Origin of the sequence: Streptomyces sp. NPDC101166 (genome assembly GCF_044768125.1) — a bacterium.
In the GTDB taxonomy this organism is placed as follows: Bacteria; Actinomycetota; Actinomycetes; order Streptomycetales; family Streptomycetaceae; genus Streptomyces.
The window spans coordinates 163372-278714 of sequence record NZ_JBIWPF010000007.1 but is presented as its reverse complement, the minus strand read 5'-3'; the positions used below and the strand labels follow the sequence as shown (position 1 = coordinate 278714).

Genomic DNA, 115343 nt, shown 5'->3' with positions numbered 1-115343 from the left:
GCCGCCACCCGAGCGGCCGCGCCCCGCTCGCGCCCGCCGCGCCCGCGCCCTTGCCTGGAGACACACCGGTACGCCGGCCCTCCGGACCAGGGGGTGCAACCGTGGCCACGACCGTCACCCGCACGGCGACGCGCGATGTCACCGCCACCGCGTCCCGACGTCTGCGGACCGCCGTCTCGGCCGCCCTGATCGCCGTGTCCTGCCTTCTGCTGCCCTGCGGCGCGCTGGCCGCCTGGGCCGCGTACGGCCTCACCGACACCGGCCGCTACGTCTCCGCCATGGCCCCGCTCGCCTCCGATCCGGCCGTCCGGGAGGCGGTCGCCGAGACGGTCGGCGACGGCATCCTGCGCGAGGCCGCCCTCGGCCGCCACCCCCTGCACCCCGAGGTGAAGCCCTTCGTCCACGACGCGGTGCTCTCCTTCACCCACACCCGTGCCTTCCACACCGCGTGGGACGCGGGCAACGAGGCCGCGCACCGGGCCGTCATGACGGCGCTGCACGACGACCGCGCCGACGACGTCAGCGTCGACCTGGCCCCCGTGGTCGACGGCATCAAACGCCAACTGGCCGCCGAACACGCCCCGTTCGCCGACCGCATCCCCGTCACGCACACCCGGGTCGCACTGCTCCCGGCCCATGACCTGGTCACGCTCCGGAAGGGCTACCACGTGCTCGACGTCGCCGCGTTCTGGCTGCCGCTGACGGCGGTCCTCCTCGCCGCCGCCGGCATCGCCCTGGCCGCCTGCCGCCGCCGCGCGCTCACGGCGACCGCCCTGGGCACGGCCCTCGGCGGCGCGCTGCTCGGCCTCGCGGTGTCCCTCGGCCGGCGCCTCACCCTCGCCGACCTCCCCGACCAGAGCCACCGCACCGCGGCCGCCGCCGTCTACGACGCCCTCACCACCACCCTGCGCACCGCGTCCTGGCTGCTCGTGGCCCTGGGCCTGACCACCGCGGCGGCCACCTGGCTGATCCACCGAGCCCGCATCGCCCGCCGGCGTCCCGCCGGGACCCCGGCGCACTCGGCGCGCTCCCGGGCACGGACCACAGGACTCTGAGACAGTCGGGACGCCGCAGAGTCCTGGAACCGTGCCCGTCCAGGTGGTCACACGCCGACGTCCTCCCCGTCGCCCCGCCAGACGGCCACCACCGCCGGCCGCACGATCTTCCCCGCCCCGTCGGGCCAGACGCTCTTCGGGTTCTCCACGGACGCCCCGTCCAGCTCACCCGGGTGCTGGACGGCCACGACGACCCGCCGCTCCTGGATGATCGGCCCGCACGTCTCCGCCCCGTTCGGCACCGTGAGGAACTGCTTCAGCTCACCCCGCCGCGACCCCCGGGTGGCCACTCCGAACAGCCCGTCGTGCGACCCGAGCTGCGAGCCGTCCGTGGAGATCCACAGGTTGCCGTACGGATCGAAGGCCACGTTGTCCGGGCAGGAGATCGGGCTGACGGCGTCCTTCGGGAACCCGGCGAAGTAGGTGGCCGGATCGTTCGGATCACCGGCGACGAGGAACAGCGACCAGGCGAACCGGGTGGAATCCGCCCGGTTCCGGCGCTCGGTCAGCTCCAGCACGTGCCCGTGCTTGTTGGCGTTGCGCGGATTGGCCTCGTCCGCCTTGGCGTTGGCGCCGACGCCTCGGTTGCTGTTGTTCGTCAGCGCGACGTACACCTTCCCCGTCACCGGGTTCGGCTCGATGTCCTCGGGCCGGTCCATCTTCGTCGCGCCGGCCTTGTCCCCGGCGAGCCGCGTGAAGACGAAGACCTCCTCCGCCGTCATCCCGTCCACGTGCGAGACGGCGCCCCGCGCGGTCGCGGTGGCCAACGGGATCCACTCCCCGCTGCCGTCGAACTCCCCGTCGCCCGGCAGCTTCCCGGTGCCGTCGATCTCGATCGAGGGCGAGTCCCCGGTGAGCTTGGCGACGTACAGCGTCCCCTCGTCGAGCAGCGACAGGTTGTGCTCGCGCGCGGCACGCGAGCCGCCCTTGCGCATCCGCTTGCTGCTGACGAACTTGTAGAAGTAGTCGAACCGTTCGTCGTCCCCCGAGTACACGACGGGCCGTCCGTCGTCGGTGAGCCGGACCGTCGCGGCCTCGTGCTTGAAGCGGCCGAGCGCGGTGTGCTTGCGGGGCGTGGAGGCCGGGTCGTACGGGTCGAACTCGACGACGTAGCCGAACCGGTGCACCTCGTTCGGCTCCTGGGCGACGTCGAACCGCTTGTCGAACCGTTCCCACTTGCGCTCGCTGGCCCCGGTGCCGATGCCGTACCGCTTGTCGGTGGGGCGGCCGCTGTTGGCGAAGTACTGGTTGAAGTTCTCCTCGCCGTGGAGCGTGGTGCCCCAGGGCGTGGTGCCGCCGGAGCAGTTGTTGAGCGTGCCGAGGACCTTGCGGCCCGTCGGGTCGGCGGAGGTCCGCAGCAGCGGGGAACCTGCGGCGGGGCCGGTGATCCGGAACTCGGTGGTGGCGGTGACGCGCCGGTTGAGCGGATGCCGCGGCACCGCGGTCAGCCGCCCGGTGCGCCGGTCCTCCTCCACGACGACGGCGGAGAGCCCGTGCGCGGCCCAGGCGATCTCGGCCTGCTCCCGGGTGGGGTTCGCGGCGTCGTAGCCGCGGAACATCAGGATCTCGTCGGTGTACTCGTGGTTGGCGACGAGCAGTTGCCGTCCGCGCTCACCGGGCAGCGGCAGCAGGGCGAGGAAGTCGCAGTTGTACCCGAACTGCCCGGCCTGGGCCTTCGCCGTCTGCTTCTCCGGATCGAAGGCGGGAGCGCCGCGAAGAATGGGCTCGCCCCAGCGGATGACGACGTTCTGCCGGTACCCGTCGGGGACGACGACGGCGTCGACGGTGTTGGGCGCGACGGCGGGGTAGCGCAGCCCCCGGGCGGCCTTCCCGGCCGAGCCCCCCTTCCCGTACGTCCCCCGGTCCGCGGCCTCCCGCGTCGCGGCGGCGGCCGGCCGGGCCCCCGTGACGCCGGCCGCACCGGCTGCGCCCGCGACGGTGACGACGGCGGCGGCACGCATCATCGAGCGGCGGCTCAGGGCCCCCGCGATGACGTCGCCGACGTAGTCGTTGGCGCTGGTGTTGGGCACCTCCTGGAAGCAGGCGTCGCCACACCGGAACCGGCAGGTCATGGCGGAACGTCCGCCGGGATGCGAATGGGACGGCGTTCCGATCAGCGGCAGCGGTTTGCGCACTTTACTCTCCCCTTGCGTGCCCGTGGTGTGAGCGTGACGCTAGGGGCGTCTTTGTGCGGGGGCGCTGACGCTGGGTGAACGACGGGTGAATCCCCGGCATCCGCACGGGTGTTGAGCCGGAGCGAAGACGGTATTGACACGCCCGCTCCCCGCCCGCTCACCCCTACCCAAGATCACCACCGGGGGCCGCTAACCTTACGTGTCCGTCCTGGCCAGGGATTGACGGGCTTCAACTCAGCGAAGGGTTGCGCACATGGGCATTCTCTCTCTCCTGCGGAACGCGTTCGGCCGGTCACGCAAGGAGCGCACCGCCGAGGCAGAGACTGCGGAACGGATTCCCTCCCAGGAAACCCCGTCAGCCCCCACACCTGCCGCCGCCCCCGAGCAGCCCCCGGCGCAGATCCCCGAACCCCGCCCGGAGTCCACGGACGAACACGACCTGGTCACGGCAGCCTTCGACAACGTAGCGGTCCCGAAGCAGCCCACACCCCCGACGTCGCCGAACACCCCGGAGCCCGAACAGGCTGTCACCGACTCCGAGCCGACGACGCCCGAGCCCGAGCCGACCACGGCGAAGCCCGAGCCGGCGGTGGACGCACCCGAGCAGACTGTCGCCGACCCTGAGCCGGCAGTGGACGCACCCGAGCAGACTGTCGCCGCCCCGGAGTCGGATGCGTCCGAGCCCGAGCCGGCTGTCGCCTCCCCAGAGCCGGCAGTGCACGAGCCCAAGGCGATCACGGCCGAACCCGAGTCGGCTGCGTCCCAGCCCGAGCAGGCTGTCACCGACCCTGAGCCGGCGGCGGACGGGTCCGAGCCGACCACGGCCGAGCCTGAGCCGGCAGTGGACGAGCCCAAGGCGACCGCGGACGAACTCGAGCCGACGGCGGCCGAGGCGACGACCTCGGAAGCCGAGCCCGAGAAGGCACCGGCCGCTGAGGTCCCGGCCATCGAGGCCGATCCCGAGCCCGAGCTGTCGGCCGACGCCGCAGCCGTCGAGCCCGAGCCCGAGCCCGAGCGCGAACTGTCGGTCGAGGCCCCGGCGGCGGAGCCCGCCCCCGAAGAGCCCACGCCGGCAGCCGAAGCCGAGGCGACGGCAACCCGCGAGGCCGAAGAGATCACGGAAGAGGCCGAGACCACCACCGAGGCCCAGCCCGAGCCGGTCGCGGAGGCAGCCCCGGAGGCGAAGCCGACCGAGCCCGCAGCTGAGCAGGCGGAGCCGGTGGCCGAGGCCGTGCCGGCGGAGCCCGCCGCGCAGGGCGGACCCGCGGACGCCGACGGCGCGGACGCCCCACAGGGGCCACCCGCAGCCGACAACGAGACCCGCACGGGCGGTGCGGGTGGGAACGACCAGCCCGAAGGCGAAGCCAAGGCCGAACCCGAACCGGCGGAACCCCCCGCGACCGAACCGGCGGAGCCCCCCGTCGGGGACAGCCCCGCAACCCCGCCCCACCTCACCACCGCCCACACCGCAGCCGCCTCCACCCTCGAGAAACTCAACCTCTCCGAGGCCCGAGCGGACGTGTACCTCGTCCTCGACCGCTCCGCGTCCATGCGCCCGTACTACAAGGACGGCTCTGTACAGGCCCTGGCCGACCAGACCCTCGCCCTCGCCGCCCACCTCGCCGAGGACAAGAACGTCCACGTCGTCTTCTTCTCCACCGAGCTCGACGGCACAGCCGACCTCACCCTCACCGACCCCGAGAACAAGGTCGACGACCTGCACGCAGGGCTGGGCCGCATGGGCCGTACCAGCTACCACGCCGCCGTCGAAGCCGTCGTGGAGCATCACGCGGCACGGCACAAGAAGGCCCCGAAGACCCCCGCCCTGGTGGTCTTCCAGACCGACGGCGCCCCCGACGCGAAGACCCCCGCCACCCAGTCCCTCACGGACGCCGCGAAGAAGCACCCCACCCTCTTCTTCTCGTTCGTCGCCTTCGGCGAGCACGACAACAAGGCCTTCGACTACCTCCGCAAGCTGAAGACCGGCAACACCTCGTTCTTCCACGCCGGCCCGACCCCCCTGGAGCTCACGGACGCCGAGCTCTACGAAGGCGTACTGGCCACCTGGCGCCCGTAGCCCCGACGGCGCCCACCCGGCCACCCGTGCCGCCCTCTTCTCACCCCGTAAAACGAGAAGCGGGCGGCACACCCATGTCGGCTACGATTTCAAGGTTCCGTACATAGCAACCTGGGAGCAGCCCGAGATGGCTCGACACCTCATCACCAGCGCCCTTCCGTACATCAACGGGATCAAGCACCTGGGCAACATGGTGGGGTCCATGCTCCCGGCGGACGTGTACTCCCGGTACCTCCGCCAGCGCGGCCACGACGTCCTCTACATTTGCGCGACCGACGAGCACGGCACCCCCGCCGAGCTCGCCGCCAATGAGCAGGGCCTGCCGGTCGAGGAGTTCTGCGCCCAGGCGCACGACGCCCAGAAGGCCGTCTACGACGGTTTCGCACTCGCGTTCGACTACTTCGGCCGGAGTTCCTCCCCGCAGAACGTCGAGATCACCCAGCACTTCGCCCGCCGCCTCCAGGAGAACGGTTTCATCGAGGAGCGGGCGATCCGCCAGGTGTACAGCCCGGCCGACGGCCGTTTCCTCCCGGACCGCTACGTCGAGGGCACCTGCCCCCACTGCGGCTACGACAAGGCCCGCGGCGACCAGTGCGAGAACTGCACCCGGGTGCTCGACCCGACCGACCTGGTCGACCCGCGCTCGGCGATCAGCGGCTCCACGGACCTGGAGGTCCGCGAGACCAAGCACCTGTTCCTGCTGCAGTCCAAGCTCCAGCACGAGGTCGAGGAGTGGGTCGCCCGCCACGAGGACGACTGGCCGCAGCTGGCCTCCTCCATCGCCCGCAAGTGGCTGAACGAGGGCCTGCACGACCGCGCGATCACCCGTGACCTGGACTGGGGCGTCCCGGTCCCGGCCGACACCTGGCCGGAGCTCGCGGCCGAGGGCAAGGTCTTCTACGTCTGGTTCGACGCCCCGATCGAGTACATCGGCGCGACGAAGGAGTGGGCGGACCGGGCCGCCGACGGGGAGATCCGCGACTGGAAGTCCTGGTGGTACGAGGCGGACACCGGCGAGAACCCCGTCCGCTACACCGAGTTCATGGCGAAGGACAACGTCCCGTTCCACACGGTGATGTTCCCCGCCACCGAGCTGGGCGTGCGTGAGCCGTGGAAGAAGGTCGACTACGTCAAGGCCTTCAACTGGCTGACGTACTACGGCGGGAAGTTCTCCACCTCCCAGAAGCGCGGCGTCTTCACCGACCAGGCCCTGGAGATCCTCCCCGCCGACTACTGGCGCTACTTCCTGATCGCCAACGCCCCCGAGTCGGACGACTCCTCCTTCACCTGGGAGCACTTCACGGCCACGGTCAACAAGGACCTGGCCGACACCCTCGGCAACTTCGTCAACCGTGTGCTGTCCTTCTCCAGGAAGCGCTTCGGCGACGACGTCCCGGCGGGCAGCGCGCCCGGCGAGGCGGAGACGAGGCTGGGCGGGCAGATCGCCGAACTCCTCGCCGAGTACGAGTCGCAGATGGAGGCACTGCAGTTCCGCAAGGCGGCCGCCGCCCTGCGCGCCCTGTGGTCCGCGGGCAACTCCTACCTGGAGGAGAAGGCCCCCTGGCTGGAGATCAAGACCGACAAGGACGGCGCGGCCCTCACCCTGCGCACGGCGATGAACCTCATCCACCTCTACGCGGTGGTCTCGGAACCCTTCATCCCGTCGACGTCGGCGGCCATGCGCCAGGCCTTCTCCCTTCCGGACGACACGGCGACCTGGGTCACCGCGGACGAGGCCCGCGCTCTCGCCTCCGTCCCCGCCGGCACTCCCTTCACGGTCCCGCCGGTCCTCTTCGCCAAGCTCACGGACGACGACCTGGAGGAGTACAAGGAGCGCTTCGGAGGCCAGGAGGCATGACGGCGTCCGCGTCGTACTACGTCACCACCCCGATCTACTACGTCAACGACGCCCCGCACCTCGGCCACGCCTACACCACCGTCGCCGGTGACGTGCTCGCCCGCTGGCACCGCCAGCGCGGCGAGCGGGTCTGGTTCCTGACCGGCACGGACGAGCACGGCCAGAAGATCCTGCGCACCGCCGAGGCGAACGGCGTCAGCCCGCGGCAGTGGGCGGACCGGCTCGTCGAGGAGTCCTGGCGCCCTCTGTGGGAGCACCTGGAGATCTCCCACGACGATTTCATCCGCACCACGCAGAAGCGGCACACCGACCGCGTCCAGGAGTTCGTGCAGGACCTGTACGACCGGGGCGAGATCTACAAGGGCGGCTACGAGGGGCCGTACTGCGTCGGCTGCGAGGAGTACAAACTCCCCGGTGAACTCCTCGACGGGGAGGGTGAGTTCGCGGGGCAGAAGCTCTGCCCGATCCACCGCAGGCCTGTGGAGATCCTCAGCGAGGAGAACTACTTCTTCAGGCTGAGCGAGTACGGCGAGCGGCTCCTCGCCCACTACGAGGCGAACCCCGGCTTCATCCAGCCCGAGTCCGCGCGCAACGAGGTCGTGAATTTCGTCCGGCGGGGGCTCCAGGACCTCTCGATCTCCCGCTCGACGTTCGACTGGGGCGTCCCAGTGCCCTGGGACCCGCGGCACGTGATCTACGTGTGGGTGGACGCGCTGCTGAACTACGCCACCGCGGCCGGCTACAACGAGAACCGGGAGAAGTTCGAGTCGACCTTCCCGGCCGACGTCCACCTGGTCGGAAAGGACATCCTCCGCTTCCATGCGGTGATCTGGCCGGCGATGTTGATGGCGCAGGGCCTTCCGCTGCCCGGCAGGATCGCGGCGAACGGCTGGCTGATGGTCGGCGGCGAGAAGATGTCGAAGTCCAACCTGACCGGCGTCAAACCGCAGGACCTCACCTCCCACTTCGGCGTGGACGCCTACCGCTGGTACTTCCTGCGGGCGATCGCCTTCGGCCAGGACGGCTCCTTCTCCTGGGAGGACTTCTCCGCCCGCTACACCAGCGAACTGGCCAACGACTACGGCAACCTCGCCTCCCGGGTCGCGGCCATGGTCGGCAAGTACTTCGACGGCGTGCTGCCCGGGGCCACGGCCGACGGCCCGGCCGAGGAGGCTCTGCACTGCGCCCTCGCCCGGACGGTCAGCGAGGCCGACCGCCGCATCGGCGACGAACTCGACTTCCAGGGCGGCATCCTGGCGGTCTTCGACTTCGTCAAGCAGGTCAACGGCTACCTCACGGAGCAGCAGCCGTGGAAGGTCGCGAAGGACGGGACGCCCGCCGGCCGAGCCCGCCTCGCCACCATCCTCTACACGGCCGCCGAGTCCCTGCGCGCGATCGCCGTCCTGCTCCACCCGGTCATGCCGGACACCTCCGGCAAGCTCTGGGACTCCCTGGGCGCCGAGACGCCCCTGGGCCCGCTCACCGAGCAGCGCGTCCAGGAAGCAGGCGCCTGGGGCCGTCTCCCCGCCGGCACGACGATCACCAAGGGCGAGATCCTCTTCCCCCGTCTGAAGTAGAAGTCGCGAACGCCCGGCGCTGCTTCTCGGGTCCGACGCCGTACTGCCTCGCCACCGCCGGACTCTCGGATCCTGCCATGACGCCTCGGCCGGCCGCCACCGCGCCACTTCTCTCACCGAAGCCTGACGGTCCAGGTCACGGTCCGACCTGCGATCCCCCACTGATCACTGGAGACAAAGAACCCTGCCAAGCCCCGCCCCTCCCTCCCGCCGGGCAAACTCACTCCCGCGAGTGAATATGCCCAACTGGACTGGATTCGGCACCGGTTGCTTGCCTTACGCTCAGCGCGACAGAGAGCACCACCCCAGACATGCGACGGCCCCCGCCGGGACTAGCGATCCCTGCGAGGGCCTGACCACCGAGGAAGATAAGAGCTTCCCGATGACTTGCGAAAACCCTAGCGCGCCGGTGCCCGCCAAGTCCCGTATCCCGGGCAAGAACCACCCCCACGTGCGGCCCCACTCCGGCGTGATTCACGAAAACGCCCGCCACACCGAGAACTTCACGGTGATCGGCAACCACCTGGCCCAGCACGAGGAGCTGTCGCTGCTCGCCATCGGGCTCGGCTGCTACATCCAATCCGTCCGCCCGGGCACCGCCGTCGACATCAAGACCCTCGCCGGCCGTTTCCCCGAAGGGCCCACACGTATCGCCTCGGCCTTGCGCGAACTGGAGGCCCACGGCTACCTCCGCCGCACCCGCGAACGCACTGCCACCGGCCGGGTAGTCACCCGTACGGTCTCCTGCAACAAACCCGGACACCGGACCACCTCGGCCGACGCCGCCGCCAGGCCCGTGCGACGCGCGGTGCAGGACAAGCCCCCGCCACGCAAGCAGCTCCCGCCCGTGCCTCAGCCGTCCTGCAAGGCCCCCGGCCTCCTCCGGGCGGCCCTCGACATCGTCGCTGGCCTGCGCGGCCGAGACCCACGCCTGCTCCTCTCCGCCACCGACGCCGAACACCTCGCCCCCGGCGTCGCCGCCTGGCTGGAACGCGACGTCCCGCCCTCCGCGGTGTCCCGTGCCCTGACCGAGAACCTGCCGCTGGTACCCCTGATCCGCCCGGCAGCCTTCCTGGCCCACCGTCTGGCGGAGCAGCTCCCGCCCCTACCCCCGGTCCGGCCGCCGGCCCCGCCGGCCCCGGAGACCAGGCACCCGCTCCAGAACTGCGAGGGCTGCGACCACGCCTTCCGAGCCCCCGCCCCGGGCCGCTGCCGCGACTGCCGATTCGATCCCCGTGAAGCGGCCCTAGCATGAAGGCGACGATCCTTGCCCCTGGGCACAGACGAGGAGCGGGCGCCATGACCATCGCACCGGACGACGCGCAACAGGGGGCCTCTCACCTGTACCGGGCCATGCGCGACTTCGTGGAGTCCACGGACGGCACCCTCCCCGGCAGGTTCGAGATCACCAAGGAAGGGATCGTCCTCGACATGATGGCGCCCGTGCGGCCGCACGAACTCACCGCACTCCGTCTCCGCAAGCGCCTGGAGAGGGTCATGCCCGAGGAGATCGTGGCCCACACGGGCGAGCCCGACGTCGAGGTGGAACCGGAAGGCATCATGCGCCGACCCGACATCATGGTGATCGCCGAGGCGGACATGGAGGGAGAGGGGGCCTTCGACCCTCGTACACTCATCGCCGCCGTCGAGATCGTCTCCCACTCCAATCCGGACAACGACTGGGTCGCGAAGATGCGCGACTATCCCTTGATCGGCATCCCCGTCTACGCGGTCTTCGACCCCCGCACCGGCTCCGGCGCCGTCCTCACGGACATCCACTCCACCCCCGAAGGTCCCCGCTACGCCACCCGCAAGGACTTCGTCTACGGCGAGGACGTCACCATCGGCGAATGGACCGTCTCGACCGAGGGCCTGCCGCTCTACGGCGACAGGACGGGCCTGCAGCGCTGACGCCGGTCGCTCCGGGCAGGCCCGGGGAAGCGGGTGTTCCCTCCGTCACCGCTTCCCCGGGAGTTCGTAAAACCGTCAGGACAGGACGCCCGCGCCCGTCGTGATGGCCAGCTCCGTCGGCAGGTTCGTCGCGGGAGTGAGTCCGGCCGTCAGGGTCGGGGTCCAGTTGACCGTCGTCTTCAGGTCCTTGGAGGACGCGGCGTTGTAGGCGGCGACGAGGTCGGTCGCCGTGCCGTTGACGAGGTTGCCGGAGTCCTTGACCGCGCCGGTGCCGTCGCCGCTGAGCAGCTTGGCGACCTTCACGCTCGAGGGCGCCTTCCAGTAGTTGTTCTCCGAGACGACCTGGGCCTTGGCGCGGGAGTTGATGCTGTACTGCACCGCGTAGCCGTTGAGGGGCGTCACGTCGTACAGGTTGTTGTAGATGTGCACCTGACCGACCCGGGCCAGCGGGGCGCGCTGGACGATGCCCTTCCACACGTTGTGGTGGAGGGAGACGCGCAGCTTGCCGGCGGGCTCGCTGTCGCTGCTGCCGATCAGCATGGTCTTGTCGTGGCTGGTGAACTGGTTGCGCGAGACGGTCACCAGGTCGGAGCTCTTGGTGATGTCGAGGGCCCCGTCGTGGATCTGGTACTCGCGGCCGAAGTACTTCGGGTTCGCGGTGTCGAAGTGCGGGGCGTCGGTGAACGTGTTGTGGTCCGCCCACACATGGGTCGCGCCGCGCAGGGTGACGGCGTCGTAGTTGCTGTTCCAGTTGCCGTCGTCGCCGTCAGTCGGGTCCCACTGCGGGAAGCAGTCCTCGGTCGCGGCGAAGGTGAGGTTGCGGACGATGACGTTGTCCACGCCCTGGATCTGGAGCATGGCCCCGGTGAGACCGGCGGCGCTGCCGGGCACGCCCACGATCGTGGTGTTGGCGGGCACCTTGAGGACGACGTTCTTCGCCTGCTTGTTCTGCGCCGCGACGCGGGCCGTTTCCTGGGCGCCGGAGGGCAGCTTGGAGCGGCCGTAGGTGGCGGGGTCGAAGGCCTTCAGATAGGCGGGGAGCGAGTAGCCGGTGCCGGACGCGTAGTCGGCACAGGTCAGCTTCTTGCCCGAGTCGTCGGTGTTGGCGTCGATCGTGCCCTTGACCTTGATGATCCGGGGCGTGGTGTCGGACGCCGAACCGAGGGCCTTCACGAGCTCGGCGCGGGTGGACACGGTGAAGGTGTGCGCGGCGTCGGCCTTGCTGCCACCGGTCGTCCCCGTCCCCGAGGACGCCCAGCCGTCCTTGGCGGCGAGCGTCTGGTGGTACAGGTCCACGCTCCCGGCATTGGCGTTCGACACGAGCACCCCGGCTCCGGCCGCAGCGGCCACGAAGGCGGCGGACACGGCGAGAACACGACGCTTACGAAGAGACCGTCGGTGGGAGGGAGCTGCCACAGGGAATCCTTACGAGAGAAAGCGATTACGCCCTCTCAGTGGCCGCCACGGTGAAAGAAGTTGCCGATGGGTCAGAAATTCTTCGCCCCCTGCCGCTGACCGCGCCGCGGAAGCCTGTACCGCCACTACGGCGACGGCAAGGGCTCGTTCCTCCCACGGACGCTGATCGCGAAGGGCTGGGGCCGTTACCGCGCCCTGCTGTGACGGCGGGTCTGAGGGCGAGGGACGAAAGAAGGCTGAGCGGAGGGGTCCGGTGGGCCCCTCCGCTCTGTCGTGCGGGTGCTGCGGTCAGCTCGCTGTCGGGGAGGCCGTGGCCGACGCTCCCGGCTGGGTCGCCGTGTCGGTGCCGTCGTGGGTGGCGTCGGGGTCGACGCCCATGGTGATCGAGCCCCGCACCCCCTTGGCTATGCGCTTCCTGTCGTAGGTGAGCTTGAGCAGGCCGCCCGTGACGCCGCTCTGGTCGTAGATGGTGTCCTCGGTGAGCGTGGTCCGCTCGGTGGTGCTGGTCGAGTACGGCGCGACCGCGGCCGAGGCGAGGACGGACTCCTCGTCGAAGAAGAACTGCCCGGTGTGGCAGGCGTGGCCCCCCTCGTATCCGGCGGCGGTCCACTTGCCGTCCACGTGCACCTTGGTGTGGATGTGCACGCAACGGCCCCGGTACCAGCCGGGGAAGATCGTTCTGAAGGTCACCCGCCCCTGCCGGTCGGTCCGCCAGGTACCGCGCAAATACCGCTTGTCGTCGGTCGGCTCCTCGTGCCCGCCGCCCCCGCCTCCGGGACCGCCGGTCGGCGCTCCGCTCGGAGGCGCTCCCGTGGGGGTGCCGGTGGGGGTGCCCGACGGCGGCTCGCCGGTGGGGGCGCCGCCTCCGCCGCCTCCGGTGGACAGGCTCTCGTAGCCCGAGTAGAGGCCCAGCGCGTCGCAGTGCCAGAGGTCCACCGCCGCGTCGGCGACAGGCTTGCAGGTCTCGGCGTCGATGACCGTGAGGTCGAGGGTGAGCGGGATGCCCTCCCTGTCCTCGGTGATGTCCCGGCGGAGCTTGTCAGCGTCGATGTAGTAAGGGCCCTCGGTGGTCTCCGAGGTGAGCTTGTAACAGGCCCTCGCGGTGGCCGAGGCCCTGGGACCGGCCCCGGTCCCCTTCGCCGTGCCGGGCTCACCGGCGAACGCGCCCGCCGCCAGCGCGCCGCCCGCACCGATCGCGACGACCGCCCCGGCACCGGTGACGACGACCTTGCGGCGCGTCAGATCCCTTTTGTGCTTCGGGCCTTGCTTGCCGACAGCGCTGGGCGTGCCTTCCGCGTGTTCCGTGTTTTCCGTCATGAGCGAGGAAGCTAGGGTGCCGACCTGTCAGGAGCGTGGGGATGGGCTGTGCCGTCCCAGGGAGCTGTGCCGTCTCATGGGTTCAGCGGTCCACGGCCGCGGTGGCCGGAGTCAGGCCCAGACCGGTGCGTGCCCGGCGCAGCTCCTCCAGCCCTTCCCTGGCCGTCCGCGTGACCTCCTCGTACTCCGCCGCCGTGCGCGCGGTCGCCAGCCGCGCCCGAGCACGCCGGTGGCATTCCGCCGCGCTGGTCAGCGCCCGCGCCGCCTCCTCGTCCGCGCCCTCCCAGGTCCGCGGATCGAGCGAGGCCATGCCCCCGCCCAGCCGGACGAGCCATAGGTTCGCCTCCGCCTCCGCGTCCAGGCCGGACGGGCGACGGACCCGGCGGCCGCGTCGTCGCACGACGATCCCGGTGACCGCTCCCGCGATCAGCAGCACCGAGATCGTGGTCATGAACCCCATGGCTGTGGCTTCCCTCCCTGCTCCGCCGGCCCGCGCCGGCCTCGCCCTCCATGGAACGGCAGGCCGCTGTGGGCGTCCTCCGTGATTCCTGTGCGCCTCCGGTGAGAGGGAGGCGGCGTTCCGCCCGCCCATGCGAAAGGGACCTGAAACCGATGTCGGTTTCAGGTCCCTTTCCAGGTCAGCGCGCCTGCGAAGGCCGCTCGACCCGGTGCCTTACTTCGGCTGCGGCTTGCGCACGTTCAGGTGCAGCTCACGCAGCCGCGTCTCCTCCAGCTCCGTCGGCGCGCCCATCATCAGGTCCTGGGCGTTGCCGTTGAGCGGGAAGGCGATCGTCTCGCGGATGTTGGGCTCGTCGGCCAGCAGCATCACGATGCGGTCGACGCCGGGGGCGATGCCACCGTGCGGCGGGGCGCCGAAGCGGAGCGCGCGCAGCATGCCGGCGAACTCGCGCTCGACGGTCTCCTCGTCGTAGCCGGCGATGCCGAACGCCTTGAGCATGATGTCCGGCTCGTGGTTCCGGATCGCGCCGGACGACAGCTCGACGCCGTTGCAGACGATGTCGTACTGCCAGGCCAGGACGTCCAGCGGGTCCTGGTTCTCCAGCGCCTCCATACCGCCCTGGGGCATGGAGAACGGGTTGTGCGAGAAGTCGATCCGGCCGGTCTCCTCGTCCTTCTCGAACATCGGGAAGTCGACGATCCAGCAGAAGCGGAAGACGTTGTCCTCGAAGTGGCCGGAGCGCTTCGCGGCCTCGACGCGCACCGCGCCCATGATCTTCGAGACCTCGTCGAACTCGCCCGCGCCGAAGAACACGGCGTGCCCGGCGGCCAGCGACAGGCGCTTGGTCAGCTCGGCGACGTTCTCCTCGGTGAGGAACTTCGCGATCGGGCCGGACAGCGAACCGTCCTCGGCGACCCGCACCCAGGCAAGGCCCTTCGCGCCCTGCGACACGGCGTAGTCGCCGAGCTGGTCGAAGAACTTGCGGGGCTGGTCCTGGACCGCGGGCACGGCCAGCGCGCGCACGTGCTTGCCGGCGAAGGCCTTGAACTCCGAGCCCTCGAAGACGTCGGTGATGTCCACCAGCTCCAGCTGGGCGCGCAGGTCCGGCTTGTCGGAGCCGTACTTCAGCATCGCCTCGCGGAACGGGATCCGCGGGAAGGGGGAGGTGACCTCGCGGCCGTTGCCGAACTCCGTGAACAGCTCGGTCATGAGCTTCTCGATCGGCTGGAAGACATCCTCCTGCTCGACGAAGCTCATCTCGACGTCGAGCTGGTAGAACTCGCCCGGCGAGCGGTCGGCGCGGGCGTCCTCGTCGCGGAAGCAGGGCGCGATCTGGAAGTAGCGGTCGAAGCCGGAGATCATCAGCAGCTGCTTGAACTGCTGCGGGGCCTGCGGAAGGGCGTAGAACCGGCCCGGGTGCAGCCGGGAGGGGACCACGAAGTCACGCGCGCCCTCGGGGGAGGTCGCGGTGAGGATCGGGGTCGCCATCTCGTTGAAGCCGAGAGCCACCATCTTGTGGCGGATGGCGGAGACGACCGCCGTGCGCAGCATGATGTTGCGGTGCATGCGCTCGCGGCGCAGGTCGAGGAAGCGGTACTCCAGGCGCCGCTCCTCGTTGACCCCGTCCTCGGCGTTGATGGTGAAGGGGAGCGGCTGGGCGGCCCCGAGCAGCTCCACTTCGCCGACCTCGACCTCGACCTCACCGGTGGGCAGGTCGGGGTTGACGTTCTCCGCGCCGCGGGAGACGACCTTGCCGTCGACGCGGACGGTCGACTCCTTGGTCAGCCGGTCGAGGGCGTCGTAGGCAGGCGTCCCCGGGCGGGCCACCAGCTGCGTGATGCCGTAGTGATCGCGGAGATCGATGAAGAGGATGCCGCCCAGGTCGCGCCGATTGTGCAGCCAGCCACTCAGCCGGACGTCGGTGCCGACGTCAGAGGCGCGGAGCTCGCCGCAGGTGTGGGACCTGTACCGATGCATCGTCGTTCATCCAGTCTTCGCGGATCGGGGGCTGTGTCGCGATCTGTGCCGCGGTCACGTGTTTCACGTGAAACAACCCCCAGCGTACCGGGCGGCCCACGATCGGCTCCCCTGCATTCCCCAGGGGGTGATCGGTCGGTGAACAGTGGCACGCTTCGATCGCCTGTTCTTAAAGTAGGTCAATGCGCACTGGCGAGCCTCTGCCCGCCGTGGGAGAGGTCCTCGCCTCCCTCGCGACCGGCCTGTGGCACTGGAGCACGGCCACCGGGCTGGTCACGGTCGACGCCGAGGCGGCCAGGCTGCTCGGCCTGCCCGCCGAGGAGGCCGTCCTCACGGAGGCCCAGGCCCGGGCCCGGCTGCACCCCGTCGACTGGAACGAGATCACCGGCGTGGTCCAGCTCGCCGTCGCCGAGGGCACCCTCGCCGAGGTGCGCGTCCGGATCATGGACGATCAGGGACGGGTCGTCCGGGTCGCCCGCAGCCGTTCCAAGCCGTCGTTCGACCCGGAGCTGCAGTCCTACGAACTGATCGGCACCCTCCAGGAGGTCACCGAGCCCCGCCCTGGCACCCCCGCCGGACGCACCGCCGTCACCGGCGACTGGCGGCGCTCCCGGGAGGCGTTCCTGCTGGACGCGGGCCGTGCGCTCGCGGAGGCGCGCTCCACCGAGGAGGTGCTGCGGGTCGCGGCGGCGCTGTCGATGCCGGGCTTCTCACCGGACGGACTGGCCGTCTTCGGCGTCGAGGGCGACCGGCTGACGGTCATCGGGCACCACGGGCAGAAGAAGCGCGAAGAGGACCCTTTCACCCAGATGTCGCTCCAGACCGACTATCCCGCGGCCGAGGTGGTCCGCACCGGCCGGGCCGTGTATCTGTCCTCGCCCGGTCAGTACAAGGAGCGCTATCCGCTGACCTGGCCGCTGGCCTCGCACTTCGGGCGCCAGTCCTGGGCGTTCCTGCCGCTGACGGTGGCCGGCCGCACGATGGGCGCCTGGATGGCGGCGTTCACCTACCCGGTGGCGTTCACTCCGGACGAGCGGTCCGTGCTCACCACCGTGGCCCGGATGCTCGCCCAGGCCCTGACCCGCGCCGGCGCCGCCGAGACCCAGCGCGAACTGACCGACGGCCTGCAGCGCTCCATGCTCCCCACGCTCGGCCCGGAGATCCCGGGCATGACCCTCGCCGCCCGCTACATCCCCACCGGCGGCGGCCTCCAGGTCGGCGGCGACTGGTACGACGTGATCCCGCTGCCGGGAGGCGCCTCCCGCACGCCGTCCGAGGGCGGGCGTTTCGCCCTGGTCATCGGCGACGTGCAGGGTCATGACGTACGCGCCGCCGGCCTGATGGGGCAGCTGCGCATAGCGCTGCGGGCGTATGCCTCCGAGGGCCACCGCCCCGACGCCGTCCTCTCCCGCGCCTCCCGCTTCTTCCACGGTCTCACCCACAGCGACGACGCCGACGCCCAGGCCGATCTGCGTTTCGCGACCTGCCTCTATGTGGAGGTCGACCCGGTGACCGGGATACTGGAGACCGCCAGGGCCGGCCATCTCGATCCGGCGGTCCGGATGACCGACGGCACCGTCCTGGTCCGGCCCACGGCGGGCGGACTCCCGCTGGGCATCGATCCGGACTCCGACTACCCCACCACCCGGCTCGCCCTGGAGCCCGGCGAGGCGCTGATGCTGTGCACCGACGGTCTGCTGGAGACCGGCGGACACGACCTCGACACCGGCTGGGGCCGGGTCCGCAAGACGCTGGAGGCACACGAGGGCGGCCTGGAGGAGCTGGCCGACGCGCTGGTCCAGGCCGTGCACGGCCCCTCGTCGCACCACACCACCGGTCCGCTGGCCGACCGCCGCGAGGACGACATCGCCGTCCTCCTCCTCTCCCGGCACGCCTCACCCGCGCGGCCGTCCGGGCGGCGGACCATGCTGACGGTCGCCCAGGCAGAGCCCGAACGGGTCGCCGAGGCCCGGCAGCAGCTGCGGGAGCTGCTGCACGACTGGCCCAGCGCCGACCAGGTCGACTCGGCGGTCCTGCTGGTCTCCGAAACGCTGACCAACGTGCTCGTGCACACGGACGCCGACGCGCTGCTCGTCGCCGAGGTCACCGGTCCGCCCGGCGGACGCCGTATCCGCATCGAGGTCACCGACACCAGCGACGACCTTCCTCACAAGCGCAGCCCCGGCGAGCTGGCGTCCTCGGGCCGCGGCCTGATCCTCATCGAACTGCTCGCGAACGCGTGGGGGGTGTCACCGCGCGGCCAGGGCAAGAGCATCTGGTTCGAGCTCTACGAGCCCTCGGCGGACGCGGTTCCCGACGCTCCGGGCTCCGGGGGAGCGGTGTAGCGCTCCCGCAGTTCTTGGATCACCCCGAACACGGCGGCCGTCAGCGGCACGGCGAGCAGCATGCCGAGGATCCCGGCGACGGAGGCGCCCGCCGTGATCGTCAGCATCACCACCGCCGGATGCATCTGCACGGTCCGGCTCTGGATCATCGGCTGGAGCACATGCCCCTCCAGCACCTGCACGGCGAGCACCACCCCGAGCGCCCACAGCGCGATGACGAACCCCCGGTCGGCGAGCGCCACCAGCACGGCGACCCCACCGGAGAGGAAGGCGCCCAGGTAGGGGATGTAGGCGCCGACGAAGACCAGCGCGCCCAGCCCCGCGGCGCCGGGCACGCGCAGCACGAGCAGTCCGACGGTGATGCAGACGGCGTCGATGAAGGCGATGAAGGTCGTCCCCCGCATGAACCCCTCGACGGCGCGGAAGGCCCGCCGCGCCATCGCCTCCACGGTGTCCGCGGTCCCGCGCGGGGCGACGGCCCGCAGCCCGTCGACCGCGCGGTCGGAGTCGCGCAGGAAGAAGAAGACGAGCAGGAGCGCAAGCACCGCCATGGCGATGCTCTCGCCCACCACGCTCACCCCGCTGATCACCCCGGAGGCCGCGGTGCCGCCGAACTTGCGCAGCAGCTCACGGGCGTTGGAGGCGACGTCGTCGAGCGAGGTCCCCGCCGCCCCGAAGTGCCGGGTCAGTCCCCGTGCCGCCTCCTTCAGCGAGGCGACGATCTCGTCCCCGCTGTCGATGAGCGCGGCGACAACGATGTAGACGGCCCCGCCGACCACGGCCACCACCGCCACGCACGTCACGGCGGCGGCCACCGACCGGTTCACCCGCCCCTTCACCATCCGCCGGTGGAAGGGCCCGAGCAGCGCGCTCCCCAGCAGCGCGAGCAGCACCGGCACGACGGCGGTGCGCAGCTCCGCGCACAACCGGATCCCGACGTACCCGACGCCCGACACGAGCAGGACGACGGCACACCAGGCAGCGAGACGACGAACGGCTTCGGGCAGCAGACGCACCCCCTCAGGCCACCACAGCCCCCGTCCCCTGTCCCGCCGAGGCACCCCAGCCGGGTGACTCCCCGTCACCGGTCGCAGAATCGATACCTCGTTGCCCTAATGGGTGAACTTCCTTTTGGGCCATGCGGATTGCATATGCGCCTGCCTAGCTTCCGTGGCTGGAGGTGATGCTCGATGTACGAGCACAACGACACGCCGCCGGACGAGCCGACGGCACGGCAGGACGCGATCGACATCAACGACTTCGTGTTCGCGGCCACAGGAGCGCGGGTACGGAGGCTGACCACGCCGGAGGGGAAGCACTGGTTCGTGGCGGCGGACGTCGCCATGGATCTCGGGTACGCAAACACGCGGCAAGCGCTCGACTGGCATGTTGCAGCAACCTGCAAAACCACTCTCGGCGATCTTGCACGAAGCGTCTATGGAGTAGACGGTTCGAGCAAGGTTGCAGGTCACGGTCTCAAGAAGTCGATGAAGATGGTCAACCTGAAGGGTCTCATCGCCCTCGTCAACGGGTGCACCAAACCGGAGTGCGGTCCCTTCAAAGCCTGGGTCTCGGAGGTCGTCGCCACCATCCAGCGCGACGGCTCCTACACCCTGGAACCGGCTGCCGTGCAGCCCTCCGCCGGCGGCACCGCCTACGTCATGCCGGACCAGGTCGCCGACGCCATCGTGCGACTGGAGGAGCGGAACATCCGGGCGGACGAGATGATGCTGGCGTTCCAGGCCCAGCGACAAGGCCTTCTGGAGGAGCGGAACGGCCTCCTGCGCGAGAACAACGGTCTCCGGCAGGAGGGCAACGGTCTCCTCCAGGAGATCAGCCGGAGTCTGCGTGACATCGCCGACGCCCTGAGGAACCCCGCCGACGGTCCCCGGTCGGCGGCGGAGCCGAAGCTGACGGCGCAGGAGCTGCTCGCCGCCTGGAGGGCGAAGAACCTCGTCGTCACCGACGACGTCCACGCCGTGGCCGCCTACCTCGCGCCGGCCCTCGTCCACGGCGAGTCCCGCTACCGGGTGGAGGACATCGTCAACCGGACAGGACTGTCGCAGGACCGTGTTCTCGACTGTCTGCGGATGCTGCTGAAGCGCGGGTGCGTACGGCAGGCCGGGTGCGCCTCGGACGGGGCGCCGGTGTACGTCCTGCCGTAACCGGCCCCCGGGACGGCGAACGGGCCCGAAGTCGCAAGAACACTTTGCGGCTTCGGGCCCGTTTCGTACGGTACCGGTTCCCTCGGGCCTACAGGCCCTTCTCCGTCATTCCGTGCACCGCCGGGACCGTTCCGAGCCGTCCCTTCTGGAAATCCTCGAACGCCTGCTGGAGTTCGTCACGGGTGTTCATGACGAACGGGCCGTAGTGGGCCATCGGCTCGCGGATCGGCCGGCCGCCGAGGAGGACGACCTCCAGGTCCGGCGTGTGGGAGTCCTGCCGTTCGTCCGCGCGGACGGTCAGCGAGGAGCCTGCGCCGAAGACGGCGGTCTGGCCCAGGTGGACCGGCCGGCGCTCCGCGCCCACCGAGCCCTTGCCGGCCAGGACGTACGCGAGGCCGTTGAAGTCCTCCCGCCACGGCAGGGTGACCTCCGCGCCCGGCGCCAGCGTCGCGTGGACCATCGAGATCGGCGTGTGCGTGATCCCGGGGCCCGCGTGGCCGTCCAGCTCACCCGCGATGACCCGCAGGAGCGCGCCGCCGTCGGGCGAGGTGAGCAACTGGACGCTGCCGCCGCGGATGTCCTGGTAGCGCGGCGCCATCATCTTGTCCTTGGCCGGCAGGTTCACCCACAGCTGGAGCCCGTGGAAGAGACCGCCGGACATGACCAGCGACTCCGGCGGCGCCTCGATGTGGAGCAGGCCGGCCCCGGCCGTCATCCACTGGGTGTCGCCGTTGGTGATGGTGCCGCCGCCGCCCTGGCTGTCCTGGTGGTCGAAGACGCCGTCGATGATGTAGGTGACGGTCTCGAAGCCGCGGTGCGGGTGCCAGGGCGTCCCCTTCGGCTCCCCGGGCGCGTAGTCCACCTCGCCCATCTGATCCATCATGATGAACGGGTCGAGGTGGCGGTAGTTGATCCCCGCGAAGGCCCGGCGCACCGGGAAGCCCTCGCCCTCGTACCCGGTGGGCGCGGTGGTGACGGCGAGCACGGGACGGGCGACGGCGTCGGCCGGGGCGGCCACGCGGGGCAGCGTCAACGGGTTCTCGACGGTCACGGCGGGCATGTCGGTACCTCCTTGGGTGACGTGCGGACCACTTTAGTTGAGCGTTGAACTTTCTGCCACCCAGAACGGCGGGAGCCCGGAGGACATTCCCTCCGGGCTCCCACTGTCAGAAGAAGAAGACGACTACCCGTACATCCGGCGCATCGCGAAGTCCACCATCTGCTCGACCGCCTTCGCGTCGAAGACCATCCGGTGCTCGCCCTCCATGTCGAGGACGAAGCCGTAGCCGGTGGGCAGCAGGTCGAGCACCTCGGAGCCGGAGATCACGAAGTACTTGGACTCCTTGCCCGCGTAACGGCGCAGCTCCTTCAGCGTGGTGAACATCGGGATCACCGGCTGCTGGGTGTTGTGCAGGGCGAGGAAACCCGGGTTGTCGCCGCGCGGGCAGTAGACCTTCGAGGTCGCGAAGACCTGCTGGAAGTCCTCGGCGACCATCTGCCCGGTGGTGAAGGCGCGCACCGCGTCCGCGAGCGAGGGCGGGGACGGCTCGGGGTACAGGGGCGGCTGCTGCCCGTAGCCGCCGGCCATGGGCTGCTGCGGCGGGGCGTACTGCTGCTGCGCGCCGCTCCCGTCCATGGGCTGGCCGTATCCATACATGAGCGCAAGCGTACCGAGCGCCGCCGCGGGGCGGGCCGGGACGGCCTCCTGGTCTGACGCGTCACACTTCGCCGACGGGGTTGCGACTTATTACCGACGGGTAGCATCATCGGTAGCTACTTGTTGGTATGTGAACTAGCGCGAGGAACCACAGTGCCTCGCCGATCTCTTCAACGGATCCGGGAGCCGTCGCCATGGGGCACTACAAGTCGAATCTCCGCGACATCGAGTTCAACCTCTTCGAAGTACTCGGACGCGACAAGCTGTACGGCACCGGTCCGTTCGGGGAGATGGACACCGAGACCGCCAAGAGCATCCTGGAGGAGCTGACCCGCCTCTCCGAGAACGAGCTGGCCGAGTCCTTCGTCGACGCCGACCGCAACCCGCCGGTCTTCGACCCGGAGACGAACACCGCGCCCGTCCCGGCGTCCTTCAAGAAGAGCTACAAGGCGTTCATGGACTCGGAGTACTGGCGCCTGGGCCTGCCCGAGGAGATCGGCGGCACCACCTCTCCCCGCTCCCTGATCTGGGCCTACGCGGAGCTGCTGCTCGGCTCGAACCCGGCCGTGTGGATGTACGCCTCCGGCCCGGCGTTCGCCGGCATCCTCTACGACGAGGGCAACGACATACAGAAGAAGATCGCCCAGATCGCGGTGGAGAAGACCTGGGGCTCCACCATGGTCCTCACCGAGCCCGACGCCGGCTCCGACGTCGGCGCCGGCCGCACCAAGGCGGTCCAGCAGGAGGACGGCTCCTGGCACATCGAGGGCGTGAAGCGCTTCATCACCTCCGGTGAGCACGACATGGAGGAGAACATCCTCCACTACGTCCTCGCCCGCCCCGAGGGCCACGGCCCCGGCACCAAGGGCCTGTCCCTCTTCCTCGTGCCGAAGTACCTCTTCGACTTCGAGACCGGCGAGCTGGGCGAGCGCAACGGCGTCTACGCGACGAACGTCGAGCACAAGATGGGCCTGAAGGCCTCCAACACCTGCGAGATGACCTTCGGCGACCGCCACCCCGCCAAGGGCTGGCTGATCGGCGACAAGCACGACGGCATCCGGCAGATGTTCCGCATCATCGAGTTCGCCCGCATGATGGTCGGCACGAAGGCGATCTCCACGCTGTCGACGGGCTACCTGAACGCGCTGGAGTACGCCAAGGAGCGCGTCCAGGGTCCCGACCTCGCGAACTTCATGGACAAGACCGCGCCCAAGGTCACCATCACCCACCACCCCGACGTGCGCCGCTCGCTGATGACGCAGAAGGCGTACGCCGAGGGCATGCGCGCGCTGGTGCTCTACACGGCGTCCATCCAGGACGACATCCAGGTCAAGGAGGCCGCCGGCGAGGACGCCTCCGCGCTGGAGGCGCTGAACGACCTGCTCCTGCCGATCGTCAAGGGCTACGGCTCCGAGAAGGGCTACGAGCAGCTCGCCCAGTCGCTGCAGACCTTCGGTGGCTCCGGCTTCCTGCAGGAGTACCCGATCGAGCAGTACATCCGGGACGCCAAGATCGACACCCTGTACGAGGGCACGACGGCGATCCAGGGCCAGGACTTCTTCTTCCGGAAGATCGTCCGCAACCAGGGCGCGGCGCTGAACTCCCTCGCCGAGGACATCAAGAAGTTCCTGGCGCTCGGCACCGGCGGCGAGGACCTCTCCGCGGCCCGCGAGCACCTGGCGAAGGCGGCCGTCGAGCTGGAGGCCATCGTCGGCCTGATGCTCACCGACCTCGCGGCCACCGAGCAGGACGTCAAGAACATCTACAAGGTGGGCCTCAACACCTCCCGCCTGCTGATGGCCTCCGGCGACGTCGTCGTCGGTTACCTGCTCCTCAAGGGCGCGGCCGTCGCCGCCGAGAAGCTGGAGACGGCCTCCGCCAAGGCTGTGTCTTCCAAGGACGTGGCCTTCTACACCGGCAAGATCGCGGCGGCGAAGTTCTTCGCGGCGAACGTCCTGCCGGGCGTGACCCTCGCCCGCAAGATCGCCGCCGACGTCGAGCTCGACCTGATGGACCTGGACGAGGCGGCGTTCTAGAACCTGCCGGGGCGCGGCGGGCGGGGCTCGCCGCGCCCGGTTCGGCACGCTTGCGCCGACTCGCACACCGTCCTCACGAGGGCCTGCTCCCATCACCGGGAGCGGGCCCTCGTCCGTCGTTAAGGTGAACCCCATGAGCGCACCCTCCCGCTTCGACCGCGGCCACACCGACGACCTGATGTCCTTCCTGACGGCCAGCCCGTCGCCGTACCACGCCGTGGCGAACGCCGCGGAACGGCTGGAGAAGGCCGGTTTCCGACAGGTCGCCGAGACGGACGCCTGGGAGGGGGGCAGCGGCGGCAAGTACGTGCTGCGCGGGGGCGCGATCGTGGCCTGGCACGTCCCCGAGGGCGCCGCACCGCACACCCCGTTCCGGATCGTCGGCGCGCACACCGACTCCCCCAACCTGCGCGTCAAGCCGCTGCCCGACGCCGGTGCGCACGGCTGGCGCCAGGTGGCCGTGGAGATCTACGGCGGGCCGCTGCTCAACTCCTGGCTCGACCGGGACCTCGGCCTGTCCGGCCGGCTGACCCTGCGCGACGGCTCCACCCGACTCGTCGACGTGAGCCGGCCGCTGCTGCGGGTGCCCCAGCTCGCCATCCACCTGGACCGTGCCGTCAACGACGGCCTCAAGCTCGACAAGCAGCGCCACCTCCAGCCCGTCTGGGGCCTCGGCGACGTCCGCGAGGGCGACCTGATCTCCTTCCTGGAGGAGGAGTCGGGGCTGTCCGCGGGCGAGGTCTCCGGCTGGGACCTGATGACCCACTCCGTGGAACCGCCCGCCTACCTCGGCCGCGACGAGGAACTCGTCGCCGGGCCCCGCATGGACAACCTGCTGTCCGTGCACGCCGGCACGGCCGCCCTGGCCGCCGTCGCGACCGGCGGCGCCGACCTGCCGTTCATCCCGGTGCTCGCCGCCTTCGACCACGAGGAGAACGGCTCCCAGTCCGACACCGGCGCGGACGGCCCGCTGCTCGGCGGCGTGCTGGAGCGCTCGGTGTTCGCCCGCGGAGGCTCGTACGAGGACCGGGCGCGCGCCTTCGCCGGCACCGTCTGCCTCTCCTCCGACACCGGGCACGCGGTCCACCCCAACTACGCGGAGCGGCACGACCCCACGCACCACCCGCGCGTGAACGGCGGCCCGATCCTCAAGGTCAACGTCAACAACCGTTACGCTACGGACGGTTCGGGCCGGGCCGTGTTCGCCGCCGCCTGCGAGAAGGCCGGTGTGCCGTTCCAGTCGTTCGTCTCCAACAACTCCATGCCGTGCGGCACCACGATCGGCCCGATCACCGCGGCCCGGCACGGCATCCGCACCGTCGACATCGGCGTGGCCATCCTGTCCATGCACAGCGCACGGGAGTTGAGCGGCGCCGACGACCCGTACCTGCTGGCCAACGCGCTGACGGCGTTCCTGGAGGGCTGATCCCTCCCCTCCGGCCCCGGTGCCAAGGGTGAGCCCCCGCATGCAAGTTGCCTCCCGGGGTATCCGGAGTCAGGGACCGGAACGACCGGTACACCGGACAGGGAGGCGACACTCATGGGCCTCGGCGGGTGCATCATCCTCATCGCCGTGGGAGCCATCCTCACGTTCGCGACCGACTGGGACATGCAAGGGGTCAACCTCGACCTTGTCGGGATCATCTTGATGATCGTCGGCCTGATCGGCGTGACGACCTTCAGCAGCATCGCCCGGCGCCGCCGCGTGATGGTGCCCCCGGCCTCGACCACCGTGGTCGAGACGGACCGGCGCCGGGACGGATACAGCGACGGGTACGGCGTGTGACCACCGCGGGGGACTTCCCCGGCGGGCACACGTCGCCCGGCTCCTCGAACGGACCGATGACGGGCTCCTGAAACGGATCAAGGGCGCCGCCCCGCAGCCGGGTCGGACGCTCGGCCCGTCGGGCTAGTGGCTGCGTCCCCCGGGGGGCGCCGGGGAAGCCGTACCGTCATGAGATTCCTCGTACGCGACCGGATCCTCGGCTTCGGTGACGACTACTGGATCGAGGACGACCGGGGCAACAAGGTCTACCTCGTCGACGGCAAGGCGATCCGGGTTCGGGACACCTTCGAGCTGAAGGACACCCAGGGGCGGGTGCTGATCGACATCCACCAGAAGATGTTCGCGCTGCGCGACACCATGGTGATCGAACGGGACGGCGAACCGCTGGCCACGATCCGCCGCAAACGGCTGTCGCTGCTGCGCAACCACTACCGCGTGTCCCTGGCGGACGGAAGCACCGAACTGGACGTCAGCGGAAAGATCCTCGACCGGGAGTTCGCCGTCGAGTACGACGGGGAGCTCCTCGCGGTCGTCTCCCGGCGTTGGCTGCACGTGCGCGAGACGTACGGCGTGGACGTCGTCCGGGAGGACGCGGATCCGGCGCTGCTGATCGCGGTCGCGGTGTGCGTGATCCACCTGGCGGAGAAGGAGCGGGAGGACTGAGCCACTTCGCCCGCCGGGCGATCCCGGCGGGAGCTGCGACTCGACCGTGCTGTGGCTCAGCGACGCGGGGGCGGCTCCAGGCCGAGCACCCTGTCCTTCAGGGCCGGGAACTGCTCACGCGTCGTCGCGGTCTTCGCCGGGTCGAAGTCGACCGTGAGGACCTCCTCGCCCTGGCCGGCCTCGGCCAGCACCTCGCCCCACGGATCCACCACGATCGAGTGACCCGCCTGCGGAACCTCCGCGTGCGTCCCGGCCGTTCCGCACGCGAGCACGAACGCCTGGTTCTCGACCGCCCGCGCCCGGGCCAGCAGCGTCCAGTGCGACCGGCGGCGCTCCGGCCAGCCCGCCGACACCACGAGGGTCTCGGCGCCCGCGTCGACGAGACCGCGGAAGAGTTCGGGGAAACGGAGGTCGTAGCAGGTGGCGAGGCCGACGGTCGTCTGCGGCAGACGTACCGTCACCAGGTCCCGGCCCGCGCCCATCAGCACCGCCTCGCCCTTGTCGAAGCCGAAGCGGTGGATCTTGCGGTAGGAGGCGGCCAGGTCGCCGGAGGGGGAGAAGACGAGAGTGGTGTTGTAGAGGGCGCCGTCGGCGGCGTCCCGCTCGGGGATCGAGCCCGCGTGCAGCCACACGCCCGCGTCGCTCGCGGCCTTGGCCATCGCCTCGAACGTGGGCCCCTCCAGCGGCTCGGCCTCGGCGGCGAACGCGTCGTAGGCGAACGCGCCGGTCGTCCACAACTCCGGCAGCACCACCAGGTCCGCGCCGGCCTGCTCCCGTACGAGAGCCCCGGCCCGGACCCGCCGGGCTCGCACCGATTCGCCCTCTTCCACGGCGATCTGGATCAGAGAGGCGCGCACACTACCACCGTCCTGGCATTCGAGTCGTCCACACGGGCCTACGATCGTCACACGAAAGCACTGCCGGGGTGACTCCCAGCAGCGTAACTTGGGGGTCTCCCCCGGTTCGAGCCCAGCCGAGGACCGGGGAGCACCCCAGACGACGCCGACAGCAGCCGACCGCCACCTCCCGCTGGCAACGCCGCCACCACCAGCCCGCCCGTGTACCGACCGCCGAGGGGTCCCGTTCCGTGAGTCTGCCTCCCACCCTCCAGCCCTACGCCGACGCCTGGACCCACTCCATCGAAGCGATATCCGAGCTGGTGCAGCCCCTGGCGGAGGCGGACTGGAACCGCCGGACGCCGTGCCCGGGCTGGTCGGTGCGCGACATCGTCTCGCACGTCATCGGCCTGGACTGCGAGATGTACGGCGACCCGCGGCCGATCCACTCCCTGCCCCGCGACCTCTTCCACGTGGCCACCGACCTCCAGCGCTACTTCGAGGTCCAGGTCGACGTCCGCCGGCACCACACCGCGCCGGAGATGACGTCCGAGCTGGAGTACACGATCATCCGCCGCAACCGCCAGCTGCGAAACGAGTCGCGCGCGCCCGGCGCCACCGTGCGCGGCCCCCTCGGCACCGAGCTGACCCTGGAGCGGTCCATGCGCGACCACGCGTTCAACGTGTGGGTGCACGAGCAGGACCTGCGCGCCGCACTCGGCCGTCCCGGCAACCTGGACTCCCCCGGCGCGCACATCGCGCGGGACGTGCTGCTGGGCGAGCTGCCCGCCGTCGTCGCCGACCGGGCCGACGCCCCGCGCAGTTCCGCGGTCGTCTTCGACGTGCACGGTCCGGTGGAGTTCCTGCGCACGATCCGCGTCGACATCCAGGGCCGCGGCACCCTGGAGACGGTCCCCGCGCTCGGACCGGCCGCCGCCTTCTCCCTCGACTGGGAGACCTACGTCCGCCTGGCCTGCGGCCGGGTGACCCCGGAGGCGGTCGCCGACCGGGTGAAGGCGGAGGGCGAACCGGAGCTGACGGAAGCGATCCTGCGGAACTTCGCCGTGACGAAGTAGCACCGCGCCACCGCCCGGAACCGGGCGGGGCCCGACGGGCGCCACGGCACAACGCAACGGGCCCGCCGTGAGGGTTCACGACGGGCCCGCTGCGTGCACAGACGCCGTGGCGTCAGCCGAGGCGCGCGAAACCGTAGTTGAGCAGCTTCGTCGCGTCCTGAGCGCGCACGGTCGCGTTCGTGGAGGCCAGCACCGTGCCCACGACCGTCTTGCCCTTGCGGGTCGCGGCGAAGACGAGGCAGTACTTCGCCTCCGGGCCGGAGCCCGTCTTCACGCCGATGGCGCCGCTGTAGCTGCTCAGCAGCGTGTTGGTGTTGACCCAGGGCGCCATGGTGCGCGTGGAGCCCGTCTTGGTGGTCGTCTTCGCCGTGTACGACTTGGTGCCGACGACCGTGCGGAACGTCGGGCTCTTGAGCGCGTTGCTCGCGAGCTTCGTCAGGTCCTTGGCCGTCGAGTAGTTGGCGCCGTTGCCGATGCCGTCGAACGAGTCGAACTTCGTGTTCGTCATGCCGAGTGCCTTGGCCTGGGCGTTCATCTTGCCGATGAACGACTTCACGCGGGCGGCACGGGTCGTACCGGTGCCGAACTTGTCGGCGAGCGCGTACGCGGCGTCGCAGCCGGACGGCAGCATCAGCCCGTACAGCAGCTGACGGACGGTGACCTTGTCGCCGACGATCAGCCGGGCGGACGAGGCGCCCTTCGACACGATGTAGTCGCTGTAGGCCATCTGGATCGTGACCTTGGCGTCCAGGTTGAGGTTCGACTGCGCGAGCACGACCTTCGCGGTCATGATCTTCGTCGTCGACCCCGTGGACATCCGGGTGTTCATACCCTTGTTGTACAGGTCGGCGCCGTTGGCGTTGTTCATCACGTAGCCGGTCTTGGCGGCGATCGTGGGCGTCGCAACGGCTTGCGCGGGCGCCGCGAAGAGGGCACCGGAGGCGAGCATCGCGCCGGTCGTGACGACGACGGCTGCGGCTCGGCGGGTCCTGATGCCCTGGGTGGCGGTTATCAACTGAAATACCCCGATTACGTCGAATGCCCCTGCGGTGCGGCCGGGTTGAAGGGGAGAAAGAAAAGGGGCCGCATGTGTGTGACACGTAAGTAGCACAGATGGTTGCGCTTTCGCTGCAACCGATTTCCACATCACACCCCCCGGGTCCGCATGATGGACGGCTCGTACCCATGCGTACGCGTTGTATCTATCCTGTCCGCATGCCGTCCGCCCCACCCGCCCCCGTCAGGCGGCCGCCCGCCGCAGAGCGCGTCTACGCCCACGTCAAACAGGGTGTGCTGGACCGCCGCTACGAGGGAGGCACTCTTCTCACCGAGGGAGAACTCGCCGAGGCCGTCGGCGTTTCGCGCACACCTGTGCGGGAGGCGCTGCTGCGGCTGGAGGCGGAGGGTCTGATCAAGCTTTACCCAAAAAAGGGAGCCCTGGTGCTCCCGGTGTCCGCCCAGGAGATCGCGGACGTCGTGGAGACGCGGATGCTGGTCGAGGAGCACGCGGCCCGCAAGGCCGTCCCCGCCCCCGCCGGACTCCTCGCCCGCCTGGAGGAGTTGCTCGAACTGCAGAAGGCGCAGGCCGCCGCCGGTGACCTGGCCGGCGCCGCCGTCACCGACCGCTGCTTCCACGCCGAGATAGTCCGCAGCGGCGGCAACGAGATCCTCTCCCGGCTCTACGACCAACTCCGCGACCGGCAACTGCGGATGGGCGTCGCCGTCCTGCACTCCCACCCCGACCGGATCGCCAAGACCCTCGTCGAACACGAGGAGATCCTGCGGGCGCTGCGCGCCGGGGACGCCGAGGAGGCCGTCCGGATCGTGCACCGGCACGTGGGCTGGTTCTCACACCTGGCCCGTGGGGAACTCCGATGAGGGCGGGGGAGCCCGGGGACCGCGAGCACTCCGGCGGGCCGGGGAAGCCGTGCGGCCGGGGGAGCGACTTCACCCTCCCAGGTGACCCGCCGGGCGGCCGTCGCGCCGTCGCCGTGTGGGGGATCGGCGTCTGCGTCTACTTCGTCGCCGTCATCTTCCGCACGTCCCTGGGGGTCGCGGGCCTGGACGCCGCCGACCGCTTCGACGTGAACGCCTCCGCCCTGTCCACCTTCTCCATCCTCCAGCTGCTGGTGTACGCGGGGATGCAGATACCGGTCGGGCTGCTCGTGGACCGGCTCGGCACCAAGAAGGTGCTCGGCATCGGCGTCGTGCTGTTCACGGCGGGGCAGCTCGGGTTCGCGTTCTCACCGTCGTACGGCATGGCGCTCGCCTCGCGGGCGCTGCTCGGCTGCGGCGACGCGATGACGTTCATCAGCGTGCTGCGGCTCGGCACCCGCTGGTTCCCGGCCCGGCGCGGACCGCTGGTCGCCCAGTTCGCGGGACTGGCGGGCATGGCCGGCAACCTCGTCTCCACGCTGGTGCTCGCCCGGCTGCTGCACGGCGTCGGCTGGACGGCCGCGTTCGCGGGCAGCGCGCTCGCCGGGGTCGTGGTCCTCGTGCTGTTGGTGCTGTTCCTGAAGGACCACCCCGAGGGGTACGAGCCCGAGCCCTTCCCGCACCAGGGGGCCGCGTACGTACGACGGCAGATCGCCGCCTCCTGGCGGGAGCCGGGAACGCGGCTGGGGCTGTGGGTCCACTTCACCACCCAGTTCCCGGCGATGGTGTTCCTGCTGCTGTGGGGGCTGCCGTTCCTGGTCGAGGCACAGGGGCTCAGCCGGGCGGCGGCCGGGGAACTGCTCACCCTCGTCGTGCTGTCCAACATGGCCGTCGGACTCGTCTACGGGCAGGTCGTCGCCCGGCACCACGGGGCCCGGCTGCCGCTGGCGCTCGGCACCGTCGGGACGACCGCCCTGCTGTGGGCCGCGACACTGGCCTGGCCCGGCGCGCACGCCCCGATGTGGCTGCTGGTCGCGCTGTGCGCGGTGCTGGGGGCGTGCGGACCCGCGTCGATGATCGGCTTCGACTTCGCGCGCCCGGCCAACCCGCCCGAGCGGCAGGGCACGGCGTCCGGCATCACCAACATGGGCGGCTTCGTGGCCTCCATGACGACGCTGTTCGCGGTCGGCGTCCTGCTGGACGCGACCGACGACTACACCGTGGCCTTCTCCTCCGTCTTCGTCCTCCAGGCACTGGGCGTCAGCCAGATCCTCCGACTGCGCTCACGCGCGGCCCGCCGGGAACGGGAACGGCTGATCGCGAGCCGGGTGTCCTCGGTGCACGTCCCCGTCTAGCCGGGACGGACCGGCGGCCGCCTGGTGCCGTGACCGACATGTCGGAGACCTGCCCCCTGCCCTGAAAACCCTTTGCCTGTACCGCCCTTGGAAACCTACCGTCGTCGCCATCGACGTGTAGCTCAACAGCAGAGCACCGGGCTTGAGACCCGGAGGGCGCGGGGGCGGCACCCGCCACGTCGGCTTATGAAGGACGACGCTGAGCAGCAGCACTCCGTGGAAGCCAACCCGGGCTACGCGTCCGGCCAACTGGCCAGGGCCCTCAGCACGGCCCGCACCCACCGGGACCCCGACACCCGTCGACGCGCGGAGGAACGGGGCCGCGCCTGGCGGTCCGTCCTGGCCGGCATGGCGAACGGGCTCCTCTCCATCGGTTCGCGCACTCCCGTCGCCGGTCTGCCGGCCTGGGTGACGCCTGAGGTCGTGCGCGGCGGCTTCGCCACGGGCGCCCCGAGTGCCGGCGGACCCCTGCGCGCGGACGAGATCGAGGTCGCGCGCCGGGCCGGCGTTCCGGAGAACCGGCGGGCGCTGTTCACGTATTGGCTGTCCGAGGAAGGGCTCGGGCGGCTCCACGAACTCCTGGAGAGCGGACGCTACGAGGTGACCGTGCCCGAGGAAGCCGCCCTGCTCACCGTGGCCTGGCTGGCCCGGGCCGGGGAGACGGACGCGGCGCTGGACCTCGTCGAGGAGTTGCTCCCGTTCGCCGGCCGGCTGCGGTTCACGCCCGCGCCCTCCACCCGGCCGGCGCCCGACGCCGACGCGGTCCACCGGCTGACCGTCGGCGACGCCGCCGACATGCTGGGGCGGCGGCGGCCCAGCACGGCCGTGGAAACCCAGCGGGAAGCGCTGGCCGTCTGGCATCCCTTCACGGACGAACTGCTGGCGCACTGGCTGGAGACGGCCGAGGACGGAGAGGTCCTGATCCTGGCCCGCACGCCCGACGAGGCGTGGCACGAGCGGGGCGCCGAGCTGCTCCGCCGCTACGCCCGGCTCGCCCGCCTGCACACCTACTGCACCAAGCACCTCGACCCCAAGCAGAACCAGGCGATCCTGCGGGGCGCGCTGGAGGAGGCTGTCGCCGGGCGCACGCTGGACCCGCGTCGGCTCGGGCTGCTGCGGCACGCCGTCACCTCCATGGTGGCGCGGCGCGGGCTGCCCGGCTCCGGGCGGCTGACACGGTTGCGCCGGGAGCAGGCCGCCCAGGCGGCGCTGCCCTCGCACCACGCGCTCGCGCAGCTGGTGCTGAGCCGGCTGTCCGTCCTCCCCCAGGAAACGGGCGTCACCGAGGTCGCGCCGCTCGTCGCCGGAGTGGACGAGCGGGAGGCCCGGGAGACGGGACTGCCGGTGGGCGCGGCGATCCCGCCCGCGCTGCGGCGGCCCGTCGAGGCCGCGCTGAGCGCGCCCGTCGGCACGCTGGTCGAGCGCGGGACGGTGCCGTCGGCGGAGGTGCTGGCCGAGCTGGTCCCCCAGCTCGTCGCCGCCACCACCGCGCAGGCCTACCCGGACGACGCGCTGCGCACCCTGGCCGCCGCGAACTACCGGGCGTTCCGCAACCGCCGTTCACTGCTGCTGCTCCATCTGGAACGGCAGGTGCGCGTGGAGGAGCTGCCCTGGGTGCGGGCCGTAGCCCGGCAGCGGTCCGACGCCGGGGCGGACGAGGTGTCCCGGCTCGCGCTGCGGCGGCTGGGCGAGCTGGCCGTGCAGGCGTTCCCCGGCACGATCCTGCCCAACCCGCTCGTCCGCGAGCTGTCCGAACTCGCGCGCGCGGCGGACCTGGGCGCTCCGCTCGTCCAGGAGCTCGCCGCGGACATCTTCATGGGCACGTTCACCCCGAAGTTCCTCACCTCCGCCCGGATCGCGGCGGATCTGCTCGGCGGCGGCTCCCTCTACGAGCGGTACTACGCCATCGATTACCGGGCCGTCCGCAACCTGGCGATCGCCGAGACGGGTGAGGCACTCATCCGGGAGCTCCGGCCGCGGACCTCGCCGGGATTCGCCCGGCTGTGCGCCACGCGGGCCAAGGTCGACTGGGCCGCCCGGTCGTACGGGTACGGGTCGACCGCGGCGAACGGCAAGGTGATCGAGCAGTCGCAGATCCTCACCACGCACAACCTGGCCACCCTGGTACACCGGGTGGGCATCGCCCCGGCCCCCGGCTGGGAGGACCTCGCACGCCGTTGCTTCGGCACGGTGTGCCGGCTGACCGCACGCCTGTACGGCAACCCGCGGCCGCTCAGCGCGATCAAGGACGTGGCGTACGCCTGGCGGCAGATGGTGTTCTTCCTGTCGCTGTGCTCGGAGGCGGAGCAGACGCGCACTCTGACCTGGCTGTCCAAGGAGGCCGGCCGCCACGCCCGGCACGTGGCGCTCCGTCTGGGCCCGGCGTTGACGGGTCTGCATCAGGTCGCGGCAGGTCGCTCGGCGGAGGACGGCACGGGCCGTCGGCTGCTGGGGTGGACGACGGAGGGGCACTGGCTGCGGGGCCCCGCTGTGGCGCGCTGACCAGGGCAGCTGTCGGGGGCGGCATACCTCCGCTAATGCCGTTCCGCAGCGGAATCGGCGCTCTTCCCTCGCAATCGTGAACCACTCCGGTGCTGCTGGCATATTCGATTTTCGCCGCCCTATGGTCCGCGTCGGAGGTGGTTCACATGATCGAACCCAGCAAGCACCAGCCCGGCCCCCGGGCTCAGCACGACGCGATCGATGTCAGCGACTTCGTCTACGCGGCCACCGGGACCCGGGTCCGCAGGCTGACGATGCCCGACGGAGCGCACTGGTTCCCGGCGGTGGACGTCTGCAAGCGACTGGGGCACACCAACACCCAGAAAGCACTCTCCGACCACGTCCCGGAGGGGCATCGAGAGATTCTCGAGACCCTAACTGGAGGTTACGGTCTCAGCGTTCCCGCAGGTAGAGAGTGGCGTCGAGACCTGAACATGATCTCTCTGCAGGGTCTCGTCCTGCTCGTGAACGCGTGCACCAAGCCCGCCTGCGCCCCTTTCAAGCAGTGGGTCGCCGAGGTGATCGAGAGCGTGCAGAGAGAGGGTTCGTACACGCTGCAGGAGGCCGAAGTGCAGCCCCTCGGCCCGGGTGCGCCGATCGCGTACGCGATGCCCGAGCAGGTCGCGGAGGCCATCGTCCGGCTGGAGGCGCACAACCTCCAGACGGACGAGGACCTCTCAGCGACGCAGCGCGAATCACTCGCGGTGCAGAAGGAGTTGCTCGCCACGCAGCGGGAAACGCTCGGCATGCACCGGGAAACGCTCAACGTCCAGCGGGAGATGCTGGACCTGCAGCGAGCCGTGCTCGTCGCGCAGCAGGCCATCGCACAGGCCATGGACCGCATCGCCAACCGTCTCGACGTGCTGTCCCTGGACCGCCCGGCGCCCATCGCCCGGCTTTCCGCGCACCCGACCACCGAGGCCGTGCTGGCCGACTGGCGGCAGCGGCTGTCCGTGACCTCGGACGTGTGGGCGGTCGCGGTGGTGATCGCGCCGTTCCTGGTGGAACAGGGTGAGCTGCGTCAGCCGCTCGCGTCGATCGCGGCCCGCACCGGACTCCCGGTCCAGCGGGTCAACGAATGCCTGCGTCTGCTGCGCAAGCACGCCTGCATCCAATCCATGGGCTCAAGTGCGGACGGGGAGCCGGTGTACGTGCTCAAGCGTCCCTGAACGGGGCCTCATGAGAAAAGGGGCGGCCGCATTCCGAAGTTGCGGCCGTCCCTTCGTGTCTCAATCTACAGCCCTGAATCCGTCAGGCCCAGGTGATCAGCCTCTTCGGCTGCTCCAGGACGGCCGCCACGTCGGCGAGCACCTTGGAGCCCAGCTCGCCGTCCACCAGACGGTGGTCGAAGCTCAGCGCGAGCGTGGTGACCTGGCGGGGCTTCACCTTGCCCTTGTGCACCCACGGCTGGAGCTTGATCGCGCCGACCGCGAGGATCGCGGACTCGCCGGGGTTGAGGATCGGCGTGCCGGTGTCGACACCGAAGACGCCGACGTTGGTGATGGTCACCGTGCCGCCCTGCATGGCGGCGGGGGACGTCTTGCCCTCCCTCGCCGTCGCGACCAGTTCGCCCAGGGACTCGGCCAGTTGCGGGAGCGTCTTGGCGTGCGCGTCCTTGACGTTGGGGACGATCAGCCCGCGCGGGGTGGCCGCGGCGATGCCCAGGTTGACGTAGTGCTTGACCACGATCTCCTGTGCCGCCTCGTCCCAGGACGCGTTGACCTCCGGGTTGCGCTTGATGGCGACCAGCAGGGCCTTGGCGATCAGCAGGAGCGGATTGACCCGCAGGCCCTGCATGTCCTTGTCCTGCTTGAGCTCCTCGACGAGCTTCATCGTGCGCGTCACGTCGACCGTCACGAACTCCGTGACGTGCGGCGCGGTGAACGCCGAGCCCACCATGGCCTGCGCGGTGGCCTTGCGGACGCCCTTGACCGGGACGCGGGTCTCGCGCGTGGTGTCGTACGACGCCGCCGCCACGGCCTGGGGGGCGGGCGCCACTGCGGTGACCTGCTGGGGGACGGGCACCGGCTGCGGAGGGGCCGCCTGGGCGGGGGCCGCCGCGGCGTGGACGTCCTCGCGGGTGATGATGCCGTCCGGGCCGGACGGGACCACCGTCGTGAGGTCCACTCCGAGGTCCTTGGCCAGCTTGCGCACCGGCGGCTTCGCCAGCGGGCGTTCCTTCACGACCGCCGGCGCGCTGCCGTGACCGTTCAGCTCCGCCTGTACGGCGGCGGCTGCCGGGGACTTGCGCGGGCGGCGCTTGGTGGAGGACGCGGCCACGCCGTATCCGACGAGCACCGGCTGACGGCCGGAGCCGCCCTCCGGCTTCGCCTCGGCGGCCTGCTCCGGGGCCAGAGCCGGAGCCTCGGCCTGCGCGGGGGCCTCGGTCCGGTCCTGGGCCTGTGCGGGCGCGGCGCCGCCGGACACGTCCACCGCGATGATCGACATGCCCACGTCGACCGTGGTGCCCTCGGGGAAGTGCAGCTCGCTGACCACGCCGTCGTAGGGGATGGGCAGTTCGACGGCGGCCTTGGCCGTCTCGACCTCGCACACCACCTGACCGTCCGTCACCGTGTCCCCGGGCTGGACGTACCACTTGAGGATCTCGGCCTCGGTGAGTCCCTCGCCCACGTCGGGCATCTTGAACTCGCGTACGGACGCTTCCGTCATCGTCGTCACGACCCTCTCCTCAGTACGCCAGGGCACGGTCGACGGCGTCGAGCACCCGGTCCAGACCCGGCAGGTACTCCTCCTCCAGGCGCGCCGGCGGGTACGGGGCGTGGTAGCCGCCGACCCGGAGCACCGGGGCCTCCAGGTGGTAGAAGCAGCGTTCGGTGATCCGGGCGGCGATCTCCGCGCCCGAGCCGAAGAACACCGGCGCCTCGTGGACGACGACCAGGCGACGGGTCTTCTCCACGGAAGCCTGGATGGCGTCGAAGTCGAGCGGGGAGACCGAGCGCAGGTCCAGGACCTCCAGGTTCTTGCCCTCCTCGGCGGCCGCGTCGGCGACCTCCTGGCAGAGCTTGACCATCGGCCCGTAGGCGACCAGGGTCAGGTCGGAGCCCTCGCGCACCACGCGCGCCTTGTGCAGCGGGCCGGGGATGGCCTCGGCGTCGACCTCGCCCTTGTCCCAGTAGCGCCGCTTGGGCTCGAAGAAGATCACCGGGTCGTCGCTCTGGATGGCCTGCTGCATCATCCAGTAGGCGTCGCCGGCGTTCGACGGGGAGACGATCTTCAGTCCCGAGACATGCGCGAAGAGCGCCTCGGGGGACTCGGAGTGGTGCTCGACCGCTCCGATGCCGCCGCCGTAGGGGATGCGGACGACGACCGGCATCTTGACCTTGCCCAGGGAGCGGGCGTGCATCTTGGCCAACTGGGTGACGATCTGGTCGTAGGCCGGGAAGACGAAGCCGTCGAACTGGATCTCCACCACCGGGCGGTAGCCGCGCAGGGCCAGGCCGATGGCCGTGCCGACGATGCCGGACTCGGCGAGGGGGGTGTCGATGACGCGGGACTCCCCGAAGTCCTTCTGCAGCCCGTCCGTCACCCGGAAGACGCCGCCGAGCTTGCCGACGTCCTCACCCATGACGAGGACCTTGGGGTCCGCTTCGAGGGCCTTGCGCAGCGACTCGTTGATCGCCTTGGCCAGGGCCATCTTCTCCGCCATGTCAGTTTCCCCCCTCGCCCGCGGCGAAGCCGTTGTCGGACTCAGTCGCGAACGACGCCTGGTAGGCGGCGAACTGGGCCCTCTCCTCGTCGACGAGCGCGTGCCCGTCCGCGTACACGTTCTCGAAGATGGCGAAGTGGTCCGGGTCCGGCATGGCACGGACCGCTTCGCGCACTCGCCTGCCCAACGCCTCGCTCTCGGCCTCGAGTTCCGCGAAGAATCCCTCGTCCGTGTGGTTTGAGGCCTCAAGGTGCCGGCGCAGACGCAGGATCGGGTCCTTCGCCTCCCAGGCGGCCCGCTCGTCGTCGTGGCGGTAGCGGGTGGGGTCGTCGGAGGTGGTGTGGGCGCCCATGCGGTACGTGTACGCCTCGATGAGCGTGGGGCCCTCGCCGCGGCGGGCCCGCTCCAGGGCCCACTCGGTGACCGCGAGGCAGGCCAGGACGTCGTTGCCGTCGACGCGGACGCCCGGGAAGCCGAAGCCCTGGGCGCGCTGGTAGAGCGGGACGCGGGTCTGCTTCTCAGTCGGCTCGGAGATCGCCCACTGGTTGTTCTGGCAGAAGAACACGACGGGGGCGTTGTAGACCGCGGAGAAGGTGAACGATTCGGCGACATCTCCCTGGCTGGAGGCGCCGTCGCCGAAGTAGGCGATGACCGCGCTGTCCGCGCCGTCCTTGGCCACGCCCATCGCGTAGCCCGTCGCGTGCAGCGTCTGGGAGCCGATGACGATCGTGTAGAGGTGGAAGTTGTTGCCGTTGGGGTCCCAGCCGCCGTTGTTCACGCCGCGGAACATGCCGAGCAGGTTGGCCGGGTCGACGCCGCGGCACCAGGCGACGCCGTGCTCGCGGTAGGTCGGGAAGACGTAGTCGTCGTCGCGCAGCGCCCGGCCGGAACCGATCTGGGCGGCCTCCTGGCCGAGCAGCGAGGCCCACAGACCCAGCTCGCCCTGGCGCTGAAGGGAGGTGGCCTCGGCGTCGAAGCGGCGGGTGAGGACCATGTCGCGGTAGAGGCCGCGGAGGCGCTCGGGGGTGATGCCGGCGACGTAGGGGTCGTACTCGGCGTTCTTGACGCGCTTGCCCTCAGGCGTCAGCAACTGCACGAGCTCGGGCTCGGCGCCCCGGTCGGCGGTGGTGCGGGTGGTGCGCTTGGTGCCGGTGGCCTTGGCCGCCGCGGCGCGGGGGGCGCCCGCCGCCTCGGTGCCGGTGGCGCCGGCCTTGCTTCCGGCGCTGCGTCGCGGCTTGCGCGCGGCAGTGCTCTCCACGGTCACGTGTGCTCCTCCGTCGGTCCGGCCCCCGGGGTTGCCGGGTGGCCAGTGCGGCTCACCTGGATTCCGGCACCCGGGCACGGGGTGGGTGCCACTCGGCCGGAACAGGCGTGACAGGTTGCCCCGGCGAGCGCCCTGCAAGCCTCACGTTACCCAGTGCGACACATTTCTGTGAAACCCCACCTGACCTGCGTTTTTGCTTGGATATCCAAGTAAATCGGCAAAGTCGGGAAGGACCCTGGTCACAGCCTCGCAGGAGGCCGGAGCAACGGCACGTTATCCCGCGCACCCAGGTCGCGGGAAGAGTTCGCGTGCGAGTCGCGCCCTGGACGCCACAAGGAGGAATTCAGCTTTTCGGCCGGGCGCGCGCACGGACGCGGCGACGCGCGCGGGCGCATGGGACGGGCACGCGCCCCCCGCGCGCGGGTCGGCGGCCCCTGTCGCCGTCAGGTCGACCGCCGCGGACCGCTCGCGATGCTCGGTGACGCTCTGCGACAAGGCGCAGATCAGAACCCTTCGGGGCCGGAACCGCCACGCGCGCGTGAGGCCCTGACGGTTCAGGGCCCCACGCGCGCGTGAGGGACGAGGAGCGAGGTGGCGAGCCGGGCCCGGTCAGCCACCGGCGCCGAGGGTGGTGCCGCCCTGGACCGCGCCTTCGGTGGCTCCACCGTCCGCACCGCCGCTGGCGTCGCCGGTCCCGCCGTCGGCGGTGCCGGGGTCGGTGGTCGGCGGGTTCGACGGCTCCGGGCTCGCCGGGTCGCTCGTCACCGTCTTCGACGGCTCCGGCGACGGATCACTGGTCTCCGGCTCGGACGGCGTGTACGACGGCTGCTCCGACGGCGTCCAGTAGGAGCCGCCGTTGGAGCCGTTGTCGTTCTCCGTGGGATCGGTCGTCGGCTCTTCGCTCTGGTCCTCGGTCTGCGACGCGCTGGGCGTCGCCTGGGGGGAGGACTGCGAGGCGGACGGCGACTGCGTGGTCTTCTCGCCGCCGCCCTTGTTGCCGGTGCTGTTCAGCGCCAGGGCCACGCCGCCGGCGATCGCGATCACCGCGAGGACGGCGAGGATCCACAGCTTGCCGCGGCCGCTGCCCCGGTTGCCGTGTCCCTCGAAGCCGCCTTCGTCGCCGTTGCCGTACCCCTGGGGCAGGATCGGCTGGGGGATCTGCGAGGTGCTGGGGCCCCCACCGCCGGGCGCCATCACCGTGGTGCTCGCGAAGGCGGCCGCGGCGCCCGCCCCGGCCGCCGCGTCGACCGGGCCGGTGTTCCAGGTGCCGGTGTGGCCGCCCTGGTCGTACAGCATCTGCAGGGCGTACTGGACCGTGCCGCGCATCTCCTCCGCGGTCTGGAAACGGTCGTCGGGCTCCTTGGCGAGGGAGCGCATGACGAGGCCGTCCAGTTCCGGCGGGCACGCGCCGTCCGAGCTCCGCGACGGCGGCACCGGGATGTCCTGCACATGCTGGTAGACCACCGAAAGGGGCGTCTCACCGGTGAACGGCGGGCGCAGCGCGAGCAGTTCGTACAGCAGGCAGCCGGTGGCGTACAGGTCGGAGCGGTGGTCGACGGCCTTGCCGAGAGCCTGCTCCGGGGAGAGGTACTGCGGAGTGCCCATGACCATGCCGGTCTGGGTCATCGTCGTGGACGCGCCGTGCAGGGCGCGGGCGATGCCGAAGTCCATCACCTTCACCGCGCCGTTGTGCGTGATGATGACGTTGGCCGGCTTGATGTCGCGGTGCACGATGCCGTGCTGGTGCGAGTACGCCAGCGCCTCCAGGACGCCGGAGACGATGATCAGGGCCTGCTCGGGGCCCGGCGCCTCGGCGTTGAGCAGCAGGTCGCGGATGGTCCGGCCCTCGACCAGCTCCATCACGATGTACGGCACGCTCTGGCCGCCCACCACATCCTCGCCGGAGTCGTACACGGCGACGATCGCGTGGTGGTTCAATCCGGCCACCGACTGGGCCTCGCGCGTGAAGCGCGCCTTGGACACCGGGTCCTCGGCAAGGTCGGCGCGCAGCAGCTTCACGGCGACGGTGCGCCCGAGGCGCACGTCCTCGGCTGCGAACACCTCCGCCATGCCGCCCCGGCCGAGTCTGCCGGTCAGCCGGTACCGGCCGTCCCCGACAAGTCCGCCGTTGCCCCACAACTCCGGCGCATCTGACATACCGCCGCCAGTCGCCTCGGGGTCGGACGGGCCCTGGGCGCGCTGCTGCTGTGCCATCAGTCCTCGCCGTCGTTTCTGCCCGCGGTGCGCGCGGTGTTGTTACGGTCTCCGTCGGCCACGCTACAGCCTCAGCGCAAGCCGCCGGTCCGGGATGAGCCCCGGCGCCGACCGGAGACGGACCGGTCATCAAACCTGCTTTCCGTACCCACGTGCAAATTGTGTGTACCGGGCGTACGCCCGCTGTAACGCTTGCGCGACGCTTCTTTCGCGTACGGTCACGGAACGGGCACCGAGCTTGACGTGTCAGTGCCCTCGGGCAGACTTGGCCGGGAATAGCACTTTCGATCAACGGTGAGCCACGGCGAGCAGGGCGCCCGGGGGCCTTACGGGGGACGCAGAAGATGAGCCAGGACGGCGCACAGGGCCGGTACGCGGGGCGGGCGCTCGCCGGCGGCCGCTATCAGCTGCGCGACTTGCTCGGCGAGGGCGGTATGGCCTCGGTGCACCTCGCCTACGACTCCGTGCTCGACCGACAGGTCGCGATCAAGACACTCCACACCGAACTCGGTCGCGAACAGGCCTTCCGTGAGCGCTTCCGCCGCGAGGCCCAGGCAGTGGCCAAGCTCACGCACACCAACATCGTCTCCGTGTTCGACACCGGCGAGGACGACCTCGACGGCCTGACCACTCCGTACATCGTCATGGAGTACGTCGAGGGCCGCCCGCTCGGTTCCGTGCTCGACGAGGACGTGCGGCGGCAGGGCGCGATGCCCGCCGACAAGGCGCTGAAGGTCACCGCGGACGTGCTGGCGGCCCTGGAGATCAGTCACGAGATGGGGCTGGTCCACCGCGACATCAAGCCCGGCAACGTGATGATGACCAAGCGCGGCGTCGTCAAGGTGATGGACTTCGGCATCGCGCGCGCCATGCAGTCCGGCGTCACCTCCATGACGCAGACCGGCATGGTCGTCGGCACCCCGCAGTACCTCTCGCCCGAGCAGGCCCTCGGCCGTGGCGTGGACGCCCGCTCCGACCTCTACTCGGTCGGCATCATGCTGTTCCAACTGGTCACCGGGCGGCTTCCGTTCGACGCGGACTCGCCGCTGGCGATCGCCTACGCGCATGTGCAGGAGGAGCCGGTGACCCCCTCCTCCGTCAACCGGGCGCTGCCGCCGGCCGTCGACGCGCTCGTCGCCCGCGCGCTGAAGAAGAACCCCAACGACCGCTTCCCCAGCGCCGTCGCCATGCGCGACGAGTGCCTGCGCGTCGCGGCCTCCTTCCAGGCCGCCCCGCCGAGCATCGTCGCGGGTTCGCCCACGCAGAGCGGCTCGGGCGTCGGCTCGGCGGTGTTCCCGCCGGTCGGCCAGGCCCCGCAGCCGCCTGTGGGCGACGTCCGGACGCCCTACCAGCCCGCCCCGACGCCCAACCCGTACGGCACCCCCTCGACTCCCCCGCCGTCGTACGGCTACCCGCAGCAGGGCGGCTACCAGACGCCCGCCCCGCCCTACGGCGCCCACCAGCAGGCGCCGCACACCCCGCCCGCGTACAACCTCGCCCCGCAGCACCCGACGGCCGCGGGCCAGGGCGGCGGCCGCAAGGGCGGCAAGGGCGTGATCATCGGATCGACGATCGTCGCCCTGGTGGTCGCGGGCTCTCTCATCGGCAGCCTGGCCGCGAACGGCGACGGCGAGAACCGCGCGACCGGCAAAGAAGGCACGGGCGGCTCCAGCGTCTCGACCGCGCCGACGAAGGAGGCCGACCATCGCGGTCCGGACACCTCCAAGACGATCGATCCGTCGGAGTGCTCCGAGCCGGAGGAGGCCTACAACGACCCCGACAAGATCAGGGTGCCGGACTTCCAGTTCAAATACGTGAAGTCGGTCAAGGAGTGCTTCCAGGCCGCCGGCTGGAAGATCAAGATCAAGACCGTCGACGAGAACACCTACGGCGAAGGCGCGGTCATGGACCAGTTCCCCTCCGCGGGGACGGACGTCGACCCGGAGAACATGCCCGAGATCGAGCTGAGCGTGTCCTCGGGGAATCCGCCCTCCTGACGCGTACACCGGGCTATGCACACGACGAGGGCCCGGCGTCGGCGCGCCGGGCCCTGCTGTGTCCTGCTCTGTGTGCTGAGTCCTGCTGTGTCCTGCGGATACGGCCCTACAGGTACGGGCCGCCCGAGCGGCCGCCCGTGCGCGGGTCGTCACCGCCCTCGTTGCCACTCAGGCCCGGCGGCAGCGCGCGGCGCATCTGCTCCAACTGCGCCCGAGCGGCCATCTGCTGGGCGAACAGCGTGGTCTGGATGCCGTGGAAGAGGCCCTCCAGCCAGCCGACCAACTGAGCCTGCGCGATCCGCAGTTCCGCGTCACTCGGGGTGGCGTCCTCGTTGAACGGCAGGGAGAGCCGCTCCAACTCCTCCACCAGCTCCGGCGCCAGGCCGTCCTCCAATTCCTTCACCGAGCTCGCGTGGATCTCCTTCAGCCGGGCGCGGCTGGCCTCGTCCAGAGGCGCCACGCGCACCTCCTCGAGAAGCTGCTTGATCATGCTGCCGATCCGCATGACCTTCGCCGGCTGCTCGACCTGCTCCGTCACCGGGATCTCACGGGGGTCGTCGTCCGCGTCGGCGCCGCCGAGCGCCATCCCGTCCTGACCCACGACCAGGATCCTCTGGGCGTTCTCCGACGACCTATCGTTCCTCGGCATCTCCATGCGGTCCATTCTCTCGCACCGGCACACCTCATCACCGTGGTGCCCCCGGAGACGGCTGATCCACCGTCTCCGTTCCGTCTCCGTTCGGAGCAGTCCACCATGCGGCTTGTGTGTGGATATGTGAGTGTTGTGGCTACTTTTCTGGCGTCCTGAACACCGGGAGGGGGTCACGATCGTGACTCCATGGCGACGGGGGTTGTGCACAGCGGGGGCCGCGTTGCTCGCGGCCGGCGGGTCGCTGTACGGCGGCTGCGCGGCGCACGCGGCGGGGTCCTCGTACGGGAGCGGCTCGTCGTACGTCTCCGTGACGGCGTCCGGCTCGCCGTCGGCGTCCCCCAGCGAGCCCGACCGGGCCGGCAGCCGGGCCGGCGAGGGCCGGGCGCGGCCGGGGCGGAGCCTGGAGGCGGATCCGGGGGACGAGGACGGGTACGCCGACCCGGACGGCGATGAAGCCGACGAGGACCTGGGCGGCGTGGGCGAGGACCCCGACGGCTCGGTTGAGCCGCCCCGAGAGGCGGGGTTCGTGCCCTCGGCCTCGCCGCAGGCCGCCCCCGCCCAGGAGCAGCCCGTCGGACGCATGCTGCGCATCCTGCCGCTCGGCAGCGGACTGCTCCTCATCGGGCTGGGCTGCGGTCTCGCCTTCTTCGGCCTGCGCCTGCGCCGCGGCTGAGACGCGGAGCCGCCCGCCCCCGGCCCCGCGGGGGCTTCTGCCTAGCGGGAGGCGGTGAGCAGCACCTTGCCGATGTGGCCGCTCTCCTCGACGACCCGGTGGGCGGCCGCCGCGTCGCTCATCGGGAGCGCGCGGTCCACCACGGGCCGGACGCCCCCTGCGGCCACCAGCGGCCACACGTGCTCGCGGACGGCCGCGACGATCGCCGTCTTCTCCTCCAGCGGGCGGGCCCGCAGGGAGGTCGCGCTGATCGCGGCGCGCTTGGTGAGCAGCGCGCCGATGTTCAGCTCGCCCTTGGCGCCGCCCTGCATGCCGATGATCGCCAGGCGGCCGTTGACCGCCAGGGCTCGGACGTTGCGCTCCAGGTACTTCGCGCCCATGTTGTCGAGGATGACGTCGGCGCCGGCGCCGCCCGTGGCCTTCTCGATCTCTTCGACGAAGTCCTGCTCGCGATAGTTGATCAGGATGTCCGCGCCCAGCTCGGCGCACCGCTCCAGCTTCTCCGGGGTGCCCGCCGTGACGGCGACCTTCGCTCCGACGGCCTTGGCCAGCTGGACGGCCATGGTTCCGATGCCGCTGGAGCCGCCGTGCACGAGGAACGTCTCGCCCGGGCGCAGATGAGCGATCATGAAGACGTTCGACCAGACGGTGCAGGTCACCTCGGGAAGCGCGGCGGCCGTCCCCAGGTCGACCCCTTCGGGCACGGGCAGCAGCTGCCCGGCCGGGACGGCCACCTTCTCGGCGTAGCCTCCGCCCGCGAGCAGGGCGCACACCTCGTCGCCCACGGCCCAGCCGGTGACGCCGGGGCCCAGCGCGGCCACGCGGCCGGAGCACTCGAGGCCCGGGTAGGGCGACGAGCCGGGCGGCGGGTTGTAGAAGCCCTGCCGCTGCAGGACGTCGGCGCGGTTGACGGCGCTGGCCACCACCTCGACCAACACCTCGCCCTCGCCGGGTACGGGATCGGGGACCTCGTCCCACACCAGCGCCTCGGGACCACCAGGTTCGGGAATCGTGATCGCATACATGAGAGGGACGCTACTCCTCCGCTCCTGGACGGGTTCAGAGGCGAGGTGCCGCCGGCCGCTCCGGCGGCATCCGCACGATGGTGACGAGACGGTCGGTCAGCTCCAGGACGCCCACGGCAGGATCGTCGTAGGCCAGGATCCGATGGCCGCGGACGACGCTCACCACCAGATCGTCCGTCTCCCGAGGACTGCGCCCCGATTCGGCCTTGGTGACCGGGCGCTCCACGATGTCCAGGCCGCTGCCCTGCCGCATCAGATCGTCCATGATCACTCCGGCCGCCGGGCTGAGCACCGACAGCCCCATCAGACGTCCGGCGGCACCGGCGCTGGTGATGACCTCGTCGGCGCCGGACTGCTTCAGCAGCGGGGCGTTCTCCTCCTCGCGCGCCGCGGCCACGATCTTCGCCCGGGGATTGAGCTGGCGGGCGGTCAGCACCACGAGGACCGCCGTGTCGTCCCGTTCGGTGGCGATGATGATCCGCCCCGCCCGCTGCACCTCTGCCTTGCGCAGCACATCGCTGCGGGTCGCGTCGCCGACCACGCCCTCATAGCCCTCGGCCGTGGCCGCCGCGATCACCTTCGCTCCGGGGTCGATCACCACGACCTGCTCCTTCCGCAGCCCCGCCGCGCAGGCGGTCCGGATCGCGGACCGTCCCTTCGTGCCGAAGCCGACGACGACAGTGTGGTCGCGCAAGGGAACCTCCGGAATGCTGGGCAAGAGCCTGTGGGGACGGTGTTGCTGGGTGACGGGCGTGTGCCCACCGGGAACCATGGTGCCCACCGATCGAATCACCGCCACAGGGGGCACGCGTTGCGAGATCACGAACGACAGCCGGCCACGCCGAGCCGGCTCTCCCTCTTCAAGTCGCTGTGGCACCGCCGCTCGCGCCTCGAGGCCCGCGACGACGCGGAGGCGGGCCGCTCCATCACCATGCCGGTGCACAGTGGCCTCCCCCCGCTCCAGCAGGTGCTGCGCCGCCTCGCGCTGGCCCTGCTCGTCCTGTTCGTCACGACATTGATCGTCTACGCCGACCACGACGGCTACAACGACAACTCCGACGGCCAGGTCGACTTCCTCGACGCGGCCTACTACGCCACCGTCACCCTCTCCACCACCGGCTACGGCGACATCACACCCGTCGGCGACGCGGCCCGGCTCATCAACATCCTCGTCATCACCCCCCTGCGCGTGCTGTTCCTGATCATCCTGGTCGGCACCACGCTCGAAGTGCTCACCGAGCGCACCCGGCAGCAGGTCCGCGTCCATCGCTGGCGCACCCGCACCCGCGACCACGTCGTGGTCGTCGGCTACGGCACCAAGGGCCGGCACGCCGTGGAGACGCTCGTCGGACAGGGCATCCCCAAGGAGCGCATCGTCGTGGTGGACGCCCAGCGCAAGGCCGCACACGCCGCGGGCGACGACGGGCTGGTGTCGGTGACCGGGGACGCCACCCGCCAGGAGACCCTTCTCAAGGCCGAAGTCCCCCATGCGGCCCGGGTGATCGTGGCCCCGCAGCGGGACGAGACCGCCGCCCTGGTCACCCTCACCGCCCGGCAGCTGAACCGGCGCGCCACGATCGTCACCGCCGCCCGCGAGGACGAGAACGTGCCGCTGCTCAAGCAGAGCGGCGCGGACGCGGTGGTCACCAGCTCCAGCTCCGCCGGCCGGCTGCTCGGGGTCTCCATGGTCAGCCCCGCCGTGGCCAGGACCCTGGAGGACCTGATGACCCTCGGCAGCGGCCTCGACCTCATCGAACGCCCCATCACCCAGCAGGAGGCGGGGAAGGAACCGCGCGCCTGCAAGAACCTGATCGTGGCCGTCCTGCGCGGCAAGGAGCTCCTCGACTACGCCGACCCGCGGCTCACGGAACTGCGCCACGGGGACCGCGTGATCACGGTCAGCCGGGCAGCGGTCACCGAGCAGACCTGAGGGGCGGCTGAGTGGTGAGAAGGTGCCACGGTTTCACGTGAAACATCTGAAGCACACCGAATGCCCGGTCCCGACGTGTTTCACGTGAAACGACCCTGCGTCAGCTGAAGCAGGATGCGATGCCCGTCGCCCAGGGCAGTTCGAGGAGCTCGACCTCCTGACCGGCTCGCGCGCCGCCCTGCGGTACGACGACGAGAGCGTCGGCCGCCGCGATGCCTCGCAGCATCGCCGGACCGTTGTAGTGCAGCGGCACGGCATGGTCGTCCCGCAGGAACACCGGGACGATCCGGGTGTCGTACGGATGCCCGTGCACCGCTTCCCTCAGCGGCAGGGTGTACGGCTCCGCCGCCGCGCGTCCGGCGAGAACGCGCAGCAGGGGCTCGGCAAGGGTGACAAGGCCGGAGACGGCCGCCAGGGGATTGCCGGGCAGGCCGACCAGGTGCTGGTCGGGCTTGGTGCGGGCCAGCAGCATCGGATGGCCGGGGCGTACCTGGACGCCGTCGACCAGGAGGTCGGCGCCGATGCGGCGCAGGACGGGGTGGACATGGTCGACGGGCCCCGCCGCCGTGCCGCCGGTGGTGACGATCAGGTCGGCCGGGGACGTCGTGAGGGCCTGGTGCAGGGCCTTCTCGTCGTCGCCGATCCTGCGCAGGGCCACGACCTCCGCACCCAGGGCGCGCAGCCACGGCGGGAGCATGGGTCCGAGGGCGTCCCGGATCAGACCGTCGTGCGGGCGGCCCTCGGTGAGCAACTCGTCGCCCAGGACGAGCACCTCGACGCGGGGGCGGGGAACGGCGGCCAGCGTGTCGTAGCCGGCGGCCGCGGCCAGTCCCAGCACGGCCGGGGTCACCACGGCCCCGTCGGGCAGCAGTTGGTCACCGCTGCGGCACTCCTGGCCGCGCGGACGGATGTCCTGGCCGTGCTGGACCTCGCGGGTCGGGTGCAGCCCGCCCTTCTCGTCGGTGCGGCCGTGCTCGCTGCGCAGTATCGCCGTGGCCCCGGCGGGGACCCTGGCCCCGGTGGCGATGCGGACGGCCTCACCGTCGGCGAGGGCCACGGGCTCGGCGTGTCCGGCGAGGACGCCCTCGTCCCGTACGGCCCAGGGGCCCGGTCCGGAGACCGCCCAGCCGTCCATGGCGGAGCTGTCGAAGGAGGGCAGGTCGGTGAGGGCGGTCAGCGGAGCGGCCAGGACGAGGCCGAGAGCGTCGTCGAGGGTGACGGAGACGGGCGTACGGCGGGCGGCGACCGGTCGGGCCGCACGCGCGGCAGTGGCGCGCGCCTCGGCCCAGGGGGTGGCGCGGTGACGGTCCTTCTGAGGTGGTGCGTGGGACGCGTCTCGGGTGCCCTGAGCCTCCCGGGACACGTGGGAACCGTCGGGCTTCCGGGACGACCCTCGGGACGCGCGGGCGTCGCGGCTGTCACCGTGTCCGGTCGTCTCGTTCACGAGGGCGAGCACCTCCTCGACGTAGTCCTCGTCGAGGTCGTCCGTGTCCTGACCGCCCCGGAACCCGCGGGCGGTCATCCGGCGTCCGGGCGGGTGTCGGGCGTGGCGTCGGGAGCGACGTCGGGGCGGCCGCCGGAAGACGGTGCGTCCTCCGAAGGTGCGCCTGTGGACTCGTCGGCCCAGCGCACGGCCAGGTCGGCGGCCTTGCGGGCGGCTTCGGCGACGGCTTGCGGGCCGCCTCCGGCCCGGGCGGCGGCATAGCCGACCAGGAAGGTGGTCAGCGGGGCCGCCGGGCGGGCCACACCGTGGGCGGCGTCCCGGGCGAGGTCGAGCAGGGCGCCGGTGTCGACGTCGAGATCGATGCCCAGCTCGTCCTTGACTGCGGAGATCCATTCATCCAACACGTGGCCATGCTCCCTGATGCGTGCTCTGGCGGTGGCGATGTCGTCCCAGGTGTCGCAGTCGAAGGACGCGACGGGGTCAGGGACGCGGGTGAGGTCGAGCCCGGCGGTCAGCCGGCGCAGGGGGAGGCCGGCGAGGCCGCCGCCCCCGCCGGAGTCCCCGGACGACGGTCCGTCGCCGGCCGTCCCGGTCTGCGCGAGCGCCGTCAGTTCACGCCGCAGGGCGGCCGTGCGGTAGGCGGCGACGAGCGGCTGGTCGCGGCCGTCGGCGTCGGTGAGCATCGCGCCGTCGGCGGCGCTCGCCGTCAGCTCGGCCAGCAGCCGCCGCACGGTGTCCGGCCCGAGGAAGGGCAGGTCGGCGGAGAGGACGACGACGAGGCCGGCGGTGGTGTGGCGCAGCCCGGCGTCGAGCGCGGCGACGGGGCCCGCGCCGGGCGGTTCCTCGCGGGCCCACCGCACGGCGCGGGCGGTCGGCCGGGGATCGGCGACGACGACGGTCGTGCGCGCGCCCGCGCAGGCGACGAGGACCCGGTCGAGCAGCGCACGGCCGCCCACCCGCACACCGGGCTTGTCCGCGCCGCCGAGGCGGCGGGCGCCGCCGCCGGCGAGCACGACGGCGTCATGCACGGGCGGCTCGTTCGAGGTCACCCTCCGAGTATGCGCGGGGACCTCGATCACGGGGAACGCGGGATGTCCCGCCCCCGGTCAGAGCGTGCGCAGCAGCACCGCCGGCTGTTCCACGCAGTCCGCCACGAAGCGCAGGAAGCCGCCGGCCGTGCCCCCGTCGCACACCCGGTGGTCGAAGGTCAGCGACAGCTGCACGACCTGGCGCACCGCGAGCTCGCCCTCGTGCACCCATGGCTTGGGCATGATCCGGCCGACGCCGAGCATGGCCGCCTCGGGATGGTTGATGATCGGGGTGGAACCGTCGACGCCGAACACGCCGTAGTTGTTCAGCGTGAACGTCCCGCCGGTGAGTTCGGCCGGCGTGAGACCCCCGGCGCGGGCCGTCTCGGTCAGGCGCGCGAACTCGGCGGTGAGCCCCTCGGCGTCCCGGGCGTGGGCGTCGCGGACCACGGGGACGACCAGCCCCCGTTCGGTCTGCGCGGCGAACCCGAGGTGGACGTGATCGAACCGGACGATCTCGCGCGCCTCCTGGTCGACCGTGGAGTTCAGCTCCGGGAACCGGGCCAGGGCCGCGGTGCAGATGCGGGCCAGCAGCGCGACAAGGGAGATCTTCGGTCCGCCGGCCTCGTTCATGGCTGTACGGGCCCGCATCAGCTCCGTCGCGTCGGCGTCCACCCAGCAGGTCGCGTCCGGGATCTCCCGCCGGCTGCGGGAGAGCTTGTCGGCGACGGCGCCGCGGATGCCCTTGAGCGGGACGCGGGTACCGCCTCCGGCGGGAGCGGGGGCGGGCGCGGGAGCGGGGGCGGACAGGGAGGCGGAGGCCGGCACGGGCGACGAGGCCACGTGCGGTGTGCCGCGTTCCTGTGCGACCCGCAGCGCGCCCTCCACGTCCGCGCGCAGGATCAGGCCGTTGGGCCCGGAGCCGGTCAGCTTCCGCAAATCCAGACCGTTCTCGCGGGCGAGGCGGCGGACGAGCGGCGAGATGACCGGCACCGGCCCGTCGGTCACCGTGGAGCCGTCCGCGGGACCGGAGGAAGCAGCAGGTCGGGAGGCAGCAGCGGGAAGGGAGGCAGCAGCGGCACGAGGGGCAGCCGAAGGCGTCGGCTGGGCCGGCCGTACCCGGCGCCGACGCGCGGGCGCCTCCGAAGTGCCGTACCCGACCAGCACGTTGCCCGAGCCCTCGGCCTGATCGCCGGACGAGGGCTCGCCGACCGCCACCGTGATCAGCGGTGCGCCCACGGGCAGTTCGGCGCCCTCCTCGCCGAAGCGGGCGGTGACCACACCGCCGTAGGGGCAGGGGACCTCGACCATCGCCTTGGCCGTCTCGACCTCGACGACCGGCTGGTCGACGGCGACGACGTCGCCGACCTGGACCAGCCAGCGCACGATCTCCGCCTCGGTGAGCCCCTCGCCGAGGTCGGGCAGCTTGAACTCCAGCACCTGTGCCATCAGTTCCCCGCCTCCCACTGCAGACGCGCCACCGCGTCCAGGACGCGGTCGACGCCGGGCAGGTGGTGGCGCTCCAGCATCGGCGGCGGGTAGGGGATGTCGAACCCGGCCACACGCAGCACCGGCGCCTCCAGGTGATGGAAGCAGCGCTCGGTGACCCGGGCCGCGATCTCGCCGCCCGGGCCCGCGAAGGAACCCGACTCGTGGACGACGACCGCGCGTCCGGTCCGCCGTACCGAGGCGCAGACCGTCTCGTCGTCGAACGGCACCAGGGAGCGCAGGTCGACGACTTCGAGGTCCCAGCCCTCGGCCTGTGCCGCCTCGGCTGCTTCGAGGCAGACCGGCACCGACGGCCCGTAGGTGATGAGGGTGGCGCTCCGGCCCGCGCGCCGCACGACAGCGCGGCCGATGGGCTCGACGCCGGGCGGGTCCTCCGGGTTCCAGGCGTCCTTGGACCAGTACAGGCGCTTGGGTTCGAGGACGACGACCGGGTCGTCGGAGGCGATCGCTGCGCGCAGCAGGCCGTAGGCGTCGGCGACGGTGGCGGGCGTGACGACATGGAGCCCCGGAGTCGCCATGTAGTACGCCTCGGACGAGTCGCTGTGATGCTCGACGCCGCCGATGCCTCCGCCGTAGGGGACGCGGACGGTGATCGGCAGGGGCATGCTGCCGCGGGTGCGGTTGCGCATCCGGGCCACATGGCTGATGAGCTGCTCGAACGCCGGGTAGGCGAAGGCGTCGAACTGCATCTCCACCACCGGCCTCAGGCCGTACATGGCCATGCCGACGGCGGTGCCAAGGATGCCGGCCTCGGCGAGCGGGGTGTCCGTGCAGCGGTCCTCGCCGAACTCCGCGGCGAGTCCGTCGGTGACCCGGAAGACGCCGCCGAGCGTGCCGACGTCCTCGCCGAGGACGTGCACGGACGGGTCTGCGGCCATCGCGTCGCGCAACGCGCGCGTGAAGGCCTGCGCCATGGTGGCGGGCTTGACGGCGACGGTGGTCATCAGTGCGCCCCTTCCTCTTCCGCTTCCAGCTCGGCCCGCAGCAGGGCACGCTGCTCGCGCAGTTGGGGAGTGGGCTCGGCGTACACGTGGTCGAACAAATCCATGGGTTCCAGCGCCGCGTCCCGGTTCATACGAGCGCGCAGGTCGGCCGCCATGGTCTCGGCGGCGTCCCGCGCGGCATGCCGGGTCTCCTCGTCGAGCAGCCCACGCGCGGTCAGTTCGCGTTCCAGCAGCAGGATCGGGTCGTGGTCGCGCCATGTCTCGACCTCGGCGTCGCCGCGGTAGCGGGTGGCGTCGTCGGCGTTGGTGTGGGCGTCGATGCGGTAGGTCACCGCCTCGACGAGGGTCGGGCCGCCGCCCGCGCGCGCGTTGCGCACGGCCTCGCCGAGCACCTCGTGGACGGCGGCGGCGTCGTTGCCGTCGACCAGCCGGCCCGGCATGCCGTACCCGACGGCCTTGTGGGCCAGGGAGGGGGCGGCGGTCTGCTTGGCGAGCGGCACGGAGATCGCGAAGCCGTTGTTCTGGACGAGGAAGACGACCGGCGCCTGCCAGACGGCGGCGAAGTTCAGCGCCTCGTGGAAGTCGCCCTCGCTGGTGCCGCCGTCGCCGACCATGGCGAGGGCCACCACGTCGTCGCCCTTGAGGCGGGCGGCGTGCGCGAGGCCCACCGCGTGCGGGAGCTGGGTGGCGAGCGGGGTGCACAGCGGCGCCACGCGGTGCTCGTGGGGGTCGTAGCCGGTGTGCCAGTCGCCGCGCAGCAGGGTCAGCGCCTCGACGGGGTCCACACCGCGGGCGACGGCCGCGAGAGTGTCGCGGTAGCTCGGGAAGAGCCAGTCCCGTTCCTCCAGCACGAGCGCCGCGGCGACCTCACAGGCCTCCTGGCCGGTGCTGGAGGGGTAGACGGCGAGGCGGCCCTGCTTGGTGAGGGCGGTGGCCTGCACGTTGTAGCGGCGGCCCCGCACGAGCTGCGCGTAGAGCCGGAGCAGCAGCTCCGGGGCGGTCCGCGCGGCCGCTTCCGTGCCGAGGACGCGGTGGGGCTCGGCGTCCGGCAGCAGCGGCGCGGGATCGGTGCGGGGCTGCCAGGCGGGCGGCGGGGTAGGCCGGTACGCGCCCCGCTGCTCCATGACCGTCATGACGGCACCTCCTGAAAGGAGTGGCTACGGCAGGCGCATCGGCTGTGAGGCGCCTCACCTACCGATTGTTCGGTCGTCGGCACATTTTGGCTACTGGCCCCCTCAGGCTGTGGACAAACGGTTCTCCACAGCCTGCAATGAACGCAGTACGTCCACGGCGAGGAGGCGGGGGGACATGACACCTGAACAAATGGCCGACGGCCAGGAGAGCGCCGTCCCGCCGCGCCCGGAGGACTCCGTCCCGTTGCCGCCACCCCGCCCCCTGGACGCGATCGACCAGGACATCCTGCAGATGCTCCAGGCGGACGGCCGCGCGTCGATACGGTCGGTCGCCGAGCGCGTGCACGTCTCCCGCGCCAACGCCTACGCGCGCATCAACCGGCTCGTCGAGGACGGCGTCATCCGCGGCTTCGGCGCGCGCGTGGACCACGAACGCGCCGGACACGGCACGTCCGCCTACATCACGCTGAAGATCGTCCAGAACTCCTGGCGCACGGTGCGCGAGCAGCTCAGACAGCTGCCCGGCGCCTCCCACATCGCCCTGGTGGGCGGGGACTTCGATGTGCTGCTCCTCGTCCACACACCGGACAACAGGGCGCTGCGCGAAGTGGTGCTCACCCGGCTCCAGGCGATCCCCGAGGTGCTCAGCACGCGCACGCTGCTGGTCTTCGAGGAGGAGGACCTGGAACCGCAGACCCGCCCCGGCCCCGGCGGCCAGGGCACGCCCCGGCACGACGCCTGACACCGGCCCCGCCTCCGCTCCCGGCCGCCGGACACCGCTCCACGTCCGCTCCCGGCGGTCAGACCCCGCTCTGGGCCCGGTCCTGGCGCAGCCCCGAGAACACCAGCCGGGCCACCGCTTCCGCCACCTCGCGTTCGCCCGAGCCGCGTCCGTCCGGGCGGTACCACTCGACGATCGAGTTGATCATTCCGAAGACCAGCCGCGTCGCGAGCCGGACCTCCACATCGCCCCGTACGTCCCCGTCGGCGGCGGCCGCCTTCAGCAGTTCGGCGACCCGGTGGTCGAAGTCCCGCCGCCGCTCCAGCGCCCACCGCTCGGTGTCGGTGTTGCCGCGCACGCGCAGCAGCAGCGTCACATAGGGCAGCTCGGCTATGAGCACCTCGACCATGCGCCGCACCACGTACTCCAGGCGCCCGGCGGACCGCCCCACGCGCGCGTGCTCCTCGTCGAGGATCGAGAACAGGCCGTCCAGCGCCCGGCTCACCGCGCGGCGCAGCAGCTCCTCCTTGCCGGCGACGTGGTGGTAGATCGACGACTTGGAGATGCCGGCCGCCCGGGACAGGTGCTCCATGGAGGTGCCGTCGTAACCGCGCTCGTTGAAGACCTGCACGGCGACCGACAGCAGGGTCTCCGGGGTGTACGTGTCGCGCTTGGCCGTGGTCATGAGCTTCCCCTCCGCGTCTCGGCGGCGTGTCCGTGGCGGTACAGGGCGAGGGACGGCGCGTAGCGGCCGGAGGGCTCGCGCAGGTGCAGCTCCTCCAGCAGGTCGTGCGCCCAGACCCGGCCGAGCCTGCGGCTCCACTCGAAGGGGCCGAGCGGGTAGTTCACGCCGAGGCGCATCGCGGTGTCGATGTCCTCCTCGGTGGCGACGCCCTTGGCGACGGCGTCGTGCGCGAGGTCGACGATCCGCGCGACCGTTCGGGCGACGATCATGCCGGGGACGTCGCCGATGACGCTGACGTCCTTGCCGAGCGCCTGGAACAGGCCGATCGCCTCGGAGAGGGCCTGCGGCGAGGTGTCCTGGGACGCGGACAGGGCGACCCGGGTGGCCTTGCGGTAGTCCAGGGCAAGGTCGAAGTAGACGACGTCGCGGAACTCCACGGACGTCTGCCCGTCGGCGAGCGCCAGCGCGCCGTCGCTGGGCAGGACCAGCCGGGTGCCGTGGTCCTCTTCCTCCTCGCGGACCTGGATGCCCGCCTCACGGATCATCCCGAGCAGCTCCGAGGCGGGCCCCAGATCCCCCTCGGCGACGACATAGGCGGGCGGCCGGTGCTTCTCCGCGGTGTGCGGCTCGGGACGCTCGGCGCCGTCGCGGTGCTCGTACCAGCCCTGGCCGGTCTTGCGGCCGAGGCGGCCGGACTCGACCAGCCGGCGCTGGGCGAGCGAGGGGGTGAACCGCGCGTCCTGGAAGAAGGACTGCCAGACGGAGTGCGTGACGGACTCGTTGACGTCCTGGCCGATCAGGTCGGTCAGCTCGAACGCGCCCATCTTGAACCCGCCGGACTCGCGCAGGACGGCGTCGATGGTGGCCGGGTCGGCGCCCTGCGCCTCGTAGACCGCGAACGCCTCGGCGTAATAGGGCCGCGCGATGCGGTTGACGATGAAGCCGGGGGTGTCGGCGCAGGCGACGGGTGTCTTTCCCCAGGCGCGGGCCGTCTCGTAGGCGCGCGTGGCCGACGTGACGTCGGTGGCGAAGCCGGAGACGACCTCGACCAGCGGCAGCAGCGGCGCGGGGTTGAAGAAGTGCAGACCCACGAGTCGGCCCGGATTGCGCAGGGCGCCGCCGACGGCCGTCACCGACAGGGACGAGGTGTTGGTGGCGAGCAGGCAGTCGTCGCCGACGACGTCCTCCAGCGCGCGGAACAGCTCCTGCTTGACGTCCAGGCGCTCCAGGACGGCCTCGACGACCAGGGCGCAGTCCGCGAGCTCGGCCAGGTCGTCCACGGGCGTGAGGCGGGTGCGGGCGGCGTCCCGGTCGGCGGCGGTGAGCCGGTCCTTCTCGACGAGCCGGTCCAGGCGGGCGCCGATCGCGCCGGCGGCCTCCCGGGCCCGTCCGGGGACGGCGTCGTACAGCCGTACCGGGTGGCCGGCGACCAGCGCGACCTGGGCGATGCCCTGACCCATGGTGCCCGTGCCGACCACGGCCACGGGGCTGCTGAGGTCCAGTGCTGTCATGTGCGCGATCCTCCCGCACGGCGTTGTCCACAGATGCGGCGGACCCCCTTGTCCCGACCGATCGTTCGGTTACTCTAACTCTGACCGTCCGTTCCTGTCCCTGCTTCGCAGGGTTTCCGTCCAGGTCCTGAGCTCGACGAAGAGCTCTCACGACGAGGAGTTGGTCCCCCATGGCCGCCGAACTCACCGCACATGATCTGATCGCCAAGCACCGGCCCACCCTCGACCAGGCCCTGGAAGCGATCCGCACCCGCGCGTACTGGTCGCCGCACCCGGAGCACCCCAAGGCCTACGGGGAGAACGGCAGTCTGGACGCGGAGGCCGGCAAGGCGGCCTTCGACGCCCTCCTGGGCACCCGCCTCGACCTCGGTCAGCCCGGCACGGACGACTGGGTCGGCGGCGAGGTCTCCCCGTACGGCGTGGAACTGGGCGTGACGTACCCGCACGCGGACATCGACGTGTTGCTGCCCGCCATGAAGGCCGGACAGCGCGCCTGGCGGGACGCGGGCGCGGAGATCCGCGCGGCGGTCTGCCTGGAGATCCTCAAGCGGATCAGCGACCGCACCCACGAGTTCGCCCACGCCGTCATGCACACCTCCGGCCAGGCGTTCATGATGGCGTTCCAGGCGGGTGGCCCCCACGCGCAGGACCGCGGCCTGGAAGCCGTGGCGTACGCGTACGTGGAGCAGGTCCGCACACCGGACACCGCGGAATGGACGAAGCCGCAGGGCAAGCGGGACCCGCTCGCCCTCACCAAGCAGTTCACGCCGGTCCCGCGCGGCATCGCGCTGATGATCGGCTGCAACACCTTCCCCACCTGGAACGGCTACCCGGGCCTGTTCGCCTCCCTGGCCACCGGCAACGCTGTCCTGGTCAAGCCCCACCCGCGCGCGGTGCTGCCGCTGGCGCTGACCGTGGCCGTCGCGCGCGAGGTGCTCGCCGAGGCGGGCTTCGCCGCCGACCTGGTCGCGCTCGCCGCCGAGCGGCCCGGCGAGGGCATCGCCAAGACGCTGGCCACGCGGCCCGAGATCAGGATCATCGACTACACCGGGTCGACCTCCTTCGGCGACTGGCTGGAGGCCAACGCCCGCCAGGCGGAGGTCTACACCGAGAAGGCCGGCGTCAACACCGTCCTCGTGGAGTCGACCGGCGACTACAAGGGCATGCTCGCCAACCTGGCCTTCTCGCTGTCCCTGTACAGCGGCCAGATGTGCACCACCCCGCAGAACCTGCTGATCCCGCGGGACGGCATCCACACCGACCAGGGCCCCAAGACCTTCGACGAGGTCGTCGCCGACCTCGCGCGCGCGGTCGACGGCCTCCTGGGCGACGACGCCCGGGCCAACGCCCTGCTGGGCGCCATCGTCAACCCGGACGTCAAGGCCCGCATGGAGGCCGCGGCGAGCCTCGGTGAGGTCGCGCTCGCCTCCCGCGAGGTCGCCAACCCGGAGTTCCCCGCCGCGGTCGTGCGCACCCCCGTGATCGTCAAGCTGGACGGCGCGCGGAAGTTCTGGGAGGGCGCGGACGACGAGCCCGCCTACCTGAGCGAGTGCTTCGGGCCGGTCTCCTTCGCCGTCGCCGTGGACTCCGCCGCTGACGCCCTTGACCTGCTGCGGCGCACGATCCGTGAGAAGGGCGCGATGACGGTCGGCGCGTACACCACCGACGAGGAGGTCGAGCAGGGGATCCAGGACGTCTGTCTGGAGGAGGCCGCCCAGCTGTCCCTGAACCTCACCGGCGGGGTCTACGTCAACCAGACGGCCGCGTTCTCCGACTTCCACGGCTCGGGCGGCAACCCCGCGGCCAACGCCGCACTGTGCGACGGGGCCTTCGTGGCCAACCGGTTCCGGGTCGTCGAGGTGCGCAGGGAGGCCTGAGCACCCCTGAGGGGCCCTTGCCTCAAGCGGCGCCGTGCGGCCCCGCGCTCCAGTGATACAGCGTCATGGCCACACTGGTCGCGAGGTTGTAGCTGGAGACCTGGGGCCGCATGGGCAGCGCGAGGAGATGGTCGGCACGCGCGCGCAGCGCTCCGGACAGCCCGCTGCGCTCCGAGCCGAAGGCGAGCACGGCGTCGTCCGGGAGTTTCACGCCCCGGACGTCCTCGCCCTCCGGGTCCAGCGCGAACACCGGCCCGGGCGGCAACTCCTCGACGCTCAGCCGCTCCACGGCGGTCGCGAAGTGCAGTCCCGCGCCGCCGCGCACGACGGTCGGATGCCAGGGGTCGAGGGTGCCGGTGGTGACCACCCCGGTCGCCCCGAAGCCGGCGGCCAGCCGGATCACCGCTCCCGCGTTGCCCAGATTGCGCGGCTCGTCGAGCACCACGATGGGCGCGGTGCGCGGCTCCCGGGCCAGCGCGCTCAGGTTCGCCTCCCGCGCGGGACGTACGGCCAGCGCGGCCACGGCGGTGGGATGCCGGCGCGGCACCAGAGAGGCGTACGCCGCCTCGGGCACCTCGGTGAGGAGGGCGTCCAGGGTCCCCCGGACGTCGGGGGCGAGTTCGTCGGCCAGGGCGAGCGCCGCCCGACGGTCCACGGCGACCGCAGCCGTGACGTCGGCCCCGAAGCGCACGGCGTGCTTGAGGGCGTGGAAGCCGTCGAGCAGCACACAGGATTCGGCGAGTCGCCGCCACCGGCCGAGCAGGAAGCCGAGAGGGTCGGGGTCGGTCATGCCGTGAAGCCTACGGGGCGTTCTTCGGACTCCTCGGCCGTGTGGGGACGCCGCTGACCGGGCACCGAGGCCCCGCCGCGCGTGGTCGTCGCCTCACGCACGCGTGCCGCCCAGCCGCCGAGACGGCGCAGGAACGGCGTGGACAGGAAGACCGCGTCCGCCGCGATCATCGCGAGGGAGAAGAACGGCAGTCCCAGGACCACGGCGATCACCGCGTGCTCGGTCATCATCACCGCGAGCAGGACGTTCTTCACGCGCCGGTTGAACAGCGTGAACGGGAAGGCGACCTGTACGACGACCGTCCCGTAGGTCACGAGCATCACCATGGTGCCGCTGGCGGACATCAGGTCCGCGAGCGCCGGCCAGGGCGAGAAGTAGTCCAGGTGCAGCGGGTAGTAGACGGCGGTGCCGTCCTGCCAGCGCGAGCCCTGGATCTTGTACCAGCCGGCGGTCGCGTAGATGAGGCAGGCCTCGGCCATGATCACGAACAGGGCGCCGTTGTGCAGGACGTCGGCGACGACGTCCAGCAGGATCCGGGGCTGCGCTGCCTTTCCCAGGCGCCCCACAGCCCACCACAGGCCCTGCGCGATCCACACCGCCCAGAGGATCACCGGCACGGTCGGATCGCCGTCGAGACGGCCCGCCGCGGTCACGGCGACCAGCACGAACCCGAGCACGACCCACAGGGAGGGCCCGATCCGGTCGGTGACCCGCTCCCCACGCGCGCGGGCCGCCTCCGTGCGCCGCGCCCGGCGGGCGTCCAGGGACCACACCTGGGCGCAGCGCGTGAACACGAGGTAGATCGACATCAGGTGCAGGACGTTGTCGCCGCCGTCGCCCATGAAGATGCTGCGGTTCTGCAGCGAGAGCACGCCGACCATGAAGAGCACGGAGGTGGTGCGGGTGCGCCAGCCGAGCAGCAGCAGCACGCTCGCCAGCACCGCCAGCGCGTACACGGTCTCGAACCAGACCCGGCTGTCCGACCACATCAGCGCCGTGAACGCGCCGTTCTCGTCGATCAGCCGCCGGGCCAGCCGCCAGCTCCACGGGCCGTCGGGGCCGTAGAGCTCCCCGCGGTGGGGAAGCTCGCGCAGCAGGAACAGCAGCCAGGTGAGGCTGAAGCCGATCCGGACCACCGCGCTCTGGTAGGGCCCGAGCGCCGCTCCGGTCACGCGCTCGACGGCGGCGGACACCGCCGGGGAAAACCGGTTCACTGCGCGCCTCCCGCGGTGTCGTCGCCCGTCAACGGCCACCAGGGCAGGACGCGGTACGCCGCGCCCGATGACGTCTTCTCGTCACTCCAGCCGGGCGCCGGCACGTCGGTGGTCCTGGAGCGGACCTGGACCCGTTCGACGACGCCGCCCTGCCCGGCCGCGCCGCCGCGGTCAAGGCGCAGGACGACGATGCGGCGCAGGTAGGACTCCGACAGCGCGCTGCGTGTGCTCACCGAACGGTTCTCGGCGTCGTGCGAACCGGTGTAGAAGTCCCAGGCCCGGCGCAGTTCGTTCTGCTGGGTGTGGCTCGGCAGCAGGTTGCCGTCGATGTCGCGGCCGTCCTGGGCGGAGAGGTCGTACCAGCCGGTGGTCCGCGTCTCACCGCTCGCGGTGCGTATGTCGGCGCGGACCTGGACGGCGATGTTCTGCTGGAGCGGGTTAGGCGCGAACAGCTTCCAGTTCTGCTCGAACTCCGGGTAGACCCAGTCGTCGACCGCCTCGCCATGATTCTTGGTGACCGTGTTGGCGGGCGCGACGTGCAGGAACACCATGCCGACGTGGACGCAGACGGCGACCGTCACGACCGCGACCGCCAGGGCGGCGGCTATCCGATAGGGGGTCGACAGAGCCGCGACGCCGGTGCGCGGACCGGCGGCCGCCGGGTCGGGACCGTGCTCGACGGACATGGGGCCGGAGCCTGCGGGGGCGGCGTCGGAGCCGACGGGTGGGACGGGACGGGCGGCGGCGTCCGCGGGGGCGGCGGAGCGGACGGTGCCGGGCGAGTCCGTGCCGGAGTCGCCCGATACGGGCTCGGCGGAGTCGGGCCGGTCCGTGGGCTCGCCGTCCGGGGCTCGGCCGCCGGGGGCCTCGGCGCGCGGGCGGGGTACGGAGCCTGTCGCCCGCGGCCCCTCGCCGGGCGGCGGACCCGTGTCCGGCCCGCGGGACGCCTCTGCCTCCCGCGGGGCGTCGGTGCCTCCGTCGTACGCGTCCATTCCGCCCCGTTCCCCGGATCCGTCCGTCGTCCGGATCCGTCCGTCTTCCGACCGCCCTGCCGAGCCTCGGCCGGCCGCTCGCGCGCCGCCGGGGCGTTTCGCGTCCCGGCCGCGTACATCCGGACGGCCTTCGCACGCCCGTCGCACAGTCGTCGCACGAACGGTACTCAGCCCTTCCGGGGCCGCGCAGCCCTCCCCCTGTCCCGGCCGGCACGGCGGAGAGCGCCGCGGACGCCGCCATCGGCGCCCTCACTGGTTGTCCACAGGCCGGCCGGCGAGTTTTCCACAGCGATTGACACCTTACGACGGCCGTCCCACCATGGAATCGCACGGACCGAACGATCGGTCGGGAGAAGCTCGGGCAGAGCCCAAGGTCGAGGGGGACCGCATGGCGACAGCAGCCGCAGCCGCGCACCAGCCGGCCCGCACACAGCAGGACGCACAGGACGGCGCGGTCGCCGAGGAGGCCTACCAGCGCGTCTTCGACGCCGCCGTGTCCGCGGACGAGCGGATCGAGCCGCGCGACTGGATGCCCGACGCCTATCGCGCCACGCTGGTCCGCCAGATCGCCCAGCACGCCCACTCCGAGATCATCGGCATGCAGCCGGAGGCGAACTGGATCACGCGCGCGCCCTCACTACGCCGCAAGGCCATCCTGATGGCGAAGGTCCAGGACGAGGCGGGGCACGGGCTGTACCTGTACAGCGCGGCCGAGACCTTGGGCGTCGGCCGCGACGAACTGCTCGACAAGCTGCACACCGGCCGCCAGAAGTACTCCTCGATCTTCAACTACCCCACGCTGACCTGGGCCGACGTAGGCGCGATCGGCTGGCTGGTGGACGGCGCCGCGATCACCAACCAGGTGCCCCTGTGCCGCTGCTCCTACGGCCCGTACGCGCGGGCGATGGTCCGCATCTGCAAGGAGGAGTCCTTCCACCAGCGCCAGGGGTACGAGCTGCTGCTCGCCCTCAGCCGCGGCACCCCGGAACAGCACGCGATGGCGCAGGACGCGGTCGACCGCTGGTGGTGGCCCTCGCTGATGATGTTCGGCCCGCCCGACGACGAGTCCGCGCACTCCGCGCAGTCGATGGCCTGGAAGATCAAGCGGCACTCCAACGACGAGCTGCGCCAGCGCTTCGTCGACATCTGCGTCCCGCAGGCGGAGTCCCTGGGTCTCACGCTCCCCGACCCGGACCTGAAGTGGAACGAGGAGCGGGGGCACCACGACTTCGGCCCGATCGACTGGACGGAGTTCAAGGAGGTCCTCAAGGGCAACGGCCCGTGCAACGAACAGCGGATCGTCCAGCGCAGGCGGGCGCACGAAGAGGGCGCCTGGGTACGGGAGGCGGCCGCGGCCCACGCGGCCAGGCACAGCGGCGGGGCCACCGGCCGCGGAGCGGGAGTGGAGCAGGCATGACGAACACCGACTGGCCCCTCTGGGAGGTCTTCGTGCGCTCCCGGCGCGGCCTCTCCCACACCCACGCCGGCAGCCTGCACGCGCCGGACGCGGAGTTCGCCCTGCGCAACGCCCGCGACCTGTACACACGGCGCGGCGAGGGCGTCTCGATCTGGGTGGTGCCGTCCACCGCGATCACCGCCTCCTCGCCGGACGAGAAGGACCCGTTCTTCGAGCCGGCCGCGGACAAGCCGTACCGGCACCCGACGTTCTACGAGATCCCGGAAGGGGTGAAGCACCTGTGACCGCGACCGGGAAGACCCTGGCGCCGGGCTCGGTCACGGCGGCGGCCCTCGCCCTGGGCGACGACGCCCTGGTGCTCTCCCACCGGCTGGGGGAGTGGATGGGCCACGCGCCCGTGCTGGAGGAGGAGGTCGCCCTCGCCAACATCGCGCTGGATCTGCTGGGCCAGGCCCGCGTCCTGCTGTCGATGGCCGGCGGCGAGGACGACCTCGCCTACCTGCGCGAGGAACGTGCCTTCCGCAACCTGCAGTTGGTGGAACAGCCCAACGGTGACTTCGCCCACACCATCGCCCGCCAGCTGTACTTCTCCACCTACCAGCACCTGCTGTACGACCGACTGGCCACCGGAGGCGGCCCGTTCGCCCCCCTCGCCGCGAAGGCCGTCAAGGAGGTCGCCTACCACCGCGACCACGCCGAGCAGTGGACGCTGCGGCTCGGTGACGGCACCGAGCTCAGCCATGAGCGGATGCGGCGGGCCTGCACGGCGCTGTGGCGGTTCACCGGTGAGCTGTTCCAGCCCGTGGAAGGCGTCGACGCCGACCTGACGACCCTGGAAGCGGCCTGGCTGGAATCGGTCGGGGACGTTCTGCGCCGGGCGGGGCTCCCCCTGCCCGAGGGCGCGCGCACCGGGGCGTGGAGCGCCGGCGCGGGCCGCCAGGGTGTGCACACCGAGTCCTTCGGTCGGATGCTCGCCGAGATGCAGCACCTGCACCGCAGCCACCCGGGGGCGTCATGGTGACCCTCACACCGCTGGAAGCGGAACTCCTCGCCGTCGCCGGGTCGGTGCCCGACCCCGAACTGCCCGTCCTCACCCTTCAGGAGCTCGGCGTGGTGCGCGCGGTGCACGTACGCGACGCGGACGCCGTGGAGGTCGAGCTGACCCCGACCTACACCGGCTGCCCGGCCGTGGAGGCGATGTCCGACGACATCGAGCGGGTGCTGCGCGAGCACGGCGTGCGCGAGGTCACCGTGCGCACGGTGCTCACGCCCGCCTGGTCCACGGACGACATCTCCGCCGAAGGCCGCCGCAAACTCAGGGCGTTCGGCATCGCGCCCCCACGCACCCGGACGACGGCGGAGCCGGTCGCCCTGTCCCTCGGCCCGACCCGCACGACCAGCGGGGCGGACCCGGACGACGCCCCGGTGCGCTGCCCGCACTGCGGCAGTGCCGACACCGAACTGCTCAGCCGGTTCTCCTCGACCGCCTGCAAGGCACTGCGCCGTTGCCTCGCCTGCCGTGAACCCTTCGACCACTTCAAGGAGTTGTGATGGCCCGCTTCCACCCGCTCCCCGTGGCCGCGGTGGACCGGCTCACCGACGACTCCGTCGCCCTCACCTTCGCGGTCCCCGCCGCCCTGCGCGCGGAGTACCGGCACACGCCGGGCCAGCACCTCGCCCTGCGGCGACGGGTCGACGGGACCGAGGTCCGGCGGACGTACTCGATCTGCTCCCCCGCGCCCGGCCCCGGCGGCGACGGCCCACGCACCCTGCGGGTGGGAGTGCGGCTGGTCGACGGCGGCGCCTTCTCGACGTACGCGCTCAAGGAGATCGCCGTCGGCGACGAGCTGGAGGTGATGACGCCGGCGGGCCGGTTCACCCTCGACCCCGCGCCCGGTCTGTACGCGGCCGTCGTGGGCGGCAGCGGCATCACCCCGGTGCTGTCGATCGTCTCGACCCTGCTCGCGCGCGAACCCGCCGCCCGGTTCTGTCTGATCCGCAGCGACCGGACGGCCGCCTCGACGATGTTCCTGGACGAGGTCGCCGATCTGAAGGACCGCTACCCGGAGCGGTTGCAGCTGGTCACCGTCCTCTCCCGGGAGGAACAGCAGGCCGGGCTGCCGTCCGGGCGACTGGACCGGGAGCGGCTGGCGGGCCTGCTGCCGTCACTGCTGCCCGTGGCGGACGTGGCCGGATGGTTCCTGTGCGGGCCTTTCGGACTGGTCCAGGGCGCGGAACAGGCGCTGCGGGAGATCGGCGTCCCCCGCTCCCGCATCCACGAGGAGATCTTCCACGTGGACGTCACAGCGGCGGCGCCCGGCGCGACGGCGGGCGCTCCCGCGCACAGCACCGTGACCGCCCGTCTCGACGGCCGCGGCGGCAGCTGGGCCGTGCGGGAAGGGGAGTCGCTGCTGGAGACGGTCCTCCGCAACCGCCCCGACGCCCCCTACGCCTGCAAGGGCGGGGTGTGCGGCACGTGCCGGGCCTTCCTGGTCTCCGGCGAGGTCCGCATGAACCGCAACTTCGCCCTGGAGCCGGAGGAGACGGAGGCGGGTTATGTCCTGGCGTGCCAGTCTCATCCGCTGACCGAGGCGGTGGAGGTCGACTTCGACCGCTGAGCGAGGGTGAACCCGGGCCGACGGCGGGAGGACCGTTCCCTTCTTCTAGAACCTGTTCTATCTTGACGCTCCGTCAGATCAGCTGACCCGTCGGGAGGACAGGCCGTGGACTTCACCTTCACCGAGGAGCAGCAGGCGGCGGCCGAGGCCGCGCGGGGAGTCTTCGCCGACGTCGCCCCCGACGCCGTCCCCAGCCCCGCGCTCACCAGGGGCGGAGCCGTGGCCGACCACTTCGACCGCGCGCTCTGGGAGAAGCTCGCCGGCACGGACCTGCTCGGCCTGCTGCTCGACGAGGAGTACGGCGGGGCCGGCCTGGACGCCATCGCCCTGTGCCTGGTGCTGCGCGAGTCGGCGAAGTCGCTGGCGCGGGTGCCGCTCCTGGAGAGCAGCGCGGCCGCTGCGGCCGTACAGGCCCACGGCACCGCCGAGGCACAGGCTGAGCTGCTCGCCCGGACGGGCCGCGGCGAGGTCGTGCTGACCGTCGCCGCACACGGCCGCACCGGCCACGACGCGGCCGAACTCGCCGTCACCGCACGGCAGGACAGGGACACCTGGGTCCTGGACGGAGTGCAGACGGCGGTGCCATGGGCCTACGACGCCGACTTCGTGCTCGTCCCCGCCCGCACCGGCGACGACCGCAGCGTTCTCGCCCTGGTCCCCCGCGGACACGAGGGCAGCACGCTCGCCGAACAGATCTCCACCACCGGCGAACGACTCGGGGAACTGCGCCTCGACTCCGCCCGGATCCCCGCCCGGCACATCATCACCGCCGACGGCGCCTGGGAGGACCTGCGCGCACTGCTGACCACCGGGACCTGCGCGCTGGCGCTCGGACTGGGCGAACGCGTCCTGGCGATGACGAGCGACTACGCGGCGAAAAGGGAGCAGTTCGGGCATCCGATCGCCACGTTCCAGGCGGTCGCCGTACAGGCGGCCGATCGTTACATCGACCTGCGCGCGATGGAGGTCACCCTGTGGCAGGCCGCCTGGCGGCTCACCTCGGGCGCGTCCGGCGCGCTCCCAGCCTCCGGCGACATCGCTGTGGCCAAGATCTGGGCCTCGGAGGGCGTACGACGCGTCGTGCAGACCGCGCAGCATCTGCACGGCGGCTTCGGCGCGGACGTCGACTACCCGCTGCACCGCTACCACGCCTGGGCCAAGCACCTGGAGCTGTCCCTCGGCCCCGCCGCGGCCCACGAGGAGGCTCTGGGCGACCTGCTGGCCGCCCACCCCCTCGGCTGACCGTCGCCGGGGACGGGTGAAACGGCTCCCGTCAGAGGACGAAGCCCGGCCGGTCCTCGTCGGAGACGACCGGGCGGCCGGCGGCGGCCCAGTGCTGCATGCCGCCGTCGACGTTCACGGCGTCGATGCCCTGCTGCACGAGGTACATGGTGACCTGCGCCGACCGGCCACCGGAGCGGCAGATCACATGAACCCGCCCGTCCTGGGGAGCCGCCTCGGTCAGCTCGCCGTACCGGGCGACGAACTCGCTGATGGGGATGTGCAGCGCCCCCTCGGCGTGGCCCGCCTTCCACTCGTCGTCCTCACGGACGTCCAGCAGGAAGTCGCCGTCCTTGACGTCGCCGACCTCGACCGTGGGCACACCAGCTCCGAAACTCATGGCCCCGACGCTACCGGACGGCGCCACCCGAGCAGCCCGCCGGCGCTACCCGACCAGCCCCGCCAGCTCGGCCTCCCTCTTGGCGACCTCGGCCAGCAGCTGGTCGGCGATCTCGTCGAGCAGGCGGTCGGGGTCCTCCGGAGCCAGCCGCAGCATCGAGCCGATCGCGCCGTCCTCCAGCTCGCGCGCGACCAGCGCCAGCATCTCCTTGCGCTCCGCGAGCCATTCGAGGCGGGCGTACAGCTCTTCGCTCGGGCTCGGACGCCGCTCCGGCGGCACCGGACCGGCCGCCCACTCCGCGGCCAGCTCACGCAGCAGGCCCTCGTCGCCCCGGGCATAGGCGGCGTTCACGCGGGTGATGAACTCCTCGCGCCGCGCCCGCTCCGCGTCCTCCTGCGCCAGGTCGGGGTGCGCCTTGCGGGCCAGCTCCCGGTAGAGCTTGCGGGCCTCGTCGCTGGGGCGCACCCGCTCCGGAGGCCGCACCGACTGGTCCGTGAGCATCGCCGCGGCCTCGTCGAACAGCCCCTGACCGTCCATCCAGCCGTGGAACAGCTCCTCCACTCCGGGCATCGGCAGCACCCGGGCCCGCGCCTCGGCCGCCTTGCGCCGATCCTCGGGATCACCGCTGCGTTCCGCCCTCGCCTCGGCTATCTGCGCCTCCAGCTCGTCGAGCCTGGCGTACATGGGACCGAGTCTTTGGTGGTGGAGCCGCGAGAAGTTCTCGACCTCGACGCGGAAGGTCTCCACCGCGATCTCGAACTCGATCAGCGCCTGCTCAGCGGCCCGCACGGCCTGCTCCAGCCGCTCCTCGGGCCGCGCCTGCTCAGCTTCGGGGGTCGTCACCAGACCAGCGTAGGCCAAGCGGGAAGCCCCCACGGAAGCCCAGCCCCACCCACCCCGGCACCTGCCGGCCACGCCGACGCCTCACGCCGGCGCCCGGCGGGCAACCCGACGTCTCACGCCGGCGAAGGCCCGCTCCCCCCTGCCTCACACCCCCGTCTCCGCCGCGACCCGTCCCTCCCGTACCGCCCGCACCAGGTCCGCGTGATCGGCTTCCGTGCGGTCGGCGTAGGCGACGGCGAACGTCGCGATCGCCTCGTCCAGTTCCTCGTTCTTGCCGCAGTAGCCGGCGATCAGGCGCGGGTCGGCGCTGTGGGAGTGGGCACGGGCCAGGAGCGCGCCCGTCATCCGGCCGTAGTCGTCGACCTGGTCGGCCGCGAGGGCGGCGGGATCGACGCTGCCCTTGCGGTTGCGGAACTGACGCACCTGGAACGGCAGTCCGTCGACCGTCGTCCAGCCCAGCAGAACGTCACTGACGACCTGCATCCGCTTCTGGCCGAGGACCACCCGGCGCCCCTCGTGCTCGACGCCCGGCGCGTCGAAGCCGGCGGTCAGCAGATGCGGGACCAGGGCGGAGGCCCTCGCCTCCTTCACCTGGAGGACCAGCGGCTCGCCGCGATGGTCCAGCAGCAGCACGACGTAGGACCGCGTGCCCACGCTGCCCGTGCCGACGATGCGGAAGGCGACGTCGTGCACCGCGTACCGGGCGAGCAGCGGATGGCGGTCCTCCGGCACCGTGGTCAGATACGCCTCCAGGGAGGCCGCCACCGCGGCCGCCTCGCCGTCCGGGACGCGCCGCAGCACCGGCGGAGCGTCGACGAAGCGGTACCCGCCCTCCGCCGTCGGCTCGGTCGACTTCGCCGCGAACCGCCCGCTGGTGTTGGCCCGCGCCTTCTCGGACACCCGCTCCAGAGTGCCCAGCAGGTCATGGGCGTCGGCGTGGGAGACCAACTCCTCGTCGGCGATGGCGTTCCACGCGTCCAGCACGGGCAGCTTGGCCAACAGGCGCATGGTGCGGCGGTAGGCGCCCGCGGCGTCATGGGCGGCCTTGCGGCAGGTGTCCTCGTCGGCGCCGGCCTCCCGGCCCGCGAGCACCAGGGAGGCCGCGAGCCGCTTGAGGTCCCACTCCCAGGGGCCGTGAACCGTCTCGTCGAAGTCGTTCAGGTCGATGACGAGATCACCGCGCGCGTCGCCGTACAGGCCGAAGTTGGCCGCGTGGGCGTCACCGCAGATCTGGGCGCGGACGCCGGTCATGGGGGTACGGACGAGGTCGTGGGCCATGAGGCCGGCCGAGCCGCGCAGGAACGCGAAAGGCGTCGCCGCCATCCTGCCCACCCTTATCGGCGTCAGCTCGGGCAGACGGCCCCGGTTGGACTCCTCGACCGCCTCCACCGCGCTCGGGCGGGATGCGTCGGCGTCCAGCCCCGCGTGCGCGGACCGCGCCACCCGCTCCCGAAGTGCCTTGCCCTCGGCCTTGGGCGCCCCGGCGGAGGGCCACTGCGCGAACCCGCGCACCCGGGGAAGCCGGCGACGACCGCCGAGGGATTCCGCCGCCCCCGCGACGTCCTCGCCCACAACTCCCGCGCCCGCAGCCTCACCCGCGGCACCGCTGACCCCAGCCTCGGTCATCACGACCGCCTCCCCCGCACCCGCGCCGAACATCAACTCGTGCCGACCGTACAGTCGCTGGCCGAAACCCGTCAGACCCTGTGGACAACTTCGCGACCGCACGGACGACGCTCACCCGTGAGATACCTCACGCGTCCCGACCGATCCCGGGCATGCGAAAGCCCCGCAGGTCCGAGACCTACGGGGCTTTCAGCTGTGCGCGAGGGGGGAGTTGAACCCCCACGCCCTTGCGGGCACTGGAACCTGAATCCAGCGCGTCTGCCTATTCCGCCACCCGCGCATTGGGTGTGTCCTCGGGCTTGTGGGCTTTTCGGCCTGCCGCCTTCCGACATGCAGAACATTAGCACGGAGGGAAGGGTGCGTTCACATCCCTTGTTCCCGGGCAGGGGACACCGCAGGAAAGCGCGCGGCATCCTCCCTACGTATCGGCGACGACCGGTTCACGTATCAACCTCGTACCTATGGCGACCGTCTCCCCGGGAGAAGGCGGAGGTCCACAGTCGGGTGCGGGACACTGGTCCTCAGCCGCCTCTACGATCCTGGGCGGAAGCAGACGCGCAAGCCGCGGCGGGAGCCGAAGCGGAAGCCGAGGCGCCACCGACGCCGAGGCGGCGGCCGAGGCCCCCGTCGACACCTGTCGGCGGGGCCGACAGGGGGAACCAGCCGATTCACCGGCGCGTGGATACGATCAGTAAGCAGTACCAGGTAAGCAGCAGGGCGCAGGACAGCAGTACCAGCGACGGAGGAGGTGCCCCATGGGAGTCCTGAAGAAGTTCGAGCAGCGTCTCGAGGGTCTGGTCAACGGCACCTTCGCCAAGGTGTTCAAGTCCGAGGTCCAGCCCGTGGAGATCGCGGGAGCGCTCCAGCGGGAGTGCGACAACAACGCCACGATCTGGAACCGCGACCGCACCGTCGTACCCAATGACTTCATCGTGGAGCTGAGCACTCCGGACTTCGAGCGGCTCAGCCCCTACTCCGGCCAGCTCGGCGACGAGCTCGCCGGCATGGTGCGCGACTACGCCAAGCAGCAGCGCTACACCTTCATGGGGCCGATCAAGGTCAACCTTGAGAAGGCGGACGACCTCGACACCGGCCTGTACCGGGTGCGCAGCCGTACGCTCGCCTCCTCCAGCAGCCAGCAGGCGCCGGAGAGCGCGCCCTCCGGCGGCCGGCAGCGGCCCGGCGGCTACGGCTACCCGCCCGCCGGCGCGTCCGCCGCTCCCCCCATGCCGTCCTCACCGCCGCCCGGCGGCCGTCCCGGCGGCTACGGCTACCCGCCCGCCGCGGGCGGCCAGCGGTCCGGCGGCGGCCCGGCCGGCGCCCCGGCGCCCGGCTCACGCACCCGCCACTGGATCGAGATCAACGGCACCCGCCACCAGATCTCCGGCTCGACGCTCGTGCTCGGCCGCAGCACCGAGGCCGACGTGCGGATCGACGACCCCGGCGTCTCCCGCCGGCACTGCGAGATCCGGACCGGAACGCCCTCGACGATCCAGGATCTCGGATCCACCAACGGCATCGTGGTGGACGGGCAGCACACCACCCGCGCTACGCTCCGCGACGGCTCGCGGATCGTCGTGGGCAGCACCACCATCATTTACCGGCAAGCCGAAGGGTGAAGCGGGGGCAATGTCAGAGCTGACCCTCACGGTCATGCGGCTGGGTTTCCTGGCCGTACTGTGGCTGTTCGTGATCGTGGCCGTGCAGGTCATCCGCAGCGACCTGTTCGGTACGCGTGTCACCCAGCGCGGCGCGCGCCGGGAGGCCGCACGCCCGCAGCAGCAGGCCGCCCAGCGCCAGGCGCCCCCGCAGCAGCGCCAGCAGCCCGCCTCCGGCGGCCGCCGGGGCCGTAACGCCCCGACGAAGCTCGTCGTGTCGGAGGGCACCCTCACCGGCACGACCGTCGCGCTCCAGGGCCAGACCATCACGCTGGGCCGCGCCCACGACAGCACCATCGTGCTGGACGACGACTACGCCTCCAGCCGCCATGCCAGGATCTACCCGGACCGCGACGGCCAGTGGATCGTCGAGGACCTCGGCTCCACCAACGGCACGTACCTCGACCGGACGCGGCTGACGACTCCCACACCGATCCCGCTGGGCGCGCCGATCCGTATCGGCAAGACCGTCATCGAGCTGCGGAAGTAGTGCTACATCATGAGTGAGCGCGAGCGGAGCGAGCACGCAGCGGCGGCCGGCACCCCGGGCCCCGGCGCGCTCCCGACCGGAGGGTGGGCAGTGTGGCTCGACACGACCGGCTGTACCCGGGGCCGACGGGCGAGGTGGGCATGAGTCTGTCACTGCGCTTCGCCGCCGGATCGCACAAGGGGATGATCCGGGAGGGCAACGAGGACTCCGGTTACGCCGGTCCGCGCCTGCTCGCCATCGCCGACGGCATGGGCGGCGCCGCCGCCGGTGAGGTCGCCTCCTCCGAGGCCATCTCCACCATCGTCGCCCTCGACGACGACGTCCCCGGCTCCGACGTCCTCACCTCGCTCGGTACGGCCGTCCAGCGCGCCAACGACCAGCTGCGCTCCCTGGTCGAGGAGGACCCCCAGCTCGAGGGCATGGGCACGACGCTGACCGCCCTGCTGTGGACCGGTCAGCGGCTCGGCCTGGTCCACGTCGGCGACTCGCGCGCGTACCTGCTGCGCGACGGCCTGCTGACCCAGATCACCCAGGACCACACCTGGGTGCAGCGCCTCGTCGACGAGGGCCGGATCACCGAGGAAGAGGCCACCACCCACCCCCAGCGCTCCCTGCTGATGCGCGCGCTGGGCAGCGGCGAGCATGTCGAGCCCGACCTGTCGATCCGCGAGGTCCGGGCCGGCGACCGCTATCTGATCTGCTCCGACGGCCTGTCCGGCGTCGTCTCCCACCAGACGCTCGAGGACACCCTCGCCAGCTACCAGGGACCGCAGGAGACCGTGCAGGAGCTGATCCAGCTCGCGCTGCGCGGCGGCGGCCCCGACAACATCACCGTCATCGTCGCCGACGTCCTCGACCTGGACACCGGCGACACCCTGGCCGGCCATCTGTCGGACACCCCGGTCGTGGTCGGCGCGGTCGCCGAGAACCAGCACCAGCTGCACGACAACGGCATCATGCAGACCCCGGCCGGCCGCGCCTCCGGCCTCGGCCGCCAGGGCCGCCACAGCCGCGGCCAAGGGCAGGGCGGCGGCGAGTTCGGCCCGCCCGGCTCCGACAACGACATCACCGGCTTCATCCCCACCGACGGCTTCGGCGACTACACCGACGAGGACTTCGCCAAGCCCCGCAAGAGCCGCAGGTGGCTGAAGAGATCCCTGTACGGCGGCCTCGCGCTCGCCGTCATCGGCGGCGGGCTGTACGGCGGCTGGCGCTGGACGCAGACGCAGTACTACGTCGGCGCCAAGGGCGAGCACGTCGCGCTGTACCGGGGCATCAGCCAGGACCTCGCATGGGTCTCGCTCTCGAAGGTCGAGAAGGACCACCCCGAGATCGAACTCAAGTACCTCCCCGAGTACCAGCGCAAACTGGTCGAGGCCACGATCGCCGAGGGCAACCTGCCCGCGGCCAGCAAGAAGATCGACGAACTGGCCGTCCAGGCCGCCGCGTGCAAGAAGCAGGCGGCCTCGCCCGCCGCCCGTAGCAGCGCCAAGACGGGCGAGGCCAAGGGAACCACTCCCTCCTCCCTCACGTCCAAGGCGACACCGAGCCCTTCGGTGTCCGCGTCCCCGTCCACATCCGCGACCGCCACTCCCAGCCCCGGCCCCAGCCTCTCGGAGGAAGAGCAGAAGGTCGTCTCGCTGTGCGGTAAGCAGTAGGCAAGCCGTGAGAGGCCCCGTCACACCATGAGCAGTACACCCAACTCGCCGACGCACCACACGTCCACGATCGGCTCCATCGGCACCCCGAGCCGGCGCAACACCGAGCTCGCGCTGCTGGTGTTCGCCGTCGTCATCCCGGTGTTCGCCTACGCCAACGTGGGCCTCGCGATCAACGAGCAGGTCCCCTCCGGGCTGCTCGCCTACGGCCTGGGCCTCGGCCTGCTGGCCGGGGTCGCCCACCTCGTGGTGCGCAGGTTCGCCCCGTACGCCGACCCGCTGCTGCTGCCCCTGGCGACCCTGCTGAACGGGCTCGGCCTGGTCGCCATCTGGCGGCTGGACCAGTCGAGACTCCTCCAGCAGATCAAGCAGGCCGGTGGCGCCGCACCGCGGCAGCTGATGTACACGGCGCTCGGCATCGCGCTGTTCCTCGTCGTCATCATCTTCCTGAAGGACCACCGGGTCCTCCAGCGCTACACCTACATCTCCATGGTCGGCGCGCTGGTCCTGCTGCTGCTCCCGCTGGTCCCGGGTCTCGGCCTGAACGTCTACGGCGCCAAGATCTGGATCCAGATCGGCAGCTTCACCATCCAGCCCGGTGAGTTCGCGAAGATCGCCCTCGCGGTGTTCTTCGCCGGCTACCTCATGGTCAAACGCGACGCGCTCGCCCTGGCCAGCCGCCGCTTCCTCGGTCTGTACCTGCCGCGCGGCCGTGACCTGGGCCCGATCCTGGTCGTCTGGTTCATCTCGATCCTGATCCTGGTCTTCGAGACCGACCTGGGCACCTCGCTGCTGTTCTTCGGAATGTTCGTCATCATGCTGTACGTCGCCACCGAGCGGACCAGCTGGATCGTCTTCGGTCTGCTGATGTCCTCGGTCGGCGCCGTCGGCGTGGCCAGCTTCGAACCGCACGTCCAGCAGCGCGTCCAGGCCTGGCTCGACCCGATGAAGGAGTACACGCTCTCCCGCCAGGACGTCGCCGGACACTCCGAGCAGGCCATGCAGGCGCTGTGGGCGTTCGGCTCCGGCGGCACCCTCGGCACCGGCTGGGGCCAAGGCCACTCCGAGCTGATCCGCTTCGCCGCCAACTCCGACTTCATCCTCGCCACCTTCGGCGAGGAGCTGGGCCTGGCCGGCATCATGGCGCTGCTGCTGCTGTACGGCCTGATCGTGGAGCGCGGCGTGCGCACCGCCCTCGCCGCCCGCGACCCGTTCGGCAAGCTGCTCGCCATCGGCCTCTCCGGCGCCTTCGCCCTCCAGGTGTTCGTCGTCGCCGGCGGTGTGATGGGCCTCATCCCGCTCACCGGTATGACGATGCCGTTCCTGGCGTACGGCGGTTCCTCCGTCATCGCCAACTGGGCGCTGATCGGCATCCTGATCAGGATCAGCGACACCGCGCGCCGACCGGCCCCGGCTCCCACCTCCAACCCCGACGCCGAGATGACCCAGGTGGTCCGCCCGTCATGAACAAGCCCCTGCGCCGGATCGCGGTTTTCTGCGGACTGCTGGTCCTCACCCTGCTCGTACGCGTCAACTACCTGCAGTACGTCAAGGCCGACTCGCTCGCCGACGACAGCGAGAACCGCCGCGTCAACATCGAGCGCTACGCCACCCCGCGCGGCGACATCATCGTCGACGGCAAGGCCATCACCGGCTCGGTGGAGACCACCAGCGGCGACTACAAGTTCAAGCGCACCTGGTCGAACGGCGCCATGTGGGCCCCGGTGACCGGCTACTCCTCGCAGGCCTTCGGCGCCAACCAGCTGGAGAAGCTCGAGGACGACTTTCTGACCGGCACCGACGACCGGCTCTTCTTCCGCAACACGCTCGACATGCTCACGGGCAAGGAGAAGGCGGGCGGCAGCGTCGTCACCACCCTCAGCGGCGCCGCGCAGAAGGCCGCGTTCGAGGGCCTGGGCAACAAGAAGGGCGCCGTCGCCGCGATCGAGCCGTCCACCGGCAAGATCCTCGCGCTGGTCTCCACGCCGTCGTACGACCCGTCGAAGTTCGCCGGCACGTCCGACGCGGACGCGAAGGCCTGGAACGCGGTCCAGAAGAAGAACAACCCCGACGACCCGACGCTCAACCGGGCGCTGCGCGAGACGTACCCGCCGGGCTCCACCTTCAAGGTGGTCACCGCGGCCGCCGCGCTGGAGAACGGCGTGGTCAAGGGCATCGACGACCCGACCGACGCCCCGGACCCCTACAAGCTCCCGCAGTCGTCCACGCCGCTCACCAACGAGCACGGCGAGTGCAAGAACGCCAACCTGCGCTACGCGCTCATGGTGTCCTGCAACACCGTCTTCGCGAAGATGGCCGACAACGTCGGCAACGAGAAGATGATCGAGCAGGCGACCAAGTTCGGCTACAACAACAAGGAGCTGGACACCCCGGTCCGCGCCGCCCAGAGCGTGTACCCCGAGGACAACCAGCCGCAGAACGCCCTGGACGGCATCGGCCAGGCCTCCAACCGCGCCACCCCGCTGCAGATGGCCATGGTCGCCTCCGCGGTCGCCAACGACGGCAAGCTGATGAAGCCGTACATGGTCGACCAGCTCAAGGCGCCGGACCTGGACACCCTCACCACGACCCAGCCCGAGCAGCTGTCCCAGGCCGTGTCCCCGGAGACCGCGCAGAAGCTCCGCGACATGATGGAGACGGTCGTCAACGACCCGCAGGGCACGGGCGGCAAGGCGAAGATCCCCGGGGTGAAGGTCGGCGGCAAGACCGGCACGGCCCAGCACGGCCTCAACAACAGCGAGAAGCCGTACGCGTGGTTCATCTCCTATGCGAAGCTTCCGGACGGCAGCGCGCCGGTCGCGGTGGCGGTGGTCGTCGAGGACGGTTCGGCCAACCGTGACGACATCAGCGGCGGTGGTCTGGCCGGTCCGATCGCCAGGGACGTGATGAAGGCAGTCATCGACAGCAAGAAGTGACCCCGATCACGTCGCCTACGCATCGGTGCACGTTGCGATACCGGTCCTGTATCGGGTGACGGGCTTGGCCAGGTCACGCACCGCCGTCCGGGTACGGTATGCCCGGACGGCAGCCTTCGACCGCACATGTGTGCCGGTCGGGACCGACGGAGAGGGCTGGTAGGTAGCTATGGAAGAGCCGCGTCGCCTCGGCGGCCGGTACGAGCTGAGCCACGTGCTCGGCCGTGGTGGCATGGCCGAGGTATACCTCGCGCATGACACGCGCCTGGGCCGCACGGTGGCGGTGAAGACGCTGCGCGCCGACCTCGCGCGCGACCCTTCCTTCCAGGCCCGGTTCCGCCGGGAGGCCCAGTCGGCCGCCTCGCTCAACCATCCCGCGATCGTGGCGGTGTACGACACGGGCGAGGACTACATCGACAACGTGTCGATCCCGTACATCGTCATGGAGTACGTCGACGGCTCCACGCTCCGTGAGCTGCTCCACTCCGGCCGCAAGCTGCTGCCGGAGCGCGCCATGGAGATGACCATCGGCATCCTCCAGGGCCTGGAGTACGCCCACCGCAGCGGCATCGTGCACCGTGACATCAAGCCGGCGAACGTCATGCTGACGCGCAACGGCCAGGTCAAGGTCATGGACTTCGGCATCGCCCGCGCCATGGGCGACTCCGGCATGACGATGACGCAGACCGCGGCCGTGATCGGCACCGCCCAGTACCTCTCCCCGGAGCAGGCCAAGGGCGAGCAGGTGGACGCCCGCTCGGACCTGTACTCGACGGGTTGTCTGCTCTACGAGCTGTTGACGGTCCGCCCGCCGTTCGTGGGCGACTCCCCGGTGGCCGTGGCGTACCAGCACGTCCGCGAAGAGCCGCAGGCGCCCAGCGTCTTCGACCCCGAGATCACGGCCGAGATGGACGCCATCGTCCTGAAGGCACTGGTCAAGGACCCGAACTACCGCTACCAGTCCGCGGACGAGATGCGCGCCGACATCGAGGCCTGCCTCGACGGCCAGCCGGTCGCGGCGACGGCGGCGATGGGCTCGGTCGGCTACGGCGGCTACCCGGGCGACCAGGCCACCACGGCCATGCGCTCCGCGGACGCCGGCGCCACCTCGATGCTGCCCCCGATGAACCCGGACGACGGCGGCTTCGGCTACGACGACCGTCCCGCCCGGCGCCGGCAGAAGAAGTCCAACGCCTCGACGATCCTGCTGGTCGTCGCGGCTGCGCTGGTGCTGGTCGGCGCGGTCCTGATCGGCAAGTGGGTGGTCGACGGCGACGGCGCCAAGGACCAGCCGTTCAAGACCCCGAACTTCGTCGGCCAGACCCTGACGCAGTCCCAGACGATGGCGAAGAACGTCGAGCTGAAGCTGACGACCACCGAGAAACCCTGCGAGAACCAGCCCAAGGGCAGCGTCTGCGAGCAGAACCCCGCGGCCGGCGCGAACGTCAACAAGGGCGACACCGTGAACGTCGTGGTCTCCACAGGGGCCCCGAAGGTGGCCGTGCCGAGTGTCCTCGGTAACACCCTGGACGAAGCCAAGCAGACGCTGGAGGACGACAAGTACCAGTTCGTCGTCGAGACCAAGGAAGAGATCTCCACGGAGGAACCCGGAAGGGTCCTCAAGCAGAACCCGGAGCTCGGCACGGAGGTGGAGAAGGGCACCAAGATCACCCTCACCATCGCCAAGGCGGAGGACAAGGCGACGGTGCCCGACGTGCTCGGCGCGTCGTGTGAGGCCGCCAAGGCTCAGATCGCGCAGAACAACCTGGTCGGCAACTGCGTCGACGTCGACACCCAGGACCCGAACCAGGCCGGCAAGGTCATCCAGACCAACCCGCAGGTCAACTCCAAGGTCTCCAAGGGATCCACGGTCCAGATCCAGGTCGGCAAGAGCACCCAGGTCCAGGTGCCCAACCTGCAGAACCAGAAGGTGAAGGACGCCAGGAAGACCCTGGAGGACCTCGGCCTGAGCGTCGGCAACGTCAACGGGGCCAACGACGACAACGCGATCGTCGTCGGCACCGACCCCGGCGCGGGCAGCACCGTCAACAAGGGCACCGCGGTCAACCTGTTCACCATCGGCGGCAACGGCGGCGGTGGGAACGGCGACAACGGCAACGGGGACAACGGCGGGATCAGCTTCTTCGGCGGCAACAACGGCTAGCCGTCCGCCGTCCGGCCGCACCGCCGCGACATGACTCAGGGCCCTGCCGGATCACTTCCGGCAGGGCCCTGAGTCATGTGCCCCCGCGCCGTCCTGCGGGGCCTTCCGGTCAGCGCAGTTCTGCGGGCGGCGTGCGGTCCGCGTTCACCTTCTCGACCCGTTCCAGCTCGCCCCACACCACGTACCGGTAGCGGCTCGTGTAGACCGGCGTGCAGGTCGTCAGGGTGATGTACTTCCCGGCCTTCTTCTTCCCCGACTCCTCGGGGACCGCGCCGAGGACCTCGACGTTGTACTTCGACGTCTCGGGGAGCACGGCGTACACCTTGTAGACGTACCAGTCGTCCCGCGTCTCGAAGACGATCGGGTCGCCCACGTCGAGCTTGTCGATGTTGTGGAACTTGGCGCCGTGGCCGTCGCGGTGGGCGGCCAGGGAGAAGTTGCCGTTCTTGCCGGTCATCGGGAGCGCGGCCTTGACGGGGTCGGTGTAGTAGCCGGCCACTCCGTCGTTGAGGATCTTCGACGTGGTGCCCTTCTCGACCAGCACCTCGCCGCTGTTCATGGCCGGCACGTGCAGGAAGCCGATGCCCTCACCGGTGTCGAGGGCGCCGGGGCCGGTCTCCGGCTGGGCCCAGGTGTCACGGACCTTGTCCCCCTGCCGGTCGGCCTTGCGGTCGGCTAGGACGTTCGTCCACCACAGCGAGTAGACGACGAAAAGGCCGAGCACCAGCCCGGCCGTGATGAGGAGTTCTCCGAAGACGCTGACCGCCAGGGCGATCCGGCCGCGACCACGACGCCGAGGCGCGGGCGGTGACGCGGTCGCGCCGGTGTGCTCTTCGTGCTCGGTGTCGTCGGTGGTCGCTGCCACGTTCATCTGCCCCTACTGGATGAGCGCATCCGGCTTGCCCTTGCTGCGCGGCCGTTCCTCGACCATCTTGCCCCAGACGATCAGCCGGTACTTGCTGGTGAACTCCGGCGTGCACGTCGTCAGGGTGATGTAGCGCCCCGGGCCGGTGAATCCGGAGTCCGGCGGGACGGGTTCGAGGACGCTCACGTTGCTCGGCGGCGTCACCGGCAGCGACGACGTCATCTTGTAGACGTAGTAGTCGTTCTGCGTCTCGACGACGATCGCGTCGCCCGGCTGCAGCCTGTTGATGTAGCGGAAGGGCTCGCCGTGGGTGTTGCGGTGGCCCGCGAGCCCGAAGTTGCCGGTCTTGGCGTCGGGCATGGCCGTCTTCAAGGCGTCCTCGCCGTAGTGGCCGACCATGCCCTTGTCGAGCACCTTCTTGTTGCTGATGCCCTCGGCGATCGGCACGACGACGTCCAGCCTGGGGATGTGCAGGATGGCGAAGCCCTGTCCGGGCGAGAAGGCCCCCGGGTTGCGCTTGCCGTTCGCCCAGTCGTCCTGGAGGCTGCTCGCCGCCCGGTCCGCCTGTGCGTGCGCGCGCACGTTCGTCCACCACAGTTGGTACGTGACGAACAGCAGCATCAGCACACCGCCGGTGATGAACACCTCGCCGATCGCCCGGCTGGCGAGCACGGCGGCGCTGGGCTTGCGTGCCCGTGCCTGGCGGCGGGCCTCCACCCGGGAGAGCGGCCGCTCCGGCCGGGACTCCTGACGGGCGCCGTGCCGGGCCCCGGGCCGCGCCGCTTCCCGGGCCGCGTCGCCCTCGCCGTCCCGCGCCGCCGGTCCGGCCGGTCCCGCAGCGCCGCCGTGGCGGCCGTGGCGGGCCTTGGCGGCCTTCCTGCGGGCCGCGCGGCCACCCGCCGGGGTTCCGGGGGGCGGAGAGGCGATCGGGCCCGCAGACGCGGACGTGGAGTCGCCACCGAACCCGGGCTCGGACGGTCGCGGAATGCGCAGCGCCACCGTCTCGTCGTCCAGGGGAGGCACGTACGGCGATCCGCTCCCGTACAGCTCCTCGCGCTCGGGGCGCAGTGCGGTCACGCCGTGGCCCTGCCCACCACCGGGGCGAGCCCCGCCGACCTCGCCACCGCGCCCTGGTCCCCGCACTCCACCAGCCAGTTGGCCAGCATCCGGTGCCCGTGCTCGGTGAGCACCGACTCGGGGTGGAACTGGACGCCCTCGACGGGCAGTTCACGGTGGCGCAGGCCCATGACGATCCCGTCCCGCGTACGGGCCGTGACCTCCAGCTCCGCCGGCACGGTCGCCGGCTCGGCCGCCAGGGAGTGGTAGCGGGTCGCCGTGAACGGGGTCGGCAGGCCCGCGAAGACGCCCTTGCCACTGTGCTCGACCAGCGAGGTCTTGCCGTGCAGCAGCTCGGGCGCGCGGTCCACCACCCCGCCGTACGCCACCTGCATCGACTGCATGCCCAGGCAGACGCCGAAGACGGGCACGCCGGTCGTCGCGCAGTGGCGCACCATGTCGACGCAGACGCCGGCCTGCTCCGGGGCGCCGGGGCCCGGGGAGAGCAGGACGCCGTCGAAGCCGTCCTGGGCGTGTGCCGTCGACACCTCGTCGTTGCGCAGGACCTCGCACTGCGCACCCAGCTGGTACAGGTACTGGACCAGGTTGAAGACGAAGCTGTCGTAGTTGTCCACGACGAGGATGCGCGCGCTCACTGGTTGTCCACCGTCACATCGTTGAAGGGAAGCAGCGGTTCGGCCCACGGAAAGACGTACTGGAAGAGGACGTAGACCACGGCAAGAATCAGCACGATCGAGATCAGCGCCCTGATCAAGGCGTTTCCCGGCAGATGCCGCCAGATCCAGCCGTACATGCCGTCCCTTCCGTCGCACCACGGCACCAGACTCACGCCGTACCTCACCAGACTAACGGCGCAGAGCCTCGGGTTCGCCTGCCTCCACGGGCTGTGCGGAGGCCAGGTGCGCCCAGACGATCAGCCGGTGACTGTGCCCCCACTCGGGATCGCACGTCGTCAACGTCAGATAGCGCCCGGGGCGCGTATACCCCGACTTACGTGGCACAGGGTCGATCACCTCGACGTCCGTCGGAACGGTTTTGTAGGGCCCCCGGTCGATCCGGTACGTGAACCAGGTCGCGCCGTCGGTCAGGACCACCGCGTCCCCGCGTCTGAGCTCGGGAAAGTCCTTGAAGGGGTCCCCGTAGGTGCGGCGGTGGCCCGCGACGGAGAAGTTTCCCGGCTGCCCGAGCCCCGCGGTGCCCGCGTAGTGGCCCAGCCCCTTTTTGAGGGTGCTCGTGGTGGTGCCCTCGATCACCGGCTTGTTCCACGTGAAACCAAGCCGCGGGATGTACATGATCGCGAAAGCCTTGCCGGCCCGGTACGGAGCCGGCTGCGCGGGGACGACGGGGGCGCCGGGGGCAGTGGTGGCACGGGCGTTCGCAGTGGCACGCGGAGTCACGGTGACTGCCGGGGCGGCGCCGGACGAATCCGGGTCGGCGCCGGACGGATCGGCCGGCTGCTGGTGAGCCCACTGCTCCCGGAGTTCCTCGATCTGGCCGTCCATGACGCGGTCGGCCTTCACTCCCGTCCAGAAGAGCACGTAGACGACGAAGAGGAGGATCACGGCGCCGACGGTGACGCACAGTTCGCTGACGGTCCGGACGATCACGCGCACCGGCGACTCCCGTAGGACGGCTGCTCCGGCCGGCCCAGCCCCTGCGGCGTTCCGGCTACTCCACTGGCTTCGCGTAGTGCAGGTCCACTGTGCCCGAGTAGCCGGGGAGAGTCACCGGTCCGTCCTCGGTGACTTTCCAGCCGAGGCCGTAGACGTTGACGTACACCATGTAGTTCTGGATGGTCGGGGAGTCCGCGAGCGCCTGCTGGAGCTTGTCGGGGTCCCCGACGGCCTGGATCTTGTACGGCGGGGAGTAGACGCGGCCCTGGAGGATCAGGGTGTTGCCCACGCAGCGCACCGCGCTGGTGGAGATCAGCCGCTGGTCCATGACCTTGATGCCCTGGGCGCCGCCCTTCCAGAGGGCGTTGACCACGGCCTGGAGGTCCTGCTGGTGGATGACGAGGTAGTCGGGCTGCGGCTCGGGGTAGCCGGGGAGCTTGGCGGTGGCGTTCGGCGGGGCGTCGTTGAGGGTGACCGTGACCGCCTTGCCCTTGACCTTCTGGGTGCCCGCCTCGTCCTCCAGCCGGGCCAGCTTCTCGTCCTCGGCCGTGGTCCGGCCGTCGTCCGCCTCGGCGAGTGAGTCGACGTCTTCGCGCAAGGTCGCGTTGGACTCGTCCAGCTCGCCGTTCTTGCGGCTGCGTTCCTGGATGAGGTCGGACAGCTTCAGCAGCGAAGTGTCCGTGCGGATGTCGGTGCCCTTGGCGGTGTTGAAGCTCGTGAAGAAGAGGAGCCCGGCGAGGGCGAAGACGCCTGCCGTGAGCACCCGCACCGGCCGGAAGCGGGAGCGACGGGCGGGGGCGGAACCCGTTGGACCCGTCCTGGGGGAGTCGGCAGAATTGCTCAACGTACCCTTATCTCCTTCGGCGCCGTAGAAGCACTACGCTAACGGACGCCCGGGGGAGCGCTCAGAGTCCCCTTGTACGCTGCCCCGAGCCCGACCCAGTACCCTGCGCGGCCACGCAGCGCATCGACAGGAGAGACCCTCGTGCCGAAGTCACGTATCCGCAAGAAGGCCGACTACACGCCGCCGCCCGCCAAGCAGGCGGCCGCGATCAAGCTGAACAGCCGTGCCTGGGTCGCGCCGGTGATGCTGGCGATGTTCCTCATCGGGCTGGCCTGGATCGTCGTGTTCTACGTGACCGACGGATCGCTGCCCATCGACCAGCTGGGCAACTGGAACATCGTGGTCGGCTTCGGCTTCATCGCCGCCGGCTTCGGCGTCTCCACCCAGTGGAAGTAGGCCCGGAAGCGGCCTTCCGGGCACCTCTGCCCACGGCTGTTCGCTGAGTTATCCACAGCTCCGGGAGATTTCCACACCTCTCCTGGGGAAAAGAAAGACGATCTGTGGATAACCCGTCGAGGGTTGACGCCGGTACGACTGACACACCGGTCACGGCAAGACTCTTCGCCCCCTGCCTGACCTGCGCAAATGCCAGGTCGGTGACAGGGGGCACAGTTGCTCCCACACGCTGTGCACAAGATCGGCCACACTGTGGAAACAGCGCGCTCAGGTGAGCTGGCTGGTCCTCACCAGGGTCATTACGATGACGACGGCCAGTACCAGCGCACAGGTGCCGAACTGCACCAGGGCACGGCGCTCACGGGGAGCGTGAACCATGCCGTAGCCGATGACGACACCGGCGACCAGGCCGCCGATGTGGGCCTGCCAGGCGATGTTGAACCCAGGGTTGAAGGTGAAGATCAGGTTGATCACCAACAGGGCGATGATCGGCCGCATGTCGTAGCGCATCCTGCGCATCAGGACGGCGGTGGCGCCGAAGAGGCCGAAGATGGCGCCGGAGGCTCCGAGTGAGCCACTGCTCGGACTGGCCAGCACATAGGTGAGGGCGCTGCCGGCGAGACCCGAGATCAGGTAGAGCGCGAGGTAGCGAACTCTGCCGAGCGCGGCTTCAAGGGGGCCGCCGAGCCACCACAGGCTCATCATGTTGAACGCGATGTGCCAGATCGCTTCGTGCGCGAACATCGAGGTGAACAGCAGATACCACTGCCCCTCGGCAACGCCGTCCACTGGCATGTACGGAGCCGGCGGCCACTGGCCGACCAGGACCAGCTTGTCCAGGAAGGACGGGCGGATCTGGCCGACGAGGAAGACCGCGAGATTGATCCCCACGAGGATCTTGGTCAACAGCCGGGGGTCGGCCACGACCGCGCCGCCGGCCAGAGTGCGGGGCTGGTTCGCCTCCGGTGCGTGCCCCGTGCCCGATCCTCCCCGCACGCACTCCGGGCACTGGAAGCCGACGGAGGCGCTGACCATGCACTCGGGGCAGATGGGACGCTCACAGCGGGTGCAGCGCACGCCGGTCTCACGATCCGCGTGGCGGTAGCAGACGGGCAGCGCGCTGTGGGCGTCGCCGTCCTGCCGGCTGCCCGGCGCCTGATCCATGGGGTCCCCCAACGTCATCGTGTGCGAAACGCGGTGTGCGGAGCGTCGTACGCAGGGCTTTGCCCCGCTCATCCATACGGACGAGCGGGGCAAATGGTTCCCGCACCGGCCTGGCGAGAAGCGCGGCGCGCGTCCTGCCGTCAGCGCTTCTCGATGACGACCGACTCGATGACCACGTCGTTGAGCGGGCGGTCGGTGCGCGGGTTGGTCTGCGCGCCCACGATCGTGTCGACGACCTTCTGGCTCGCCGGGTCGCTGACCTCGCCGAAGATGCTGTGCTTGCGGTTCAGCCAGGCCGTCGGGGAGACGGTGATGAAGAACTGCGAGCCGTTGGTGCCCGGGCCGGCGTTGGCCATGGCCAGCAGGTACGGCTTGTCGAAGCGCAGGTCCGGGTGGAACTCGTCCTCGAACTGGTATCCGGGGCCGCCGGTGCCGTTACCCAGCGGGTCACCGCCCTGGATCATGAACCCGCTGATCACCCGGTGGAAGACCGTGCCGTCGTACAGCTTGGCCGTGGACTTCTCGCCGGTGGCGGGGTGGGTCCACTCGCGGCCGCCGGTGGCGAGGTCGACGAAGTTCTTGACCGTCTTGGGGGCATGGTCCGGGAAGAGCCGGACCACGATGTCACCCTGGTTGGTCTTCAGGGTGGCGTACAGCTGCTCGGCCACGATCTGCCTTCCGTTGCTTCCTGTGATCCCCCCGATCCTCGCATCCTCGCACGGGCCGAGGCCTACGTCGGCCGACGTCTTTCTCGCGTCGGGAAAGGGTCGCTTCCGGTACGGAATTACGCCCGAGTCGCCCGGGACGGGAGCGGGCGACGCCGATCCGTGGCATTGTCGACGACAAGCTCCCGTTGTCCCGTATTCACCCCGTCTTGTGCACCCGTTCTTGTATCCGATCAAGAAAAACTCGGGACGTTCGGCACCCGTCTGCCCGTCCGGGCGTGCCGCGGCGGCTGTCGGCAGGCATGATCCGGAAAAGGGTGGAAAGTCGAAATACCGTACGCCACCGAGGAGGAGGATCCCGTGACCCGCATCGACAGCGTGCGCGCCGCGACCGGCTCGGCGAAGGACAGCGTGCTGCACGCCGCGGAAGTGGTGGCGCCTTACGCCGACACGGCCAAGGAGAGGGCCGCGCTCTATGCGCATGAGGCCCGCGTACGGCTCGCGCCCAAGGTGTCGCAGGCCGCAGAACAGGCCCGCGTTCAGTACGACGCCCGTGTCGCCCCCCGCCTGGACCAGGCGTGGGCGCACGTCCCGCCGAAGGTCGACAAGGCCGCTCATGAAGCGGCACTCCGTACGCGCCTTGCCGCCCGGCAGGCCGCCGACTACTCCCGGCCGAAGATCGAACAGGCGGTAGCCGCGGCCGGGCCCGTGAAGGACGAAGCAGCCTCCCGAAGCGTCGCCGCGCTGGCCGCACTGCGCGGCCAGGTGACGCCGAAGGAGATCGAGAGGTTGACGCGCAAGCACCGGCGCCGCTCCCGGGCGGGCAAGCTGGCCAAGGCCCTGGCCGTGGCCGGCGTCGTGGCCGGAGGCGTCTTCGCCGCCTGGAAGTGGTGGGACAAGCAGGCCAACCCCGACTGGCTGGTCGAGCCTCCCGCCGCCACCGAGGTCCCCGCCGCAGGCGGTCTGTCCTCGATCGACGGCACCGACCCGGCCGCCCTCGACCCCGAGGTCCAGGCCAAGGAAGCCGAGGAGGAGGCTGCGCACCGCGAGGACCGCAGCTGAGCGTTTCACGTGAAACAACCGAAGGAGCCCCTCCGCCGGATCATCGGCGGAGGGGCTCCTTCGGTCACACGGCCTTCGGTCCCACGGCGGGGCCACGTCCCGTTCATCCGATGACGGCTCGTCAACACATCGCGCCCGGAGGGCGATCAGGTCAGCCCGCCCACCGGGAGTCGAGGGCGATGGTCTGCAGACGGTCGAGCGAGAGCGGGGGCTGCGGTCGGGTCACCGGGCCGCCCTCGACGTAGGAGTTGACCTCCTGGACGATGACCCGGCGGCCGTCGGGGTGGAGGGTGTCGACCAGCCACACCACGGCGGAGCCGCCCTTCTCGGATGCCCGCTTGGCCCGCTTCACCTTGGTGCCGTCGGCCAGGGTCAGGGCCTGGCACTCGATGTACTGGCCCTCGCAGCCCATGAGCCCGTCGAGGACGTCGCCCATGTCGGACTGGGAGTTCACCCCGATCATGCTCTTTCCGCGGCCGTCGTCCCAGACCACTGCGGCGTAGCCTTCCTGGCTCTGCTCGTCGGAGATCTTCCCGCCCTTGGGCAGCAGGGACTTCAGCACCCGGAGCATCTGGCGACCGGACAGCGACGCCCCGGAGTCGGAGAGCGGGGCGGAGACGCCGGCCTTGCCGCCTTCGGTCGGCGGTCCGGCGACGGAGGCCTGTGCCGTCGAACCGAGACCGAGGGCCAGGACGAGGCCGGCGGCGACGGCCATGCCGCGGACCGGGCGACGGCTGGCGGAGGTGTTCCTGTTCATGTCGTGGCTTCCTTCTCTGATCCGAACGCGAGTGGTATCTGCGTCGTGGGACGTCGGGTGGCGCAAGGCCCCGAACGCCGTCCGGGCACAGAGGTGTCCCGGTGCACAGGCGCAGGGTGGTCGTCGTCGTACTGCCGGCGAGGCGCTCGTGCCGCCTCGGCCGGTGCGACATCCACAGATTCCAGGACGCCCGGGACCCTCGACAACAGCTGCCGCCCCGTCCGGGACAGTGGAACCGTCCCACCCCTGCCGACCTGCGGAATCAGAAGACCCTGGGATGCCGTCCTGGGATGCGGAGGCGTCGGCGGCCCTCATGGAGCCCCACGCGAAGAGCCCTCCTTCTCTGTGTTTCCACAGGAAGGAGGGCTCTGGAGAAGTGGAGCCTAGGGGAGTCGAACCCCTGACATCTGCCATGCAAAGACAGCGCTCTACCAACTGAGCTAAGGCCCCTGAACAGAAGCGTCCGGCCGGAAGAACCTCTTACCGGTGGGCGCCGCTGACCAGAGTACCGGGTCACCCCCCGTATCCCGCAAAAAGATTGGGGGTCCCCTCGGATGACCACTCTCCGTAAGATGCTCGGCGTGGTTCGCTACAGCGAACCGCCGTTTTTTTGGGGAAGCGATGGGGAGACGCACATGGACGCCGCACAGCAGGAAGCCACCGCAAGAGCGCGGGAACTGCAGCGGAACTGGTACGGGGAGCCGCTGGGGACGCTCTTCCGTAAGCTCATCGACGATCTTGGTCTCAACCAGGCTCGTCTCGCGGGGGTGCTGGGACTGTCCGCGCCGATGCTGTCGCAGCTGATGAGCGGCCAGCGGGCGAAGATCGGCAACCCGGCGGTGGTGCAACGGGTGCAGCTGCTGCAGGAATTGGCCGCCCAGGTCGCGGACGGCAGCGTCAGCGCCGCCGAGGCCACCGACCGCATGGACGAGATCAAGAGGTCGCAAGGGGGATCGGTGCTCAACAACACCACGCACACGACGAGCGGTTCGGGGGCGCCCACGGTCAAGCGGGTCGTCCGCGAGATCCAGTCGCTGCTGCGCTCGGTGGCCGCCGCCGGCGACATCATCGATGCCGCCGACAGTCTCGCCCCCACCCACCCGGAACTGGCAGAGTTCCTCCGGGTGTACGGGGCCGGCCGCACCTCGGACGCGGTCTCGCACTACCAGTCCCACCAGAGCTGAGCCACGCCCCGGCGGCCGAAGGGGGTTCGGCGACCGGGCGTGACACGGCACGGGGAACCGCGAAGCGGACGGGGGACCGCTGCACGGGGGAGCGGCAGGCGGTACGGGGGATCGCCGCACGGGGGAGTGAGAGACAGTACGGGGGACTGTCACACGGGGCACGGGGAAGTACCGCGCCTCACGGGGGTCCGGAAGGGTTCCGCTCATCACGGGGGTGGCGAGCGGGTACCAAGGGGGAAACCGCAGGGGGAGGAGCGACGCACTGCCATGGGTGAGGTCTTCGCCGGACGGTACGAACTCGCGGATCCGATCGGCCGCGGAGGGGTCGGCGCCGTCTGGCGCGCCTGGGACCACCGCCGCCGCCGTTACGTGGCCGCCAAGGTCCTCCAACAGCGCGACGCCCACGCGCTGCTGCGTTTCGTCCGCGAGCAGGCCCTGCGCATCGATCATCCGCATGTCCTCGCGCCGGCCAGCTGGGCCGCGGACGACGACAAGGTCCTCTTCACCATGGACCTGGTGGCCGGCGGTTCGCTGGTCCACGTCATCGGCGACTACGGCCCGCTGCCGCCCGCCTTCGTGTGCACCCTGCTCGACCAACTCCTGTCCGGGCTCTCCGCCGTCCACGCGGAGGGCGTCGTGCACCGTGACATCAAGCCCGCCAATGTGCTGCTGGAAGCCACCGGGACCGCTCGCCCGCGGCTGCGGCTGTCCGACTTCGGCATCGCGATGCGGCTGGGCGAGCCGCGTCTGACCGAGACCAACCTCGTGGTGGGAACGCCCGGTTACCTCGCGCCGGAACAGATGCTCGGCTCCGAACCAGACTTCCCCGCCGACCTGTTCGCCGTAGGCCTGGTCGCGCTGTATCTCCTCCAGGGCGCCAAGCCGGACGCGAAGGCCCTCGTCCAGTACTTCGCGGAGCATGGAACTCCCGCCGCTCCCAAGGGAGTTCCGGAGCCGCTGTGGCAGGTGGTGGCCATGCTGCTGCAGCCCGACCCCCGGGCCCGCTTCCGCACGGCCACGGGAGCGCGCAAGGCCCTGGCCGAGGCCGTCGAACTGCTGCCCGAACCCGGACCGGACGACGAGCAGATCGAGATATTCGACCAACTCGGTCCGCTCCCGGACGCGTTCGGCCCTCAGGGGCCTCTGAAGCCGGCCTCGGGCATCACGGTGACACCACGGGCGTTCGAGCGCACATCCTCCTGGCAGGACACAGGAGGGCGCACTCCCGGCACCTCGGCCGACGGCGTGGAACCAGCGCCGTCCGCCCCGCCCCGCGGCCCCGACGCCACACCGGGCGACCCGCGCGGGCTCGCCGGAGCGGCACCCGCGTCCACCGCGCCGGACGACGTCTCCCCCGGCGCACCTTCCGCCTCGTCCGCGCCGTCCGTTCCGTCTGTTCCGTCCGTTCCGTCCGGTCGTTCCATGTCGGACACCGGCAGCTTCCACCTGCCGCCGCCCCGGCCCACGACAACGCCTTCCTCGACACCGCCGGCCCCACCGGCCCCCGCTCCCGCCCCGGTGTCACCGTACGAGCCCACGTTCGCGCTGTCCGCTCGTACGCCGAGCCCGTCCGACCTTCACCAACGCGCCGACACCTCCACCGCCTCCTACACCGCCCAGGACCCCCGGGCACACCCCGGTCCCCTGCCCACCGGTCAGGCGGCCCCCGCACCCGCGATGCCCACGCGGCCTGCCGACCGGGCCCACCGCGCTCACCGCCGGGCCCGCGCCGCCTCCCGCCCCGGACCGCCCCTCAAGGTCGCGGTCCCCGTGCTGCTGCTGGCCCTGGCCTGCTACGCCGTGGGGTTCTGGGCGTTGGCGCGGATCTGAGCGGAGGCACGCCGCCGGGCCGTGACCGTCCACACACCGAGCCCGACCAGCAGCGCGCTGCCCGTGCCGATGCCGCCGAAGGCGACCGCCCTCATCGCGGCGCCACCGCCCCCGTCACCCGTGCCGCCGGCGCCTCCCGGCCCTGTGGCCTCCTCCCCCGAGCCGACGTCGAAGAAGCCGCGCGGCACGGACCGCCCCGCGTAACCGGGCCCGGGCTGGGCGGTCCCGCCTACCCGCAGACGCAGCAGCAGACCATAGGGTCCGTCGCCGAAGCGTTCCCCGACCGCCGCGGCCAGGTGCACCTCCAGGTAGTAGAAGCCGGCGAAGCGCAGGCTCTTCTCCGGAGCGGCGGGGGCGTACCGGTTGACGTATCTGACCGGTGGAAGAGGACTCAGGGAGGTCGACTTCTGGGTGCCGCCGTATCCGACACCGGTCTCGGCGACCTTGGAGCGCACCGGGTTGTAGAGGGTCATCTCCAGGGCGGGCGCCACGAAGCCGGTGTCCTTCTCGGCGTTGCCCAGCTCCGCCTCGGCGTACAACTGCTGCCCCCAGTCGAGGGGCACCTTGTAGAAGAGGGTCGCGCCGGGCGTGATGTCGTCCCGCCACACCCCCTGCCCCACGGCCGTCGCCCGCGTGAAGCCGGCGCCCCCGGCACGGCGGACGGCCTCGCCGGTGACGGGCGTGGGAGTGGCCGAGTTCCACGCCTCGGGGACCGCTGTGGGGGCGGGCTGCCCCAGGGACGGTTCGGAGACCGGGGCGAGTTCCAGGTCCCAGGGCAGGTAGGGCCTCCCCCGTCCGTCGGTCCGCTCGACGACCACGTAGTACGTCCCGGCCTCCTGACACAGCCCCTTGCCGACGAGGATCTCGCGGGCGCCCCAGACGGTGATCGGCCGGGCACTCTTGGCCGGGCCGATCGTCACGGACTCCGAGGAGCAGTTGACGCCGTCCGCGTCCTGGACGGCGACCCTGATCCCGTCACCGAGGGCGAGCACGGCGCCGGGGCGGGGGACGGCGGTGACGGGGACGTAGGCGTTGGAGGCGCCGTCGAGTTCGAGGCGGTAGTAGGCCTTGCCCCGGCCCGTGTAGGAGCTCCGGTACGTCGTGCCGGGCCTCAGCGGCACGGCGTCGGCGGTGCCGGTCGCGGCGGGGGCCTCACGGGCGCCGGTGTCGAAGGCGTAGGAAGAGGTGTCCGCGACGGCGACCGCCCCCGGAAGCGCCGCGGAGAACACGCCGGCCGTCACCGTGAGGGCGAGGCCCCGCAGCCAGGCGCGCCGCGGCCCGACCCGCCTCGCCCCGGCAGCCCCTCTCGTCCCTCTCGTTTCCGTCCGTCGCGTCCCACGCCGGTCCATCGCACGCCCCCTGGCCTCGCCGACACCCGTCCCGCCCCGGGCTTCTGGCTCTTGTAACCCCTCACGGCGTCCCCCGCAACACGGGAACACAAAACCCCGGCCGCGAGAGGCGGCCGGGGTCTGCTCGGTTTCCGGTGTCGGAACTCACGAACCCGTGGGCACGGAGTCAGTCGCCTCCGTCCACAGATCCTGCTCGGCGCGATCCGCCTGGATCTGGCGGTACACGAGGAGCCCGCCGATGGCGGCCAGTGCGACCAGGAGAAGCTTCTTCACCGCGCTACCTCGTCTTTCCTTGACGTTGGGGACCTCTGGCGCCCGACTATACACACCGACCGATACCGATCGGTGACCTACGTCGGCTCCTCAACTCCCGCCCTCGACAGCGCAGTAGCGAGCGCGGGGGGAAGCGGATCACACCCTCCGATCGGAGGGTGATCAGATCTTGACAGAGGGTGATTCGATCGCCTTCCTTGTCTTTTCAGCCCTTTTCTCACGTCTTGCGCCCATACGAGTGGTGTTCATCCGAACATCGCCTCGCCACGAGCGTCGGTCCACCACTTCGATCCCCCCATACACATGATGAGCAATGTACGCAAATCGCCCAACCCGAAAGTGAGGGGACATGCGCGAGAACCGAGTCATGAAGCTGTGGGCCGCCGTCGTCAGCGCCTTCCTCGCGCTGTGCACGGCGCTCGGCTTCGCCACCACGACCGCCACGCCGGCAGTAGCGCAGACCGAGCCGACCCGCAACAGCGACGAGACCGAGGGGGCCGTACGCGCGAACGTGGTCGTGCCGCAGGCGACTCCACGGCCCTGGCTCCCCGCGATGGCCCTACCGCCCACGATGAAGCAGCGCATCCGCGCCGAGGCGCACGGCAAGTCCCCCAACTGCCGCCACATCCCCCTCCCCGAGGACGAGCCCGCCGAGCACACCGAGGCCGCCTGCGACCCCGAGGAGCCCCCGCCGTCCCTCAGCAAACTGGTCCCGCTGCAGCGCTGATCCTCCTGCTCCACCGCTGACCCTCCTGCTCCACCTCGTTTCTTCTCCGCTCCACCCCTCACGACCGACCACCCCTGACGGCGAACGCGCGTACACCGCATACACCGGGCCCGGCAGCTCCCCAGGAGCCACCGGGCCGCCGTCACGCCCTCAGCCGGGCACACCGGAAGCAGGGTCCTCCACTCGCAGCGAAATGACGTCGGCCTGGAACCATCCCAGCCGTATTGACGTGCAGGTATGGGGAGTTGCCGGGGCACAGCCCCGGACCCGGACCCGACCGCACAAGCCGACGGATGAAGACGAGTACGGACCACATGGATGCGATCCACGATGACGTGGCGGAGTTCGCGCTGCTGCTCACGCGGCTGAAGGAGCGCACAGACCGCAGCTACGCGGCCCTGGCCCGCCGGCTGGACATGAACGCCTCCACGCTGCACCGCTATTGCGCCGGCGAGGCGGTCCCCCTGGACTTCACCGGGATCGAGCGGTTCGCAGCGCTCTGCGGAGCCTCCGCCGAGGAACGGGTGGAGGTGCACCGCCGATGGATTCTGGCGGTCGCGGCACGGCAACGGTCCCGCCCCTCCACCGCCCGGCCGGCGACGAAGCCCCACACCGCGGCTCCGGCCCCCTCAGAGGAGCCCGGCAGCAGAGCGGACGAGGCACCGGCAGCCCCGCATCCGGAGCCGCAGCCCGCCTCACGTACTGCCCCGCTCCCGGCACCGACATCATCGGCAGCCCGGCGGCCCCTTGCCCGGCGCGACCGACGACGCTCCGTACGATCGACGGCGCTGACGGCCGTACTCGCCATCGCGCTCGCCGGCCTCACCGCATCCGCTGCCGAACGCCCTGCCGTCGGCGGCAGACCGTCTGCCTCCGCCCCCACCACACCAGCTCCCCCAGCACCGGCCGCACCCGGCGGTGGCCTGCGATCCGCCGCCGGACCTTCCTCCGCCACGGGTGAGCCGTCGGCCTCCGCCCCCACCGCATCCACGCCCACCGCCCCCGAGCCGTCGACGCCGGTCACCACCGGCCGGAGCAGCCCGCGTGAGCCCCTGCCGGGCGCCGGCGCGGCCCCACCGCAGGTCCCGCTCACGTGGACGGCCGACTCCCAGCTCTGGCAGAGCGAGTGCGACCACGACTACGTCATCGCCAAGCCGCCGCGGCAGGTCCCGCCGCCGCCGGCCCCGACGGACGCCGCGGTGTGGGCCGCGTCCCAGGAAGCGGTGCACGGGCGCACCACCGATCTGCGGATCTCGGTGCAGGGACGCGGCTCCGCCGCCGTCGTCCTGGAGGCACTGCGTGTGCGCATGGCCGACCGCACCACCCCCGCAGACCGCGGGGGCATCGCCTACTCCACGTACGAGGGCTGCGGCGCCATCCTCATCCCCCGCTACTTCTCCGTCGACCTCGACGCGCAACGCCCCCTGGCCCGCCCGATGCCCGGCAACGATCCCGACAGACCCGCCCCCGCGATCGACTTCCCCTACCAGGTGTCCCTGCGGGAGCCGGAGGTTCTGCTGCTCTCCGCGCACACCGTGTCCTGCACCTGCGACTGGTACCTCGAACTCGACTGGTCCTCCGAGGGCCGCAGCGGCACGGTACGCATCGACGACCACGGCCGCCCGTTCCGCACCACCAGCATCGAGGGACTGCCGCACTACTGGTACCGCAACCCCCACGGCTGGATCCCCATGACAGACGCCTCCGAGGAGTCGGAAACCGGGGAGTGAGGAACGTCAGAAGACCCCCGGACCGACGGTCCGGGGGGCTTCTGGCTGGTGAGGCCAACAGGATCTGAACCTGTGGCCTCATCCTCATCAGGTCGATCATGGGGTGGCGTTTACGTCAGAGGGTCGGCAGAGACGGGCGCGGTCGGCAGAGCCTGTGCAGCGTATTAGGTGGGCTGCCCGGGCACCTCGGCCTGGAGTTTCTCCGCACGTTCACGCGGGTCGTACCCGGGACCGACGCCCTCGACCAACAAGAGGTCTCCGTCGATGTGGTCGGCCCGCAGCCGCAGGATCTTCTGATACGCGGGGGACTCGTACCAAGCGCGGGCCTCGGCCATGCCAGGGAACTCAATCAGCACCATGCTGCCCGGCCAGCTGCCCTCTACCACCGCCGTCGGTGGGCCGTGGATCAGAAAGCGGCCATGGAATGGGTCGAGGGTGCCCTGGATCCTCTTGAGGTACTCGAGGATGTCCGGGTGGTGTCGACGGTCACGTAAGTGCGCGAACCCGTATGCGGGCACGTCCGGCCCCTTCGTTCGTTCCGGTGGGAGAACGCAAACGTAGCCAGGAGCGTCGCAAGCCTCAATGACTTCTGAGGTAAGCGCCAGTGCTACCCCCAGCCCCCCTCAGCCCACCGATCACCCCGGCTCCCATCCCGTCCGCCGTCGACCCACACACCGTGGAGCGGGCGTGGTTCAGGGGGCCGCGTACGATCGCCTCGTCGAGCGGGCTGGCGTACGCCGCATCACGGTCCGGCTCGCCCGGGCCCGCTCATCGGCTGACCGCAACCGTGCACCGCCGTTGGTGTCAACCGCGGGTGTCAAAAAACCCCCGGACCGATGGTCCGGGGGTCTTCTGGCTGGTGGGGCTAACAGGATTTGAACCTGTGGCCTCATCCTTATCAGGGATGCGCTCTAACCAACTGAGCTATAGCCCCGCCGCGCTCTGCGGAGTGTGTCCCGCGCGCTGACTCCTGAAGATTAGCGCACGACGTGGGCAGTCCCAAAATCGGTTCCCGTGGGACCGTGCGCGGAGGTTTGGAACGGCCTCCGCGCGTGAGGTCACTCGTCCTCGGCCAGCGTCAGCTCGATGCCGCCGACGAAGCCGGCGGAGATGTTGTAGATGAACGCGCCGAGCGTCGCGAGGGCCGTCGCGAGGACGACGTCGATGACCGCGATGATCGACGTGAACATCAGGACGTGGGGGAGGGACAGGAACGACTGGAGGTCGAAGCCGTTCGACTCGGTCGAACCGGTGGCCTCGGAGATGGTGCCGCCGACCGTCGAGAAGACGCCCATCGCGTCCATGACCATCCACAGGACGGCGGCCGCGACGATCGTGCAGACGCCCAGCGCGATGGAGAGCAGGAAGCTGACCTTCATCACCGACCACGGGTCGGCCTTCGACACCCTCAGACGCGCCTTGCGCACACGGGGCGTGGTGCGGGCGCCCGTCCTCGGGCGGCGCGCCGCGTCGGCCTGGTTCTGCGAGGCGTAGGCCTGCGGCGGGTGGTAGGGCGTGGCGGCCTGCTGCGACTGCCGCTCGCCGGGAAGCGGAGAGACCGTCTGGCGGCTCTCCGCCCCGCCCTGCGGCCGCGCCTTGCCGCCCGGAGCGGACGGGCCCGCCCCAGCCGCGTGCTGCTGGGTCTGCGGGCCACGGGCGTCCGTCACAGTTCCCCCCTGGGATCCATGCGTGTCAGGCGAGCGCGAGTCGTTCGTCGGCGGCTTGTCCGACGGCTTGATCGCCTTGAGGTTGGTCGTGTGCGGGTCGGTCGCCCGCGCGTCGTTCGAGCGGGCGCCGGCCGTACTGGCGTCGCCCGCACGGCCGTCGGTCCCCCGCGCGTCGGTCGAACGCGCGTCCTTCGCCCCCGCGGCGGAGCCACTGCCGCCGTCGTCCGATTCCTTGCCGGCGCCGCCGGTGGAAGGGCCGTCAGACGTACCGGCCGATGTACCGACCGAACCGGCGCCCGTGGCTCCGCTCACGATGACTCACTCCTCGTGCCTACTCGGCCGAGGGCGCCTCACCCTCGTCCGTGCCGGTGGGCGCGGCGTCGTCGACGGTCTCGTCCACGGCAATGTCGCCGTCGACCTCCTCCGCCTCGCGCCCCGCCTCGGCGTTACGTGCGATGCCCACGACGGCATCGCGCTTGCCCAGGTTGATCAGTTGGACGCCCATGGTGTCACGGCCCGTCTCCCTGATCTCGTTGACTCGCGTACGAATCACACCGCCCGACAGCGTGATGGCGAGGATCTCGTCCGTCTCCTCGACCACCAGAGCGCCGACCAGCGAACCGCGGTCCTCGACGATCTTGGCGGCCTTGATGCCGAGGCCGCCGCGACCCTGGACGCGGTACTCGTCGACGGCGGTGCGCTTCGCGTACCCGCCGTCTGTGGCAGTGAACACGAACGTACCGGGTCGAACAACATTCATCGAGAGCAGCTCGTCCCCCTCACGGAAACTCATGCCCTTGACGCCCGAGGTGGCGCGGCCCATGGGACGCAGAGCGTCGTCCGTGGCGGTGAACCTGATCGACTGAGCCTTCTTGCTGATCAGAAGCAGATCGTCGTCGCCCGAGACCAGTTCGGCGCCGATCAGTTCGTCGTCGGAGCCGTCCTCCTGCTCGCGCAGATTGATCGCGATCACACCGCCGGAGCGGGGCGAATCGTAATCCTTCAGAGGTGTCTTCTTGACCAGACCCGCCTTGGTGGCGAGCACCAGGTACGGCGCCGCCTCGTAGTCGCGGATCGCGAGGATCTCGGCGATCGCCTCGTCCGGCTGGAAGGCCAGCAGGTTCGCCACATGCTGCCCGCGCGCGTCCCGGCCGGCGTCCGGCAGCTCGTAGGCCTTGGCGCGGTACACCCGGCCCTTGTTGGTGAAGAACAGCAGCCAGTGGTGCGTGGTCGAGACGAAGAAGTGGTCGACGATGTCGTCTTCCTTGAGCTTCGTGCCCCGCACGCCCTTGCCGCCGCGCTTCTGCGAGCGGTAGTCGTCCGTCTTGGTGCGCTTGACGTAGCCGCCGCGCGAGATGGTGACGACGATGTCCTCTTCGGCGATCAGGTCCTCGATGGACATGTCGCCCTCGAACGGCACCAGCTTGGTCTTGCGGTCGTCGCCGTACTTCTCGACGAGGGCGGCCAGTTCCTCACTGACGATGCCGCGCTGACGGACCGGCGAGCCGAGGATCTCGTTGTACTCGCGGATCTTCGCCTGGAGCTCGTCGTGCTCCTGGACGATCTTCTGGCGCTCCAGGGCGGCCAGCCGGCGCAGCTGCATCTCCAGAATGGCGTTGGCCTGGATCTCGTCGATCTCCAGGAGGCCCATCAGGCCCGTGCGCGCCACGTCGACGGTCTCACTGCGCCGGATCAGCGCGATGACCTCGTCGATGGCGTCCAGGGCCTTCAGCAGGCCGCGCAGGATGTGCGCGCGCTCCTCCGCCTTGCGCAGCCTGAAACGCGTACGGCGGACGATGACCTCGATCTGGTGCGCCACCCAGTGACGGATGAACGCGTCCAGCGAGAGCGTGCGCGGCACGCCGTCGACCAGCGCCAGCATGTTCGCGCCGAAGTTGGTCTGCAGGTCGGTGTGCTTGTAGAGGTTGTTCAGGACGACCTTGGCGACCGCGTCCCGCTTCAGGACGATGACCAGCCGCTGGCCGGTCCGCGAGGACGTCTCGTCGCGGACGTCCGCGATGCCGCCGATCTTGCCGTCCTTGACCAGGTCGGCGATCTTCTGCGCGAGGTTGTCGGGGTTGACCTGGTAGGGCAGCTCCGTGACCACCAGGCACTGGCGGTTCTGGATCTCCTCGACCTCGACCACCGCGCGCATGGTGATCGAGCCGCGGCCCGTGCGGTAGGCCTCCTCGATGCCCTTTCGGCCCACCACCAGCGCGCCGGTCGGGAAGTCCGGGCCCTTGATGCGCTCGATCAGCGCCTCCAGGAGTTCCTCGTGCGAGGCCTCCGGGTTCTCCAGGTACCACTGGGCGCCGGCCGCGACCTCGCGCAGGTTGTGCGAGGGGATGTTGGTCGCCATGCCGACCGCGATGCCCGCCGAGCCGTTGATCAGCAGGTTCGGGAACCGGGCGGGCAGGACGGTCGGCTCCTGGGAGCGGCCGTCGTAGTTGTCCGTGAAGTCGACGGTCTCCTCGTCGATGTCGCGGACCATCTCCATCGACAGCGGCGCCATCTTGCACTCGGTGTAGCGCATGGCCGCGGCCGGGTCGTTGCCCGGGGAGCCGAAGTTGCCGTTGGAGTCGACCAGCGGCATCCGCATCGACCACGGCTGGGCGAGGCGGACCAGGGCGTCGTAGATCGAACTGTCGCCGTGCGGGTGGTAGTTGCCCATGACGTCGCCGACCACGCGCGCGCACTTGTAGAAGCCGCGCTCGGGGCGGTAGCCGCCGTCGTACATGGCGTACAGGACGCGGCGGTGGACGGGCTTGAGACCGTCCCGGACGTCGGGCAGCGCGCGGGACACGATGACGGACATCGCGTAGTCCAGGTACGAGCGCTGCATCTCCGTCTCGAGCCCGACGGGCTCGACACGCATCGCTACTTCGCCGCCCTGTTCAGGGGTGACGGGAGTGTTCTCGTCGGCCATTGCTGGTGAAGATCCTTCCCTGTGCGGTCAGCTGAGACCGACTCAGATGTCGAGGAAGCGGACGTCCTTGGCATTGCGCTGGATGAACGCGCGGCGGGCCTCTACGTCCTCGCCCATCAGGACCGAGAACAGGTCGTCGGCCTGGGCGGCGTCGTCGAGGGTGACCTGGCCGAGGACCCGGTGCTCCTGGTCCATGGTCGTCACCCGCAGCTCTTCGGCGTTCATCTCGCCAAGACCCTTGAAGCGCTGGATCGAGTCCTCGCGGACGCGCTTGCCGCGCTGCCGGCCCATCTCGATCAGCGCGTCGCGCTCGCGGTCGGAGTAGGCGTACTCGACGTCGTCCCGGCCCCACTTGATCTTGTACAGGGGAGGACGCGAGAGGTACACGTGCCCGGCCTCGACCAGCGGCCGCATGAAGCGGAACAGGAAGGTCAGCAGCAGGGTGCTGATGTGCTGGCCGTCGACGTCGGCGTCCGCCATGAGGATGATCTTGTGATAGCGGAGCTTCTCGATGTCGAAGTCCTCGTGCACACCGGTGCCGAAGGCGGAGATCAGCGCCTGGATCTCCTGGTTCTGCAGGATCTTGTCGATCCTGGCCTTCTCGACGTTGAGGATCTTGCCGCGGATCGGAAGGATCGCCTGGTACTGCGGATTGCGGCCGGACTTGGCCGAGCCGCCGGCCGAGTCGCCCTCGACGATGAAGATCTCGCACTTGGCGGGGTCGTTCGACTGGCAGTCGGAGAGCTTGCCCGGCAGGGACGCCGACTCCAGCAGCCCCTTACGACGGGTCAGGTCGCGGGCCTTGCGGGCCGCCACGCGCGCGGTGGCCGCCTGGATGCCCTTGCGGATGATGTCCGCGGCCTCGACCGGGTTGCGGTCCAGCCAGTCCGTGAGGTGCTCGTAGACCGCCCGCTGGACGAAGGTCTTCGCCTCCGTGTTGCCCAGCTTGGTCTTCGTCTGCCCCTCGAACTGGGGCTCGCTCAGCTTGACCGAGATGATCGCCGTCAGACCCTCGCGGATGTCGTCGCCCGTGAGGTTGTCGTCCTTCTCCCGCAGCAGCTTCTTGTCACGCGCGTACTTGTTGATCAGGTTGGTCAGCGCCGAGCGGAAGCCCTCCTCGTGCGTGCCGCCCTCGTGGGTGTGGATGATGTTCGCGAAGGAGTAGACGCCCTCGGTGTAGCTGCTGTTCCACTGCATCGCGACTTCGAGGGACAGGTGCTTGTCCTTGTCCTCCGCCTCGAGGTCGATGACGGAGGGGTGCACCACGTCTCCCTTGCGGGAGTTGAGGTACTTCACGAAGTCGACGATGCCGCCCTCGTAGTGGTAGTCGACCGACTTGACCTCGGCGCTCTCGTCCGCGCCCGCCTCGTCCGCGCCGGACGTCGCCTTGGCCGACTCCCGCTCGTCGGTGAGCCTGATCCTCAGGCCCTTGTTGAGGAACGCCATCTCCTGGAAGCGCCGCGAGAGCGTTTCGAAGGAGTAGTCGGTCGTCTCGAAGATGTCCGGGTCGGCCCAGAAGGTCACCGAGGTGCCGTGCTCCTCGGTGGCCTCGTGCTTCGCCAGCGGGGCCGTCGGGACGCCCAGCTTGTAGTCCTGCGTCCAGCGGTGACCGTCGGTCTTGACCTCGACGGCCACCTTGGTCGACAGGGCGTTCACCACGGAGACGCCCACGCCGTGCAGACCGCCGGAGACCGCGTAGCCGCCGCCGCCGAACTTGCCGCCCGCGTGCAGCACGGTGAGCACGACCTCGACGGCCGGCTTGCCCTCGGAGGGGACGATGCCCACCGGGATGCCACGGCCGTTGTCGACGACCCTGACCCCGCCGTCGGGGAGGATCGTCACGTCGATGGTGTCCGCGTGGCCCGCCAGCGCCTCGTCGACGGAGTTGTCGACGACCTCCTGCACCAGGTGGTGCAGGCCGCGCTCACCGGTCGAGCCGATGTACATACCGGGTCGCTTGCGGACCGCGTCCAGACCCTCGAGGACGGTGATGGCGCTGGCGTCGTAGGAGGCGGTGACCTCACCGCCTGAGACGGTGACCTCGCTGCTCACGCCGGCGTCGGTGGACGGGATGTTCTCGTTGGGGTTGCCGGAATCGGCCACGAAGCGCCCTTTCTGGCACAGCACGAGCCGAACTCCTGGGGGTCCCCTCCCCTTGAGGGGGCGGTTCGCCGGAGCGGCTGCGGCATGTTGCGTCGGTAAGCCTTGATCAGCGTTGCTCAGCTTCTCCCGGGCGGTCCCCACAGTGGGGGCGGGATTGGCTTCCAGTCTACCGGTAGCGCTGACAGTGATGGGGGTTTGCCGGTACCTGAGTACCCATGTGCCGCCCTCAACCGGTCTCGGCCGGGTCCCCATATGCGGAGCAGGGCTCCAAGAGGCTCACAGCGGCACTCAGCGCTTCCAGGTGTCAACCCTTGGCTATCGGGAAGTCAGGTCCGTATTCGCCACTGTGTACGGGCGATTCGAGGCCATTGCCCCCTGTGCGCGCCGGCGGGCGGGCCGCGAAGGAGCTCCGCCCGCGCACGCGCGCGGCGACGGTCCCCGCGCTCCGCGCAGCCCGCCCCACCGCCATCACGTGACGCAGATCACCCGTAGGTGTCGCCCGGACCTGTACTGCCCGGGGCCCGCAGCGGGCCGTAACGGCGTGCCGGACCGCCGGGCCCCTGCACTTTGATCAGCTTGACCCTGCCGTGCCCCAGGTCCTCGTTGAGACGGGCCACCAGCGTCGGCGCGAGCAGCCGCAGATTGGTCGCCCAGGCCGTGGAGTCGCAGCGCACGAACAGCACGCGCTCGTCCTCGTCGTACCTCTCGGGCACACAGTGCTTGGCGACGTCCTCGCCGACGATCTGCGGCCAGCGGCCCATCACCCCGCCCACCGCGGCCGGCGCCTCCCAGCCCCGCTCGGTGAGCAGCCGGTTGATCGCGGCGCCGAGCGCCATGGGGTCCCGGCCGTCCGCCCGCGCGCCCGACCGCAGCCCACCCCCGCGCCGGGCCTGCTTCTTCTGCTGCGCCACTTCCCCACGTGCGCGCGCCTGCTCCCGCGCCGCCCGCAGCGCCACGCGCGCGAGGTCGACGCCGGACGGCTCGGCCGCATTCTTCGTCGCGGGCTCGTCCGCGGTCATACGCGCTCCACCGTCCCCTCGGACACGGAGTACCGCGCTCCCGCGAGCACATGCGGTACGTCGTCGTCGACCGCGGCCGTCACCAGCACCTGCTCGCCGGGAGCGACCAGTTCCGCCAGCCGCTCCCGCCGGCGGGCGTCCAGCTCGGCGAAGACGTCGTCGAGGACCAGCACCGGCTCGTTGCCCTCGGCGCGCAGCAGATCGTAGGAGGCCAGGCGCAGGGCGAGCGCGTAGGACCAGGACTCGCCGTGCGAGGCGTATCCCTTGGCGGGCAGCTGACCGAGCTTGAGCACCAGATCGTCCCGGTGGGGCCCCACGAGGGTGACGCCGCGCTCCACCTCCTGCTTGCGGGCGTCGGCGAGCGCGGCCGTCAGCTGGTCGTAGAGGTGTTCGCGGGTGTGCGCCTCGCCGGGGGCCGACGGCTTGTACTCCAGGGCGACCGGGCCGCCGCCCGGGGCCAGTTGCTCGTACGCCTTGTCCGCGAGCGGCTGGATCGCGGCGACCAGGTCGAGCCGCTGGGCGAGCAGCTCGGCGCCCACGCGCGCGAGATGCTGGTCCCAGACGTCGAGCGTGGACAGATCCATCGAACGCCCGCCGTGCCGACGGGCCAGCGCGGCCGACTTCAGCAGGGTGTTGCGCTGCTTGAGCACGCGTTCGTAGTCGGAGCGCACGCCCGCCATGCGCGGGGAGCGGGCGGTGATCAGCTCGTCCAGGAAGCGCCGCCGCTCCCCGGGGTCGCCCTTGACCAGGGCGAGGTCCTCCGGCGCGAACAGCACCGTCCGGACGATCCCCAGCACGTCTCGGGGCCTGACCTGCGAGGAGCGGTTGATGCGGGCGCGGTTGGCCTTGCCCGGGTTCAGCTCCAGCTCGACCAGCTGCTGCCGCTCGCCCTGGCGGACCTGCGCCCGGATGACCGCGCGGTCGGCGCCCATGCGGACCAGGGGCGCGTCCGAGGAGACGCGGTGGCTGCCGAGGGTGGCGAGGTAGCCCACCGCCTCGACCAGGTTCGTCTTGCCCTGCCCGTTGGGGCCGACGAAGGCCGTGACCCCCGGGTCGAGCGGGACTTCGACCCGGGGATAGGAACGGAAGTCGGCCAGCGACAGGTGCGTGACGTGCATGTCGTTTCGCCGACCTCCCGCGGCGTTGTGGACCGCTCACACGGCCCTGTGGATCGTTGCGTCCGTCGTGCTGCCCGGGTTCCTGCGACCCGGAGCTACTTCTTCGCCGACTCCACGGCGTGGCCGCCGAACTGGTTGCGCAGCGCGGCGATCATCTTCATCTGCGGCGAGTCGTCCTGGCGGGAGGCGAACCGCGCGAACAGGGACGCGGTGATGGCCGGCAGCGGCACCGCGTTGTCGATGGCGGCCTCCACCGTCCAGCGGCCCTCGCCGGAGTCCTGCGCGTAGCCGCGCAGCTTGTCCAGGTGCTCGTCCTCGTCGAGGGCGTTGACCGCCAGGTCCAGCAGCCAGGAGCGGATGACCGTGCCCTCCTGCCAGGAACGGAAGACCTCGCGCACGTCCGTGACCGAGTCGACCTTCTCCAGCAGCTCCCAGCCCTCGGCGTAGGCCTGCATCATCGCGTACTCGATGCCGTTGTGGACCATCTTGGCGAAGTGGCCGGCGCCGACCTTGCCGGCGTGCACCGAGCCGAAGTCGCCCTCCGGCCTGAGGGCGTCGAAGACCGGCTGCACCTTGGCGACGTTCTCCGCGTCGCCGCCGTACATCAGGGCGTAGCCGTTCTCCAGGCCCCAGACGCCGCCGGAGACGCCGCAGTCGACGAAGCCTATGCCCTTGGCTGCCAGCTCCTGGGCGTGCTTCTCGTCGTCCGTCCAGCGGGAGTTGCCGCCGTCCACGACGACGTCGCCCGGCTCCAGCAGCTCGGCGAGTTCGTCGATCGTCGACTGGGTGGCGGCGCCGGCCGGGACCATCACCCACACCACGCGCGGGCCCTCGAGCTTGCCCACGAGTTCTTCGAGGCTGTGGACGTCGGCGAGGTCCGGGTTCCGGTCGTATCCGATGACGGTGTGGCCGGCGCGGCGGATCCGCTCGCGCATGTTGCCGCCCATCTTGCCGAGGCCGACGAGACCGAGCTCCATCAGTTGTTCCTTAGGTCGCTGTGTGGCGTGTGGGGCACCTTCGTACCCATGTCCGAGCCTAAACCCGGACGGTCGTGCACAGCTGTGGGCATACGCGCTCAGACGTACGCCCCCACCTGCGACTTCTCCCCACAGGCCCACCCGGTTGTCCACCGACTGTGGACAACCGGGCCGGACCAGGACGCCGGTCCGAGGACCGGCCCGGCCGCCGACGGCTCGGCTCAGCCGCTGAGCCGCACCGGCATGATCAGGTACTTGTAGGCGTCGTCCGCCTCGGCGTCCAGCGCCGGCTTGCCGCTCAGCAGGGCGGGCTTCGTGGACGTCGTGAACGACAGCTGGGCCACCGGCGAGTCGATGGCGCTCAGACCGTCCAGCAGGAAGGTCGGGTTGAACGCGATCGAGATGTCGTCGCCCTCCAGCTGGGCGTCGACCCTCTCCACAGCCTGTGCGTCGTCGCTGGAGCCGGCCTCGAGGATGAGCACGCCCTGCTCGAAGCTGAGCCGCACCGGGGTGTTGCGCTCGGCGACCAGAGCCACGCGCTTGACGGCCTCCACGAAGGGGGCGGTCTCGATCACGGCGACGGAGTTGAACTCGGTCGGGAACAGCGTGCGGTACTTCGGGAGGTCGCCCTCGAGGAGGCGGGTCGTGGTACGCCGGCCCGCGCCCTCGAAACCGATCAGGCCCTCGCCGGAGCCCGAGCCGGACAGCGCCAGCGTGACGCTGTCGCCGCTCGTGAGGGCCTTGGCGGTGTCCAGGAGCGTCTTGGCGGGCACCAGGGCGACCGCGGAGGCGTCCGGGTTCTCCGGCTTCCACAGGAACTCGCGGACCGCGAAGCGGTAGCGGTCGGTGGAGGCCAGCGTCACCGTGTCGCCCTCGATCTCGATGCGCACACCGGTGAGGACGGGAAGCGTGTCGTCGCGGCCGGCGGCGATGGCGACCTGGGCGGCCGCGGAGGCGAAGACCTCACCGGGGACCGTGCCCGTGGCGTTCGGCATCTGCGGCAGCGACGGGTACTCCTCCACAGGCAGTGTGTGGAGGGTGAACCGCGAGGATCCGCAGACCACCGTCGCCCGTACACCGTCTGTGGAGATCTCCACCGGACGGTTGGGCAGTGCGCGGCAGATGTCGGCGAGCAGGCGGCCCGAGACGAGGACCGTGCCCTCCTCCTCGACCTCGGCATCCACGGACACCCGTGCGGAGACCTCGTAGTCGAAGCTGGACAGGCTGAGCGCGCCGTCGTCGGCCTTCAGGAGCAGGCCGGCGAGGACAGGCGCCGGCGGACGGGCCGGGAGGCTGCGCGCCGCCCAGGCAACGGCCTCCGCGAGTACGTCGCGTTCCACCCGGATCTTCACTCTTGCCGCCTCCTGCTGTTGCCGGCGCTTCTCGCCCTGCCTGGCCTTCGTCGTCTGTCTCGGTGTCGTCGGCCCCCGAGGGGGGAAGGACCACCGGAGACCAGTCTGACGCACGGCACTGACAGTAGGTGCCTCTCGGGGTCAAGTCGTGACGAGGGGCAGCCGGGCGCCGAAGGGCGAGTTGTGCACAGGACCCCCTTCGAAACGGATTCCTCACTCTCTCTAGTCGGGAGTAGTAGTAGGGCCTGTGGAAACCGTGGATAACCCCGTTTCCGCAGCTCAGAGGCGATATTTTATCCACTGACCCTGTGGGCGGAGGCAGTGGATAACCAGGCCCGTCTGTGGAGAAATAAAAGTTCTGCACACTCCGTGCACAGGGAGGGCCGAGTTCTCCCCAGCTGCGTCCCCAGGTTTCGCCGTCTTTCCCACAGGGCCCCCCGGCAGCTTCGTGTGACGGCTTTCACTCGACGCGGTGATCAGGCGCGGCGGGTTGCCGAACAGTGGACAGCCATGTGGAGAAGCCGCCCTCGGCTGGGGACAACCGGCCGAAGTCTGTGGGTTGTCGGTGGACAAGTCCGTCCACAGGGTGGGGACCATCGCGTTGTCCACAGTCTGTGGAAACCCTTCGTCCACGAATCCACAGCCACATGACCTGCTCTGATGGTCCCTCAACAGGGCAGCCTGTGGACACGATCGGGAAAACTCCGCAGTCCCCAGGCTGTGGAGGGGAAAAAGTCGCCGAATCTGTGGACGAAGGCCGTAACCCGGCCGGTAATCGAACAGCGGATGACGTGAGCACGAAGAAGGGCGCCCCGGGGATCGGTCCCCGGGGCGCCCTGGAAGGCCGTGCGCGGCTCGGTCAGCCGGCCTTGATGCGGTTGGTCAGCTCGGTCACCTGGTTGTAGATGGAGCGTCGCTCGGCCATCAGGTTGCGGATCTTGCGGTCCGCGTGCATGACCGTGGTGTGGTCGCGGCCGCCGAACAGCGCGCCGATCTTCGGCAGCGACAGGTCGGTCAGCTCACGGCACAGGTACATGGCGATCTGCCGGGCGGTGACGAGGGCGCGGCCGCGCGAGGTGCCGCACAGGTCCTCGACGGTCAGGCCGAAGTAGTCCGCCGTGGCGCCCATGATGGCCGTGGAGGTGATCTCGGGCGCCGAGTCCTCGCCGCCGGGCATGAGGTCCTTCAGCACGATCTCCGTCAGCCCCAGGTCCACCGGCTGCCGGTTGAGCGACGCGAACGCGGTCACCCTGATCAGCGCGCCCTCCAGCTCGCGGATGTTGCGCGAGATCCGCGAGGCGATGAACTCCAGCACCTCCGGCGGGGCGTTGAGCTGCTCCTGCACCGCCTTCTTGCGCAGGATCGCGATGCGCGTCTCCAGCTCGGGCGGCTGCACGTCGGTGATCAGACCCCACTCGAAACGGTTCCGCAGCCGGTCCTCCAGCGTGACCAGCTGCTTGGGCGGCCGGTCGCTGGACAGCACGATCTGCTTGTTGGCGTTGTGGAGCGTGTTGAAGGTGTGGAAGAACTCCTCCTGCGTCGACTCCTTGTCCGCGAGGAACTGGATGTCGTCTACGAGCAGGATGTCCATCTCGCGGTAGCGCTTGCGGAAGCTGTCGCCCTTGCCGTCGCGGATGGAGTTGATGAACTCGTTGGTGAACTCCTCGGAGCTCACGTACCGCACGCGCGTGCCCGGGTAGAGGCTGCGCGCGTAGTGCCCGATCGCGTGCAGCAGATGGGTCTTGCCGAGGCCCGACTCCCCGTAGATGAAGAGGGGGTTGTACGCCTTGGCGGGCGCCTCGGCGACGGCGACCGCGGCCGCGTGCGCGAAGCGGTTGGACGCGCCGATGACGAAGGTGTCGAAGAGGTACTTGGGGTTCAGCCGCGCGGTCGGCTCGCCGGGACCGCCGGCCGGCGCGGACTGCGCCGCCGACGGGCCGGATCCGCCGACGCCGGGCTGGCCGGGGCCCATCGGACCGCCGCGATGCGGATGCCCCGCGCCGCCGGACGGCTCGGGCAGCTCACGCCGCGTGGGGTCGCGCTGGTCGTACTCGGGGCGCTGCGGTTCGTACTCCGCGCGCGTCGGCTCGTACTCCGGGCGCTTCTGGTCGTAGGGCGACGCGTCGTAGGGCGGTCGCTCCATCTTCTGGGGGCGGTAGTCCTGGGGAGACGAGCCGTACCCGTCCTGCGCCGGGCCTCCGTAGCCGTCCTGGGCGGACGACGAGCCGTAGGAGTCCTGACCGGAGGGACCGTAGGAATCCTGGGACGGCGACGCGTACGGGTCTCTCTCGGGGAAGCCGAGGCGCTGCTGCTGCCAGCCGTAGTCGTCCTGCGTGGGCCGCGGCCAGGCGCCGGGTTCGGGGCGCTGGTACTCCGAGGGGTACGCGGGGCGGGCGGTGGGCAGCGGGTCCTGCCGGGAAGCGTGCTCGCCGGGGCCGCCCGAGCCGCTGGTGGCGCCGTGTCCGCCGGGGGGCTGTTCCGAGCGGTGCCGGCCGTAGCCGTCGTACTTGTTGTCGTACGGGCTGTCGTACTGGCCGGGGGGACGCTCGGGCTCTTCGTACCGGGAGGCCGGGGCGGGCGCCGACGGCGACGAGGGCTCGCCGACGGAGTCGTCCACGGTGATCGCGATGCGGATGGGGCGGCCGCACTCGCGGCTCAGCGTCTCGCTGACGATCGGGGCGAGCCGGCCTTCCAGCACGGTCTTCGCGAACTCGTTCGGTACGGCGAGCAGGGCGGTGTCGGCCACCAGTGCCAGCGGCTGGCAGCGCCGGATCCAGCGCTCGTCCTTCGTCTCGACGCCCTGGCCTCGGCCGTTGCTGAGGAGGTGCTCCAGTACGCGTGGCCACACTGCGGCAAGATCGGCAGGTACGTCAGCCACAGGGCACGCTCTCTCGCAGGTCCCACGAACGGGTGACAGTGGGACGGATCGGGATTCACAGCGGACGGGGTCAGGGTCCAGGGAAAGAATCGGAGTCCAGCCACGGTAGTCAGCGCGACCGGTACGGTTCAAGTTGTTGTCCCCAGGCTGTGGACAGTGTCGCCCGGTGGCCCCTGGTTTGACCGGATGGCGTAGCCCCGCGTACCGTAACCAGGTCGAGTTGTCGATGGCTGCTGCCGCCTGCCTCCGATGGGCACAGATCGCGTCAGGTGATCGGGAAGCGGTGCACTCGGGCGTTAACGGGAGCTACTCGTGGGCGCACGGTGACAGCCAGGACGGCACCCGCCACTACCGATCGATTTCTGGAGCCCCCGAGTGAGCAAGCGCACCTTCCAGCCGAACAACCGTCGTCGCGCGAAGACCCACGGCTTCCGGCTGCGTATGCGTACCCGTGCCGGCCGCGCGATCCTCGCGTCCCGCCGCAGCAAGGGTCGCGCCCGCCTGTCCGCCTGATCCCGGTCAGGTCATGCCGTCGTGCTGCCCACCGAGAACCGGCTGAGGCGGCGCGAGGACTTCGCGACCGCGGTACGCCGAGGCCGTCGGGCCGGACGCCCGACTCTCGTCGTCCACTTTCGAAGCGGTGCCACGGACCCGCACGCGCCTGGGGAGAGCGCTCCCCCGACGCGTGCGGGTTTCGTCGTGAGCAAGGCTGTGGGCGGGGCGGTCGTACGCAACGCCGTGAAGCGCAGACTGCGTCATCTGATGCGCGATCGAGTCGCCCTTCTGCCCCCCGGTAGCCTGGTAGTCGTACGGGCGCTGCCCGGCGCGGGCGACGCCGACCACGCACAGCTGGCCCAAGACCTCGATGCCGCCCTACAGCGGCTACTGGGAGGGGGCGCGCGATGAAGTACCCGCTGCTGGCCCTGATCAAGCTGTACCAGTGGACGATCAGTCCGCTGCTCGGGCCGGTCTGCAAGTACTACCCCTCGTGCTCCCACTACGGCTACACGGCCATCGACCGGCACGGTGCGATCAAGGGAACGGCCCTCACGGCCTGGCGCATCCTGCGGTGCAACCCGTGGTCGCTGGGGGGTGTGGACCATGTCCCGCCGCGGAAACGTCCGCGGTGGCACGAAATGCTGCGCGACGCCTGGCGTGCACGCAGGGGCGGGACCTCCGCCGCCTCAACGGCCACCGAAGAGAGTCATCCTTCGAGCCCGGCCGCAGAGACCTCGTCCCATGCCCAAGGAGCATGATTAGTGGACACGATTGCCAGCCTCTTCAGCTTCATCACGACACCTGTCTCCTGGGTCATCGTCCAGTTCCACACGGTGTACGGCGCCATCTTCGGCCCTGACACCGGATGGGCCTGGGGTCTGTCCATCGTGTCCCTGGTGATCCTGATCCGAATCTGCCTGATCCCGCTCTTCGTGAAGCAGATCAAGGCGACGCGGGCCATGCAGACGCTCCAGCCCGAGATGAAGAAGATCCAGGAGCGCTACAAGAACGACAAGCAGCGCCAGTCCGAAGAGATGATGAAGCTGTACAAGGAGACGGGCACCAACCCGCTCTCCTCGTGCCTTCCCATCCTGGCGCAGTCCCCGTTCTTCTTCGCCCTCTACCACGTCCTCAACGGCATCGCCAACGGCGAGACCATCGGCGTGATCAACCAGAGCCTTCTGGAGAGTGCTCAGAAGGCGCACATCCTCGGCGCGCCGCTGGCCGCCAAGTTCACCGACAGCTCCTCGGACCTCGCCGCGCTCGACGCCTCGCCGACCAGCGTGCGCATCGTCACCGCGTTCATGATCGTGCTGATGTCGGCCTCGCAGTTCTTCACCCAGCGCCAGCTGATGACGAAGAACGTCGACACCACGGTGAAGACGCCGTTCATGCAGCAGCAGAAGATGCTGATGTACGTCTTCCCCGTCATGTTCGCCGTCTTCGGCATCAACTTCCCGGTCGGTGTCCTCGTCTACTGGCTGACCACCAACGTGTGGACCATGGGCCAGCAGATGTACGTCATCCACAACAACCCGACCCCGGGTTCCAAGGCGCAGGCCGCGTACCTGGAGCGTCTGTACAAGTCCGTCACGCACCACGGCAAGACGCGTCGCCGCAGCGAGAAGACGATCGTCAAGGCCATCGTCGCCAAGGGTCGTGACCGCAACGAGTACGAGCGCAAGTTCATCAACGGTCTGGGCAAGGTGGGCCTCGTGGCCCAGGCCGACGGCACCGTGGTGAAGGGCGAAGCCCAGACCGCCACCCTCACCGAGGACGGCACGCCCACGAGTGCGGCGGCCGCCCGGCGCCAGCAGCCCAAGCGCCAGACCAAGTCCCAGCGCCAGACCACAGGCCCGAAGGCGGCAGGCGAGGCCACCACCTCGCTGACCAAGTCCGACGAGCCGCAGGACGCCGAAGCCGCCGACCCCGCCAAGCCGAAGCCCGGATCGGCCGGCCGCAGCAAGGCTCAGTCCGGTCAGCGCAAGGGCGGTCCGCAGCGCCCCAAGTCCCCCTCCAAGAAGTAAGAAGGAGCCCATCCCGTGACGGAAGGCACCACCTCCGCCGCCGCCGAGGGTGCAGACACCCTCACCCGCCTGGAGCAGGAGGGCGAGATCGCGGCGGACTACCTCGAGGGTCTGCTGGACATCGCCGATCTCGACGGCGACATCGACATGGACGTCGAAGCCGACCGCGCCTCGGTGTCGATCATCAGCGACGCGGGTGGCCGCGAACTGCAGAAGCTGGTCGGCCGTGACGGCGAGGTGCTGGAAGCACTCCAGGAGCTGACGCGCCTGGCCGTGCACCGGGAGACCGGCGACCGCAGCCGGCTGATGCTGGACATCGCCGGCTACCGCGCGACCAAGCGCACCGAGCTCTCCGAGCTGGGCGCCAAGGCTGCGACCGACGCGAAGAACAGCGGCGAGCCGGTGAAGCTCAGGCCGATGACCCCCTTCGAGCGCAAGGTCGTCCATGACGCGGTCAAGGCGGCCGGCCTGCGCAGCGAGTCCGAGGGCGAGGAGCCGCAGCGCTTCGTCGTCGTACTCCCCAACTGATTCGGTACACCCGTTTTCACCGGCCCCGTCTGTCGCTCAGGCGGGGCCGGTCTTTGTCAGCCCTGGTAGTTCTGGTGGTCGGCGCCCAACGCGCCGGTGCGGTACGGAAGGACGGTCCCCGTGACGGAGGCAGTGGAGCTCCCCCCTGCGCCCGAGCAGGCACGAGCGGTATTCGGTGATCGCTTCACGGATGCGGTCCGGTACGCCGAGCTGCTGGCCGAGGCAGGCGTGCGGCGCGGGCTCATCGGTCCGCGCGAGGTGCCCCGCCTGTGGGAACGGCACCTGCTCAACTGCGCCGTGCTCTCCGAGGTCGTCCCCGAGGGGGTGACCGTGTGCGACGTCGGCTCCGGCGCCGGCCTGCCCGGCATCCCGCTGGCCCTCGCCCGCGAGGACCTGAAGATCACCCTGTTGGAGCCGCTGCTGCGGCGGACGACCTTCCTCACCGAAGCCGTCGAACTGCTGGGCCTGGACCATGTGACCGTCGTACGCGGCCGCGCCGAGGAGCTCATGGGCAAGCTGCCGCCGGTGCATGTGGTGACGGCCCGTGCGGTCGCGCCACTGGACCGTCTGGCCACCTGGGGCATTCCCCTGCTGCGCCCCTATGGGGAGATGCTCGCTCTCAAGGGCGACACGGCCGAGGAGGAGCTGAAGAGCGCCGCCACCGCGCTGAGCAAACTGGGCGCGGTCGGCACCTCGATCCACCACGTCGGCGAAGGTGTGGTCGATCCGCTCTCCACCGTGGTGCGGGTCGAAGTCGGGGAGAGTCCGGGCGGTGTGCGGTTCGCCGCCAAGCGTGCCAAGGCAGCCCGCACAGGGCGCACGCGCCGTCGCCGCTGACGCGGACAGGACGCTAGGCGTACTCCACACAAGCTGCCGCGCCTCCGTGTGACGGAGTGTCGCGGCAGTTCGGTGCCGGGCGCTGTGCATCGTGTTTCACGTGAAACGTCGCTCACTGCTGCAGGGCATCATCAGCCGGGGCCGCGCTGCGGCCGAACCTCGCGACCGAAAGCCTCTCGGCTCACTCGACAGGGGAACGGAGTTGTCCACAAAGGTGGATTTCTCCACAGAACCCCAGGCCTCACTGGTTCACGACCCCGAAGGCATGGGAGGCTCTGTTCATTGCGAGCCTGAAGTCGAGGAGAGTGAATCCTTGCGGTCCGACGCCAACATCGCGGGACCGATGACCGATCCGGTCCCCGGTCCCCGAACCGAGTCGATGGGGGAGGATGTTTCACGTGAAACCCCGCCCCCGATGGACGACACTCCGATCGGTCGTGCCGCCCAACTGGCGGTAGAGGCTCTGGGGCGAGCCGGGGAAGGCCTTCCACGGCCCGAACAGACCCGCGTCATCGTGGTCGCCAACCAGAAGGGTGGCGTCGGCAAGACGACGACGACCGTCAATCTCGCCGCCTCCCTGGCCCTGCACGGCGGTCGCGTCCTGGTGGTCGACCTCGACCCCCAGGGCAACGCCTCCACCGCGCTGGGGATCGACCACCACGCCGAGGTCCCGTCCATCTACGACGTGTTGGTCGAAAGCCGCCCGCTGGCGGAGGTCGTTCAGCCCGTCCCCGACGTCGAGGGACTCTTCTGCGCTCCCGCGACGATCGACCTCGCCGGTGCGGAGATCGAGCTCGTGTCCCTGGTGGCGCGAGAAAGCCGGCTGCAGCGAGCGATCCAGGCCTACGAGCAGCCTCTGGACTACATCCTCATCGACTGCCCGCCCTCGCTCGGCCTGCTGACGGTCAACGCGCTGGTCGCCGGCCAGGAGGTTCTGATCCCGATCCAGTGCGAGTACTACGCGCTGGAGGGACTGGGGCAGCTGCTTCGCAACGTCGACCTGGTGCGGGGGCACCTCAACCCCGCTCTGCATGTGTCGACCATCCTGCTCACCATGTACGACGGCCGGACGCGTCTCGCGTCGCAGGTCGCGGAAGAGGTGCGCACCCACTTCGGCGACGAGGTGCTGAGGACGAGCATTCCCCGCTCGGTCCGCATCTCCGAGGCGCCGAGCTACGGGCAGACGGTGCTGACCTACGATCCTGGATCGAGCGGTGCCCTCTCCTATCTTGAGGCGGCCCGAGAGATCGCGCTGAAGGGCATCGAGGTCAGCTATGACGCCAACCATGCTCATATCGGCGCACAGAACAACCCGAGCATGGTGGAGGGGATCCAGTGAGTGAACGACGGAGGGGGTTGGGTCGTGGGCTGGGCGCACTGATCCCTGCGGCCCCTACGGAGAAGTCGACGGCGTCGGCGGCCCTGGGAAGCGGGGGCAACACCTCCCCTGCGGCCGGGCCGGTTCTGACGGCCGACCGTGGAGTGGCAGCGGCGAAGGTGGCGGCGCTTCCTGTTTCACGTGAAACAGAGGAGTCGTCGGCAAGCAGCTCCGTGGCGCCCCCTGCGCCTCCCCTGGGCGCCCACTTCGCTGAGATCCCTCTGGACGACATCACGCCGAACCCGCGTCAGCCGCGTGTCGTCTTCGACGGCGATGAGCTCCAGGAGCTGGTCACCTCCATCAAGGAAGTCGGTCTCCTCCAGCCCGTCGTCGTACGGCAGCTGGGACCGGGCCGCTACGAACTCATCATGGGCGAGCGCCGCTGGCGCGCCTGCCGTGAGGCGGGGCTGGAGGCCATCCCGGCGATCGTGCGCGCCACGGACGACGAGAAGCTCCTCCTGGACGCCCTCCTGGAGAACCTCCACCGCGCTCAGCTCAACCCGTTGGAGGAGGCGGCCGCCTACGATCAGTTGCTGAAGGACTTCAACTGCACGCACGACCAGCTGGCTGACCGCATCGGCCGCTCCCGGCCGCAGGTCTCCAACACGCTGCGCCTGCTGAAGCTGTCGTCCGCGGTTCAGAAGCGTGTGGCTGCCGGAGTGCTCTCAGCGGGACATGCCCGGGCGCTGCTCTCCGTGGAGGACTCGGAGGAGCAGGACCGGCTGGCACATCGCATCGTGGCCGAGGGGCTGTCGGTGCGGGCCGTCGAGGAGATCGTGACCCTGATGGGCGCGCGGCCGCAGAGGGCCCAGCGTCCCAAGGGTCCGAGGGCCGGTGGCCGCGTCGCCCCGGCTCTCAGCGAGTTGGCGACCCGGCTCTCGGACCGCTTCGAGACAAGGGTGAAGGTGGAGCTGGGGCAGAAGAAGGGCAAGATCACCGTCGAGTTCGCCTCGCCGGAGGACCTTGAGCGGATCCTCAGCACCCTCGCACCGGGCGAGAGGCTGGCCCTTCAGAAGAGCCTTCTGGAGAGCGAGCCCGAGGGCACTGAAGGCTGAGCCTTCGCTCTCACCGTCGGAGTCGCTCCGGATGGACCAGAAGAGCGGGCCGTGTCCGATACCCGACGGACACGGCCCGCTCTTTGCTTTCTCGCCGTACCGAGGCCATCGCATCGTGGATACGATGCGTGAGGGTTGGCGCATTCACCGGGCAGCACCTCTGAGGGGGAGGCGGGGGCCATGCGAACGATGAGCCGGACCGGACTGGTGAGCGCGGGGCTGGGCCTGGGCGCGGTCGGAGGCTTCTTCGGCAGCCTGCTCAGAGAACGGAGTGCACTCACAGCCGCTCGCGACGCCGCGAGCGAAGGAAGCGAGGAACAGCCTTCATGGGGCGTCGGCTCGTACCGCTCACGCTGGACAATCTTCAGGACCTCCCCCAGCGCTGTCGCTCGTGCGTCTTCTGGGAACTCGACCCTGTCACCGGTGAGGCCTCGATAAGAGCGGGGACGGCCGCCCGGGAGAAGGAGGCCTGGATCTCGGCGGTCCTGCTCGACTGGGGATCCTGCGGCCGGGTCGTCTACGTCGACGAGGTCCCGGTGGGCTTCGTGCTCTACGCCCCGCCCGCTTACGTCCCCCGCTCCACCGCGTTTCCCACGAGTCCCGTATCCCCCGACGCCGTGCAGCTGATGACCGCGTTCATCGTTCCGGGCTATCAGGGGCAGGGACTGGGCCGGGTGATGGTGCAGACGGTCGCCAAGGATCTGCTGCGCCGGGGCTTCAAGGCGATCGAGGCGTTCGGGGACGCCCGCTGGAAGGAGCCCGGCTGTCTGCTTCCGGCCGACCATCTGCTCGCGGTCGGATTCAAGACCGTCCGCTCCCACCCCGCCCACCCTCGGTTGAGACTGGAGCTGCGCACGACGCTGTCCTGGAAGGAAGACGTGGAGATGGCTCTCGACCGGCTGCTGGGGGCGGTACAGAAGGAGCCGGCGCTGAGACCATTGTGAGCGGTTCAGCCATCGAATCGTCGGTCGAGGAACAAGCGAGTGGGGGGGGCCCCCCCCGGGGGGCCCCCCCCCCGGGGTGTCAGGGAAACCCACCCCCCCGGGGGTGGGCCCCGCGGCGCC

The 115343-nt window shown here is 70.7% G+C and carries 98 protein-coding genes, 4 tRNA genes and 1 pseudogene; 50 read left to right on the top strand and 53 right to left on the bottom strand.

The window, feature by feature from the left end; all coding sequences use genetic code 11:
- The first annotated feature begins 101 nt into the window (after window positions 1-101).
- On the top strand, window positions 102-1055 hold the full coding sequence (locus tag ACIRS4_RS15630) for a hypothetical protein (RefSeq protein ID WP_404195294.1): 954 nt from the start codon (window positions 102-104) through the stop codon (window positions 1053-1055).
- Between the two features lie 47 nt (window positions 1056-1102).
- Here ACIRS4_RS15630 and ACIRS4_RS15625 read toward each other — a convergent pair whose 3' ends face one another.
- Window positions 1103-3190, bottom strand: coding sequence for a PhoX family protein (locus tag ACIRS4_RS15625; protein WP_404195291.1), 2088 nt, complete (start codon window positions 3188-3190; stop codon window positions 1103-1105).
- Window positions 3191-3443: 253 nt separating this feature from the next.
- Between ACIRS4_RS15625 and ACIRS4_RS15620 the strand changes: the two genes are divergently transcribed.
- The 5 genes from ACIRS4_RS15620 (at window position 3444) to ACIRS4_RS15600 (ending at window position 10613) form a co-directional block, all read left to right on the top strand.
- Window positions 3444-5267, top strand: coding sequence for a VWA domain-containing protein (locus tag ACIRS4_RS15620; protein ID WP_404195288.1), 1824 nt, complete (start codon window positions 3444-3446; stop codon window positions 5265-5267).
- Between the two features lie 127 nt (window positions 5268-5394).
- Window positions 5395-7125, top strand: coding sequence for a methionine--tRNA ligase (metG, locus tag ACIRS4_RS15615; protein WP_404195285.1), 1731 nt, complete (start codon window positions 5395-5397; stop codon window positions 7123-7125).
- A complete protein-coding gene (gene metG / locus ACIRS4_RS15610) occupies window positions 7122-8702 on the top strand; it encodes a methionine--tRNA ligase (protein ID WP_404195282.1) in 1581 nt (526 codons plus the stop codon). Before metG (ACIRS4_RS15615) ends, metG (ACIRS4_RS15610) begins: the two co-directional genes overlap by 4 nt.
- Before the next feature lie 382 nt (window positions 8703-9084).
- Window positions 9085-9957: a helix-turn-helix domain-containing protein gene (locus ACIRS4_RS15605; protein ID WP_404195280.1), complete on the top strand. Its 873-nt coding sequence runs from the start codon at window positions 9085-9087 to the stop codon at window positions 9955-9957.
- Between the two features lie 44 nt (window positions 9958-10001).
- The gene (locus tag ACIRS4_RS15600) at window positions 10002-10613 is read left to right on the top strand and encodes a Uma2 family endonuclease (protein WP_404195277.1); all 612 of its coding nucleotides are present in this window, start codon (window positions 10002-10004) and stop codon (window positions 10611-10613) included.
- A gap of 75 nt (window positions 10614-10688) precedes the next feature.
- On the opposite strand, the gene ACIRS4_RS15595 is transcribed toward ACIRS4_RS15600, so the two are convergent.
- The 4 genes from ACIRS4_RS15595 to aspS form a co-directional block, all read right to left on the bottom strand.
- On the bottom strand, window positions 10689-12029 hold the full coding sequence (locus ACIRS4_RS15595; protein ID WP_404195275.1) for a polysaccharide lyase family 1 protein: 1341 nt from the start codon (window positions 12027-12029) through the stop codon (window positions 10689-10691).
- Between the two features lie 288 nt (window positions 12030-12317).
- Window positions 12318-13346, bottom strand: coding sequence for an intradiol ring-cleavage dioxygenase (locus tag ACIRS4_RS15590; RefSeq protein WP_404195272.1), 1029 nt, complete (start codon window positions 13344-13346; stop codon window positions 12318-12320).
- An 82-nt stretch (window positions 13347-13428) separates the two neighbouring features.
- The gene (locus tag ACIRS4_RS15585; protein WP_404195269.1) at window positions 13429-13797 is read right to left on the bottom strand and encodes a hypothetical protein; all 369 of its coding nucleotides are present in this window, start codon (window positions 13795-13797) and stop codon (window positions 13429-13431) included.
- Between the two features lie 222 nt (window positions 13798-14019).
- Window positions 14020-15783: an aspartate--tRNA ligase gene (gene aspS / locus ACIRS4_RS15580; protein WP_404195266.1), complete on the bottom strand. Its 1764-nt coding sequence runs from the start codon at window positions 15781-15783 to the stop codon at window positions 14020-14022.
- Between the two features lie 182 nt (window positions 15784-15965).
- On the opposite strand from aspS, the gene ACIRS4_RS15575 reads away from it, so the two are divergent.
- The gene (locus ACIRS4_RS15575) at window positions 15966-18128 is read left to right on the top strand and encodes a SpoIIE family protein phosphatase (RefSeq protein ID WP_404195263.1); all 2163 of its coding nucleotides are present in this window, start codon (window positions 15966-15968) and stop codon (window positions 18126-18128) included.
- Here the strand turns inward: ACIRS4_RS15575 and ACIRS4_RS15570 are convergent.
- The gene (locus ACIRS4_RS15570; protein ID WP_404195261.1) at window positions 18071-19144 is read right to left on the bottom strand and encodes an AI-2E family transporter; all 1074 of its coding nucleotides are present in this window, start codon (window positions 19142-19144) and stop codon (window positions 18071-18073) included. The two genes, ACIRS4_RS15575 and ACIRS4_RS15570, sit on opposite strands and share 58 nt — an antisense overlap.
- A gap of 174 nt (window positions 19145-19318) precedes the next feature.
- On the opposite strand from ACIRS4_RS15570, the gene ACIRS4_RS15565 reads away from it, so the two are divergent.
- Window positions 19319-20293, top strand: a complete 975-nt coding sequence (locus ACIRS4_RS15565) for a Bro-N domain-containing protein (protein ID WP_404195258.1) — start codon at window positions 19319-19321, stop codon at window positions 20291-20293.
- A gap of 88 nt (window positions 20294-20381) precedes the next feature.
- Here ACIRS4_RS15565 and ACIRS4_RS15560 read toward each other — a convergent pair whose 3' ends face one another.
- Together ACIRS4_RS15560 and ACIRS4_RS15555 are read right to left on the bottom strand one after the other, a co-directional pair.
- Window positions 20382-21353, bottom strand: coding sequence for a pirin family protein (locus ACIRS4_RS15560; protein ID WP_404195255.1), 972 nt, complete (start codon window positions 21351-21353; stop codon window positions 20382-20384).
- 123 nt (window positions 21354-21476) lie between these two features.
- Entirely contained in the window at window positions 21477-21950 is a 474-nt protein-coding gene (locus tag ACIRS4_RS15555) for an SseB family protein (protein ID WP_403808150.1), read from the bottom strand.
- A gap of 194 nt (window positions 21951-22144) precedes the next feature.
- Between ACIRS4_RS15555 and ACIRS4_RS15550 the strand changes: the two genes are divergently transcribed.
- The 4 genes from ACIRS4_RS15550 to ACIRS4_RS15535 all read left to right on the top strand — a co-directional run bounded on the left by ACIRS4_RS15550 (window position 22145) and on the right by ACIRS4_RS15535 (window position 26435).
- Entirely contained in the window at window positions 22145-23986 is a 1842-nt protein-coding gene (locus tag ACIRS4_RS15550; protein ID WP_404195252.1) for an acyl-CoA dehydrogenase, read from the top strand.
- Window positions 23987-24119: 133 nt separating this feature from the next.
- On the top strand, window positions 24120-25412 hold the full coding sequence (locus ACIRS4_RS15545) for a M18 family aminopeptidase (protein WP_404195250.1): 1293 nt from the start codon (window positions 24120-24122) through the stop codon (window positions 25410-25412).
- 114 nt (window positions 25413-25526) lie between these two features.
- Window positions 25527-25772 (top strand): DUF6458 family protein, encoded by a 246-nt coding sequence (locus ACIRS4_RS15540; RefSeq protein WP_130439019.1) that lies wholly within the window; start codon window positions 25527-25529, stop codon window positions 25770-25772.
- A gap of 168 nt (window positions 25773-25940) precedes the next feature.
- Complete coding sequence (locus ACIRS4_RS15535; protein ID WP_404195247.1) at window positions 25941-26435, top strand: LURP-one-related/scramblase family protein; 495 nt, start codon at window positions 25941-25943, stop codon at window positions 26433-26435.
- Window positions 26436-26491: 56 nt separating this feature from the next.
- Here ACIRS4_RS15535 and ACIRS4_RS15530 read toward each other — a convergent pair whose 3' ends face one another.
- Window positions 26492-27292: a carbon-nitrogen family hydrolase gene (locus ACIRS4_RS15530; protein WP_404195245.1), complete on the bottom strand. Its 801-nt coding sequence runs from the start codon at window positions 27290-27292 to the stop codon at window positions 26492-26494.
- A gap of 230 nt (window positions 27293-27522) precedes the next feature.
- On the opposite strand from ACIRS4_RS15530, the gene ACIRS4_RS15525 reads away from it, so the two are divergent.
- Window positions 27523-28347 carry a maleylpyruvate isomerase family mycothiol-dependent enzyme gene (locus ACIRS4_RS15525; RefSeq protein WP_404195242.1) on the top strand — a complete coding sequence of 275 codons (825 nt, stop codon included), beginning with the start codon at window positions 27523-27525 and terminating at the stop codon, window positions 28345-28347.
- 112 nt (window positions 28348-28459) lie between these two features.
- On the opposite strand, the gene ACIRS4_RS15520 is transcribed toward ACIRS4_RS15525, so the two are convergent.
- The gene (locus ACIRS4_RS15520) at window positions 28460-29362 is read right to left on the bottom strand and encodes a D-alanyl-D-alanine carboxypeptidase family protein (RefSeq protein WP_404195240.1); all 903 of its coding nucleotides are present in this window, start codon (window positions 29360-29362) and stop codon (window positions 28460-28462) included.
- A 200-nt stretch (window positions 29363-29562) separates the two neighbouring features.
- On the opposite strand from ACIRS4_RS15520, the gene ACIRS4_RS15515 reads away from it, so the two are divergent.
- The 5 genes from ACIRS4_RS15515 (at window position 29563) to ACIRS4_RS15495 (ending at window position 35248) form a co-directional block, all read left to right on the top strand.
- On the top strand, window positions 29563-30225 hold the full coding sequence (locus ACIRS4_RS15515) for a GntR family transcriptional regulator (protein ID WP_404195237.1): 663 nt from the start codon (window positions 29563-29565) through the stop codon (window positions 30223-30225).
- Window positions 30222-31577 (top strand): nitrate/nitrite transporter, encoded by a 1356-nt coding sequence (locus tag ACIRS4_RS15510; protein WP_404195234.1) that lies wholly within the window; start codon window positions 30222-30224, stop codon window positions 31575-31577. The genes ACIRS4_RS15515 and ACIRS4_RS15510 overlap by 4 nt, the downstream gene beginning before the upstream one ends.
- Window positions 31578-31688: 111 nt before the next feature.
- Window positions 31689-31760, top strand: a tRNA-Ser gene (locus ACIRS4_RS15505).
- 3 nt (window positions 31761-31763) lie between these two features.
- On the top strand, window positions 31764-34079 hold the full coding sequence (locus tag ACIRS4_RS15500) for a hypothetical protein (RefSeq protein ID WP_404195231.1): 2316 nt from the start codon (window positions 31764-31766) through the stop codon (window positions 34077-34079).
- Between the two features lie 146 nt (window positions 34080-34225).
- Entirely contained in the window at window positions 34226-35248 is a 1023-nt protein-coding gene (locus ACIRS4_RS15495) for a Bro-N domain-containing protein (protein ID WP_404195228.1), read from the top strand.
- Window positions 35249-35330: 82 nt separating this feature from the next.
- Here the strand turns inward: ACIRS4_RS15495 and ACIRS4_RS15490 are convergent, their stop codons facing one another.
- The 4 genes from ACIRS4_RS15490 to ACIRS4_RS15475 all read right to left on the bottom strand — a co-directional run bounded on the left by ACIRS4_RS15490 (window position 35331) and on the right by ACIRS4_RS15475 (window position 41224).
- Window positions 35331-36758 carry a dihydrolipoamide acetyltransferase family protein gene (locus tag ACIRS4_RS15490; RefSeq protein ID WP_404195226.1) on the bottom strand — a complete coding sequence of 476 codons (1428 nt, stop codon included), beginning with the start codon at window positions 36756-36758 and terminating at the stop codon, window positions 35331-35333.
- A gap of 10 nt (window positions 36759-36768) precedes the next feature.
- Entirely contained in the window at window positions 36769-37746 is a 978-nt protein-coding gene (locus tag ACIRS4_RS15485; protein WP_404195223.1) for an alpha-ketoacid dehydrogenase subunit beta, read from the bottom strand.
- A 1-nt stretch (window position 37747) separates the two neighbouring features.
- Window positions 37748-39010, bottom strand: coding sequence for a pyruvate dehydrogenase (acetyl-transferring) E1 component subunit alpha (pdhA, locus tag ACIRS4_RS15480; RefSeq protein WP_404195221.1), 1263 nt, complete (start codon window positions 39008-39010; stop codon window positions 37748-37750).
- A gap of 609 nt (window positions 39011-39619) precedes the next feature.
- The gene (locus tag ACIRS4_RS15475) at window positions 39620-41224 is read right to left on the bottom strand and encodes a protein kinase (RefSeq protein ID WP_404195219.1); all 1605 of its coding nucleotides are present in this window, start codon (window positions 41222-41224) and stop codon (window positions 39620-39622) included.
- 344 nt (window positions 41225-41568) lie between these two features.
- On the opposite strand from ACIRS4_RS15475, the gene ACIRS4_RS15470 reads away from it, so the two are divergent.
- On the top strand, window positions 41569-43221 hold the full coding sequence (locus ACIRS4_RS15470) for a protein kinase (protein WP_404195216.1): 1653 nt from the start codon (window positions 41569-41571) through the stop codon (window positions 43219-43221).
- Between the two features lie 106 nt (window positions 43222-43327).
- Here the strand turns inward: ACIRS4_RS15470 and ACIRS4_RS15465 are convergent, their stop codons facing one another.
- Complete coding sequence (locus tag ACIRS4_RS15465) at window positions 43328-43876, bottom strand: bacterial proteasome activator family protein (protein WP_404195214.1); 549 nt, start codon at window positions 43874-43876, stop codon at window positions 43328-43330.
- A 175-nt stretch (window positions 43877-44051) separates the two neighbouring features.
- Here ACIRS4_RS15465 and ACIRS4_RS15460 point away from each other — a divergent pair, with 175 nt between their 5' ends.
- Window positions 44052-44546, top strand: coding sequence for a hypothetical protein (locus tag ACIRS4_RS15460; RefSeq protein ID WP_404195211.1), 495 nt, complete (start codon window positions 44052-44054; stop codon window positions 44544-44546).
- A 41-nt stretch (window positions 44547-44587) separates the two neighbouring features.
- Here ACIRS4_RS15460 and ACIRS4_RS15455 read toward each other — a convergent pair whose 3' ends face one another.
- Both ACIRS4_RS15455 and ACIRS4_RS15450 read right to left on the bottom strand, forming a co-directional pair.
- The gene (locus ACIRS4_RS15455; RefSeq protein ID WP_404195209.1) at window positions 44588-45571 is read right to left on the bottom strand and encodes an NAD(P)H-quinone oxidoreductase; all 984 of its coding nucleotides are present in this window, start codon (window positions 45569-45571) and stop codon (window positions 44588-44590) included.
- A gap of 34 nt (window positions 45572-45605) precedes the next feature.
- Window positions 45606-46265: pseudogene (locus tag ACIRS4_RS15450) on the bottom strand (potassium channel family protein); the annotation flags it as partial.
- 117 nt (window positions 46266-46382) lie between these two features.
- Here ACIRS4_RS15450 and ACIRS4_RS15445 point away from each other — a divergent pair.
- Window positions 46383-47501: a potassium channel family protein gene (locus ACIRS4_RS15445; RefSeq protein WP_404195206.1), complete on the top strand. Its 1119-nt coding sequence runs from the start codon at window positions 46383-46385 to the stop codon at window positions 47499-47501.
- 100 nt (window positions 47502-47601) lie between these two features.
- Here the strand turns inward: ACIRS4_RS15445 and ACIRS4_RS15440 are convergent, their stop codons facing one another.
- From ACIRS4_RS15440 to pdhA (ACIRS4_RS15420), 5 genes are read right to left on the bottom strand one after another with little or no spacing between them, the layout of a single operon-like run.
- Window positions 47602-49023 (bottom strand): molybdopterin molybdotransferase MoeA, encoded by a 1422-nt coding sequence (locus ACIRS4_RS15440; RefSeq protein ID WP_404195204.1) that lies wholly within the window; start codon window positions 49021-49023, stop codon window positions 47602-47604.
- A complete protein-coding gene (locus ACIRS4_RS15435; RefSeq protein WP_404195202.1) occupies window positions 49020-49994 on the bottom strand; it encodes an NTP transferase domain-containing protein in 975 nt (324 codons plus the stop codon). The genes ACIRS4_RS15440 and ACIRS4_RS15435 overlap by 4 nt, the downstream gene beginning before the upstream one ends.
- A 57-nt stretch (window positions 49995-50051) precedes the next feature.
- Entirely contained in the window at window positions 50052-51422 is a 1371-nt protein-coding gene (locus tag ACIRS4_RS15430; RefSeq protein WP_404195200.1) for a dihydrolipoamide acetyltransferase family protein, read from the bottom strand.
- A complete protein-coding gene (locus ACIRS4_RS15425) occupies window positions 51422-52426 on the bottom strand; it encodes an alpha-ketoacid dehydrogenase subunit beta (RefSeq protein WP_404195197.1) in 1005 nt (334 codons plus the stop codon). Before ACIRS4_RS15425 ends, ACIRS4_RS15430 begins: the two co-directional genes overlap by 1 nt.
- Entirely contained in the window at window positions 52426-53559 is a 1134-nt protein-coding gene (gene pdhA, locus ACIRS4_RS15420) for a pyruvate dehydrogenase (acetyl-transferring) E1 component subunit alpha (RefSeq protein WP_404195194.1), read from the bottom strand. Before pdhA (ACIRS4_RS15420) ends, ACIRS4_RS15425 begins: the two co-directional genes overlap by 1 nt.
- A 175-nt stretch (window positions 53560-53734) precedes the next feature.
- On the opposite strand from pdhA (ACIRS4_RS15420), the gene ACIRS4_RS15415 reads away from it, so the two are divergent.
- Window positions 53735-54301: an Lrp/AsnC family transcriptional regulator gene (locus tag ACIRS4_RS15415; protein WP_404195191.1), complete on the top strand. Its 567-nt coding sequence runs from the start codon at window positions 53735-53737 to the stop codon at window positions 54299-54301.
- Window positions 54302-54359: 58 nt separating this feature from the next.
- On the opposite strand, the gene ACIRS4_RS15410 is transcribed toward ACIRS4_RS15415, so the two are convergent.
- Window positions 54360-54965, bottom strand: a complete 606-nt coding sequence (locus ACIRS4_RS15410; protein WP_404195189.1) for a TetR/AcrR family transcriptional regulator — start codon at window positions 54963-54965, stop codon at window positions 54360-54362.
- The gene (locus ACIRS4_RS15405; RefSeq protein ID WP_404195186.1) at window positions 54962-56476 is read right to left on the bottom strand and encodes a 3-hydroxyacyl-CoA dehydrogenase; all 1515 of its coding nucleotides are present in this window, start codon (window positions 56474-56476) and stop codon (window positions 54962-54964) included. Before ACIRS4_RS15405 ends, ACIRS4_RS15410 begins: the two co-directional genes overlap by 4 nt.
- A 170-nt stretch (window positions 56477-56646) precedes the next feature.
- On the opposite strand from ACIRS4_RS15405, the gene paaN reads away from it, so the two are divergent.
- On the top strand, window positions 56647-58353 hold the full coding sequence (gene paaN, locus ACIRS4_RS15400; RefSeq protein WP_404195183.1) for a phenylacetic acid degradation protein PaaN: 1707 nt from the start codon (window positions 56647-56649) through the stop codon (window positions 58351-58353).
- Window positions 58354-58375: 22 nt separating this feature from the next.
- Here paaN and ACIRS4_RS15395 read toward each other — a convergent pair whose 3' ends face one another.
- Genes ACIRS4_RS15395 through ACIRS4_RS15385 form a run of 3 tightly spaced genes read right to left on the bottom strand, consistent with a single transcriptional unit; the run spans window position 58376 to window position 61349 of the window.
- The gene (locus ACIRS4_RS15395; protein WP_404195180.1) at window positions 58376-59143 is read right to left on the bottom strand and encodes a TrmH family RNA methyltransferase; all 768 of its coding nucleotides are present in this window, start codon (window positions 59141-59143) and stop codon (window positions 58376-58378) included.
- Window positions 59140-60357, bottom strand: a complete 1218-nt coding sequence (locus ACIRS4_RS15390; RefSeq protein ID WP_404195178.1) for an HTTM domain-containing protein — start codon at window positions 60355-60357, stop codon at window positions 59140-59142. The genes ACIRS4_RS15395 and ACIRS4_RS15390 overlap by 4 nt, the downstream gene beginning before the upstream one ends.
- Window positions 60354-61349: a DUF5819 family protein gene (locus ACIRS4_RS15385; RefSeq protein WP_404195176.1), complete on the bottom strand. Its 996-nt coding sequence runs from the start codon at window positions 61347-61349 to the stop codon at window positions 60354-60356. Before ACIRS4_RS15385 ends, ACIRS4_RS15390 begins: the two co-directional genes overlap by 4 nt.
- A 388-nt stretch (window positions 61350-61737) precedes the next feature.
- Between ACIRS4_RS15385 and paaA the strand changes: the two genes are divergently transcribed.
- The 6 genes from paaA (at window position 61738) to ACIRS4_RS15355 (ending at window position 66626) form a co-directional block, all read left to right on the top strand.
- Window positions 61738-62766: a 1,2-phenylacetyl-CoA epoxidase subunit PaaA gene (gene paaA / locus ACIRS4_RS15380; RefSeq protein WP_404195173.1), complete on the top strand. Its 1029-nt coding sequence runs from the start codon at window positions 61738-61740 to the stop codon at window positions 62764-62766.
- Window positions 62763-63050 carry a 1,2-phenylacetyl-CoA epoxidase subunit PaaB gene (paaB, locus tag ACIRS4_RS15375; RefSeq protein ID WP_130439069.1) on the top strand — a complete coding sequence of 96 codons (288 nt, stop codon included), beginning with the start codon at window positions 62763-62765 and terminating at the stop codon, window positions 63048-63050. Before paaA ends, paaB begins: the two co-directional genes overlap by 4 nt.
- The gene (gene paaC, locus ACIRS4_RS15370; RefSeq protein ID WP_404195170.1) at window positions 63047-63787 is read left to right on the top strand and encodes a 1,2-phenylacetyl-CoA epoxidase subunit PaaC; all 741 of its coding nucleotides are present in this window, start codon (window positions 63047-63049) and stop codon (window positions 63785-63787) included. Before paaB ends, paaC begins: the two co-directional genes overlap by 4 nt.
- Window positions 63781-64317 (top strand): 1,2-phenylacetyl-CoA epoxidase subunit PaaD, encoded by a 537-nt coding sequence (gene paaD / locus ACIRS4_RS15365; RefSeq protein ID WP_404195167.1) that lies wholly within the window; start codon window positions 63781-63783, stop codon window positions 64315-64317. The genes paaC and paaD overlap by 7 nt, the downstream gene beginning before the upstream one ends.
- Window positions 64317-65384, top strand: coding sequence for a 2Fe-2S iron-sulfur cluster-binding protein (locus ACIRS4_RS15360; protein ID WP_404195164.1), 1068 nt, complete (start codon window positions 64317-64319; stop codon window positions 65382-65384). The genes paaD and ACIRS4_RS15360 overlap by 1 nt, the downstream gene beginning before the upstream one ends.
- A 105-nt stretch (window positions 65385-65489) precedes the next feature.
- Window positions 65490-66626 carry an acyl-CoA dehydrogenase family protein gene (locus ACIRS4_RS15355; RefSeq protein WP_404195162.1) on the top strand — a complete coding sequence of 379 codons (1137 nt, stop codon included), beginning with the start codon at window positions 65490-65492 and terminating at the stop codon, window positions 66624-66626.
- A 31-nt stretch (window positions 66627-66657) separates the two neighbouring features.
- Here ACIRS4_RS15355 and ACIRS4_RS15350 read toward each other — a convergent pair whose 3' ends face one another.
- The 4 genes from ACIRS4_RS15350 to ACIRS4_RS15335 form a co-directional block, all read right to left on the bottom strand.
- Window positions 66658-66987 carry a rhodanese-like domain-containing protein gene (locus ACIRS4_RS15350; protein WP_404195506.1) on the bottom strand — a complete coding sequence of 110 codons (330 nt, stop codon included), beginning with the start codon at window positions 66985-66987 and terminating at the stop codon, window positions 66658-66660.
- Between the two features lie 63 nt (window positions 66988-67050).
- Entirely contained in the window at window positions 67051-67848 is a 798-nt protein-coding gene (locus ACIRS4_RS15345; RefSeq protein ID WP_404195160.1) for a hypothetical protein, read from the bottom strand.
- Window positions 67849-67992: 144 nt separating this feature from the next.
- Window positions 67993-69474: a DUF2252 domain-containing protein gene (locus ACIRS4_RS15340; RefSeq protein ID WP_404195158.1), complete on the bottom strand. Its 1482-nt coding sequence runs from the start codon at window positions 69472-69474 to the stop codon at window positions 67993-67995.
- 196 nt (window positions 69475-69670) lie between these two features.
- Window positions 69671-69754, bottom strand: a tRNA-Leu gene (locus tag ACIRS4_RS15335).
- Between the two features lie 475 nt (window positions 69755-70229).
- Here ACIRS4_RS15335 and ACIRS4_RS15330 point away from each other — a divergent pair.
- From ACIRS4_RS15330 to pknB, 6 genes are all read left to right on the top strand, one after another.
- Complete coding sequence (locus ACIRS4_RS15330; RefSeq protein ID WP_404195155.1) at window positions 70230-71093, top strand: FhaA domain-containing protein; 864 nt, start codon at window positions 70230-70232, stop codon at window positions 71091-71093.
- A 10-nt stretch (window positions 71094-71103) separates the two neighbouring features.
- Window positions 71104-71622, top strand: a complete 519-nt coding sequence (locus tag ACIRS4_RS15325; RefSeq protein ID WP_403808051.1) for an FHA domain-containing protein — start codon at window positions 71104-71106, stop codon at window positions 71620-71622.
- A gap of 140 nt (window positions 71623-71762) precedes the next feature.
- Window positions 71763-73280 carry a Stp1/IreP family PP2C-type Ser/Thr phosphatase gene (locus ACIRS4_RS15320; RefSeq protein ID WP_404195153.1) on the top strand — a complete coding sequence of 506 codons (1518 nt, stop codon included), beginning with the start codon at window positions 71763-71765 and terminating at the stop codon, window positions 73278-73280.
- Window positions 73281-73307: 27 nt separating this feature from the next.
- The gene (locus tag ACIRS4_RS15315) at window positions 73308-74747 is read left to right on the top strand and encodes an FtsW/RodA/SpoVE family cell cycle protein (RefSeq protein ID WP_404195150.1); all 1440 of its coding nucleotides are present in this window, start codon (window positions 73308-73310) and stop codon (window positions 74745-74747) included.
- Window positions 74744-76216, top strand: a complete 1473-nt coding sequence (locus ACIRS4_RS15310; protein ID WP_404195148.1) for a peptidoglycan D,D-transpeptidase FtsI family protein — start codon at window positions 74744-74746, stop codon at window positions 76214-76216. Before ACIRS4_RS15315 ends, ACIRS4_RS15310 begins: the two co-directional genes overlap by 4 nt.
- 169 nt (window positions 76217-76385) lie before the next feature.
- Window positions 76386-78380, top strand: a complete 1995-nt coding sequence (pknB, locus tag ACIRS4_RS15305; RefSeq protein WP_404195145.1) for a Stk1 family PASTA domain-containing Ser/Thr kinase — start codon at window positions 76386-76388, stop codon at window positions 78378-78380.
- A 109-nt stretch (window positions 78381-78489) separates the two neighbouring features.
- On the opposite strand, the gene ACIRS4_RS15300 is transcribed toward pknB, so the two are convergent.
- The 6 genes from ACIRS4_RS15300 to ACIRS4_RS15275 are packed head-to-tail and all read right to left on the bottom strand — an operon-like array spanning window position 78490 to window position 82779.
- The gene (locus ACIRS4_RS15300) at window positions 78490-79251 is read right to left on the bottom strand and encodes a class E sortase (RefSeq protein WP_404195143.1); all 762 of its coding nucleotides are present in this window, start codon (window positions 79249-79251) and stop codon (window positions 78490-78492) included.
- 6 nt (window positions 79252-79257) lie between these two features.
- Window positions 79258-80400 carry a class E sortase gene (locus tag ACIRS4_RS15295; RefSeq protein WP_404195503.1) on the bottom strand — a complete coding sequence of 381 codons (1143 nt, stop codon included), beginning with the start codon at window positions 80398-80400 and terminating at the stop codon, window positions 79258-79260.
- Window positions 80319-80957: an aminodeoxychorismate/anthranilate synthase component II gene (locus tag ACIRS4_RS15290; RefSeq protein WP_404195141.1), complete on the bottom strand. Its 639-nt coding sequence runs from the start codon at window positions 80955-80957 to the stop codon at window positions 80319-80321. Before ACIRS4_RS15290 ends, ACIRS4_RS15295 begins: the two co-directional genes overlap by 82 nt.
- Window positions 80954-81151, bottom strand: coding sequence for a hypothetical protein (locus tag ACIRS4_RS15285; RefSeq protein WP_207228764.1), 198 nt, complete (start codon window positions 81149-81151; stop codon window positions 80954-80956). Before ACIRS4_RS15285 ends, ACIRS4_RS15290 begins: the two co-directional genes overlap by 4 nt.
- Window positions 81152-81167: 16 nt before the next feature.
- On the bottom strand, window positions 81168-81935 hold the full coding sequence (locus ACIRS4_RS15280; protein WP_404195139.1) for a class E sortase: 768 nt from the start codon (window positions 81933-81935) through the stop codon (window positions 81168-81170).
- Window positions 81936-81990: 55 nt separating this feature from the next.
- Complete coding sequence (locus ACIRS4_RS15275) at window positions 81991-82779, bottom strand: DUF881 domain-containing protein (protein ID WP_404195136.1); 789 nt, start codon at window positions 82777-82779, stop codon at window positions 81991-81993.
- A gap of 141 nt (window positions 82780-82920) precedes the next feature.
- Between ACIRS4_RS15275 and crgA the strand changes: the two genes are divergently transcribed.
- A complete protein-coding gene (gene crgA / locus ACIRS4_RS15270; RefSeq protein WP_130439105.1) occupies window positions 82921-83175 on the top strand; it encodes a cell division protein CrgA in 255 nt (84 codons plus the stop codon).
- Between the two features lie 267 nt (window positions 83176-83442).
- Here crgA and ACIRS4_RS15265 read toward each other — a convergent pair whose 3' ends face one another.
- Both ACIRS4_RS15265 and ACIRS4_RS15260 read right to left on the bottom strand, forming a co-directional pair.
- Window positions 83443-84339, bottom strand: coding sequence for a rhomboid family intramembrane serine protease (locus tag ACIRS4_RS15265; RefSeq protein ID WP_404195133.1), 897 nt, complete (start codon window positions 84337-84339; stop codon window positions 83443-83445).
- Between the two features lie 140 nt (window positions 84340-84479).
- On the bottom strand, window positions 84480-85007 hold the full coding sequence (locus ACIRS4_RS15260) for a peptidylprolyl isomerase (protein WP_404195132.1): 528 nt from the start codon (window positions 85005-85007) through the stop codon (window positions 84480-84482).
- Between the two features lie 357 nt (window positions 85008-85364).
- Here ACIRS4_RS15260 and ACIRS4_RS15255 point away from each other — a divergent pair, with 357 nt between their 5' ends.
- The gene (locus ACIRS4_RS15255) at window positions 85365-86066 is read left to right on the top strand and encodes a DUF5324 family protein (protein WP_404195129.1); all 702 of its coding nucleotides are present in this window, start codon (window positions 85365-85367) and stop codon (window positions 86064-86066) included.
- Between the two features lie 151 nt (window positions 86067-86217).
- Here the strand turns inward: ACIRS4_RS15255 and ACIRS4_RS15250 are convergent, their stop codons facing one another.
- Both ACIRS4_RS15250 and ACIRS4_RS15245 read right to left on the bottom strand, forming a co-directional pair.
- Window positions 86218-86823: a hypothetical protein gene (locus ACIRS4_RS15250; RefSeq protein WP_404195126.1), complete on the bottom strand. Its 606-nt coding sequence runs from the start codon at window positions 86821-86823 to the stop codon at window positions 86218-86220.
- Window positions 86824-87200: 377 nt separating this feature from the next.
- Window positions 87201-87273 (bottom strand) — tRNA-Ala (locus tag ACIRS4_RS15245).
- A gap of 185 nt (window positions 87274-87458) precedes the next feature.
- On the opposite strand from ACIRS4_RS15245, the gene ACIRS4_RS15240 reads away from it, so the two are divergent.
- A complete protein-coding gene (locus ACIRS4_RS15240; protein WP_404195124.1) occupies window positions 87459-88007 on the top strand; it encodes a helix-turn-helix domain-containing protein in 549 nt (182 codons plus the stop codon).
- 267 nt (window positions 88008-88274) lie between these two features.
- Window positions 88275-89837, top strand: coding sequence for a serine/threonine-protein kinase (locus ACIRS4_RS15235; RefSeq protein ID WP_404195121.1), 1563 nt, complete (start codon window positions 88275-88277; stop codon window positions 89835-89837).
- Here the strand turns inward: ACIRS4_RS15235 and ACIRS4_RS15230 are convergent.
- Together ACIRS4_RS15230 and ACIRS4_RS15225 are read right to left on the bottom strand one after the other, a co-directional pair.
- Window positions 89801-91066 carry a hypothetical protein gene (locus ACIRS4_RS15230; protein WP_404195118.1) on the bottom strand — a complete coding sequence of 422 codons (1266 nt, stop codon included), beginning with the start codon at window positions 91064-91066 and terminating at the stop codon, window positions 89801-89803. The genes ACIRS4_RS15235 and ACIRS4_RS15230 overlap by 37 nt on opposite strands.
- 264 nt (window positions 91067-91330) lie before the next feature.
- The gene (locus ACIRS4_RS15225) at window positions 91331-91459 is read right to left on the bottom strand and encodes a DLW-39 family protein (RefSeq protein WP_003999697.1); all 129 of its coding nucleotides are present in this window, start codon (window positions 91457-91459) and stop codon (window positions 91331-91333) included.
- 349 nt (window positions 91460-91808) lie between these two features.
- On the opposite strand from ACIRS4_RS15225, the gene ACIRS4_RS15220 reads away from it, so the two are divergent.
- Together ACIRS4_RS15220 and ACIRS4_RS15215 are read left to right on the top strand one after the other, a co-directional pair.
- A complete protein-coding gene (locus ACIRS4_RS15220; protein ID WP_404195115.1) occupies window positions 91809-92186 on the top strand; it encodes a DUF6344 domain-containing protein in 378 nt (125 codons plus the stop codon).
- A gap of 293 nt (window positions 92187-92479) precedes the next feature.
- On the top strand, window positions 92480-93916 hold the full coding sequence (locus ACIRS4_RS15215; RefSeq protein WP_404195112.1) for a helix-turn-helix domain-containing protein: 1437 nt from the start codon (window positions 92480-92482) through the stop codon (window positions 93914-93916).
- 164 nt (window positions 93917-94080) lie between these two features.
- Here the strand turns inward: ACIRS4_RS15215 and ACIRS4_RS15210 are convergent, their stop codons facing one another.
- The 10 genes from ACIRS4_RS15210 to dnaA form a co-directional block, all read right to left on the bottom strand.
- Window positions 94081-94434 (bottom strand): DUF1330 domain-containing protein, encoded by a 354-nt coding sequence (locus tag ACIRS4_RS15210; protein ID WP_404195110.1) that lies wholly within the window; start codon window positions 94432-94434, stop codon window positions 94081-94083.
- Window positions 94435-94773: 339 nt separating this feature from the next.
- Window positions 94774-94850, bottom strand: a tRNA-Ile gene (locus tag ACIRS4_RS15205).
- Window positions 94851-94974: 124 nt separating this feature from the next.
- Window positions 94975-95895 carry a DUF3566 domain-containing protein gene (locus ACIRS4_RS15200; protein WP_404195107.1) on the bottom strand — a complete coding sequence of 307 codons (921 nt, stop codon included), beginning with the start codon at window positions 95893-95895 and terminating at the stop codon, window positions 94975-94977.
- A gap of 19 nt (window positions 95896-95914) precedes the next feature.
- Window positions 95915-98509, bottom strand: coding sequence for a DNA gyrase subunit A (gyrA, locus tag ACIRS4_RS15195; protein ID WP_404195104.1), 2595 nt, complete (start codon window positions 98507-98509; stop codon window positions 95915-95917).
- A 42-nt stretch (window positions 98510-98551) separates the two neighbouring features.
- Window positions 98552-100612, bottom strand: coding sequence for a DNA topoisomerase (ATP-hydrolyzing) subunit B (gene gyrB / locus ACIRS4_RS15190; RefSeq protein WP_404195500.1), 2061 nt, complete (start codon window positions 100610-100612; stop codon window positions 98552-98554).
- A 482-nt stretch (window positions 100613-101094) separates the two neighbouring features.
- A complete protein-coding gene (locus ACIRS4_RS15185; RefSeq protein ID WP_404195101.1) occupies window positions 101095-101631 on the bottom strand; it encodes a DUF721 domain-containing protein in 537 nt (178 codons plus the stop codon).
- A complete protein-coding gene (gene recF / locus ACIRS4_RS15180; protein ID WP_404195099.1) occupies window positions 101628-102749 on the bottom strand; it encodes a DNA replication/repair protein RecF in 1122 nt (373 codons plus the stop codon). Before recF ends, ACIRS4_RS15185 begins: the two co-directional genes overlap by 4 nt.
- A 95-nt stretch (window positions 102750-102844) precedes the next feature.
- Entirely contained in the window at window positions 102845-103726 is an 882-nt protein-coding gene (gene gnd, locus ACIRS4_RS15175; RefSeq protein ID WP_404195096.1) for a phosphogluconate dehydrogenase (NAD(+)-dependent, decarboxylating), read from the bottom strand.
- Between the two features lie 221 nt (window positions 103727-103947).
- Window positions 103948-105078: a DNA polymerase III subunit beta gene (gene dnaN / locus ACIRS4_RS15170; protein WP_358799826.1), complete on the bottom strand. Its 1131-nt coding sequence runs from the start codon at window positions 105076-105078 to the stop codon at window positions 103948-103950.
- A gap of 859 nt (window positions 105079-105937) precedes the next feature.
- A complete protein-coding gene (dnaA, locus tag ACIRS4_RS15165; protein WP_404195094.1) occupies window positions 105938-107956 on the bottom strand; it encodes a chromosomal replication initiator protein DnaA in 2019 nt (672 codons plus the stop codon).
- A 375-nt stretch (window positions 107957-108331) separates the two neighbouring features.
- Here dnaA and rpmH point away from each other — a divergent pair, with 375 nt between their 5' ends.
- The 9 genes from rpmH (at window position 108332) to ACIRS4_RS15120 (ending at window position 115223) form a co-directional block, all read left to right on the top strand.
- A complete protein-coding gene (rpmH, locus tag ACIRS4_RS15160) occupies window positions 108332-108469 on the top strand; it encodes a 50S ribosomal protein L34 (RefSeq protein WP_003956500.1) in 138 nt (45 codons plus the stop codon).
- 21 nt (window positions 108470-108490) lie between these two features.
- Window positions 108491-108862, top strand: coding sequence for a ribonuclease P protein component (rnpA, locus tag ACIRS4_RS15155; protein WP_130439140.1), 372 nt, complete (start codon window positions 108491-108493; stop codon window positions 108860-108862).
- The gene (gene yidD, locus ACIRS4_RS15150; RefSeq protein ID WP_130439142.1) at window positions 108859-109212 is read left to right on the top strand and encodes a membrane protein insertion efficiency factor YidD; all 354 of its coding nucleotides are present in this window, start codon (window positions 108859-108861) and stop codon (window positions 109210-109212) included. The genes rnpA and yidD overlap by 4 nt, the downstream gene beginning before the upstream one ends.
- Window positions 109213-109215: 3 nt before the next feature.
- A complete protein-coding gene (yidC, locus tag ACIRS4_RS15145; protein WP_404195091.1) occupies window positions 109216-110481 on the top strand; it encodes a membrane protein insertase YidC in 1266 nt (421 codons plus the stop codon).
- Window positions 110482-110496: 15 nt separating this feature from the next.
- Window positions 110497-111009, top strand: a complete 513-nt coding sequence (locus ACIRS4_RS15140) for a R3H domain-containing nucleic acid-binding protein (protein WP_130439146.1) — start codon at window positions 110497-110499, stop codon at window positions 111007-111009.
- Window positions 111010-111129: 120 nt separating this feature from the next.
- A complete protein-coding gene (rsmG, locus tag ACIRS4_RS15135) occupies window positions 111130-111846 on the top strand; it encodes a 16S rRNA (guanine(527)-N(7))-methyltransferase RsmG (RefSeq protein WP_356678619.1) in 717 nt (238 codons plus the stop codon).
- Window positions 111847-112111: 265 nt separating this feature from the next.
- Complete coding sequence (locus ACIRS4_RS15130) at window positions 112112-113185, top strand: ParA family protein (protein WP_351094475.1); 1074 nt, start codon at window positions 112112-112114, stop codon at window positions 113183-113185.
- On the top strand, window positions 113182-114279 hold the full coding sequence (locus ACIRS4_RS15125) for a ParB/RepB/Spo0J family partition protein (RefSeq protein WP_404195088.1): 1098 nt from the start codon (window positions 113182-113184) through the stop codon (window positions 114277-114279). Before ACIRS4_RS15130 ends, ACIRS4_RS15125 begins: the two co-directional genes overlap by 4 nt.
- 326 nt (window positions 114280-114605) lie before the next feature.
- Complete coding sequence (locus ACIRS4_RS15120; RefSeq protein WP_404195085.1) at window positions 114606-115223, top strand: GNAT family N-acetyltransferase; 618 nt, start codon at window positions 114606-114608, stop codon at window positions 115221-115223.
- Window positions 115224-115343: the final 120 nt, after the last annotated feature.

Coding starts and splice junctions, on each gene's coding strand:
- ACIRS4_RS15620 (WP_404195288.1), top strand. CDS start 3,444: ATGGGCATTCTCTCTCTCCTGCGGAACGCGTTCGGCCGGTCACGCAAG.
- metG (WP_404195285.1), top strand. CDS start 5,395: ATGGCTCGACACCTCATCACCAGCGCCCTTCCGTACATCAACGGGATC.
- metG (WP_404195282.1), top strand. CDS start 7,122: ATGACGGCGTCCGCGTCGTACTACGTCACCACCCCGATCTACTACGTC.
- ACIRS4_RS15605 (WP_404195280.1), top strand. CDS start 9,085: ATGACTTGCGAAAACCCTAGCGCGCCGGTGCCCGCCAAGTCCCGTATC.
- ACIRS4_RS15600 (WP_404195277.1), top strand. CDS start 10,002: ATGACCATCGCACCGGACGACGCGCAACAGGGGGCCTCTCACCTGTAC.
- ACIRS4_RS15590 (WP_404195272.1), bottom strand. CDS start 13,346: ATGACGGAAAACACGGAACACGCGGAAGGCACGCCCAGCGCTGTCGGC.
- ACIRS4_RS15585 (WP_404195269.1), bottom strand. CDS start 13,797: ATGACCACGATCTCGGTGCTGCTGATCGCGGGAGCGGTCACCGGGATC.
- aspS (WP_404195266.1), bottom strand. CDS start 15,783: ATGCATCGGTACAGGTCCCACACCTGCGGCGAGCTCCGCGCCTCTGAC.
- ACIRS4_RS15575 (WP_404195263.1), top strand. CDS start 15,966: ATGCGCACTGGCGAGCCTCTGCCCGCCGTGGGAGAGGTCCTCGCCTCC.
- ACIRS4_RS15565 (WP_404195258.1), top strand. CDS start 19,319: ATGTACGAGCACAACGACACGCCGCCGGACGAGCCGACGGCACGGCAG.
- ACIRS4_RS15560 (WP_404195255.1), bottom strand. CDS start 21,353: ATGCCCGCCGTGACCGTCGAGAACCCGTTGACGCTGCCCCGCGTGGCC.
- ACIRS4_RS15555 (WP_403808150.1), bottom strand. CDS start 21,950: ATGTATGGATACGGCCAGCCCATGGACGGGAGCGGCGCGCAGCAGCAG.
- ACIRS4_RS15550 (WP_404195252.1), top strand. CDS start 22,145: ATGGGGCACTACAAGTCGAATCTCCGCGACATCGAGTTCAACCTCTTC.
- ACIRS4_RS15545 (WP_404195250.1), top strand. CDS start 24,120: ATGAGCGCACCCTCCCGCTTCGACCGCGGCCACACCGACGACCTGATG.
- ACIRS4_RS15540 (WP_130439019.1), top strand. CDS start 25,527: ATGGGCCTCGGCGGGTGCATCATCCTCATCGCCGTGGGAGCCATCCTC.
- ACIRS4_RS15535 (WP_404195247.1), top strand. CDS start 25,941: ATGAGATTCCTCGTACGCGACCGGATCCTCGGCTTCGGTGACGACTAC.
- ACIRS4_RS15515 (WP_404195237.1), top strand. CDS start 29,563: ATGCCGTCCGCCCCACCCGCCCCCGTCAGGCGGCCGCCCGCCGCAGAG.
- ACIRS4_RS15510 (WP_404195234.1), top strand. CDS start 30,222: ATGAGGGCGGGGGAGCCCGGGGACCGCGAGCACTCCGGCGGGCCGGGG.
- ACIRS4_RS15500 (WP_404195231.1), top strand. CDS start 31,764: ATGAAGGACGACGCTGAGCAGCAGCACTCCGTGGAAGCCAACCCGGGC.
- ACIRS4_RS15495 (WP_404195228.1), top strand. CDS start 34,226: ATGATCGAACCCAGCAAGCACCAGCCCGGCCCCCGGGCTCAGCACGAC.
- ACIRS4_RS15485 (WP_404195223.1), bottom strand. CDS start 37,746: ATGGCGGAGAAGATGGCCCTGGCCAAGGCGATCAACGAGTCGCTGCGC.
- ACIRS4_RS15475 (WP_404195219.1), bottom strand. CDS start 41,224: ATGGCACAGCAGCAGCGCGCCCAGGGCCCGTCCGACCCCGAGGCGACT.
- ACIRS4_RS15470 (WP_404195216.1), top strand. CDS start 41,569: ATGAGCCAGGACGGCGCACAGGGCCGGTACGCGGGGCGGGCGCTCGCC.
- ACIRS4_RS15465 (WP_404195214.1), bottom strand. CDS start 43,876: ATGGAGATGCCGAGGAACGATAGGTCGTCGGAGAACGCCCAGAGGATC.
- ACIRS4_RS15455 (WP_404195209.1), bottom strand. CDS start 45,571: ATGTATGCGATCACGATTCCCGAACCTGGTGGTCCCGAGGCGCTGGTG.
- ACIRS4_RS15440 (WP_404195204.1), bottom strand. CDS start 49,023: ATGACCGCCCGCGGGTTCCGGGGCGGTCAGGACACGGACGACCTCGAC.
- ACIRS4_RS15430 (WP_404195200.1), bottom strand. CDS start 51,422: ATGGCACAGGTGCTGGAGTTCAAGCTGCCCGACCTCGGCGAGGGGCTC.
- ACIRS4_RS15425 (WP_404195197.1), bottom strand. CDS start 52,426: ATGACCACCGTCGCCGTCAAGCCCGCCACCATGGCGCAGGCCTTCACG.
- pdhA (WP_404195194.1), bottom strand. CDS start 53,559: ATGACGGTCATGGAGCAGCGGGGCGCGTACCGGCCTACCCCGCCGCCC.
- ACIRS4_RS15415 (WP_404195191.1), top strand. CDS start 53,735: ATGACACCTGAACAAATGGCCGACGGCCAGGAGAGCGCCGTCCCGCCG.
- ACIRS4_RS15410 (WP_404195189.1), bottom strand. CDS start 54,965: ATGACCACGGCCAAGCGCGACACGTACACCCCGGAGACCCTGCTGTCG.
- ACIRS4_RS15405 (WP_404195186.1), bottom strand. CDS start 56,476: ATGACAGCACTGGACCTCAGCAGCCCCGTGGCCGTGGTCGGCACGGGC.
- paaN (WP_404195183.1), top strand. CDS start 56,647: ATGGCCGCCGAACTCACCGCACATGATCTGATCGCCAAGCACCGGCCC.
- ACIRS4_RS15395 (WP_404195180.1), bottom strand. CDS start 59,143: ATGACCGACCCCGACCCTCTCGGCTTCCTGCTCGGCCGGTGGCGGCGA.
- ACIRS4_RS15385 (WP_404195176.1), bottom strand. CDS start 61,349: ATGGACGCGTACGACGGAGGCACCGACGCCCCGCGGGAGGCAGAGGCG.
- paaA (WP_404195173.1), top strand. CDS start 61,738: ATGGCGACAGCAGCCGCAGCCGCGCACCAGCCGGCCCGCACACAGCAG.
- paaB (WP_130439069.1), top strand. CDS start 62,763: ATGACGAACACCGACTGGCCCCTCTGGGAGGTCTTCGTGCGCTCCCGG.
- paaD (WP_404195167.1), top strand. CDS start 63,781: ATGGTGACCCTCACACCGCTGGAAGCGGAACTCCTCGCCGTCGCCGGG.
- ACIRS4_RS15360 (WP_404195164.1), top strand. CDS start 64,317: ATGGCCCGCTTCCACCCGCTCCCCGTGGCCGCGGTGGACCGGCTCACC.
- ACIRS4_RS15340 (WP_404195158.1), bottom strand. CDS start 69,474: ATGACCGAGGCTGGGGTCAGCGGTGCCGCGGGTGAGGCTGCGGGCGCG.
- ACIRS4_RS15330 (WP_404195155.1), top strand. CDS start 70,230: ATGGGAGTCCTGAAGAAGTTCGAGCAGCGTCTCGAGGGTCTGGTCAAC.
- ACIRS4_RS15325 (WP_403808051.1), top strand. CDS start 71,104: ATGTCAGAGCTGACCCTCACGGTCATGCGGCTGGGTTTCCTGGCCGTA.
- ACIRS4_RS15320 (WP_404195153.1), top strand. CDS start 71,763: ATGAGTCTGTCACTGCGCTTCGCCGCCGGATCGCACAAGGGGATGATC.
- ACIRS4_RS15315 (WP_404195150.1), top strand. CDS start 73,308: ATGAGCAGTACACCCAACTCGCCGACGCACCACACGTCCACGATCGGC.
- ACIRS4_RS15310 (WP_404195148.1), top strand. CDS start 74,744: ATGAACAAGCCCCTGCGCCGGATCGCGGTTTTCTGCGGACTGCTGGTC.
- pknB (WP_404195145.1), top strand. CDS start 76,386: ATGGAAGAGCCGCGTCGCCTCGGCGGCCGGTACGAGCTGAGCCACGTG.
- ACIRS4_RS15300 (WP_404195143.1), bottom strand. CDS start 79,251: ATGAACGTGGCAGCGACCACCGACGACACCGAGCACGAAGAGCACACC.
- ACIRS4_RS15265 (WP_404195133.1), bottom strand. CDS start 84,339: ATGGATCAGGCGCCGGGCAGCCGGCAGGACGGCGACGCCCACAGCGCG.
- ACIRS4_RS15250 (WP_404195126.1), bottom strand. CDS start 86,823: ATGAACAGGAACACCTCCGCCAGCCGTCGCCCGGTCCGCGGCATGGCC.
- ACIRS4_RS15240 (WP_404195124.1), top strand. CDS start 87,459: ATGGACGCCGCACAGCAGGAAGCCACCGCAAGAGCGCGGGAACTGCAG.
- ACIRS4_RS15235 (WP_404195121.1), top strand. CDS start 88,275: ATGGGTGAGGTCTTCGCCGGACGGTACGAACTCGCGGATCCGATCGGC.
- ACIRS4_RS15220 (WP_404195115.1), top strand. CDS start 91,809: ATGCGCGAGAACCGAGTCATGAAGCTGTGGGCCGCCGTCGTCAGCGCC.
- ACIRS4_RS15215 (WP_404195112.1), top strand. CDS start 92,480: ATGAAGACGAGTACGGACCACATGGATGCGATCCACGATGACGTGGCG.
- gyrA (WP_404195104.1), bottom strand. CDS start 98,509: ATGGCCGACGAGAACACTCCCGTCACCCCTGAACAGGGCGGCGAAGTA.
- ACIRS4_RS15185 (WP_404195101.1), bottom strand. CDS start 101,631: ATGACCGCGGACGAGCCCGCGACGAAGAATGCGGCCGAGCCGTCCGGC.
- recF (WP_404195099.1), bottom strand. CDS start 102,749: ATGCACGTCACGCACCTGTCGCTGGCCGACTTCCGTTCCTATCCCCGG.
- gnd (WP_404195096.1), bottom strand. CDS start 103,726: ATGGAGCTCGGTCTCGTCGGCCTCGGCAAGATGGGCGGCAACATGCGC.
- yidD (WP_130439142.1), top strand. CDS start 108,859: ATGAAGTACCCGCTGCTGGCCCTGATCAAGCTGTACCAGTGGACGATC.
- ACIRS4_RS15130 (WP_351094475.1), top strand. CDS start 112,112: ATGGGAGGCTCTGTTCATTGCGAGCCTGAAGTCGAGGAGAGTGAATCC.
- ACIRS4_RS15120 (WP_404195085.1), top strand. CDS start 114,606: ATGGGGCGTCGGCTCGTACCGCTCACGCTGGACAATCTTCAGGACCTC.